This window comes from Lysobacter ciconiae, assembly GCF_015209725.1.
Classification (GTDB): domain Bacteria; phylum Pseudomonadota; class Gammaproteobacteria; order Xanthomonadales; family Xanthomonadaceae; genus Novilysobacter; species Novilysobacter ciconiae.
The window spans coordinates 2549232-2664574 of sequence record NZ_CP063656.1; the positions used below are offsets into that span (position 1 = coordinate 2549232).

The 115343-nt window shown below is 68.4% G+C and carries 96 protein-coding genes and 3 pseudogenes (2 of these 99 cut by a window edge); 40 read left to right on the forward strand and 59 right to left on the reverse strand.

Features of this window, described 5'->3' with window-relative positions; translation table 11 throughout:
• The 6 genes from atpE to INQ41_RS11525 form a co-directional block, all read right to left on the reverse strand.
• On the reverse strand, window positions 1–101 hold the beginning of the coding sequence (gene atpE, locus INQ41_RS11500; RefSeq protein WP_193984612.1) for a F0F1 ATP synthase subunit C. It extends 169 nt beyond the left edge of the window; only the first 101 of its 270 coding nucleotides appear in the window; its start codon is at window positions 99–101; its stop codon lies off the left edge, out of view.
• 82 nt (window positions 102–183) lie between these two features.
• Window positions 184–1014, reverse strand: coding sequence for a F0F1 ATP synthase subunit A (atpB, locus tag INQ41_RS11505; RefSeq protein WP_193984614.1), 831 nt, complete (start codon window positions 1012–1014; stop codon window positions 184–186).
• Window positions 1007–1528: a hypothetical protein gene (locus INQ41_RS11510; RefSeq protein WP_228076599.1), complete on the reverse strand. Its 522-nt coding sequence runs from the start codon at window positions 1526–1528 to the stop codon at window positions 1007–1009. The genes atpB and INQ41_RS11510 overlap by 8 nt, the downstream gene beginning before the upstream one ends.
• A 149-nt stretch (window positions 1529–1677) precedes the next feature.
• Complete coding sequence (lpdA, locus tag INQ41_RS11515; RefSeq protein WP_193984616.1) at window positions 1678–3618, reverse strand: dihydrolipoyl dehydrogenase; 1941 nt, start codon at window positions 3616–3618, stop codon at window positions 1678–1680.
• Window positions 3619–3726: 108 nt separating this feature from the next.
• The gene (locus INQ41_RS11520) at window positions 3727–4368 is read right to left on the reverse strand and encodes a hypothetical protein (protein WP_193984618.1); all 642 of its coding nucleotides are present in this window, start codon (window positions 4366–4368) and stop codon (window positions 3727–3729) included.
• Window positions 4368–5858 carry a dihydrolipoyllysine-residue acetyltransferase gene (locus INQ41_RS11525; RefSeq protein ID WP_193984619.1) on the reverse strand — a complete coding sequence of 497 codons (1491 nt, stop codon included), beginning with the start codon at window positions 5856–5858 and terminating at the stop codon, window positions 4368–4370. Before INQ41_RS11525 ends, INQ41_RS11520 begins: the two co-directional genes overlap by 1 nt.
• A 447-nt stretch (window positions 5859–6305) precedes the next feature.
• Between INQ41_RS11525 and INQ41_RS11530 the strand changes: the two genes are divergently transcribed.
• Entirely contained in the window at window positions 6306–6956 is a 651-nt protein-coding gene (locus tag INQ41_RS11530) for an OmpW/AlkL family protein (RefSeq protein WP_193984621.1), read from the forward strand.
• Between the two features lie 79 nt (window positions 6957–7035).
• On the opposite strand, the gene INQ41_RS11535 is transcribed toward INQ41_RS11530, so the two are convergent.
• The gene (locus tag INQ41_RS11535) at window positions 7036–7959 is read right to left on the reverse strand and encodes a DMT family transporter (protein ID WP_407074235.1); all 924 of its coding nucleotides are present in this window, start codon (window positions 7957–7959) and stop codon (window positions 7036–7038) included.
• A 34-nt stretch (window positions 7960–7993) separates the two neighbouring features.
• Window positions 7994–9046 carry an NAD(P)-dependent alcohol dehydrogenase gene (locus INQ41_RS11540; RefSeq protein ID WP_193984623.1) on the reverse strand — a complete coding sequence of 351 codons (1053 nt, stop codon included), beginning with the start codon at window positions 9044–9046 and terminating at the stop codon, window positions 7994–7996.
• A 181-nt stretch (window positions 9047–9227) separates the two neighbouring features.
• Between INQ41_RS11540 and INQ41_RS11545 the strand changes: the two genes are divergently transcribed.
• A complete protein-coding gene (locus INQ41_RS11545; protein ID WP_193984624.1) occupies window positions 9228–9710 on the forward strand; it encodes a YajQ family cyclic di-GMP-binding protein in 483 nt (160 codons plus the stop codon).
• Between the two features lie 4 nt (window positions 9711–9714).
• Window positions 9715–10254: a DUF1415 domain-containing protein gene (locus tag INQ41_RS11550; protein WP_193984626.1), complete on the forward strand. Its 540-nt coding sequence runs from the start codon at window positions 9715–9717 to the stop codon at window positions 10252–10254.
• A 46-nt stretch (window positions 10255–10300) separates the two neighbouring features.
• Here the strand turns inward: INQ41_RS11550 and INQ41_RS11555 are convergent, their stop codons facing one another.
• The 5 genes and pseudogenes from INQ41_RS11555 to INQ41_RS11575 all read right to left on the reverse strand — a co-directional run bounded on the left by INQ41_RS11555 (window position 10301) and on the right by INQ41_RS11575 (window position 13388).
• A complete protein-coding gene (locus tag INQ41_RS11555; RefSeq protein WP_193984628.1) occupies window positions 10301–10825 on the reverse strand; it encodes a hemerythrin domain-containing protein in 525 nt (174 codons plus the stop codon).
• A 48-nt stretch (window positions 10826–10873) separates the two neighbouring features.
• Window positions 10874–11470: a DUF421 domain-containing protein gene (locus tag INQ41_RS11560; protein ID WP_193984630.1), complete on the reverse strand. Its 597-nt coding sequence runs from the start codon at window positions 11468–11470 to the stop codon at window positions 10874–10876.
• A gap of 49 nt (window positions 11471–11519) precedes the next feature.
• Window positions 11520–11687, reverse strand: a pseudogene (locus tag INQ41_RS11565) (HupB); the annotation flags it as partial.
• A gap of 69 nt (window positions 11688–11756) precedes the next feature.
• Window positions 11757–12539, reverse strand: coding sequence for a hypothetical protein (locus tag INQ41_RS11570; RefSeq protein ID WP_193984634.1), 783 nt, complete (start codon window positions 12537–12539; stop codon window positions 11757–11759).
• A 465-nt stretch (window positions 12540–13004) separates the two neighbouring features.
• A complete protein-coding gene (locus tag INQ41_RS11575; RefSeq protein WP_193984636.1) occupies window positions 13005–13388 on the reverse strand; it encodes a DUF1428 domain-containing protein in 384 nt (127 codons plus the stop codon).
• 196 nt (window positions 13389–13584) lie between these two features.
• On the opposite strand from INQ41_RS11575, the gene INQ41_RS11580 reads away from it, so the two are divergent.
• Entirely contained in the window at window positions 13585–14628 is a 1044-nt protein-coding gene (locus tag INQ41_RS11580) for a TraB/GumN family protein (protein ID WP_193984638.1), read from the forward strand.
• Here INQ41_RS11580 and INQ41_RS11585 read toward each other — a convergent pair.
• Window positions 14515–15843 carry a serine hydrolase domain-containing protein gene (locus INQ41_RS11585; protein ID WP_193984640.1) on the reverse strand — a complete coding sequence of 443 codons (1329 nt, stop codon included), beginning with the start codon at window positions 15841–15843 and terminating at the stop codon, window positions 14515–14517. The two genes, INQ41_RS11580 and INQ41_RS11585, sit on opposite strands and share 114 nt — an antisense overlap.
• A gap of 182 nt (window positions 15844–16025) precedes the next feature.
• On the opposite strand from INQ41_RS11585, the gene INQ41_RS11590 reads away from it, so the two are divergent.
• A complete protein-coding gene (locus tag INQ41_RS11590) occupies window positions 16026–16697 on the forward strand; it encodes a DsbA family oxidoreductase (protein WP_193984642.1) in 672 nt (223 codons plus the stop codon).
• A 119-nt stretch (window positions 16698–16816) separates the two neighbouring features.
• Here the strand turns inward: INQ41_RS11590 and aceE are convergent, their stop codons facing one another.
• The 4 genes from aceE to INQ41_RS11610 all read right to left on the reverse strand — a co-directional run bounded on the left by aceE (window position 16817) and on the right by INQ41_RS11610 (window position 22880).
• Window positions 16817–19522 carry a pyruvate dehydrogenase (acetyl-transferring), homodimeric type gene (gene aceE / locus INQ41_RS11595; protein WP_193984644.1) on the reverse strand — a complete coding sequence of 902 codons (2706 nt, stop codon included), beginning with the start codon at window positions 19520–19522 and terminating at the stop codon, window positions 16817–16819.
• 683 nt (window positions 19523–20205) lie between these two features.
• Window positions 20206–20892, reverse strand: coding sequence for a methyltransferase (locus INQ41_RS11600; RefSeq protein ID WP_193987366.1), 687 nt, complete (start codon window positions 20890–20892; stop codon window positions 20206–20208).
• A 20-nt stretch (window positions 20893–20912) separates the two neighbouring features.
• On the reverse strand, window positions 20913–21602 hold the full coding sequence (locus INQ41_RS11605; protein WP_193984646.1) for an SGNH/GDSL hydrolase family protein: 690 nt from the start codon (window positions 21600–21602) through the stop codon (window positions 20913–20915).
• A complete protein-coding gene (locus tag INQ41_RS11610) occupies window positions 21603–22880 on the reverse strand; it encodes an aminotransferase class I/II-fold pyridoxal phosphate-dependent enzyme (protein WP_193984648.1) in 1278 nt (425 codons plus the stop codon). It abuts the gene before it with no gap.
• A gap of 128 nt (window positions 22881–23008) precedes the next feature.
• On the opposite strand from INQ41_RS11610, the gene rsgA reads away from it, so the two are divergent.
• Together rsgA and INQ41_RS11620 are read left to right on the forward strand one after the other, a co-directional pair.
• Window positions 23009–24208 carry a ribosome small subunit-dependent GTPase A gene (gene rsgA, locus INQ41_RS11615; RefSeq protein ID WP_193984650.1) on the forward strand — a complete coding sequence of 400 codons (1200 nt, stop codon included), beginning with the start codon at window positions 23009–23011 and terminating at the stop codon, window positions 24206–24208.
• The gene (locus tag INQ41_RS11620; RefSeq protein ID WP_193984652.1) at window positions 24189–25454 is read left to right on the forward strand and encodes a flavohemoglobin expression-modulating QEGLA motif protein; all 1266 of its coding nucleotides are present in this window, start codon (window positions 24189–24191) and stop codon (window positions 25452–25454) included. The genes rsgA and INQ41_RS11620 overlap by 20 nt, the downstream gene beginning before the upstream one ends.
• 36 nt (window positions 25455–25490) lie before the next feature.
• Here INQ41_RS11620 and INQ41_RS11625 read toward each other — a convergent pair whose 3' ends face one another.
• The 4 genes from INQ41_RS11625 to INQ41_RS11640 all read right to left on the reverse strand — a co-directional run bounded on the left by INQ41_RS11625 (window position 25491) and on the right by INQ41_RS11640 (window position 32781).
• Window positions 25491–26438 carry a LysR family transcriptional regulator gene (locus tag INQ41_RS11625; protein WP_193984654.1) on the reverse strand — a complete coding sequence of 316 codons (948 nt, stop codon included), beginning with the start codon at window positions 26436–26438 and terminating at the stop codon, window positions 25491–25493.
• A gap of 78 nt (window positions 26439–26516) precedes the next feature.
• Window positions 26517–27770: an FAD-dependent oxidoreductase gene (locus INQ41_RS11630; protein ID WP_193984656.1), complete on the reverse strand. Its 1254-nt coding sequence runs from the start codon at window positions 27768–27770 to the stop codon at window positions 26517–26519.
• Window positions 27770–29527 (reverse strand): gamma-glutamyltransferase family protein, encoded by a 1758-nt coding sequence (locus tag INQ41_RS11635; RefSeq protein ID WP_193984657.1) that lies wholly within the window; start codon window positions 29525–29527, stop codon window positions 27770–27772. The genes INQ41_RS11630 and INQ41_RS11635 overlap by 1 nt, the downstream gene beginning before the upstream one ends.
• A gap of 125 nt (window positions 29528–29652) precedes the next feature.
• A complete protein-coding gene (locus tag INQ41_RS11640; RefSeq protein WP_193984659.1) occupies window positions 29653–32781 on the reverse strand; it encodes a TonB-dependent receptor domain-containing protein in 3129 nt (1042 codons plus the stop codon).
• 230 nt (window positions 32782–33011) lie between these two features.
• On the opposite strand from INQ41_RS11640, the gene ggt reads away from it, so the two are divergent.
• Entirely contained in the window at window positions 33012–34760 is a 1749-nt protein-coding gene (ggt, locus tag INQ41_RS11645) for a gamma-glutamyltransferase (RefSeq protein ID WP_193984661.1), read from the forward strand.
• Between the two features lie 42 nt (window positions 34761–34802).
• Here the strand turns inward: ggt and gltS are convergent, their stop codons facing one another.
• On the reverse strand, window positions 34803–36002 hold the full coding sequence (gene gltS / locus INQ41_RS11650) for a sodium/glutamate symporter (protein ID WP_193984663.1): 1200 nt from the start codon (window positions 36000–36002) through the stop codon (window positions 34803–34805).
• A gap of 48 nt (window positions 36003–36050) precedes the next feature.
• Window positions 36051–37685 carry an N-acyl-D-amino-acid deacylase family protein gene (locus INQ41_RS11655; protein WP_228076600.1) on the reverse strand — a complete coding sequence of 545 codons (1635 nt, stop codon included), beginning with the start codon at window positions 37683–37685 and terminating at the stop codon, window positions 36051–36053.
• Window positions 37686–37860: 175 nt separating this feature from the next.
• On the opposite strand from INQ41_RS11655, the gene INQ41_RS11660 reads away from it, so the two are divergent.
• Entirely contained in the window at window positions 37861–40143 is a 2283-nt protein-coding gene (locus INQ41_RS11660) for an NADP-dependent malic enzyme (RefSeq protein ID WP_193984665.1), read from the forward strand.
• Window positions 40144–40237: 94 nt separating this feature from the next.
• On the opposite strand, the gene ppc is transcribed toward INQ41_RS11660, so the two are convergent.
• From ppc to yihA, 3 genes are all read right to left on the reverse strand, one after another.
• Window positions 40238–43036 (reverse strand): phosphoenolpyruvate carboxylase, encoded by a 2799-nt coding sequence (gene ppc, locus INQ41_RS11665; protein WP_193984673.1) that lies wholly within the window; start codon window positions 43034–43036, stop codon window positions 40238–40240.
• A 67-nt stretch (window positions 43037–43103) separates the two neighbouring features.
• Window positions 43104–44468 (reverse strand): glutamate--cysteine ligase, encoded by a 1365-nt coding sequence (locus INQ41_RS11670; RefSeq protein WP_193984675.1) that lies wholly within the window; start codon window positions 44466–44468, stop codon window positions 43104–43106.
• A gap of 103 nt (window positions 44469–44571) precedes the next feature.
• A complete protein-coding gene (gene yihA / locus INQ41_RS11675; protein WP_193984677.1) occupies window positions 44572–45177 on the reverse strand; it encodes a ribosome biogenesis GTP-binding protein YihA/YsxC in 606 nt (201 codons plus the stop codon).
• Between the two features lie 195 nt (window positions 45178–45372).
• Here yihA and INQ41_RS11680 point away from each other — a divergent pair.
• From INQ41_RS11680 to INQ41_RS11695, 4 genes and pseudogenes are all read left to right on the forward strand, one after another.
• Window positions 45373–46128: pseudogene (locus INQ41_RS11680) on the forward strand (c-type cytochrome); the annotation flags it as partial.
• Between the two features lie 309 nt (window positions 46129–46437).
• Window positions 46438–47133 carry a thiol:disulfide interchange protein DsbA/DsbL gene (locus tag INQ41_RS11685; protein ID WP_193984681.1) on the forward strand — a complete coding sequence of 232 codons (696 nt, stop codon included), beginning with the start codon at window positions 46438–46440 and terminating at the stop codon, window positions 47131–47133.
• Between the two features lie 65 nt (window positions 47134–47198).
• Window positions 47199–48095 carry a thiol:disulfide interchange protein DsbA/DsbL gene (locus INQ41_RS11690; RefSeq protein WP_193984682.1) on the forward strand — a complete coding sequence of 299 codons (897 nt, stop codon included), beginning with the start codon at window positions 47199–47201 and terminating at the stop codon, window positions 48093–48095.
• A gap of 105 nt (window positions 48096–48200) precedes the next feature.
• Entirely contained in the window at window positions 48201–48938 is a 738-nt protein-coding gene (locus INQ41_RS11695) for an endonuclease/exonuclease/phosphatase family protein (protein WP_193987368.1), read from the forward strand.
• An 84-nt stretch (window positions 48939–49022) separates the two neighbouring features.
• Here the strand turns inward: INQ41_RS11695 and INQ41_RS11700 are convergent, their stop codons facing one another.
• Entirely contained in the window at window positions 49023–51947 is a 2925-nt protein-coding gene (locus tag INQ41_RS11700) for a TonB-dependent receptor (protein WP_193984684.1), read from the reverse strand.
• A 141-nt stretch (window positions 51948–52088) separates the two neighbouring features.
• Entirely contained in the window at window positions 52089–52895 is an 807-nt protein-coding gene (locus INQ41_RS11705; RefSeq protein WP_193984686.1) for a sulfite exporter TauE/SafE family protein, read from the reverse strand.
• 136 nt (window positions 52896–53031) lie between these two features.
• On the opposite strand from INQ41_RS11705, the gene INQ41_RS11710 reads away from it, so the two are divergent.
• A complete protein-coding gene (locus INQ41_RS11710) occupies window positions 53032–55068 on the forward strand; it encodes a lytic transglycosylase domain-containing protein (RefSeq protein WP_193984688.1) in 2037 nt (678 codons plus the stop codon).
• 37 nt (window positions 55069–55105) lie between these two features.
• Window positions 55106–56332 (forward strand): multifunctional CCA addition/repair protein, encoded by a 1227-nt coding sequence (locus INQ41_RS11715; RefSeq protein WP_193984690.1) that lies wholly within the window; start codon window positions 55106–55108, stop codon window positions 56330–56332.
• Window positions 56333–56362: 30 nt separating this feature from the next.
• Here INQ41_RS11715 and INQ41_RS11720 read toward each other — a convergent pair whose 3' ends face one another.
• Together INQ41_RS11720 and INQ41_RS11725 are read right to left on the reverse strand one after the other, a co-directional pair.
• On the reverse strand, window positions 56363–56779 hold the full coding sequence (locus tag INQ41_RS11720; RefSeq protein ID WP_193984691.1) for a VanZ family protein: 417 nt from the start codon (window positions 56777–56779) through the stop codon (window positions 56363–56365).
• Window positions 56776–57975 carry a class I SAM-dependent methyltransferase gene (locus tag INQ41_RS11725; protein WP_228076601.1) on the reverse strand — a complete coding sequence of 400 codons (1200 nt, stop codon included), beginning with the start codon at window positions 57973–57975 and terminating at the stop codon, window positions 56776–56778. The genes INQ41_RS11720 and INQ41_RS11725 overlap by 4 nt, the downstream gene beginning before the upstream one ends.
• A gap of 70 nt (window positions 57976–58045) precedes the next feature.
• Here INQ41_RS11725 and INQ41_RS11730 point away from each other — a divergent pair, with 70 nt between their 5' ends.
• Window positions 58046–58825, forward strand: a complete 780-nt coding sequence (locus INQ41_RS11730) for a pteridine reductase (RefSeq protein WP_193984695.1) — start codon at window positions 58046–58048, stop codon at window positions 58823–58825.
• A gap of 7 nt (window positions 58826–58832) precedes the next feature.
• Here the strand turns inward: INQ41_RS11730 and INQ41_RS11735 are convergent, their stop codons facing one another.
• From INQ41_RS11735 to tsaD, 5 genes are all read right to left on the reverse strand, one after another.
• Window positions 58833–59027: a hypothetical protein gene (locus tag INQ41_RS11735; protein ID WP_193984697.1), complete on the reverse strand. Its 195-nt coding sequence runs from the start codon at window positions 59025–59027 to the stop codon at window positions 58833–58835.
• Window positions 59028–59097: 70 nt separating this feature from the next.
• A complete protein-coding gene (gene folK / locus INQ41_RS11740; protein ID WP_193984699.1) occupies window positions 59098–59598 on the reverse strand; it encodes a 2-amino-4-hydroxy-6-hydroxymethyldihydropteridine diphosphokinase in 501 nt (166 codons plus the stop codon).
• Between the two features lie 13 nt (window positions 59599–59611).
• The gene (locus tag INQ41_RS11745) at window positions 59612–61003 is read right to left on the reverse strand and encodes a mechanosensitive ion channel family protein (protein ID WP_228076602.1); all 1392 of its coding nucleotides are present in this window, start codon (window positions 61001–61003) and stop codon (window positions 59612–59614) included.
• Window positions 61000–61365 carry a dihydroneopterin aldolase gene (gene folB / locus INQ41_RS11750; protein ID WP_193984700.1) on the reverse strand — a complete coding sequence of 122 codons (366 nt, stop codon included), beginning with the start codon at window positions 61363–61365 and terminating at the stop codon, window positions 61000–61002. The genes INQ41_RS11745 and folB overlap by 4 nt, the downstream gene beginning before the upstream one ends.
• A 120-nt stretch (window positions 61366–61485) precedes the next feature.
• Window positions 61486–62508 (reverse strand): tRNA (adenosine(37)-N6)-threonylcarbamoyltransferase complex transferase subunit TsaD, encoded by a 1023-nt coding sequence (gene tsaD / locus INQ41_RS11755; RefSeq protein WP_193984702.1) that lies wholly within the window; start codon window positions 62506–62508, stop codon window positions 61486–61488.
• 174 nt (window positions 62509–62682) lie between these two features.
• On the opposite strand from tsaD, the gene rpsU reads away from it, so the two are divergent.
• From rpsU to dnaG, 4 genes are all read left to right on the forward strand, one after another.
• Window positions 62683–62898, forward strand: coding sequence for a 30S ribosomal protein S21 (gene rpsU / locus INQ41_RS11760; protein ID WP_043959185.1), 216 nt, complete (start codon window positions 62683–62685; stop codon window positions 62896–62898).
• Between the two features lie 179 nt (window positions 62899–63077).
• A complete protein-coding gene (locus tag INQ41_RS11765; RefSeq protein ID WP_193984704.1) occupies window positions 63078–63524 on the forward strand; it encodes a GatB/YqeY domain-containing protein in 447 nt (148 codons plus the stop codon).
• Between the two features lie 30 nt (window positions 63525–63554).
• Complete coding sequence (locus INQ41_RS11770; protein ID WP_193984705.1) at window positions 63555–64493, forward strand: YihY/virulence factor BrkB family protein; 939 nt, start codon at window positions 63555–63557, stop codon at window positions 64491–64493.
• A 94-nt stretch (window positions 64494–64587) separates the two neighbouring features.
• Window positions 64588–66309 carry a DNA primase gene (dnaG, locus tag INQ41_RS11775; RefSeq protein ID WP_193984707.1) on the forward strand — a complete coding sequence of 574 codons (1722 nt, stop codon included), beginning with the start codon at window positions 64588–64590 and terminating at the stop codon, window positions 66307–66309.
• 60 nt (window positions 66310–66369) lie between these two features.
• Here dnaG and cyoE read toward each other — a convergent pair whose 3' ends face one another.
• From cyoE to INQ41_RS11795, 4 genes are all read right to left on the reverse strand, one after another.
• Window positions 66370–67302 carry a heme o synthase gene (gene cyoE / locus INQ41_RS11780; protein WP_193984709.1) on the reverse strand — a complete coding sequence of 311 codons (933 nt, stop codon included), beginning with the start codon at window positions 67300–67302 and terminating at the stop codon, window positions 66370–66372.
• Window positions 67302–68435 (reverse strand): COX15/CtaA family protein, encoded by a 1134-nt coding sequence (locus tag INQ41_RS11785; RefSeq protein WP_193987370.1) that lies wholly within the window; start codon window positions 68433–68435, stop codon window positions 67302–67304. Before INQ41_RS11785 ends, cyoE begins: the two co-directional genes overlap by 1 nt.
• A gap of 94 nt (window positions 68436–68529) precedes the next feature.
• On the reverse strand, window positions 68530–69129 hold the full coding sequence (locus INQ41_RS11790) for a hypothetical protein (protein WP_193984711.1): 600 nt from the start codon (window positions 69127–69129) through the stop codon (window positions 68530–68532).
• Complete coding sequence (locus INQ41_RS11795; RefSeq protein WP_193984712.1) at window positions 69122–69871, reverse strand: SURF1 family protein; 750 nt, start codon at window positions 69869–69871, stop codon at window positions 69122–69124. The genes INQ41_RS11790 and INQ41_RS11795 overlap by 8 nt, the downstream gene beginning before the upstream one ends.
• Window positions 69872–69951: 80 nt before the next feature.
• Between INQ41_RS11795 and INQ41_RS11800 the strand changes: the two genes are divergently transcribed.
• Window positions 69952–70158, forward strand: coding sequence for a twin transmembrane helix small protein (locus INQ41_RS11800; protein ID WP_193984715.1), 207 nt, complete (start codon window positions 69952–69954; stop codon window positions 70156–70158).
• A gap of 185 nt (window positions 70159–70343) precedes the next feature.
• Here INQ41_RS11800 and INQ41_RS11805 read toward each other — a convergent pair whose 3' ends face one another.
• From INQ41_RS11805 to coxB, 5 genes and pseudogenes are all read right to left on the reverse strand, one after another.
• Window positions 70344–71228: a cytochrome c oxidase subunit 3 gene (locus INQ41_RS11805; RefSeq protein ID WP_193984717.1), complete on the reverse strand. Its 885-nt coding sequence runs from the start codon at window positions 71226–71228 to the stop codon at window positions 70344–70346.
• Between the two features lie 38 nt (window positions 71229–71266).
• Window positions 71267–71866 (reverse strand): cytochrome c oxidase assembly protein, encoded by a 600-nt coding sequence (locus tag INQ41_RS11810; RefSeq protein ID WP_193984719.1) that lies wholly within the window; start codon window positions 71864–71866, stop codon window positions 71267–71269.
• Complete coding sequence (locus INQ41_RS11815) at window positions 71863–72003, reverse strand: hypothetical protein (RefSeq protein ID WP_193984720.1); 141 nt, start codon at window positions 72001–72003, stop codon at window positions 71863–71865. The genes INQ41_RS11810 and INQ41_RS11815 overlap by 4 nt, the downstream gene beginning before the upstream one ends.
• A 12-nt stretch (window positions 72004–72015) precedes the next feature.
• Window positions 72016–73632 (reverse strand): annotated as a pseudogene (gene ctaD / locus INQ41_RS11820) (cytochrome c oxidase subunit I).
• A gap of 44 nt (window positions 73633–73676) precedes the next feature.
• Complete coding sequence (coxB, locus tag INQ41_RS11825; RefSeq protein WP_193984722.1) at window positions 73677–74555, reverse strand: cytochrome c oxidase subunit II; 879 nt, start codon at window positions 74553–74555, stop codon at window positions 73677–73679.
• Between the two features lie 448 nt (window positions 74556–75003).
• Between coxB and putA the strand changes: the two genes are divergently transcribed.
• Window positions 75004–78231 carry a bifunctional proline dehydrogenase/L-glutamate gamma-semialdehyde dehydrogenase PutA gene (gene putA, locus INQ41_RS11830; protein WP_193984724.1) on the forward strand — a complete coding sequence of 1076 codons (3228 nt, stop codon included), beginning with the start codon at window positions 75004–75006 and terminating at the stop codon, window positions 78229–78231.
• A gap of 156 nt (window positions 78232–78387) precedes the next feature.
• Window positions 78388–79299 carry a formate/nitrite transporter family protein gene (locus INQ41_RS11835; RefSeq protein WP_193984725.1) on the forward strand — a complete coding sequence of 304 codons (912 nt, stop codon included), beginning with the start codon at window positions 78388–78390 and terminating at the stop codon, window positions 79297–79299.
• Window positions 79300–79375: 76 nt separating this feature from the next.
• Here INQ41_RS11835 and arsS read toward each other — a convergent pair whose 3' ends face one another.
• The 5 genes from arsS to INQ41_RS11860 form a co-directional block, all read right to left on the reverse strand.
• The gene (arsS, locus tag INQ41_RS11840; protein WP_193984727.1) at window positions 79376–80350 is read right to left on the reverse strand and encodes an arsenosugar biosynthesis radical SAM (seleno)protein ArsS; all 975 of its coding nucleotides are present in this window, start codon (window positions 80348–80350) and stop codon (window positions 79376–79378) included.
• Window positions 80343–81203: a sterol desaturase family protein gene (locus tag INQ41_RS11845; RefSeq protein ID WP_228076603.1), complete on the reverse strand. Its 861-nt coding sequence runs from the start codon at window positions 81201–81203 to the stop codon at window positions 80343–80345. Before INQ41_RS11845 ends, arsS begins: the two co-directional genes overlap by 8 nt.
• Before the next feature lie 79 nt (window positions 81204–81282).
• On the reverse strand, window positions 81283–82011 hold the full coding sequence (locus INQ41_RS11850) for a TIGR04282 family arsenosugar biosynthesis glycosyltransferase (RefSeq protein WP_193984729.1): 729 nt from the start codon (window positions 82009–82011) through the stop codon (window positions 81283–81285).
• The gene (locus tag INQ41_RS11855; protein ID WP_193984731.1) at window positions 81978–82715 is read right to left on the reverse strand and encodes a glycosyltransferase; all 738 of its coding nucleotides are present in this window, start codon (window positions 82713–82715) and stop codon (window positions 81978–81980) included. The genes INQ41_RS11850 and INQ41_RS11855 overlap by 34 nt, the downstream gene beginning before the upstream one ends.
• A gap of 15 nt (window positions 82716–82730) precedes the next feature.
• Window positions 82731–84968: an FAD-dependent oxidoreductase gene (locus INQ41_RS11860; protein WP_228076815.1), complete on the reverse strand. Its 2238-nt coding sequence runs from the start codon at window positions 84966–84968 to the stop codon at window positions 82731–82733.
• Between INQ41_RS11860 and msrB the strand changes: the two genes are divergently transcribed.
• The 3 genes from msrB (at window position 84969) to INQ41_RS11880 (ending at window position 87121) form a co-directional block, all read left to right on the forward strand.
• Window positions 84969–85553: a peptide-methionine (R)-S-oxide reductase MsrB gene (gene msrB, locus INQ41_RS13390; RefSeq protein ID WP_343224925.1), complete on the forward strand. Its 585-nt coding sequence runs from the start codon at window positions 84969–84971 to the stop codon at window positions 85551–85553.
• Between the two features lie 308 nt (window positions 85554–85861).
• Complete coding sequence (gene msrA, locus INQ41_RS13305) at window positions 85862–86350, forward strand: peptide-methionine (S)-S-oxide reductase MsrA (RefSeq protein WP_248285351.1); 489 nt, start codon at window positions 85862–85864, stop codon at window positions 86348–86350.
• Window positions 86351–86404: 54 nt separating this feature from the next.
• A complete protein-coding gene (locus INQ41_RS11880; protein WP_193984738.1) occupies window positions 86405–87121 on the forward strand; it encodes a DUF1499 domain-containing protein in 717 nt (238 codons plus the stop codon).
• On the opposite strand, the gene INQ41_RS11885 is transcribed toward INQ41_RS11880, so the two are convergent.
• From INQ41_RS11885 to INQ41_RS11900, 4 genes are all read right to left on the reverse strand, one after another.
• Window positions 87091–87624, reverse strand: coding sequence for a hypothetical protein (locus INQ41_RS11885; RefSeq protein WP_193984740.1), 534 nt, complete (start codon window positions 87622–87624; stop codon window positions 87091–87093). The two genes, INQ41_RS11880 and INQ41_RS11885, sit on opposite strands and share 31 nt — an antisense overlap.
• Window positions 87625–87767: 143 nt before the next feature.
• Window positions 87768–88217 carry a hypothetical protein gene (locus INQ41_RS11890; protein WP_193984742.1) on the reverse strand — a complete coding sequence of 150 codons (450 nt, stop codon included), beginning with the start codon at window positions 88215–88217 and terminating at the stop codon, window positions 87768–87770.
• A gap of 83 nt (window positions 88218–88300) precedes the next feature.
• Window positions 88301–88735: a hypothetical protein gene (locus INQ41_RS11895; RefSeq protein WP_193984744.1), complete on the reverse strand. Its 435-nt coding sequence runs from the start codon at window positions 88733–88735 to the stop codon at window positions 88301–88303.
• A 128-nt stretch (window positions 88736–88863) separates the two neighbouring features.
• A complete protein-coding gene (locus INQ41_RS11900; RefSeq protein WP_228076604.1) occupies window positions 88864–89595 on the reverse strand; it encodes an HAD family hydrolase in 732 nt (243 codons plus the stop codon).
• A 99-nt stretch (window positions 89596–89694) separates the two neighbouring features.
• Between INQ41_RS11900 and INQ41_RS11905 the strand changes: the two genes are divergently transcribed.
• Together INQ41_RS11905 and INQ41_RS11910 are read left to right on the forward strand one after the other, a co-directional pair.
• A complete protein-coding gene (locus INQ41_RS11905; protein WP_193984746.1) occupies window positions 89695–90171 on the forward strand; it encodes a hypothetical protein in 477 nt (158 codons plus the stop codon).
• A 61-nt stretch (window positions 90172–90232) separates the two neighbouring features.
• Window positions 90233–91399, forward strand: coding sequence for a PQQ-dependent sugar dehydrogenase (locus tag INQ41_RS11910; RefSeq protein WP_193984748.1), 1167 nt, complete (start codon window positions 90233–90235; stop codon window positions 91397–91399).
• A gap of 131 nt (window positions 91400–91530) precedes the next feature.
• Here INQ41_RS11910 and INQ41_RS11915 read toward each other — a convergent pair whose 3' ends face one another.
• Both INQ41_RS11915 and INQ41_RS11920 read right to left on the reverse strand, forming a co-directional pair.
• Complete coding sequence (locus INQ41_RS11915) at window positions 91531–91944, reverse strand: EF-hand domain-containing protein (protein WP_193984749.1); 414 nt, start codon at window positions 91942–91944, stop codon at window positions 91531–91533.
• Between the two features lie 181 nt (window positions 91945–92125).
• The gene (locus INQ41_RS11920; RefSeq protein ID WP_193984751.1) at window positions 92126–92884 is read right to left on the reverse strand and encodes an N-acetylmuramoyl-L-alanine amidase; all 759 of its coding nucleotides are present in this window, start codon (window positions 92882–92884) and stop codon (window positions 92126–92128) included.
• 124 nt (window positions 92885–93008) lie between these two features.
• On the opposite strand from INQ41_RS11920, the gene INQ41_RS11925 reads away from it, so the two are divergent.
• Window positions 93009–93815, forward strand: a complete 807-nt coding sequence (locus INQ41_RS11925; protein ID WP_193984753.1) for a hypothetical protein — start codon at window positions 93009–93011, stop codon at window positions 93813–93815.
• A 56-nt stretch (window positions 93816–93871) separates the two neighbouring features.
• On the opposite strand, the gene INQ41_RS11930 is transcribed toward INQ41_RS11925, so the two are convergent.
• The 3 genes from INQ41_RS11930 to INQ41_RS11940 form a co-directional block, all read right to left on the reverse strand.
• Entirely contained in the window at window positions 93872–102556 is an 8685-nt protein-coding gene (locus tag INQ41_RS11930) for a glycoside hydrolase family 94 protein (protein ID WP_193984755.1), read from the reverse strand.
• A 125-nt stretch (window positions 102557–102681) separates the two neighbouring features.
• Window positions 102682–103518 (reverse strand): TSCPD domain-containing protein, encoded by an 837-nt coding sequence (locus tag INQ41_RS11935; RefSeq protein WP_193984757.1) that lies wholly within the window; start codon window positions 103516–103518, stop codon window positions 102682–102684.
• Between the two features lie 69 nt (window positions 103519–103587).
• Window positions 103588–105777, reverse strand: a complete 2190-nt coding sequence (locus tag INQ41_RS11940; RefSeq protein WP_193984759.1) for an adenosylcobalamin-dependent ribonucleoside-diphosphate reductase — start codon at window positions 105775–105777, stop codon at window positions 103588–103590.
• Between the two features lie 461 nt (window positions 105778–106238).
• On the opposite strand from INQ41_RS11940, the gene INQ41_RS11945 reads away from it, so the two are divergent.
• From INQ41_RS11945 to INQ41_RS11995, 11 genes are all read left to right on the forward strand, one after another.
• Complete coding sequence (locus INQ41_RS11945) at window positions 106239–107672, forward strand: Do family serine endopeptidase (protein WP_193984761.1); 1434 nt, start codon at window positions 106239–106241, stop codon at window positions 107670–107672.
• Window positions 107673–107802: 130 nt separating this feature from the next.
• On the forward strand, window positions 107803–108138 hold the full coding sequence (locus INQ41_RS11950; RefSeq protein ID WP_193987374.1) for a hypothetical protein: 336 nt from the start codon (window positions 107803–107805) through the stop codon (window positions 108136–108138).
• Between the two features lie 9 nt (window positions 108139–108147).
• Window positions 108148–108702, forward strand: a complete 555-nt coding sequence (locus INQ41_RS11955; protein ID WP_193984763.1) for a phage holin family protein — start codon at window positions 108148–108150, stop codon at window positions 108700–108702.
• Window positions 108703–108802: 100 nt separating this feature from the next.
• A complete protein-coding gene (locus INQ41_RS11960; protein ID WP_193984765.1) occupies window positions 108803–109279 on the forward strand; it encodes a hypothetical protein in 477 nt (158 codons plus the stop codon).
• A gap of 2 nt (window positions 109280–109281) precedes the next feature.
• On the forward strand, window positions 109282–110448 hold the full coding sequence (locus INQ41_RS11965) for an AI-2E family transporter (protein WP_193984766.1): 1167 nt from the start codon (window positions 109282–109284) through the stop codon (window positions 110446–110448).
• A 31-nt stretch (window positions 110449–110479) separates the two neighbouring features.
• Window positions 110480–111211 (forward strand): HAD family hydrolase, encoded by a 732-nt coding sequence (locus INQ41_RS11970; RefSeq protein WP_193984768.1) that lies wholly within the window; start codon window positions 110480–110482, stop codon window positions 111209–111211.
• Window positions 111208–112581, forward strand: coding sequence for a leucyl aminopeptidase family protein (locus tag INQ41_RS11975; protein WP_193984770.1), 1374 nt, complete (start codon window positions 111208–111210; stop codon window positions 112579–112581). Before INQ41_RS11970 ends, INQ41_RS11975 begins: the two co-directional genes overlap by 4 nt.
• Window positions 112582–112714: 133 nt before the next feature.
• Window positions 112715–113815, forward strand: coding sequence for a catalase family peroxidase (locus INQ41_RS11980; protein WP_193984772.1), 1101 nt, complete (start codon window positions 112715–112717; stop codon window positions 113813–113815).
• Complete coding sequence (locus INQ41_RS11985; RefSeq protein ID WP_193984774.1) at window positions 113812–114366, forward strand: cytochrome b; 555 nt, start codon at window positions 113812–113814, stop codon at window positions 114364–114366. Before INQ41_RS11980 ends, INQ41_RS11985 begins: the two co-directional genes overlap by 4 nt.
• 116 nt (window positions 114367–114482) lie before the next feature.
• Entirely contained in the window at window positions 114483–115055 is a 573-nt protein-coding gene (locus INQ41_RS11990) for a hypothetical protein (RefSeq protein WP_193984776.1), read from the forward strand.
• On the forward strand, window positions 115052–115343 hold the 5' portion of the coding sequence (locus INQ41_RS11995) for a winged helix-turn-helix domain-containing protein (protein ID WP_193984778.1). Its footprint extends 8 nt past the window's final position; the window shows 292 of its 300 coding nt (coding positions 1–292); its start codon is at window positions 115052–115054; the stop codon falls past the right edge of the window. Before INQ41_RS11990 ends, INQ41_RS11995 begins: the two co-directional genes overlap by 4 nt.

Below are 115343 nucleotides of genomic sequence, written 5' to 3' on the forward strand. Positions count from 1 at the left end.
CCCATGATGGCGATGCCGAGGCACGCGCCGATCGAGCCCAGACCGACCATCATGCCGATCGCGATCGCGGTCAGGCCCTGCACACTGGCGATAAATTCCATGGTTTTCTCCTACTGAAACGTTGGTTTGATTGGCGGAAGGATGAAGCGGTGAAAAGCGGTGCAACGTGGAGCGATGACGCGATCAATGACTCTCGTAGGCGCCGGCGATGTAGACGACCGAGAGGATCATGAAAATGAACGCCTGCAGCAGCACGATCAGGATGTGGAAGATCGCCCAGGCGAGGTTGAAGATCACGCCGGGAACGAACATCAGCAGCCCGCCACCCAGCAGCCCGGCGATCAGCATGAACACCAGCTCGCCACCGTACATGTTGCCGAACAGTCGCATGGCCAGCGATACCGGCTTGACGCAGTACTCGATGATGTTGAGGCCCAGGTTGGCGGGCATCAGCACCGCGCGGGTCACCGGGTTCTCGGCAGCAAACGGCGAGGTCAGCAATTCCTTGCCGAAGCCGAAGCCGCCCTTGGCCTTGAGCGAGTGGTACAGGATCAGGAAGAACACGACGACGGACATGGCCGCGGTGGTATTCAGATCCGCGGTCGGCACCCAGCGGAAGAACGTATGCGCGGCGACGTCAGCGCCGGCAACGGCCTGGATGGCCACCCCGGGCGTGTCCAGCGGCAGCAGGTCCATGCCGTTCATCAGCACGACCCACATGAAAATCGTGATCGCCAGCGGCGTGATCGAGCTGCGGTCGCCGTGGAAGTTGTCCTTCACCTGGTTGTCGACGAACTCCATCGCCATCTCGACAAAGGCCTGGCCTTTGGAGGGCACGCCGGAGGTCGCCTTGCGGGCGTAAAAGCCGAACCACCCGATAAACACCAGGCCGCAGAACAGTGACACCACCCACGTATCGACGTGGAAGGTGCCGCCACCGAAATCGATGGCGTACTGCTGCAGGTGGTGCTGGATGTATTCGTTCAGGCCGCCAGTGCCGGTCTGTTCACTCACGAAGGACACCTTCTCGATTCAGGATTTGAGCCAGCACGTAGGCCAGCATGGTTGCCACGACCGCTGCCAGCATCGGCAGCGGCGGCAACTGGAACCCCGCCAGACCAACCGCGAGGACGGCAAATACCACCAACCACTTCACCAGCACACCGGCGAGCATCAGGCCAATGACCGAGCCCGCGGGCTTTACACCGCCACCCAGCGATACCAGCGCCGCCAATCCACCGCCGGCCACCAGCGCGAACCCGCCGACCAGTGCCGCCAGTGCGGAATCCGCACCCTGGACAAGGAAGGCCAACGCGGTCAACGCCGTTGCGCCCGCCTGGAAGGCGATCGCGCGAAACGCCAACCGGCGGCCTGCGGACATGGGATCGTGCACGCTCGGCTCGTCGGTTTTGGAGGGCGGGCAGATAAACGCCCAATGAAGCCGCCGAATTATAGGTTGCGCCGGCGCCGGCGGCAACCGTCGCGCGCTGTTCAGGGTCGCCCAGCTGAACCAACCTGAAGTGCGCACCGATTATTTCGATCGGCCGGGAACCTTGCCGCGGCGGACGGGTCAATATTCCTGACCCCCGTCGCCCTCTCTCCTCGTCAAGGCAAACGGCAAGCGGCGGGTCCGGAGCCCCGGCCTGATCCGCCGGGGCTTCCTCTTGTCCGCGGCGCTCAGGCCTTCTTTTTCGGCGCGTAGAGGTCGGTGATGGTGCCGTCGAACATCTCCGCCGCCATGGCGACCGATTCCGACAGGGTCGGGTGCGGATGGATGGTGTGGGCGATGTCGCCGACCTCGCAGCCCATCTCGATCGCCAGCGCGATCTCGGCGATGAGTTCGCCCGCATGCACACCGACAATGCCGCCGCCGATGACCTGGCCGCTGGCCTCGTCGAACAGAAGCTTGGTAAAGCCTTCGGTGCGGCCGATGCCGATCGCCCGGCCCGAAGCCGCCCACGGGAACTTGCCCACGCCGACCTTGAGGCCGCGCGCCTTGGCCTCGTTCTCGGTGACGCCGACCCAGGCGATTTCCGGATCGGTGTAGGCGACCGACGGGATCACCCGCGCGACCCATTCCTTCTTGGCGCCAGAGGCGACTTCGGCGGCCAGCTTGGCCTCGTGGGTGGCCTTGTGGGCGAGCATCGGATTGCCGACCAGATCGCCGATGGCGAAGATGTGCGACGCGGTGGTGCGCATCTGCCGATCGACCGGGATGAAACCACGCTCGGTGACCTTGACGCCGGCTTTCTCCGCGTCCAGCTTGCCGCCGTTGGGCGCGCGGCCTACCGCGACCAGCACGCGATCAAACACTTGCGCGTCCGGTGCCTTGCCGCCGTCCTGGGCCGGCTCGAAGCTGACCTTGAGGCCCTTCTTCTGCGCGTCCACGCCAGCGGCCTTGACCTGCAGGTGGATTTCCACGCCCTGCTTCTTCAGCCGGTCCGCCAGCGGCTTGACCAGATCCTTGTCGGTGCCGGGCATCAGCTGGTCCATGAACTCGACCACGGTGACCGCGCTGCCCAACGCGCTGTAGACGGTCGCCATCTCCAGCCCGATGATGCCGCCGCCCACGACCAGCAGCTGCTTTGGCACATCGGCCAGTTCCAGCGCATCGGTGGAGTCCATCACCCGCGGGTCGTCCCACGGGAAGCCGGGCAGTTTGACGGCCTGGCTGCCGGCGGCGATCACGCACTGGCGGAAGGCCACCAGCTGGGTCTTGCCATCATCGCCGGTGACTTCCAGCTCATTGGCGGAGAGGAAGCGGCCAACGCCGGTGATCACCTTGACCTTGCGCTGGCGGGCCATGCCCCCCAGCCCCTTGGTGAGCTGGCCGACGACCTTGTTCTTGTAGCCGCGCAGCTTGTCGAGCGCGATCTTCGGCTTGCCGAACGCGATGCCCATCTCGTCGGCCTGGCTGGCGCCATCGATCACCGCTGCGGCGTGCAGCAGCGCTTTGGACGGGATGCAACCCACGTTGAGGCAGACGCCGCCCAGTTCCGGGTAGCGCTCGACCAGCACGGTGTCCAACCCCAGATCGGCGGCGCGGAACGCGGCCGTGTAGCCGCCAGGACCGGCGCCCAGCACCAGCATTGCGCACTCGACATCGGCCTTGCGCCCGCTCGCCGCGGCGGGCTGGGGACCCCGGGACGCGTGTTTGCCTGCGGCGTCATCGGTGCTCGCCGGGCCGCGCCCATCCGATGGCGATTCGCCCGGTTTTTCGTCTCCGGCGTCGGCCTTGTCGTCGGCGCTCTTTTTGCTCGCAGCGTTGTCGCTTGTGGTTTTGTCGCTTGTGGCCTTGGCAGCCTGGTCCTGCTTTGCCGGGGCGGCGGCGCCGGCCTCCTCGGCGTTTGCGGCCGGCTTGTCCCCCGTCGCCTCGGCGTCGGCGGTTTCAAGCACCGCGATCACCGCGCCGTCGGCGACCGTGTCGCCCACCTTGACGTGCAACTCGCTGATCACGCCGGCGGCGCTGGAGGGCACCTCCATGGTGGCCTTGTCGGATTCCAGCGTGACCAGGCCCTGGTCGACTTCAACGGTATCGCCCACCGCAACGAGGACCTCGATAACGGGTACGCCGTCGTAGTCGCCGATGTCGGGAACCTTGATCTCGATCTTTGCCATGCCTGTGCCTCCTGGGGTCGCGCACCTGCAGGGGTGCAGCGACGGTAGCGGGACCCGGGCGCCCGGCGGGCGGCCACGGTGTTGGATTTGCCCGGCGCTCGCCTCCGCTTAAGGGGCGGTGGCGAGCTGGGTGTCGAGTTGGTCGAGCAGCTTGCTCAGCGCGCTCCAGCGCTTGGGCAGGTGCTTGTCCTTGGAGTCGGCCGCGTCAATGAGGACCTGCGCCTGACGGGCGAGCAGACGGCTGGGACCGCAGGTCGGCTCGGTGCCGCTGACGCGGCGGTCATTGACGGCGAACACCAGCAGTTCGTTTTCCTGGAAGGCGGCGGCACGGTCTTCGGGAACGACCGCGCTCAGCGCGCGTCCCCACGCGGCGACCACGCGCTCGGCCAGCGCTGCCGGCATGACGGACTCGCGCAGCTTCGCCGGCTTGTCGACCTTGAGCGTGCGCTCGATGCCGCCGGGAATCGTGGTCATCGCGTCCACGCGCTCGGCAGCGACCGCGGAGCGAACCGTCCACGTCCGGCCATCGGCCGAGCGCACCAGCATCACGCCGGTCTCCTTGCCGCGCGGGGGCAGCCGCACCAGGCTCAACACCGGCGAATCGCCGGCGGCAAACAGCGCTTCCACCGCGGTCCCGTGGTTGCGGGTGGCCGGCGGCCAGCCCTGGCCGAGATCGACCTGGCACTCGCTCTTGGCCAACGCCAAGGGCGAGAAGGCCAGCAACGCCACCAGTGCCAGCGCGGCTCGCATCACAGCAGCACCCGCCGCATGTCCGCCAGCAACTGGGCCAGGTAGGTGGTGAATCGCGCGGCCGCGGCGCCGTCGATGACGCGGTGGTCGTAGCTCAGCGACAGCGGCAGCATCAGGCGCGGCTTGAACTTCTCGCCGTTCCAGACCGGCTGCATGGATGCGCGGGACACGCCCAGGATGGCCACTTCCGGCGCATTCACGATCGGGGTGAATTTGGTCCCGCCGATGCCGCCCAGCGAGCTGATGGTGAAGCAGCCACCGCTCATCTGCGCCGGCCCCAGCTTGCCCTCGCGCGCCTTGGCGGCCAGCTCGCCGGTCTCCATGGCGATCTCCATCACGCCCTTGGTGTCGCAATCGCGCACCACCGGCACGACCAGCCCGTTGGGCGTATCGGCCGCGAAGCCGATGTGGAAGTACTGCTTGAGGACAAGGTTCTCGCCGGTCGCGTCCAGCGAGGCGTTGAAATCGGGGAACTGCTTCAAGGCACTGACGCTGGCCTTCATCAGGAACGCCAGCATCGTCAGCTTGGTGGCGTCGCCCTTGGCGATGGCGCGCTCGTTTTCCTTGTTGAGCTCGACACGCAGCTTTTCCAGCTTGGTGATGTCGGCGTCTTCGAACTGGGTGACGTGCGGAATCATCGCCCAGTTGCGCGACAGGTTCGCCCCGGAGATCTTCTCGATCCGGCTCAGTTCGCGCGTCTCGACCGGCCCGAACTTCGCGAAGTCGACCTTCGGCCATGGCAGCAGGCTCAGGCCGGCACCGCCGGCACCGGGGGCCGCCGCGGAGGCGCCACCGGACTGCATCGCCTGCTTGACGAACTTCTGCACGTCGTCCTTGTTGATCCGGCCGCCGCGCTGGCTGCCTTCCACCTTCATCAGGTCCACGCCGAGCTCGCGCGCGAACAGGCGCACGGCGGGGCTGGCGTAGGGCACCTTGCCCGGCAGCAGCTCGTCGGCGTCGAAGCTCACCGGCGGGGAATGCGGGCCGGCGGCGTCATCAGCGGTGGCTGCTTCGCCGGAGGCATCGCCGCCAGCGCGGGCGATTTCACGCTGCGCCAGCTTGTTGGGAGTGCCGACGTGGTCAGGCTCCACGGCCGTGGCGGTTTCCACAGTCCGTGTCTCCTCGGAGGCGGCAGCGGGCTGCGCGCGCGGCGGCTCGGCATCAGCCGTGCCCTTGGCCGCAGACCCCGAAGCGGATTTACCGTCGCCTTTTGCCGCGTCCTTGTCCGGGGCGGCGGACTCGCCTGCGGCTTCCGGCTCGATCATCGCGACCACGCTGCCTTCGGCGATCTCATCGCCCACGGCCACCTTCAGTTCGCGGATCACGCCGGCAAACGGGGAAGGAACCTCCATCGTCGCCTTGTCGGACTCCAGCGTGACCAGGCCCTGGTCCAGCTGCACCGTATCGCCGACCGCGACGAGCACCTCGATCACCGGCACGCCATCGTATCCGCCGATATCCGGGACGCGCGCTTCCTTCAACTCAGCCATGTGCGGCTCCGACTAGCACCAAAACCCTATTGTGGCCGCTGGCGACGGGACGCGCCAATAGCGCTGGCGTGTCGCACACAGCTCTTTTCGGACTTCGGCATCGACGTCGGCACAGGCCAGCGACCGCGCCGCGACTGGCGGCTCGGGATCTGTTCAGCTGCCCGATGGACTTCGGCGCCCGGTCCCTTGCCGGACCGCAAAGACTCCGAACGAGTGTCTCAAGCCACTGATTATCATCACTTTTCGTCGGCAAAATCGGCGTCAACGCGACTTTCACCACCGCTCCGGCACGCGCGCGGCGTCGTTGCGCCGCCGTCATCGCTGAAAGTTCCGCGGAACAGGTCAGCTCGCACAAGCCGCATTCATTTTCCGGTGGCTAGGGTGGCCACGCCTGCCGGGCAACCGGCTGGTTCCCCCACAAGTCAAAAGAAGCTTGGAGAGTTCCCCATGATCCGTTTCCGCCATCTTAGTGTTGCCCTGTTGGGCGCCCTGGCCATTGCCCCGGCCGCCTTCGCCCAGGACAGCAATTTCGATTCGACCAATGACGGCAAGCGCTTCGCCGTGGTTGGCGGCTTTGCCGTCAGCGAGCCGACCAGCGATCCCACCATTGCCGGCGCGAGCACGCAGTTCGACGGCGGAACCGCCGCGACCCTGAGCGCGAGCTGGTACTTCCACGAGAATTTCGCCGTCGAGGCCTGGGGCGCGGCAGACAAGTTCGACCACCGCGTGCGCGACGCCAACAACTACAAGATCGGCAGCGTTGAGTCGCAGCCGTATGCCCTGAGCGCCCAGTACCACTTCGGCAACAGCGAGCAGATCGTGCGTCCGTTCCTGGGCTTGGGTTACTACGAGAGCAACTTCGACAACGAGACGCCCGAGCCGACCGGCCCGCTCGCCGGCCAGCGCATCGGCGTGGAGACCGCGAAGGGCGCCATGGCCACGGCCGGCCTTGACGTCACCCTGAGCCCGAGCTGGTTCGCCCGCGCCGACCTGCGTTACCTGCACGGCGATTCCGACGTGAAGGTCAGCGGCGACAAGGTCGGCAATGCCAAGCTGAACCCGGTCGTGGTCGGCCTGGGCCTGGGCGTGCGCTTCTAAGGCGTTCCCGAAAAAGACCAATCCAGTCGTTATGGGTTGATCGTGCCGCTGCCGTTCCGGACCGTCGGGGTCCCGGGCGTCAGCGCATGATCCGCGGCGGGCCTTCGGGCCCGTCGTTGTGTGTGTCTTCCGCGCGCACGCGCTCGCGCTCGCGGCGCAGCATGTAAAGCCCACTGGCAACGATGATGCCCGCTCCCAGCCAGGTGATCGCGTCCGGCAACACGCCCCAGATGGTGACGTCCAGCAGGACGACCCATACCAGGCCGGTGTACTCCAGCGGTGCCAGCAGGGATGCGGAGCCGGAGCGGAATGCCGCGGTGATCGCGTACTGGCCGATCGCACCTGCGAGTCCGGTTCCCACGATGATCCACGCATGTTCGGCGCGCAGCGGCACCCAGTTGGGCCACGCCAGCGCACCGGCGCCGATGGACAGCATCACCAGCAACCACACGATCATCGAGGCATTCGAGTCCGTGCGTGCCAGCACCCGCACCGTGATCGCGCTGACCGCGTAGCCGGTCGCCGCCAGCAGCACGGCCAGCGCCGCCCAGCTGAACATGCCCTCGCCGCTCGGTCGCAGCAGAACCAGCATCCCGACCATGCCGATGGCGATCGCGGTCCAGCGCCGCGGCCCCACCTTCTCGCCCAGCACCGGCACCGACAACGCCGTGATCAGCAGCGGGGCGACGAAGTAGATCGAGTAGCCCGTCGTCAGCGGCAGTGTGCGCAGCGCAAACGCAAAGGATGCGGTCATGCCAATACCGATCGCGCCGCGCAGCAGGTGCAGGGGCCAGCGCACCCGCAGCAATGGGCGCAGGCCGCTGGTCGCCATCACCCAGACCAGGATGAAGGGCAGCGAAGCGGCACCGCGCAGCGCCGCGACCTGCATCGCCGGATAGGTCCCGGCCAATGCCTTCATGCCGGCGTCCATGAACGCAAACGTCGCCACCGCCAGCAGCATCATCACCGGCGCCGGCACCCGGACCGGGAGCGCCCCCGTCATGGATGCGCCACCGGCGTCGGCGCAGCGGCCGCGGTCATTCTCGCAGGCTGGCGATGTCGATGACGAAGCGGTAGCGCACATCCGCCTTGAGCATCCGCTCGTAGGCGGTCTCGATCTGGTCGATGTTGATCAGCTCGATATCCGCCGCGATCCCGTGCTCGGCGCAGAAGTCGAGCATCTCCTGGGTCTCGCGGATGCCGCCGATCAGCGAGCCCGAGAGCTTGCGCCGCTGCATGATCAGCGCGCCGGCCGCGACCGGGAGCGGCTCGTCGGGGATGCCCAGCAGCACCATCGAGCCGTCGAACTTCAGCAGGCCCAGGTACGCGTTGTAGTCGTGCGGGGCGGAGACCGTATCGATGATCAGGTCGAAACGGCGCGCGAGCTTCTTGAGCGTGCCCGGTTCGCGGGTCGCTTCGAAGTCGTGCGCGCCCAGCTCCAGCGCCGCCTCGCGCTTGGACTCGGAGGTGCTGAGCACCGTCACCCGGGCGCCCATCGCCGCCGCCAGCTTGACCGCCATGTGGCCCAGGCCGCCCAGGCCCACCACCGCCACGTCGTGACCGGCGCGGACGCCGAACTGGCGCAGCGGCGAATACGTCGTGATGCCGGCGCACAGCAGCGGCGCAGCGCGGTCCAGCGGCAGCGCGTCGGGGATGTCCAGCACGAAGTCCTGGCTGACGGTGATGCGGGTCGAATAGCCACCGTAGGTCGGCGCGCCGCCGTCGCGCTCGCGCGAGTTGTAGGTGCCGGTCATGCCCTCGGCGCAGTACTGCTCCTCGCCGGCCTTGCATTGCGCGCAGTGGCGGCAGGAGTCGACGAAACAGCCCACTCCCACCGCATCGCCGACCTTGAACCGCTCCACGCCCAGGCCCACCTGGGCGACGCGGCCGACGATCTCGTGGCCGGGCACCATCGGGAAGATCCCGTTGCTGCCCCACTGCGCGCGCACCTGGTGCAGGTCGGAGTGGCAGACACCGCAATACAGGATGTCGATGAGCACCTCGCCGGCACGCGGCGCGCGGCGCTCGATGGTGAAGGGCGCCAGCGGCGACTGGCCGTCGGGGGCGGCGTAGGCGGGGGTCTTGAGCATGGAATGGCTCGCATCGGCGTGGGTTGGCCAGTGTAGACCCGCCTGTCCCCAGCGACGATCACCAACCCGCGCGGCCGGGCGGCGTGCGCGACGGCGTCTGCGCTACCCTTGATGGGACAAACCTGCCTGCACCCCACATCTGCTTCCACCCCACGCCTGCTTCCACCCACGGAGTACCGCAATGCCTTCCTTCGACGTCATCTCCGAAGTCGACAACCACGAACTCACCAACGCGGTCGACCAGGCCAGCCGCGAGCTGACCACCCGCTTCGACTTCAAGGGCGTGGACGCCAGTTTCAGCCTGGAGGACGAGGTGATCTCGATGTCGGCACCCAGCGACTTCCAGCTGCAGCAGATGACCGACATCCTGCGCGCGCGGCTGATCGCCCGCGGCATCGACGCGCGCTGCCTGGAGTTCGGCGATATCGAGACGAACCTGGCCGGTGCGCGGCAGAAGATCAGCGTCAAGCAGGGCATCGAGCGGGAACTGGCCAAGAAGATCCAGGCCGCGCTGAAGGAATCCAAGATCAAGGTCGACAGCCAGATCAACGGCGACAAGCTGCGTGTCAACGGCAAGAAGCGCGATGACCTGCAGGCCGCGATGGCGCTGCTGAAGGGCGGCGAGTTCGAGCGTCCGCTGCAGTTCGACAATTTCCGCGACTGAGTCCATGCCTGCCGAGGACCCGATGGCCGCGACCCGTCGCTGGCTGCAGCGCGCGGTGATCGGCCTGAACCTGTGCCCGTTCGCCAAGGCGGTGCAGGTGAAGGATCAGATCCGTTACGTGGTCAGCGAGGCGGACACGCCCGATGCGCTGCTGGCCGACTTGGCCGATGAGCTGTTGTGGCTGCACGAGGCGGATCCGGAGGTGGTCGATACCACCCTGCTGATCCATCCGCGCGTGCTCACGGATTTTGAGGATTACAACGATTTCCTCGATCCGGTGGACGCCGCCATCGATGCGCTGGGGCTGGAGGGCGAGATCCAGGTGGCGAGCTTCCACCCGGATTACCGGTTCGCCGGCAGCGGCTTTGACGATGTCGCCAACTGCACCAACCGCTCGCCCTACCCGATGCTTCACCTGCTGCGCGAAGAGAGCATCGACCGCGCCGTGGCGGCTTTCCCGGACCCGGAGGAGATTGTCGAACGCAACATCGCCAGCCTGGAGCGACTCGGGCTGGAGGGCTACCGGCGGCTGCTGGAGCCGTAAACGCTTAAAGAACCGTGCGACCTCGCGGTCGCACGGCATCCCCCAATCACGCCGCAGGCGGTGGATTGGCCTTGTTCGCCTCCGCGCCCTTCAGCAACGCTTTTTCGATCGCCTGCGCAGCCGCCGGCGTGCCTTTCCAGTTCTTGTACTGCTCGTCCAGCTGCGCCCTTTCTTCGGCGCTGAACATGCTGCGGGCCATCTTGAACATCGTGTCTTCTTCTTCAGTCGCGTGGTGCTTCACAAACTCCCCGAGCACCTTGGCACGCCCTGCAAACTCGGTGGTCGTGGGCGAGGCGGCTTCCAGATCCGGCAGCACCCGCAGCTCGACCGCGCGATGCTCGGCCACCGCTTCGGCGTGGGTCTTGCGACCGTCGCGATCGGCGCGCTTCTTGAACTCGGGGTAGAACACCTCTTCCTCCCACACCGCGTGCGGGATCAGGCCCTGCTTGATTTTCTCCAGCAGGTCCATGCGCCCTTTCTCGGCGCGTTCGGTCGTGCCTTCCATCTCCTTGAACAGCTCGCGGAGCTGGTCGTGCTCGTCTTTCAGGGTCTTGAGGATATCGGCTGCCATGGTGGTCTCCGTGGTGGTGATGCGTGGTGGGGAAAGGGCTGTACGTGGTCAGGCTGAAGCAGTGTGTTGCGGGGCGGCGACATCGCCCACCTTGCGCACCTTCAGGTATTCGATCAGGTCGCGTTCAAGCGGTATGGAATCGTTGAGGATGACGCTGACGTCGCCGGTGACTTCCAGTACCGCCAGCTCGACCTGCGACAGCGCCGTTGCGCCGTTCTGGCGCAGGATCGCGTAGAGCTCGCGGCGCGTCGTGCGCTCGCGCTTCAGCACGGCCACGTCGATCTCACCGTCCTGCACCAGTACGCAGGGACGCGATTCCAGGTAGTCGCGGAACCACCGAGCATGGTTGGCGGACTTCTCGATCCCGATCGTCAGCAGGGTGACGCCGACCAGCACCATCGCCGCGTAACCGATGGACAGCTCCGGGTAGAGCATCACGTCGCCTGCCGCCGAGCCCAGCGCCACCAGCAACAGCTGCTGCATCGGGCTCAGGTTCTGCTGGCCACGCTTGCCCAGGATGTGCACCACCAGCAGCAGCAACGCCAGCAGCATCAGGATGCGTACCGCTATCTCCGCGTAGAAAAGCGGTGGATAGGGGCCGAGCAGTACCCGCCCCCACTCCAGGGGGTCGACCTTGTCATCCACTGCAGACCCTCCGTCGAGGTGTTGCCGTCATGACGGCTCAGTCATCGCTCTTTTTCGAGCCGCCCTTCTTGCCGCCGCCGTCCTGCTTGTTGACCGTCGCCCAGGCGATGCGCTCGGCGTCCTTCTCGCTCCGGCCTTCCTTCTTCTCGCTTTCCTCGATGTGCTCGGCCTGGCGTTTCTGCTTGTCCGTGTAGCTGGACTTGTCTCCGCGGGACATTTCGACTTCCTCCTTCTCCGTCAGCGGGAACGCCCCCGCACGAGGCGGGGGCGTGATTACTCGTCTGGATCAGCGACCGTCACGGTCGAAGTCGCCGGGCAGGGCGCGTTCAACGTTGTGCCAGGCGTCGCGGACCGCGTCCTTGGCTTCGCTCCAGCTCATGCGCGAGGTGGCCTTGGCGTTGTCCCAACGGTTGCCCAGATCGGACTCCAGCTCGTCATTCCACTCGCGGCCCGGATGCGCGCTGCGCGCTTGGGTGCCGTAGCGGTACGCCGGTCGGTAGTCGGTGTCGTAGTCGTACTCGGGCTTGTAATAGACCGCGTTCTTGTACTGGTCACGGTAGTAGTTGTCGGTCGCGCTGTAGGTGCGGTAGGTGCGGTCGCTGCGGTCAAACGCGTCGCGTGCGGCGTCCTTGGCTTCCTCCCAGGTCAGGCGGGACTTCGCCTTGGCCTTCTCCCAGCCGCTTCGGATGTCCTGCTCCAGCGAGTCGTCCCACTGACGGTCGGCGTACTGGGCGCGCACGGTGTTGCCGTACTCGTAGGCCGGCGCATAGTCATCGTCGTAGTTGTACTGCGGGTTGGCGTACGGGCGGTTGCTGTATTCGTTGCGCCAGTACTCGTGCTCACCGGTCGGGTCGATGCTCTCGGCAACGCTCTTGCCAGCGCTTGCACCGGCGAGCGTGCCGACCGCGCCGCCGACCAGCATGCCGATCGGGCCAAACAGGGCGCCGATTCCGGCTCCCGCGGCGGCGCCGCCGAGCCCGCCCACGCCCACGCCGACCGGATGGGATCCGGGCGCCTTGGTGATCGGATCGCGGTTCATGTCACGGGATTCGTTGGGGTCCTTCGTCATGGTGTGTCCTCGTTGGGGGTGGCCGCGGCAGCGCCGCTGGTCAGCCGAAATTGACACCGCCCGTGTCGTGACCGCGTGCAAGAAATGTCACGATTATGCGAAGGGTTCAGGCAAGGACCGCCATGGCGACGCGTCCGCTGTGGTCCCTTCAGCCGGCTTCTCAACGACGCGCTAACGGCACATGGGCGACGGTGAGGACCGACGTATCATGGAGACCGCAATGAGCCGCCCACCCATCGAGCCCCCACCGGATCAGGGTCCGCCCAATGAGGACCGACGGGATCCGCCGCTGCCCGGAACCGGGCCCAATGCGCGAGTCACCGAGCCCGGCGACGCACCAGGCCGGCCGGTTCGCGAGCCGGACAGGAAACAGCACGACAGCGACAACCAGGACGAGGCGCTGGAGGAGACCTTTCCCGCCAGCGACCCGGTGTCACCCTTCATCGCCGCCCGCGATGGGACGGCTCACGCCCCGGCCGGCGCAGCCCCGTCCGATCCAAACGAGACGACAGGCTCAAAGCCGCCGTAGATCATCCGCTTGCCGTCGAAGGGCATCGGATTGGCCTGGGGATCCATCCTTTCGTCCTTCATCATTTTCTCCATTGCGGCATCGCGAGTCGCCTTGTCGGGCCATTCGATCCAGGAAAACACGACCTCCTCCTCATCCGTGGCCTGCACCGCACGTTTGAAATCGGTCTGTTTGCCCGGCGGGACATCATCGCCCCAGCATTCCACGCAGCGCAGCGCGCCGTACTCCATGAACAGCGGATCGAACTGCTCGGCGTGCTGGATGAAGGCCTGCTTGTTGCCGGTCGGCACTGCAATGACGAAACCATCGATATAAGCCATTTCCATTCTCCCGACTGGGTCCGGGACCGCCCGCGGACCGAAATTCCACGCCGCGCCGGCGCGGATTAACGCCTCATCAAGAAACCGTAAACAGCACGGCCAACAGAGACGGAGTCCGGCTTACGAAAAGCGAACACAACTCGACAGGAGAGGCCCTAGGATGCGTCTTCTTTCGATGGACCGAGACGGGATAACGATGATCAGGACGCCCATTTTGGCCGGCGTGTTCACCGCGCTTTTCTCCGCTCCCTGCGGCGCCGCGGCGCAGACGGACGCGCAAGCGGTCCGGGTGTCCGACGCGACCGGCCCCGCCCAGCCCGCGGCCGGGATCGTCAATCTGGATCCGCTCACCGTGTCCGGCCCGCAACCCGGACCGGGACTGTGGCGGGTCTCCAGGGGCGAGCACGACCTGTGGATCCTTGGAGCGCTGTCGCCGCTCCCCGAGGGCATCACCTGGAATGCCGATTCGGTGGTCGACCTGGTCGGCCAGTCGCAGGAGGTGTTGTGGGGACCGAGGTTCGTGGTCGACGCCGACGTCGGTTTTTTTCGCAAGCTGTCGCTCGGCTACGGGATGCTGAAGGCCGAGAAGAATCCGGACGGCGCGACGTTGGAGGACGTGCTTTCGCCGGAGCTGTATGCCCGCTGGGCGGCCGCGAAGCAGCGCTACCTGCCGCGCGATCGCGGGATCGAACGCAAGCGTCCGATGGTGGCCGCGCGGGAAGTCTTCCTCGCCGCCATTGGCGAGGCCGACCTCGGTTTTCCCAAAATCATCAGCCCTCCGATCCGCGCGGTGACGCAGGCCGATGGCATCAAGGAGACGACCCCGAAGGTCAGCGTGAAAATCGAGGACCCGGCGGGAGCGATCAAGGACGTCCGCAGGATGTCGCTCAACGACTCGGCGTGCCTGGAAGCGACCCTGGATGCGATCGACCGCTTGCTGCCGCGGATGATCACCAACGCCAATGCGTGGGCCACCGGCGATCTGGCGCAGATCCGCTTCGACCAGTTGGATCGGCGCAACAATACATGCGCTGACGTGTTCTCGAACGCGGAGTTCTCGCGCAAGTGGGGGATCCCCGACATCCGCGCGAGCACCCGCGACGAGTGGTTGCGGGCGGCCGAAGCGTCACTGGCGAAAAACACGACCACGTTTGCCGTGCTGCCGCTGGAAGACCTGGTCGCGCCCGACGGCTACGTCGCCCGCCTGCGGGCGCTGGGTTACGAGATCGACGCGCCCTGATGTTGATGATCGGTCGTCGACCGGTGCCTGTTCCGCGTCGATGGCCTGCTTCACCCGGTTGACCAGGTCGCGCCGCGCGGCGACCAGCTCGTTGGACGTCGCCTTCGGCCACGCCGCCACCTGTGCGATGACCAGTTCGCGCGCCGGATCGATGTACACCATCTGGCCGAAGATGCCGACCGCCGCGTAGCTGCCGTCGGTATCGGTCCACCACAGATAGCCGTAGCCACGCTCGGGCGCGTCGGTGCTGGCCTGCTCGCGGGTTCCCCCGCGCAGCCAGGCCTCGGCGATCACCGGCTCGCCATCGATGCGGCCGCCCTCGAGCATGAACTGGCCCAGCCGCGCGTAGTCGGCGAGCGTTGCCGACAGACCGCTGCCGCCGGTGTTGCTGCCGTCGCACTCGTCGCGGATCCAGAACGCGTCGGCGGCCATGCCGTAGGGCTTCCAGATCGTGTCCGACAGGTAGCTCGCCAGCGAACGCCGCGTCGCGCGCTCGACCACGATCCCCAGCAGGTCGGTCTCGGCGGTGTTGTAGTTCCAGTGGCTGCCGGCCGGCCATTGCCGCGGCAGGCGCGCCAGGTAGGACAGCACGTGGGCCTTCCCGTCGACGCAGGCGCCGCGATACATCTGGGCCACGTCCGACTGGTCATCGGCGTAGTCCTCGTTCCACTTCACCCCGGACGTCATCGTCAACAGCTGCTGCACGGTGACGTCGGCGTAGGCGCTGTCGGCGAGCTCGGGGATGTAGGTGACGAGGGTGTCGTCCAGGCTGGCGATATGGCCCTGCTGCAACGCGATGCCGAGCAGGACCGAGGTCACCGATTTGGCGACCGAGAACGACTCCCAGCGCTGCGCCGGGCCGAAGTCGAGCGCGTACTGCTGCATGCGGACGCGGCCCTTGTGCAGGACCATCACGCCGGCGATGCGGTGCTCCGCCATGTAGGCGTCCAGCCAAGGGGCGCGGCCCGCGTCCGCCAGACTCAGCGCTTCGCCCTCCGGTAACTCGCGCACATGCGGGCCGGCCTGCGCGCGGTCGCTGGGGAAGCGCGCGCCCATGTCGCGGAACTCGGCTTCGCGCTGGGCCTGCGGCCAGAACAGCACCGCTTCGCGTTGCTCGCCGATCGTCGGCGTCGTGGCTTCCCGCGCAACGGCTGGCGAGGCCGCAGCCAGGCAAATCGCGAAAACCAGAGAGCGGGCGGCAAGGTTGAAGGGCATGGCGGCGAGCGTCGCGAGCGGGCGGAACGGCCATTCTACTGATGCCCCACCCCTCCGCCGCCTCTCTTGCCCGAGGCTTTCAACCGCCGGCGTTACGCTTGCCCTCCAGGCCCGGTCGCGCGCGGGTCCCGCTCTCAGCGCTGCGTTCGCACGGCCCGCCCACTCCAACCAAGGGAAACACCATGACCCCCCAACCAAAAAAACTTCAGATCGACATCGTCTCCGACGTGATGTGCCCCTGGTGCGTCATCGGCTACAAGCAGCTGGCAAAGGCGCTGGAAGACATCGGCACGCCGCATGAGATCCGCTGGCACCCGTTTGAACTGAATCCGCAGATGCCCGCCGAGGGCCAGAACATGCGTGAGCATCTGGCCGAGAAATACGGCTCCACCACCGAGCAGTCGAACGCCAACCGCGAGGCCATGACCAAGGCAGGCGCCGAGCTGGGATTCGAGTTCCGCTTCACCGACGACATGCGGATGCACAACACCTTTAACGTGCACCAGCTCATGCACTGGGCCGACCAGCAGGGCCGCAAGCACGATCTGGAGATGGCGTTCTTCACCGCGCACTTCACCGACGGCCGCAACCTTTCCGACAAGGGCGTGCTGGCTGACGTCGCGGCGGAAATCGGACTGGATCGCGACGAAGCGCTGGCCGTGCTCGCCGACCAGCGGTTTGCCGAGGACGTGCGGAAAGCCGAGCAGTATTGGACCGGCCAGGGCATCCGCGGCGTGCCCGCAGTGATCTTCAACCAGCGCCACCTGGTCAGCGGTGCGCAGGGCGTGGAGACCTTCACCGACGTCCTCAATCAGCTGGCGGCGATGCCGGATGAGGGTTCGGCTTCGCTGTGAGCGCAGCAGATGCCTGGCGGCGGACCCGCAACGCCAGCGCTATGCCCTGCCGGCCATACGAGCGACAGGGAACGAAAAAGGCGACCAGCGGCCGCCTTTTCCTTACTGCATGACCCGCCTCAAACCCCCAGCGGGTTCGGCTTCTCCGCATCGATCTTGTAGGTCTTGATCGCCCGAGCCACGTCCTTCGCGGTCATCTTGCCGTCCTCCGCCAGGGCGGCGATGGCGGCGTGGGCGACGTAGTAGCGGTCGACCTCGAAGTGGCGACGCAGGTTGGCGCGGGTGTCACTGCGGCCGTAGCCATCGGTGCCCAGCACGCTGTAGGTCATCGGCACGTAGGCGCGGACCTGCTCGGCGTAGGCGCGGATGTAGTCGGTGGCGACGATCGCCGGGCCGGCCCGTCCCTCCAGCAACGCGGTGATGTGTGCTTTGCGCGGCTTCTTGGCCTCCGGGTGGAAGCGGTTGTAGCGCTCCACGTCGGCGCCGTCGCGGGCCAGCTCATTGAAGCTGGGGCAGGACCAGATATCGGCAGTCACGCCGAAGTCCTTCTCCAGAAGTTCGGCCGCAGCGATGACCTCACGCAGGATCGTGCCGCTGCCCATCAGCTGGACGCGCAGCTCGCCGTTCTTGACCTTGCCCGCGTCCTTGAACAGGTACATGCCCTTGATGATTCCCTCCGCACTGCCCTCGGGCATGTCGGGGTGGGCGTAGTTCTCGTTCATCAGGGTGACGTAGAAGTACTCGTCGTGCTGCTCGGCCAGCATGCGCTGCATGCCGTGCTGGATGATGGTGACCACTTCGTAGCTGAAGGTCGGGTCGTAGCTGCGGCAGTTCGGGATCAGCCCGGCCTGGACCATGCTGTGGCCGTCCTCGTGCTGCAGGCCTTCACCGTTGAGCGTCGTGCGACCCGCGGTGGCGCCCAGCAGGAAGCCGCGCGCGCGCATGTCGCCCGCCTGCCAAGCGGCATCACCGACGCGCTGGAAACCGAACATCGAGTAGTAGATGTAGAACGGCATCAACGCGAAGTCGTTCGTGCTGTAGCTGGTCGCGCACGCCAGCCATGACGCGAACGCGCCGGCCTCGGTGATGCCTTCCTGCAGCACCTGCCCGGCGGTGTCCTCGCGGTAGTACATCAGCTGGTCGCGGTCTACCGGCTTGTACTTCTGCCCGAACGGGGCGTAGATGCCGATCTGGCGAAACAGGCCTTCCATGCCGAAGGTGCGCGCCTCGTCGGCGACGATCGGCACCAGGCGCGGGCCGGTGAGCTTGTCGCGCAGGGCGATGTTGAGCATCTGCACGAAGGCCATGGTGGTGCTGATCTCGCGCTCGCCGGTGGACTTGAGCAGGCGCTCGAAGTTGGCCAGCGGCGGCACTTCCAGCTCCTGGCTGGCCTTGCGCCGGCGCTGCGGCAGGAAGCCGCCGAGGGCCTTGCGGCGCTCCAGCATGTACTCGATTTCCGGCGAGTCCTTGCCCGGGTGGTAGAACGGCACCTTGCCGTCCTTGAGCTGGGCGTCGCTGATGGGGATGTTGAAGCGGTCGCGGAACGCGCGCACGTCGTCATCGTCCATCTTCTTGGTGCCATGCGCCGGGTTCAACGACTCGCCGGCCACGCCCATGCCGTAACCCTTGACCGTCTTGGCCAGGATCACCGTCGGCATGCCCTTGGTGTTCACCGCCTCGTGGTAGCTGGCGTAGACCTTGTGCGGGTCGTGGCCGCCACGGTTCAGCCGCCAGATGTCCTCGTCGCTGAGGTTGGCAACCAGCTGCGCGGTCTCCGGGTACTTGCCGAAGAAGTTCTCGCGCGTGTAGGCGCCGCCGAAGGCCTTGCAGTTCTGGTACTCGCCGTCGACGGTCTCCATCATCAGCTGGCGCAGCTTGCCGGAGGTGTCGCGCGCCAGGAGCGGATCCCAGTAGCTGCCCCAGATGTTCTTGATCACGTTCCAACCGGCGCCGCGGAACTGGCCTTCCAGTTCCTGGATGATCTTGCCGTTGCCGCGCACCGGCCCGTCCAGACGCTGCAGGTTGCAGTTGATGACAAACACCAGGTTGTCCAGGCCCTCGCGGCCGGCGACCGAGATCGCGCCCAAGGATTCGGGCTCGTCGGTCTCGCCGTCGCCGAGGAAGCACCAGACCTTGCGGTCGGTCTTGGGCATCAGCCCGCGGCCTTCCATGTACTTGAAGTTGCGCGCCTGGTAGATCGCGCTGATCGGGCCCAGGCCCATCGAGACGGTCGGGGTCTGCCAGTAGTCCGGCATCAGCCAGGGATGCGGGTAGGAGCTGATGCCGCGGCCGTCGACTTCCATGCGGAAGTTGTCGAGCTGGTCCTCGGTGAAGCGGCCTTCCAGGAACGAGCGCGCGTAGATGCCCGGCGAGCCGTGGCCTTGGATGAACAGCAGGTCGCCCGGGTGGTCCTCCGACGGGGCACGCCAGAAATGGTTGAAGCCGACGTCGTACAGCGTCGCCGACGAACCGAAGGTGGCAATGTGGCCGCCCAGGTCGCCCGGCTTGCGGTTGGCGCGCACCACCATCGCCATCGCGTTCCAGCGGATGATCGAGCGGATCTTCCACTCCAGCGCGTGGTCGCCGGGGCTCTTGGCCTCCAGCTGGGTGGGAATGGTGTTGATGTATTCGGTGGTCGGCTCGAACGGCATGTGCGCGCCAGCGCGCCGCGAGACTTCGACCATGCGCTCAAGCAGCTGGTGCGCGCGCTCGGGACCGTCGCGCTGGATGACTGCCTCGACCGACTCGACCCACTCGCGGGTTTCGGTCGGATCCGGGTCGTTCTGCATCATCTCGTTGAGCGGGCTTTCATAGGTATGGGTCATGCGCCTCGCGGCCCCGTGGCCACGCCTCATCATCAGGTGGGATCTCTGCCGGTGATTCTAACGCGCGAGGGCAAGCCGCGGCTGTTGGAGCCTGGCGGCCTGCGTGACCAGGTGCGCAGGTGTTCATTACCGACCCCGCGATGGTGCTTCTCCTGATCCACGCAGCCCGGTGCGGGCGGCAAGCTGGCTCGCATGGCCACGATTCCTGCTGCTTCGTTCGAAAGCGAGTGCACGCCCGAACGCGGGTCCACGCCGCCCGACCCGGTCGAGCGCGTGGCGCGGCTGCGCCGGATCACGATCCCGACCGCCGGGCACCAGCCGCATTTCGCCCACTGGGCATTTGCGGCCGAAGCGTGCCGCGTCATGACGGCACCGGCGCAGTGGCAACGCTCGCAACTGATCGCCTGGGTGTTGATGCCCGACGGCTGGCAAGGGCTGGTGGCGCTCGGCGGCTTTGACGATCTTTGCGCCTGCGTCGAACGGCTGAAGCGGCGAAGCGAGCGGGTGCTGGCCGCACGCCATCCCGGCCTGGCCGGGTTGTGGGCATGCGACTTTGACGCCGCGCGCGTGGACGACGAACTGGCCGCCGCGCGCCGCCTGGTCATGACCCCGGTGCGCGCCGGTCTCGTGACGCGCGTCGGCGATTACCCGTTCTGGGACGCGCGCTGGCTGAACGACCGCAGCTACGCGGCTTCGTCGCCCGGAGCGGTGGCGACCACCAGCCAGTTGTTGAACGGCGTGTTGCCGTACAGCGGGGTGAAACTGGAGCTCAGCCCCGCGGCGTCGAAGCGCCGGCGCAGCTCGTCTGGGTCCGGATAGGCGCGCGGTCCGGCATTCATCCAGCCAATCGCACGCGAAAACACGTCCACGCCGCGGGTGATGCGGGCGCGCCGGCTGCCGTCATCCAGCCCGGTACGGATCACCAGCCGCGCGCCGGGGACGAGCATGGCGATTGCGGCATCCAGGGTGCGCTGCTGGGCGTCAGGCAGAAGGAACTGCAGGACATCCAGGATCGCCACGCTGCCCTGGTGACGGGGGAGTGCAGCAGCCAGATCTAAACAGTCGAAAGCCACGTCGTCCAGGTTGCGCCGGTCCGCGGCCCGGGTTGCGCCGAGGATCTTGCCGGCGTCGTTATCCACGCCGCGGTACGCCAGCGCGATGCTGTCAGCGCGCAGGGCATGGGCGAGCAGGCCCAGCCCGCACCCCAGGTCCAGCAACGGCTGCGTGCTGCCGCGCAGTGCCGCGCAGACACCCGGATACAACGGGTCGCTGCGCAGCTTGGCGAGGCTGTAGTGGTAGTCCCAGTGCTGGCGGAAGCCGCGTTCCGGGGCGAATGCACCCGCGATCGCGCGCGCCTGGTCAGCCGACAGCGGCGCGCCGGTGACGGCCATCAGCGCGGGGTGGTCCCGCCGGTTCCGGCATCGGGCAGGATTTTCTGGTCTGCATCGGGTCTCGCACCCAGCATTTGCTCGACCACCGGCAAGGCCGCCTCGGCCCACAGCGCGTACATCGCCTGCGACGGATGCAGGCCGTCATCGACCAGCATGGCCACATCGCCGCCGCGCTCGCGGCTAAGCGGCGTGATATCGACAAAGGCGACGCCGTGGCGGGCGCACAAGTCCGCCGCCGCGGCGTTGTACTGGTCGATCTCGGCGGCGATCTGCTCCGCGTCGCGGCCCTGGGCGGTGGCGAAGGCGGTCACGCCCCAATCGGGAATCGACAGCACCAGCACCCGGTCGGGGCGATCTCCGGCCAATGCGATCGCACGTTTGAGTAATGCCTGGAACTCGCCGCGGTAGTCGGCGACGCTGCGTCCGCGGTACTGGTTGTTGACCCCGATCAGCAGCGAGACGAGCTCCCAGCGACCCAGCGGCTCGGCCAGATCCATCGCGGTGGACAGCTCATCGGTGGTCCAGCCGGTGGTGGCGATGACCCGGGACCGGCCGACGGGGAATCCGTCAGCAACGAGACGCTCGACCAGCAACTCGGGCCAGCGCCCGTCCTCCGCCACGCCTTCGCCGATGGTGTAGCTGTCTCCGAGGGCGAGCCAGCTGAGTGCGTCGGACGTGGGCGCCTCCACTCAGGCCACCGCCACCCGTGACGCAGGCTCGGCGTCCGCCTCGGCCTGCACCGCGCGACCGCGCTCGGCTGACCGGTCCAGCACCCGCTCGATGCGCCGGAACACCTCGGCCAACTGCGCCGCTTCCGGCAACAGGGTGATGCGGAAATGGTTCCGGTACGCCACGTTGAAGCTGGAACCCGGCACGACCAGCACGTCTTCGGTTTCCAGCAACTCCAGCGCGAAGGCGTGATCGTCGAAACCCACGGCCGCCGCGCCGACGACCGCCGGGAACGCGAACATCGAACCGCCGGGCGCCACCAGTTGCATGTGCGCGCTGGCGGCGACGCCCTCGATCACCGCCTGGCGCGCGGCATGCAGGCGACCGCCGGGCGCGCACAGCGCGGAGATCGTGTCCGCGCCATGCAGCGCGGCATCGATCGCCAGCTGGCCAGGGACGTTGGAACACAGGCGCAGCGCGCCGAGCAGGTCCATCGCGTGGTGGAAGTCGCCGGTGCGCGCGCGATCACCCGACAGCACCGCCCAGCCGACCCGCCACCCGCAGGCGCGGTGGACCTTGGACAGCCCGCCGAACGACAGGCACGGCACGTCGCCGGCCAGTGGCGCCAGCGGCTGGAAGGTCGCGCCGTCGTACAGGATCGAGTCGTAGATCTCGTCGCACATCAGCAGCAGCCCGTGGCGGGCGGCGGTGTCGACAATCTGCTCCAGCAGTGCGCGTGGGTAGGTCGCGCCGGTCGGGTTGTTGGGGTTGATCAGCACGATCGCGCGGGTGCGCGGGGTGATCAGCGCCTCGATCTCGGCCGGATCGGGCATGAACGCGTTTTCCGGCGTGCAGGTGTAATACACAGGACGGCCGTCGTTGAGGATGGTCGAGGCCGACCACAGCGGGTAGTCCGGCGACGGCAGCAGCACCTCATCCCCGGGATTGAGCAGCGCGCGCAGCGACAGGTCGATCAGCTCGCTGACGCCGTTGCCGATGAACACCTGGTCCGCGGTCACGTCGGTGCCACGGTCGCGATGGAACGCGGCGATCGCCTCGCGCGCGGCGGGCAGGCCTTGCTGGTGGGTGTAGGGATCGGTGCCGGAAATGCCTTCGGTGATCGCGCGCTGCAGGTGCTCGGGCGCACGGAATCCGAACGCCCCGGGGTTGCCGATATTGAGCTTGATCAGCGTCCGGCCCTGGCATTCCAGGTCGCGCGCACGGCGGGCGAGCTCGCCCCGGATCTCGTAGCGCACTTCGGACAGGCGGGCACGGGTCTGCAGGCGGTTTGACGACATTCTGACGGGGAACAGCGACGTAGGGGCCGCCAGCGTAGCCGATTCGCCGCCCACGGACAGCGGCCGGCATGCCGGATTCGCCGCCCCGCTATGTAGAATCGCGGCATGGAACGCCGCCCGCCTCTTGCATGAACGATAACTCCGCCCTGCAGGCGATCGGTTGGCCATTGGACGAGCACGGCCGGCCCGCCGTCGCAGCCTGGCGCGAAATACTGGAGGACTTCCCGACCGCCTACCCCGCCCGGGTCGTGGAGCAGCACCGCACGGGTTACGTGGTTGCGGTTGGGCCCGAAGACGGCGTGGCGGTGGAGTCGCCGCCGCACTGGCAGCGCGCGCCCAGCTACAGGAAGGGTGCGACCCCGACCGAGCAGCGCGCCGGCGTCGGCGACTGGGTGCTGGTCGAGCCCGCGCCCGAGGATGCGATCGTCACCAAGGACCAGATCGTCGCCCTGCTGCCGCGACGCACCGCGATCAAGCGTGGCGCGGCCGGCGAGCACTACAAGCAGCAGTTGATCGCGGCCAACGTGGACACGGTGTTTGTGGTGTGCGGCCTGGATTCGGACTTCAACCCGCGCCGGATCGAGCGCTACCTGCTGCTGATCAGCGGCAGCGGCGCCGTGCCTGTCGTCGTGCTGACCAAGCTCGACCAGGCCGATGACGTGCCCGGCTCGCTGGAGGCGCTGATCGACCTCGCCGCGCAGGACGTGCCCGTGCGCGCGGTCAACGCGCTCGACCCCGACAGCGTCGCCAGCCTCAACCCCTGGCTGCGGCCGGGCACCACGGCCGTGCTGGTGGGCAGCTCCGGCGCGGGCAAGTCGACCCTCACCAACACTCTGGTCGGCAGCGAACGCATGAAGACCGGCGCGGTGCGCGAGAGCGACGAGCGCGGACGGCACACCACCACCCATCGCGCGCTGATCCCGCTGGAAAGTGGCGCCTGCCTGATCGACACCCCCGGCATGCGCGAGCTCAAGCCGACCGGCGAGGAGGATGTGGCGGAGAACTTCAGCGACATCGATGCGTTGGGGGCGAACTGCCGGTTCCGCGATTGCCGCCACGCCAGCGAACCGGGCTGCGCAATCCGCGCTGCGATCGAGGACGGCAAGCTGGATCCGCGCCGTTTCGCCAACTACGTGAAGTTGCAGGAAGAAGTCGCCGGCGCCGCCGACAAGCTGGCCGAGCGGAAGACCCAGCATGCCGCCGCCACACCGAATGCCGCCGCTGCGCCACCCGCGTCCGCCCGCCCGGCGCGCAAGCCTGCGGAGAAAGCACCCGGCAAACCGTCGCGGCAACGACCGCGGATCGACGATGACTACGGCGAGGACTGAGCCCGACATCGTCCATCACGCCGCGCTGGATGCGCGCATGGTGCAGGCCGCACGCGGGATCAAGGTGCTGACGCTGGCCAGTTGGCCGGCCAAGCACGGCGCGAGCTTCCTCGCCGACCATGCCCGCGGGGTGACCCGGCTGCCGCATGTGGACTACGCGCAACACGATTTCCGCGAGGCACGCGCCGAGCTGGCCGCGATTGCGCGCGAAGCGGATGCCAGCCACCCGCTGGGCCAGTACCTGATCGATGCGACCGCCAGCTGGGATACCGCTGCCCGCCTGTGCGAAGCCCTGGGCACGGCCGCGGTCAGTGATCTCTCGCAACAGCTCTACGGCAGCGTGGACGCCCCGCTGCCCGGCAGCGGCCCAAGCGCCCGCGTGGCGGCGCAGCACTTCATCGCGATCGCCGACCAGTTCGACCATGAGCTGGCCTCCCCCGCCGAACAAGTAGAGATATCCGCCACCGCCCTGCAACTGCAACTGCAGCGCGATCTGGACGACTACTTCAACGAGCGCGTGATCGAGGTCGTTCTCGACCCGGACCTGATCGCCAAGGCCGCGGCCGGCGCGACCCGGATCCGCCTGCGCACCAGCGCCGCCTTCACCGACTACGACCGCCAGCAGTTGCTGCAGCACGAAGCCTTCGTCCACTCGCTCAGCGCCCTGAATGGCCGCGAGCAGCCGGTGCTCGGCAGCCTGGCGCTGGCATCACCTCGCGCGACCGCGACCCAGGAAGGCATGGCGACCTTCGCCGAACAGATCACCGGCAACATCGACATCGCCCGCATGAAACGCCTGAGCCTGCGCATCGAGGCCATCGCCTGCGCCCTGGACGGCGCGGATTTCATCGAGGTATTCCGGCTGTTCCTGGACGCCGGCCAGAGTCCACACGAGGGCTTCGCCTCCGCCCAGCGCGTGTTCCGCGGCGTGCCGACCACCGGTGGCCACGCCTTCACCAAGGACACCGTCTACCTGCGCGGCCTGATCGGCGTGCACACCTTCTTCCGCTGGGCCCTGCGCCGGCAGCAACTGCGCCTGTGCCGCTGGCTGTTCGCCGGCAAGATGACCCTGGGCGACGTGCAGCGGCTGGCGCCGATGTTTGAATCCGGCGTGCTGGTGCCCCCGCGCTGGTTGCCCAGTTGGGTGGCGCGGGCGAATGGTCTGGGCGGAATGCTCGCCTTCTCGCTGTTCGCCAACCAGATCCGGCTGGACACGATCGACGATGCGGATTTTGCGGATATTTGATCCTTCCGCGTCGACCCGGAAGCAAGCGGTCAGCCGTTAGATTCCGCCGGCCAACAAAGCCGGAGACTCGTCCGTATTCTCCGGCCCGCCTATCCCCTCCTGGATCTCGCCAATAACCGACTTGAACAGGCTGATGAACTCCTCGGCCGCCTTGGAGGGCCGGCGATCTTCCAGGAATACGCAGTCGACGTTGAACCGGATCGGCGGCGCGAAGGGTCGGAACGCCACGCCGTGGTGGACGGTGGCGCGTGCGGTGAACTCGTCTACCACAGTTATCCCGGCGCCGTGGCTGGTGAGCGCGGCGGCGGTGTAGAAGGTCTGGTTGGAAACCACCTCATGGACCTCGACTTTTCGTCTCGCCATTTCGCGGGCCAATGCGTCGCCCACCGGGCCGCTGGCGGTCATGCCGACCACGTCGCGTCCATCCAGCAGCGACAGCGATACCGAATCGCCCACGTCCGGGATGTCCCCGTGCTGGAACAGCAGCACCATCTGCGCGGTCTTCAGCAGTCGCCGCTTCATTCGCGGGTGCAAGGGTGGCGCGTAGGCGATAGCGATGTCGCAGGTGCGCTCATACAGCGCCTGGAACAGCTCGTCGTGGTGCAGCGTCTGCACATCGAACGTCACTTCCGGATGCAGTCGGCGAAAGCGCGCGATGGCCAGCGGCGCGACGTGCAGGCCCAGCGACGGCACCACGCCGAGGCGGATGTGGCCGCCCCCGATGTTCTTGATGTTGCTGATCGTCTTCTGCAGCGACCCGAGACGTTCGAATATCTCGTTGACTTCGACAAACAGCGCGTGCGCTTCGTCGGTGGCGACCAGCCGTCCGCGCACCAGCGCGAACAGCTTCAGGCCGAGCTTGGACTGGGTGTGGTGGAGCACCTTGCTGACCGAGGGCTGGGAGACGTACAGCGCCCGCGCGGCAGCGCTGATCGAGCCGGTCGTGTAGACGGCGTGGAAGACTTCAATTTGACGAAGGCGCATGCCTTGATCTTAGGGCACTCGTCCGAGAGGCGACAAAGCGTCGACCGCGCATGCGCCGCGGAAGCCGCCGACCCGGCGCTATTCCGCCAGCAACGCATCCAGGGCGCGCTCGCCCGATCCCATTGCCAGCGTCCAGCCCAGCATGCCGTGGCCGACGTTCACCGCCACGTTTGGACGGACACGCCGGATGATCGGGACCGAGCTGGGGGTCATCGGGCGCAGGCCCGCCCAGGTGCTGTCGATCGCGTCGTAGGTGGCCGCGTCAGGAAGGGATTCCCGCGCCATCGCCACCAGCCGCTGCGCCCTTTGCGGATCGACCGCGGCGTTGTGGTTGCCACCCTCGGCCAGTCCCGCGACGCGCAGCTTGTCGCCGAGCCGGCAGAACACCAGCTTGCGGTCGGTGTCGGTGATGCTGACCACCGGCGCCAGCGCTCCCGGCGCGGCGGTGAACGAGTAGCCCTTGACCGGCATCAGCGGCAGCCGCAAACCGTTGCGACGCGAGAGCGCGACGGCGTCGACGCCGGCGCAGGACACCAGTTGCCGCGAGCGCAGCTGCCGCCCGTCGCGCGAGGTCAGCATCAGGCCGTCACTTGCCGGAGTCGCGCTGGCGACCTCGAAATTGAAGCAGGTCGTCACCCCGTAGTCGGCCTTGATGATCTCCAGCAGGCCGATGCAGAAGCGCAACGGGTCGCCGACTTCCTCGGCCGGGGAATGCACCACGCCGGCAATGCCGGTGGCACCGGCAAGCGCCGGCTCCAGCGCGACCGCCTCGCGGGGACTCAGCACACTCTGCTGGACGCCGTATTCGCGCTTGACCGCCACCATGGCCGCCGCATCGTCGAGCGCAACCGGGTCGCGGTACAGGTGCATCTTGCCCGGTGCGGTGTGCTGGAACTCGATGTTGTGCTGCCGCAGCAGGGCGTCCATCGCGCCGCGCGATTCCGTGGCCAGCTCGAGCACCGCAAGCGTGTTTTCGCGGAACCGATCCGGGGTGGCATTGCGCAGGAATGCGATGCCCCAGCGCAGGAAGTCCGGATCCAGCGACCAGCGCATCGACAGCGCGCGGTCCCTGCCCAGGGCGATCGAGGGCAGCTTGCTCCACAGCGAGGGGCTGGCCATGGATTCGGTGTACGCGTAGCTCAGCTGGGCGCCGTTGGCGAAGGACGCACCCATCGCCGGGCCCGCCGCGCGATCAATGATGCGCACCGAAAGTCCGCGCCGCGCCGCCGCATACGCCGTGGCGATACCGACCACGCCTGCACCGATCACGGTCACATCGACGAGGGCATCGTCCACGCCACCGGCCGGATGGGAAGCTTCAACGGTGCTCATCACTGGACGACCTCTTTGCCCACGCCTTCGCGGCGCGGGTCGGCGGCCCATTCCAGCACGCCATCGCGGTAGAAGACACCGTGCAGGCCCGAGTCCTCACCCGAGCCTGCGCGGACCGTCATGCCACGCTGCGACAGCGCGTCCAGCATGTCCGGGGCGAACCGCGACGCCTCGCCGTTGAACCGCTGCCCCCGCGCGACCAGGTTGGGCAGCGCCACGGCGTCCTGCAGCGACAGGTCCCAATAGACCAGACCGACCAGGGTCTTGGCTATATACGCCGGGATCGCCGAACCACCAGGCGAGCCGAGCGCGCCGACGAAGCGCCCGTCGCGGTCGAGGATGATGACCGGGGTCATCGAAGAGCGCGGGCGCTTGCCGCCTTCGATCGCATTGGCGGCGTCCGGATCGCTGCCGCTGGACCAGGAGAAGTCGGTCAGCTGGTTATTGAGGAAGAAGCCGTCCACCATCCGCCCCGAGCCGAAGAAGGACTCGATCGTGGTGGTCACCGACACCGCGTTGCCCCACCGGTCGACGACGACGAAATGGCTGGTGCCGCCGGGTTCCTCGGTCCGGTCCGGACCGTGCGACGCGGCTCCTGCAGGCTGCCCGTGCGCGTGCGAAGGGGCTGCCGTCTTGCCGATCAGTGCGCGGCGCTGGTCGACGTAGGCCGCCGCCAGCAGGCCGTCGACCGGCACCTCGTCAAAACGCGGATCGCCGACGTACTGGTCGCGGTCGGCGTACATGATCCGGCTGGCCTCGGCGAACAGGAACCACGACTGCGGGTCCTCCGGACCGCGCCGGTCGATGTCGGTCGCGTCCAGCATCGCCATCAGCTGCAGCAGGCCGACGCCACTGGTCGGCGGCCGCGGCACGCAGAGGATGTAGGTGCGCAGCAGGCGGCACAGCGGTTCGGACTTCTCGGGCGCGTAGCCGGCCAGGTCACGCGTGCTCAGCCGGCCGGGCCGCGGCGACTCGTGGGTGCGCGCGACGATCGCCTCGGCGAGCTCGCCGCGATAGAACGCCGGCGCGTTGCCTTGCGCCAGCTTGCGCAGGGTCGCGGCGTATTCCGGGTTGCGCAGCAGATCCCCGGTCCGCATCGGGCGCCCGTCGGGGTGGGAGAAAAACCGGCGCACGTCGGGCGCCGAGGCCTGCGGGAAGGTGCCATCGATGTGTTCCTCCAGCCGCGGGGTGACCTGGAAGCCCTGCTCGGCTTTCTCGATGGTCTCTGCAAACAGCTGGTCCCAGGCCAGCTTTCCGTGCTCACGCTGGGCCTGCGAGAACACCGCGACCGCGCCCGGCACGCCGGTTGCGCCGCCCGAAAGCATTGCATCGCCGCGTGACATGGGCTTGCCGTCTTCCCCTTGGAACAGGCTGCCGTCGGCCAGGGCCGGCGCGGCTTCGCGACCGATGTAGCTGGTCACCGCCTGGCTGCGCGCATCGTAGGCCATGATGATCGCGCCGCCACCGATACCGGAACTCTGCGGCTCCACCAGGCCGAGCATCAGCTGCACCGCGACCGCGGCGTCCATCGCGGTGCCGCCGCGGCGCAGGACGGCGGTGCCAGCATCGACGGCCAGCGGGTTGGCCGCGACGACGACGGCGCTGGTCCGGACGTCGTCGGCAACCGGTGCGGGCGTGGTCTGGCAGGCGCCCAGCAGCGCGGTCAGCAACAGCACTCCCAGCGGCAGCCGTCTATCGAAGGAGAGCCGGGCCTTCAGCGGGGCTGGCACGGTGCCCGACCGCAGTATCTTGATCATGGGAAGCACGTTGTTTCCGATGCGTGGTGGAGTCGATCTTTCAATATTCGCGGCCAGGTGCAGCACCGGCCGAACAGCTGACAGACCCCGCGCGGGGCCTGTCAGCTGTTGCGGAGTAATGCTGCCTAGTCGAACGTCTTGGTCACGGTCAGGTAGTAGCCCCGGCCCAGTGCGTTATGCAGGCCCGAGTAGAAGCCCAGGCTCCGCGGCGCCAGGCGCGGATCACGATCGGTGATGTTGCGGACGTTGAAGCGCACGGTCGTGTCTTCGAACACGTTGCCGGTCTTCTTGAAGCGGTGCTCGGCCCACAGGTTGGTCGTGGTCCAGGACGGCACGCGGAACAGCGTGCCGTCAGGCAAGCTGGCACCGGTTGAATCAAACGGGCCGACATAGCGGACAAACGCGCCCAGGCTCCAGTTGCGGTAGCGCCAGCTGCTGCTCAGGGTCGCGCGCCATTCCGGCGTGCCGTTGATGCCCAGCAGGCTGCCGGCGTTGCGGATCGTGAAGCCGTCATTGATCACGCCGTCCTGCTGGGCGTTCATCACCAGATCCTCCAGGTCCGACGGCATCTGCATCTGCTCAAGCAGCCGGCTGCCGTTGAGGTTGGTGGTGAAGGTGCCCCAGTCCGCGGTGCGCAGGCGATGCGAGATGCCGTAATCGATGCCGCGGGTCCGGCGCGGCAGGCGGTTGGTGTACTGGTCGCGCACCTGCAGCACGTTGCCGACCGCCTCCAGGCCGGTGCCGGCGAAGTTGGCGATCTGCTCGTCGCTGGGATCGTCACGCATCACGTTGGGATTGGACGAGCCCTGGATGCGCATCAGGTAGTCCAGGGCCAGGTGGGTCTGCTCGCCAGTGATGGCGATCATCTGCTCCTGGTCGATCTTCCAGTAGTCCGCGGTGAAGGTGAAGTCGCCCATGGCGTCGGGCAGGAAGCGGGGCTGGAACACCAGACCGACCGAGGTCGCCTCGGAGGTTTCCGGCTTGAGGTCGAGGTTGCCCTCGCGTACGGCCTGGGTGCTGAAGGACTTGCCGCACGCGCTGAAGCTGGAGATGCGGCCGGCGCGCAGGTCCGCCTCGCACTGGTAGTAGTCAAGGCGGGTGTTGCTGACCACGGTCCCGTCGGAATGGATCTGCAGGATGTTGGGCGCCAGGAAGCTCTCCGACCAGCTGCCGCGCATCATCAGGCCATCGAGGATGTCCCAGGCAAACGCGACCTTCGGCTTGGCCACGCTGCCGAAGTCGGAATAGCGCTCGTAGCGGCCGGCGATCTGCAGATCGAGCGAGCGAACCAGCGGAATCGCCATCTCGCGCGACACCAGCGGCACCGCTATCTCGGCATAGGCCGAGGCCACCGAGCGCGAGCCGCCGTTGTTGCCCGACGGGCTCGCACCGAGCACGTCGCTGGTCGGGAGATCGGTCAGCGGGTTGGTGTAGCCGATCTGCCCGTTGAGGCGTGGATCGCGCTGGTCGTCGAGCTTTTCGTGACGCCACTCGGCGCCGAACGCCAGCCCGACATCGCCTGCCCACCATTCGAACACGTCGGGACGGGCAAAACGGGTATCGACCTGGAACAGCGATGCGGTACTGCGACGCACCACCGGCACCAGGAAGCCGACGACCGTGTCGGCGTTGGTCATCGCCGGCGGCTGGCTCCAGTCGTCCAGGTTGCCGCCGGTGAAGGGGTTGTAGGCACTCTCGTCAGCGCGGGCGAGGGCCTCGGCGAACAAGGTGTTGCTGATGGTGCCGAACTGGGTATCCACGGTGCGGGCGCGCGAGTAGAGCACCGCACTTTCCCAGTCGAACCCGCCCACGTCGCCGCGGACGCCGCCCAGGACGCGATACGACGTGTCATCGACCTCGTAGGGGCGGGTGGTCTCGGTGGCGCGGTAACTGCTGATGCGCACGTCAAGGCCTTCGTCGGGCGCATCGATGCCCGGCAGGCGGTTGGGGTTGAGGCTGCCGTCGGGCAGGTACTTGGCGCCAAACGGGTTCCAGTAGTTGGATCCCGGCACGATCATCGGCGCAGCGGCGAGCGAGGCAGCCTGCTCCCGCATGCCCTCGTAGGTCGAGGTGTAGTAGCTGACCTCGCCGAACGCGACGAAGTCGTCGTTGAGGTCGTGTTCGATGGTGGTGAACAGGTTGCCGCGGTCGACGCCGCCCATCAGGTAGCGCTGGGAGTTCGCGTTGAAGCGCAGCGGCCGGTCGATGGTGCTGTTCTGCAGTCCGGTCTGGATGCACACGTCCTCGTACAGCGCGGTCACGCAGCCGTTGGCGATGGGCTCGATGTGGAAGCTGCCGGCGGCGGTCGTGATCGCCTTGCCGTCCTGGCGCACGCGCACCCGATCGACCGTCTGGAAGGCGCCCCAGGCGCTGGCGGTCATCCGGTCATCGAACGCGGTCATCCCTTCCCACTGCGTGCCTTCGAAGAACGGCCTGTGGTCCTGGCTGGCGGCGTAGTCGCGCTCGGAGTTCTCGAAGATGCTGCGGTAGGTGTAGCCGCCCAGCAGGGAGACCCGGGTGCGGCCGTCGTTGAACCACCGGCCGGCCTTCACGTTGAAATTGCCCTGGCGGAAATCGGTGCCTTCCGAACCGCCGTACTGGGCCTGGGCGCGCAGGCCCTGGAAGTGCGTATCCATGACCACGTTCATCACGCCGGCCACGGCATCGGAACCGTACAGCGCGGAGGCGCCGCCCAGCAGGGTTTCCATGCGCTGCACGCCGTACAGCGGGATGGCGTTGATGTTGGCGGTCTGGCGCGGCACGTAGGTTTCCGTCTGCGTGCCGGGGTGGTTGACCATGCGGCGACCGTTCACCAGCATCAGCGTGTTGCCGGTGCCCAGGTTGCGCAGGTTGACCGAGCCGACGTCGCCGCGCGCGGCGTTGAGGTTGCCCGCGGTATCGGTGTTGTCGAACATCATGTCGCCGACCTGCGGAAGCGACTGCAGCAGGTCTTCGCCGGAGACGGCGCCGGTGGCAGCCACGTCCTCCTCCGAGACCACGAACACCGGCAGCATGCCGGTGTCGTTGTTGCCGGCAAGGTGGCTTCCGACCACGACGACGCGATCGAGCTCCTTGGCCTTGGCCTCCGCTGGCTGGGCCGCTGCCGGGGACGCGTCCGTTGCAACCGGAGTGGCGGCCGTCTGGGTTGGCTGGACCGGCTGGGTCGTGTCCTGGGCCAGCGCGGTGGCCGGCTCCATGAGCATCGCCGAGGCGAGCATCACACTGAGAATCGTGCGTTTGGGTGCGTAGTTCATTTTGGTGTTTCCCCCGGAGAGCGACTGACTTTGGCAACGCCTGACCCGATGGTAGCCACGGCGGTCAGCGCACAAGGCCACCAATGCTTTGCCAGGGGATAGCCTGGGGCTATGGGATGAGCCAAAGAAACTGCGGGACATCGGTAAGGTGCGGCGGCATGCTCGGGAGCACTCCGCCCTTGCGCACGCTGCCTGCGCGCGGGGCGTTGGCCATAGAAAAGGAACCCGCAATGCCCTTCAAAACGTCTCAGGCGATTTCATCGCGCGCCCTGGTCACCCTTCTCGTCAGTGCCGCGCTCGCGCTCTGCTCCGTGCAGGCCACCGCCCAGACCCGGCAACTGCTGAACTACGCCGCGATCCACAAGCCGGTCCACGGCGAGAAGGGCATGGTCGCCAGCCAGAACGAGGCCGCCAGCGATGTCGGCGCGCAGATCCTGCGCGACGGCGGGAATGCGGTGGACGCGGCGGTCGCGACGGCGTTCGCCATGGCGGTGACCCTGCCGCGCGCGGGCAATATCGGCGGCGACGGCTTCATGCTGGTGCACCTGGCCGGGGACAAGCGGACGGTGGCGATCGACTTCCGCTCCAAGGCGCCGGCGCTGGCCACGCTGGACCGCTTCATCGGCGACGACGGCAGGATCGCTGGCGACAAGCAGGGCTACAGGGCTGCCGGCATCCCGGGCACGGTCTCCGGGCTGGCCACCGCGCACGGCAAGTACGGTCGCCTGCCCTGGGCGCAGCTGCTGCAGCCGGCGATCGCCCTCGCCGAGGACGGCATCGTGCTCAGCCGCGACGAGGCCTTCGCGCTGGACTGGGGACGCAAGCGCCTGGCCCTGAGCCCGGCCGGCGCGAAGGTATTCCTGCATCCCGATGGCAGCGCCCTGCGGGCCGGCGAGAGGCTGGTGCAGACCGATCTGGCCTGGTCACTGAAGCAGATCGCCGAGCACGGTGCAAAAGCCTTCTATGAGGGCGAAATCGCCGAGCGCTTGGTCGCGGGCATGATCGCCAACGACGGCCTGATCCGGAAGGACGACCTGGCCGCTTACCGGGCCGCCGAACGCGAGCCGCTGCGCAGCAGCTACCGCGACCACGAGGTGGTAACCATGTCACCGGCCAGCGGTGGTGGCGCCGGCATCATCGGCATGCTCAACATCCTGGAGAACGTCAACATGGCCGGCTACGGCGCCGGTTCCGCCGACGCCATCCACTACATGAGCGAGGCCATCAAGCTGGCCTGGGCGGACCGCCGGCTGCACCTGGGCGATCCGGACGCCGTCGACCTCCCGCTGCGCGGGCTGGTGTCCAAGGCCTACGCCGCCGAACGGGCCAAGCGCATCTCGCCGCGCCGCGCGAAGCCGGCATCCAAGGTGCCCGGCGGCGATCCATGGGCGCATGAAAGCCCGCAGACGACCCATCTCTCGGTCATCGACTCGGACGGCAACGCGGTCGGCATCACCTACACGCTCGGCTCGGATTTCGGCTCCGGGGTGATGGTCGACGGCACCGGCTTCCTGCTTGGCAACCTGGTCGGCAACTTCTCCATGCGCGCCCAGCTGAAGGCGCGTGAGTCCGGCCAGCCGGAGCCGCCCAACTCACTGCATCCGGGCCGGCGCCCGGTCTCCAGCATGGCGCCCACCTTCCTGTTCAAGAACGACCGGTTGCGCATGGTCACCGGCAGCCCGGGCGGCAACACCATTCCCGGCACGGTGATGCAGAGCATCGTGGACGTCGTCGACTTCGAGCTGAACATCGCCGAGGCCACCAGCCTGCCGCGCATCCATCAGGAGATGGACAGCGACGGCGTGCTGCGGGTGGAGCGCGGCATCAGTCCCGACACCCTGCGGCTGCTGGAGCAGCGTGGTCACCGGATCGAGACCGGCGAGACCATCGGCAGCACCCAGATCCTGTGGGTGGGCGAGCACGGCGTCGAAGGCGCCGCGGATCCGCGCCGTCCGGGCGCCGCCGCCGTCGCCCAGTAGCGAGGAGGCGCGGGCGCCGACGACAGATCCGCACAAAAACCGCTAGCGGGCGAAGTTCATGAACCCGGTGATGATCAGGGCGTTGGTGAAGTCGATGAAGAACGCGCCCACCAGCGGCGCCACCAGGAACGCCCGCGGCGCCATGCCGTAGCGCTGCACCAGCGTGCGCATGACGGCCATCGCGTTGGCCGTGGTGCCGAGCATGAAACCGATGAAGCCGCCACCCATGACTGCCGCGTCGTAGTCCTTGCCCATCGCGCGGAACACCACCACGCAGAACGCCACGACGATGGCGACCTGGACGACCATGTTCACCGCCAGCGGCAGCGCCATGCCGGCCAGCTCCCACAGCTTCAGGTTCATCAGGGCCACCGACAGGAACAGGGCCAGGCAGATGTTGCCGATCAGGTCGATGGTGCGCAGCGGAAGCCCGATCCAGCCCGTCACGTCGTCCACGTTGCGCACCACGGCGCCGATCAGCATCGCGCCGATGTAGGCCGGCAGGGTCAGGCCGAGGGCCTCGAAGCCCTTGCCGATCCAGGCGCCCAGCCACATCGCGACCATGATGAAGATGATGCTCTTGAGCGCGCTGAACTCGCGTTGGCCCTCGGTCTGCGGCGGATCCACCTTGGACTCGGTCACGTCCGGGACCTCGGTGGGATGGCCGCCGGGCGTCTTCAACCGCCAGCGGCGGATGATCACGGTCGCGACCGGGCCGCCCACGATGCCGCCGCAGACGATGCCGGCCATGGCCGAGGTGATGGCAATCGATTCCGCGCCTGCCAGACCGGCCTGTTCAAACAGCGGCGCGAACGCCAGGCCTGTCGCCGGCCCGCCGGCCATGGTCGCCGAGCCCACCAGCAAGCCGAACAGCGGATGCAGTCCGAACATCGAGGCCACGCCGAGACCGACCAGGTTCTGGACCACGACAAAACCGGTTGCCAGCGCGAGGAAGATGCCGACCTGGCGTCCGCTGATGCGCAGCAGGGCCAGGCTCGCGTTGACCCCCAGAGTGGTGAAGAACGCCACCATCAGCGGCGTCTGCAGGGTCGTGTCGAGCTCGAACAGCGTCGTGCCCTGACCGTGCGCGAACAGCACGATCAGCGCAATCACCAGCCCGCCGACCACCGGTTCGGGCAGGTTGTAGCGCCGGAAAATCGGAATGGCGCGGCACAGCGCGTACCCACCAAGAAGAGCCAAGCCGCCCAGGGCGACGGTTTCCACCGCGTCAAGTTGAAGCAATTGGGTTCTTCCCTTGGTTGTGAAAGGTCATCAAACGCGCATCCGCAGTCACGGACAAGTGCCTTCGGTTGGCACATGGTGAAGCATCCGGCCGCCCAGCTCATCCGTCTGCGCGCCGTCGCTGATCGCGACCACGCCATTGACGATCAGGTGATTGACCCCGACCGAGAGCTCGCGCGGCTGGACGTAGGTGGCCCGCGCCGCCAGCGTCGCCGGATCGAACACGACCACGTCGGCGAAGTACCCCGGCCTCAGGTAACCGCGTTCCTGCAGGCCGAGGATATCGGCGCTCAGGCCGGTGGAGCGGTGGATGAAGGTGGCGATATCGAGCAACTTCCTCTCGCGCACGTAGCGGGCGAATTTCTCCGGGAAACTGCCGTACTGCCGGGGATGGCCGTTGGATCCGTCCGAGCTGGTCACCACCCAGGGCTGCTGCATCAGCAGGTCGACATCGTCCTGGCGCATGTTGAAGGAGGCGATCGAGGCGCTGCTGCGCACGCCGGGAGGACGCTCATCCTGGCCGATGATGCGCAGTGCGGCATCGATGGCGGACACGCGCCAGTCGGCAGCGACTTCCGCCAGCGTCCTCCCGGTCCATTCCTCACCGATGGAAGTGAGCAGGATCGCGTCGGCACCGCCACGGCGGCGCAGGTTGTCTTGCATTTCCTGGTGGATGTCGGCCCGCTGCACAGGGTCGGCGAATCGTTCCAGCATCGCCTCGCGCCCACCTTCGCGTGACCACGGCGGCAGCAACGCGGCCGCCAGTCCTGTCCCTGAGGCCAGCCATGGATACTGGTCGGCGGTCACCCGCTGGCCGTCCGCGCGCGCCTGCTCGACCAGCGCGACCAGTTCGGCGGCCTTGCCGTGCACGTCCACCCCCAGCGCCTTGATGTGGGCGATGTGCACCGGCATCCCGGCGCAGCGGCCAATCTCGATCGCCTCGCGGGTCGACTCGACCAGGCCGACCCCGTAGGACGATTCGTCGCGCTGATGGGTGTCGTACAGCCCGCCGCGGCGCGCGGCCTCGCCGGCGACGGCGACCACCTCGTCGGTGCTCGCGTAGCTCTGCGGCACATAAAACAGTCCGCTCGACAGGCCGAACGCGCCCTCGCACATCGCCGATGCGACCAGCCCGCGCATCTGCGCCAGTTCGGCCGCGTCCGGGGCACGCGCGCTCTGCCCGAGCACCCGCGAGCGGACCGCGCCAAATCCCACGTATGGCACCAGGTTGGTGCCGACCCCGTTGACTTCAAACCATGCCCGCTGCCTGGCGATATCCGGGCTGCCGCCACCGTCGACGCCGATCCCGATCGTGGTCACGCCCTGGTACAGCCACGGTGCGTTGCGCCGCTGCGCCGGGTCGTCGGAACGGATGTAGGCGTCGGGATGCGAGTGCGGATCGATGAAACCCGGTGCGACCACCTGGCCGGCGGCATCGATGGTGCGGGCGGCCCGATAACGCTGCGATGCGTCCGGTCCGACCCAGACGATGCGGTCATCGACGATGGCGACGTCAGACTGGCGCATCGCGCCGGTGCCACCGTCATGCAGCGACCCGCCGACGATCAGCAGGTCCGCCTGCGGCAGTTCGGGCGCGGGCCCGTGGGCGCATGCCGCCAGAGCGCCCGCAATGACGGCGACGCGAAGCAAACGGGCGACGGTAAATCCAGCAAAGCGTGGCAAGCGCAAACCCCCTGATGCGATGCAGTGCACTCGACCATAGGTCAGCACCTGTGCTGGCGACACTGATAAAACGCGGCCCGTCCATAACCCCGCGTTATGGGCGGTTTAGCCAGGGCCGGTGGCGCCGCCGGCGCAGAGCGATAGAATCGATGGCTTCTTCCGCCTCGCGTACGCAATGGCCACTCACGACGATTTCAAGCAAGCCGCCCTCGACTACCACAGCCAGAATCCACCGGGAAAGATCAAGGTCGCACCGACCAAGGCGATGGTGACCCAGCGCGATCTGGCCCTCGCGTACTCGCCCGGGGTGGCCTACGCCTGCGAAGCGATCGTCGCCGACCCCAACACGGCCCGTGACTACACCGCGCGCGGCAACCTGGTCGGCGTGATCACCAACGGCACCGCGGTGCTGGGCCTGGGCGACATCGGGCCGCTGGCGGGCAAGCCGGTGATGGAAGGCAAGGGCGTGCTGTTCCAGAAGTTCGCCGGCATCGACGTGTTCGACATCGAACTGGACGAGCGCGATCCCGACAAGCTGGTCGACATGATCGCGGCGATGGAGCCGACCTTCGGCGGCATCAACCTGGAAGACATCAAGGCGCCGGAGTGCTTCATCGTGGAGCGCAAGCTGCGCGAGCGGATGAAGATCCCGGTCTTCCACGACGACCAGCACGGCACCGCGATCATCGTGGGCGCGGCGGTGTTCAACGCGCTGGAAGTGGTTGGCAAGCAGATCCAGGACGTGCGCATCGCCACCACCGGCGTTGGCGCCGCCGGCATCGCCTGCCTGGACATGCTGGTGGCGCTGGGCGCGCGGCCCGAGAACATCCTCGCCTTCGATCGTGATGGCGTGCTCTACACCGGCCGCGGGAACCTCGACCCGGAAAAGGCCCGCTATGCGCGCGACACCAAGCTGCGCGAGCTGGCGGAAATCGTCGACGGCGCGGACGTGTTCCTCGGCCTGTCGGCCGGCGGCATCCTCACCCCGGAAATGGTCGCCACGATGGCCGAGCGCCCGGTGATCATGGCCCTGGCCAACCCCTACCCGGAGATCCTGCCCGACGACGCCAAGGCGGTGCGCCCGGATGCTGTGATCGCCACCGGCCGCTCGGACTACCCCAACCAGGTCAACAACGCGGTCTGCTTCCCCTACATCTTCCGCGGCGCGCTGGACGTCGGCGCGACGGTGATCAACGAGGAGATGAAGCTCGCCTGCGTGCACGCCATCGCCCAGCTGGCGCGGCTGGAAGCGGGCGATCTGGCGTCTGCCTACGGCGGCGAGGTGCCGACCTTCGGCCCCGAGTACCTGATCCCGCGCCCCTTCGACCCGCGCCTGATGGTGATGGTGTCAGCGGCGGTCGCCCGCGCGGCGATGGATTCGGGGGTGGCTTCGCGGCCGATCACCGACATGGCGGCGTATGAGGAGCAGCTGGGCCAGTTCGTCCACCGCACCGGCCTGCTGATGAAGCCGGTCTACGACCGCGCCCGCCGTGACCGCAAGCGGATTGTGTACGCCGAGGCCGAGGAGGAAGTCGTCCTGCGCGCGGTGCAGACGGTGATCGACGAGGGCCTGGCGACGCCGATCCTGGTCGGCCGCCCGGACGTGATCCAGCACCGCATCGAACGCCTCGGCCTGCGCATGCGCCAGGGCGTCGACTTCGAGCTGACCAACATCAACGATGACCCGCGCTTCCACGAGTACTGGCAGCAGTACCACGCGCTGACCGAGCGTCGCGGCGTGACCATCGAGGCGGCCAAGGCGCTGATCCGCTCGCGTCCGACCCTGATCGCGGCGCTGATGGTCGAGCGCGGCGAGGCGGATGCGATGATCTGCGGCATCGTCGGCCGCTTCAACAAGAAGCTGGGCTACCTGCGCAGCGTGTTCGACTTCGACCGCGGCATCACCGGCACCTCGGCGATGACCGGGGTGATCAACGACGCCGGCGCCTGGTTCTTCCTCGACACCCACGTCCAGCTGGACCCCAGCGCGGAGCAGATCGCCGAGGCGACCCTGCAGGCAACCTATCGCCTGAAGCTGTTCGGGGTGGAGCCCAAGGTCGCGCTGCTGTCGCACTCCAACTACGGCAGCCACGACAATCCGTCCGCCAGCAAGATGCGCCGGGTCCGCGAGATCCTCAGCGCGCGCGCGCCCAAGCTGCAAGTCGACGGCGAGATGATGGCCGACACCGCGTGGAACGAGGCGCTGCGCAAGCGCGTCTTCCCGAACACCACCCTGCACGGGCGCGCCAACCTGTTCGTCCTGCCCAACCTGGACGCGGCCAACATCACCTACAACATGTTCCGGGTGGCCACCGACGGCGTCGCCATCGGTCCGATCCTGATGGGCCTGGACCAGCCCGCGCACATCCTCACCAACGACTCCACCTCGCGCCGGGTGGTCAACCTGACCGCGATCGCGGCGGTGGACGCGCAGATCCGGGGGGCGCGCCGGCGCTGACAGGGCGGAACCGGTCGGGGTTTTCGCCCGCCGGTTCCGCGTTTCATCGGTACGGTTTTTCCGCCATGAACCCGGCGCCGCGCTTGCCGCGGGCTCAACCGGTGTTCTGGATCCCGGCGGCGATGCCGTTGACGGTCGCCATCAGCACCTGCAGCAGCTTGCCGTCCTCGCGCCCACTCGCGCGCCAGCGCTTCAGCAGGTCGACCTGCAACAGGCTGATCGGGTCCACGTAGGGGTTGCGCAGCCGGATCGACTGCTGCAGGCGCTGGTCGCCGTTGAGCAGCTCGTCCTCGCCCTTGATCGCCAGCACGGCGTCGCGGGTGCGGCGGAATTCGGCGGCGATGGCCGGGAACATCTGCGCGTGCAGGTCCGGTTTGCCGGTGACCGACGGGGTGTCTCGGGCCAGCTGCGAATAGCACTCGAAAATGCCCAGGTCCGACTTGGCCAGGACCATCTCCACGTCATCGATCAGGGTCGCGAAGAACGGCCAGTCGCGCGCCAGCTCGGCGTATGCGTCGGTGCCGTGGCGTTCCAGGCCGCGCTCCAGAGCGGTGCCCACGCCGTACCAGGTGGTCAGCCCGGAGCGGTTCTGCGACCACGAAAACACCCACGGGATCGCCCGCAGCGATTCCGCCCCTCCGCTGCCGATGCGCTTGGCCGGGCGTGAGCCGATCCGCAGCCGCTCGATCACATCGATCGGGGTGACGGCGCGGAAGTAGGCGGAAAAATCCGGATGCTGGTGGACCAGTGCCCGGTAGTGGGCGCTCGAATCGCGGGCCAGCTCGGCCGCCAGCGCCCGCCAGCGCGGCGCGCGCGCATCCAAAGGCCGCGGTCGCAGGGTGGCCCGCATGACCGCGCCGGCCGCCTGCTCCAGGTTGCGCAGGGCGATCGCACGGGTGCCGTACTTGCGATGGATCACCTCGCCCTGCTCGGTCAAGCGCAACACGCCATCCACCGATCCGCGCGGCGCGGCGATCACGGCGCGCTCGGTCTTGCTGCCGCCCCGGCTGGCCGAACCGCCGCGGCCGTGAAAGAACACGATGCGCACGCCACTCTCGCGGGCCAGCGCAGTCAGCGCCACCTGGCTCTGCTGCAGCGCCCAGCGCGAGGCGATGATGCCGCCGTCCTTGGCACTGTCCGAGTAGCCCAGCATGACCAGCTGGCGGTTGCCGCGCGCCGCCAGGTGGGCGCGGTACACCGGGTCGCCGAACAACGCGCGCATCGTGGCATCGGCCGCCTCCAGGTCGGCCACGGTCTCGAACAGCGGCGCCACGTCCAGCGGCACCACCGGCGCCGCGTCCGCGCCGGCGTCTGCGGGCTCCACGCACCCGGCCACGCGCGCCAGCGCCAACACCGCCAGCGCATCGGCGGCGCTGCGGCTCATGCTGATGATGTAGGGGCCGAACACGCGCTCGCCGTAGCGCGGCCGCAACCGGGCCACGGCGCGGAAGACATCCAGGGTACGCACCGCCTCGCTGGCGTCGGCGTCGGCGTCGGCAGGAACCAGATCGCCCGCCATCATCCGGTGCAGGCGGTCGGCCCGCTCCTGCGCGCTGCGCTCGGGCCATTGCGGATCCTGCAGGAGAGCCGCCAGCGCGGCGTCGTGCACCGACGAGTCCTGGCGCAGGTCGAGGCTGGCGAGGTGGAAGCCGAAGCAGCGCGCGCGCCGCAGCAGCCGTCGCAGCACGAAGTCCCCGGCATGCTCGCCGCGGTTGGCCATCAGGCTGGCGTGGATGCACTCGATGTCGGCGACGAAGCTGGCGGCGTCGGGATAACCGGTGGCCTCGTCGTGGCTGGTCGCGCGCAGCCGGGCCGCCATCAGCATCAACAGGTTGCGGTACGGCATGTCGGCGTGGCGCGGGTGCAGCTCGGCCGACGCCTTCGGCAGCAGTTCGCGGTAGGCGGCCACCTGCCCGATCACCGCATCGCTCACCGACACCCGGCTGAGCGACTGGCTGAGCAGGTCGGCCAGGCGGGCGATGTCACGGCGGTAGGCGGCCAGCACCAGCGCGCGCTGTCCGGCCAGGGTGTCGGCGATGGTGTCCGCGCCCACGTTGGGGTTGCCGTCCATGTCGCCGCCGACCCAGCTGCCGAAACCCAGCACGTCCGGTAATTCGACCGCATCGCCGTAGCGCTCGCGCAACGCGGCCTCGAAGTGCTCGAAGAACACCGGCAGCACCCGGTACAACACCTCGGACAGGTAAAACCCGACGTGCTCGAACTCGTCGGCGACGCTGGGCTTGGCCGAGGGCGCCTCGACGGTCTGCCAGCTGGCGGTCAGGGCCATGCGTATGCGGCCGTGGTCGGCGCGGCGCTCGGCGGGCGTGCGGTTGCGGTCGATGTCGTTGACCAGGCTGCGCACGATCTGGCGCTCCTTGTGCAGCAGCACGCGGCGAACGGCCTCGGTCGGATGGGCGGTGAACACCGGCTCGATGCGCATGCGCGGCAGCAGTTCAGACAACTCGGCCGCTTCCACGCCCTGCTCGGCGAGAGAACCGACCACGTCAAGCAGGCCGCCGGGTTGGGCGCCCTGCTCGGCGCGCTCGTGGTCGCGCCGGCGGCGGATGCGGTGCACGCGCTCGGCCAGGTTCACCGCCTGGAAATAGGTGGAGAAGGCGCGGCCCAGATCGCTGGCCTTCTGCAACTCGTGGCCGGCCAGTGCCTCGGCCAGTTCGGTGACGGGCTGGTCGTTCTCGCGCCGGCTGATCGCGGCCCGGCGCAGCGCTTCCACCTCGGCGAGGAAGTCCGGGCTGCGCTGCTCGGCGAGGATATTGCCGACCATGCCGCCCAGCAGGTTGACGTCCTCGCGCAGGAACGTATCGACCGCCGCGAACGTCACCGTGCGCAGCGAATCGTCGTTGGTAGCGGTAGTGGAATCGTTGTCTATGCTCATCCAGCCACGTTAACGCAGCTGGTGTTGCGGTGCATCATTTGGTGCGCGCCGGGCACGATGCACCGACTCAGTAGGCGAACTCGCGGAATACCGGGTCCACGCTGCCGCCCCAGACGCCGTGATACAGCGCGAGCTTGCGCTCGGCGGGCGTCTCGCCGGCCTCGACCAGCTCCATCAGCGGCGACAGGAAGATCGTCTCGTCGCTGCCCACATCGTTCAGGCGCGCGCGCCGGGCCAGTCCGTGGGCGGAGATCTGCAGCGCCTCGCGGGCCACGTCCAGCACGGTGCCCTTGCGGAACGGCAGCTTGAACGCCTGCCGCGGCACGCCGTTGCGCAGCGCGTGCAGCTCCTCAAGGCTGTAATCCTTGACCAGGTCCCAAGCGGCATCCAGCGCGCTGTCGTCGTACAGCAGGCCGGTCCAGAACGCCGGCAGGGCGCAGATCCGGTTCCACGGCCCGGTGTCGGCGCCGCGCATCTCCAGGTATTTCTTCAGCCGCACCTCGGGGAACGCCGTGGTGGTGTGGTCGGCCCAGTCCTGCAGCGTCGGCAGCTGGCCCGGGTGCGCCGGCAGCTTGCCGGCCATGTAGTCGCGGAACGACTGGCCGGCCGCATCGATGTAGTTGTCGCCGCGCTGGATGAAGTACATCGGCACATCGAGCAGGTAGTCGACGTAGCGCTCGTAACCGAATCCGTCCTCGAAGACGAAATCCAGCATGCCGCTGCGATCGTTGTCGGTGTCGGTCCAGATGTGCGAGCGGTAGGACAGGAAGCCGTTGGGCTTGCCTTCGGTGAACGGCGAGTCGGCGAACAACGCGGTTGCAATCGACTGCAGCGCCAGCGACACGCGGAACTTCTTCACCATGTCGGCCTCGGAGGCGACATCCAGGTTGACCTGCACCGTGCAGGTGCGGGTCATCATGTCCAGGCCGAGGCTGCCGACCTTGGGCATGTACTCGCGCATGATCTTGTAGCGGCCCTTGGGCATCCACGGCATCTCGTCGCGGCGCCACTTGGGCTGGAAGCCCATGCCCAGGAAACCCAGTCCCATCGGCTCGGCGACGGCGCGCACCTCGCGCAGGTGCGAGGACGCCTCGCGGCAGGTCTCGTGCAGGTTCTCCAGCGGCGCTCCGGACAGCTCCAGCTGCCCGGCCGGCTCCAGCGACACCGACGCGGCATCGCGGGTCAGTGCGATCACCCGGCCGTGCTCCTCCACCGGCGCCCAGCCAAACTGGACCAGGCCCTTGAGCAGCGCCTCGATCCCGCGCTCGCCGTCGAAGGTCGGCGGCCGCAGGTCATCGAAATGGAAGCCGAACTTCTCGTGCTCGGTACCGATCCGCCAGTCGTCGCGCTCGCGCGTGCCCGAGCTGAGGTAATCCACCAGCTGGTTGCGGGATTCGATCACGGCTTGTTCTACATGACTGGGACCGGACACTTGCACCTCGTCTTTTCTCTGGGGGATTGCACTGCCGAATGTGCGGGATCAGGCCTGCATTGCAATGACCGCCGCGCGACGGTCCGGGCGCGGAGCGTCCCTGTCACAGCTCCAGCCAGCCCTCGATCACGCGCCGCGCCTCGTCGACACCGAGCTTGGACTCGCCGGAAAACAGCTGCGCGGTGACCGCATCGCCATGCTCGGCCTTGAGCGCCTTGCGCACTTCCAGCAGGGCGGTGCCCTGCGCGCCGCGGCTGAGCTTGTCGGCCTTGGTCAGGATCGCGTGCGCCGGCAGGCCACGGCTGACCGCGTAGCCCAGCATCTGCCTGTCGTACTCCTTCAGCGGATGGCGGATGTCCATCACCACCACCAGGCCCTTGAGCGCCTCGCGGGTACGGAAATAGCGGTCAAGAAAGGCCTGCCAGTGCGCCTGCAGGTCCTTGGGCACCTTGGCGTAGCCGTAGCCGGGCAGATCGACGAGGAAGCGGTCGGTGCTCGGCGGGAGTTCGAAAAACACCAGTTGCTGGGTGCGGCCCGGGGTCTTGGACACCCGCGCCAGCGCGTTCTGCTGGCAGATCGCGTTGAGCGCGCTGGACTTGCCGGCGTTGGAGCGGCCGGCGAACGCGACCTCGTAGCCGCCGTCAGGCGGCAGTTGCGCCGGCGTGTGCGCCGCCAGCAGGTACTGCGCACGGATAAGGGGATTGGCCATGGCGCTAGGATCGCATGGCCGGGGCGACGACGTGCGGGAATCACCGTCCCACGCGTGGGTATCGTGCGGCCATCGGCGGCGAAATGCCGGCGCCACCGGCACTCGCGTTGACCCCATGCGTCGCGCCGATGATAATTCTGCAGTTCGGCGGCCGTTAACAGACCGCCACTTCAGCGTTTTCCGGAGCCCAGCCCCATGAGCCACGCCCGCGTCCTAGGTATCGCAGGTCTTGTCGTCTTTGCGGCGGCGGCCGTTGCCTATGCCCAGACCACCGTGACCCCGGTCCCCGACGCCGCACCGGTGGAGACCTCTCCGCTGGAACCCGCAGCGCCCGAGCACGCGACCTGGGGCGACGCCCAGAACGGCCAGACCCTCGCGGGCACGTGCGCCGCCTGCCACGGGCTGGATGGCAACTCCGAGATTCCGATGTACCCGCGCCTGGCCGGCCAGAGCGAGCGCTACACCGCCCATCAGCTGGCCCTGTTCAAGAGCGGCGAGCGCAACGACGGCATGGCCGCGGTGATGAAGCCCTTCGCCGACATGCTCAGCGCGCAAGACGCGCATGACCTGGGCGCGTACTTTGCGACCCAGAAATCCGGCGCCGGCGTTGCCGACGACACCCTGGTGACCAGCGGTCCCTACGCCGACAAGAAGTTCTACGAGATCGGCGAGAAACTGTTCCGCGGCGGCGATCCCGCCCGCGGCATTCCCGCCTGCATGGCCTGCCACGGCCCGGCCGGCAGCGGCAACCCCGGCCCGGCCTACCCGCACGTCGGTGGCCAGCATGCGGACTACGCCAAGCAGCGGCTGGAGCTCTACCGTGCCGGCACCACCTCGCGCACCGATCCGCGCCTGTTCAACATCATGGCCAGCATCGCCAAGCCGTTGACCGATGAGGAAATCGGCAGCCTGGCCAGCTACATGCAGGGCCTGCATCCGACCGCTGACGACATCGGCGTGGATCCCAAGGCCGTGGCCATGGCGCCGGCGCCCGTCGCCGCGGCCGACAGCGCTGAAGCGCCTGGCGCCGAAGCGAACGCCGACGCCAGTGCTGATGGCAGCGCGCCGGAAACGGCGCCGGAAGCGGCTCCCGAGCCGACGACCGAAGCACCGGCGACCGAGGCTACGCCCGCCACCGACGCCAAGCCGGACGACTCCCAGGACTGAGGCTTGCGAGCCCGACTCCCGAGTTCTGCGCTTGTCGTTCATCGCGCCGGCCGTATCGTTACGGTCGGCGTTCTTGTTTGAGGGAATCTGTCCATGAAGTTCCGCCCCCCCCTGCCCACCTCCGGCCACGCCCGGTTTGCCCGGCTGGCCGCCACCGTCCTGCTTGCCGTCGTCCCCCTGCTGGCCTGCGCGGCGCCGCCCGCGCCGGATGGGCTGGTCGCGGGCACCGATTACGCCGTGATTCCCGATGGCAAGCCGTTCGAGACACGCCCCGGCAGGATCGAAGTGGTCGAGGTCTTCGGCTACACCTGCCCGCACTGCGCGAATTTCGAGCCAGCGCTGCAGGAGTGGAAGCAGCGGCAGAAGCCCGATGTCAACGTGGTGTCGGTCCCGGCACCCTTCGGTGGGTACTGGATTCCTTACGCGCAGGCGTTCTACGCCGCGCAATCGATGAACCTGGTCGAGCGCACCCACCGCGACCTGTTCCGGGCCATCCACCAGGAGCACCGCTTGCCGATCGGCGGCGCCACGCCGCAGGTCATCGCGAAGTTCTACGCCGGCTACGGCGTGGACGCGGACGATTTCGCCGCCGCGATGACCGGCAAGCCGGTCCAGGAAAAACTGGTCGCGGCGCGGGATTTCCTTGCGCGCAGTGAGGTGGAAGGGACGCCAACGCTGATCGTGGCTGGCAAGTACCGCGTGATGGGCAAGAGTTCCGATGACGTCCTGCGCATCACCGACGCGCTGGTCAACCGCGAGCGCGCCGCGCTGGCCCGGCAAAAGAAATAGGCTTTTGACACCGTAACCGGGCGGCCGCGCTCGCGACCGTCACGTTATTTTCTGGAGAATCACCGATGTCCTTGTTGCCCCGCTTCGGCCTGACCCTGGCAGCCCTGCTCGCCCTTTCGGCCTGCTCATCGCAGGCGCCCTCCGGTGCCAACGGCGATGCCGCGCCTGCGTCGAAACCCGCGCAGCCCGCCGCCAACAATGCCTCGCCGTCCACCGCAACCTCTGCGGCCAACGGCGGCGACGCGACGGCCACCCAGACCGCGCCGCGAAACGCCCAGGCCGGCGGCTCGGAGACCCTGGTGCGCACTCCGGGTCCAATCGTCCCTCCCAGGGGTCCGGCGCCGGTTGCGGGAGTGGACTACGTGGAAATCCCCAACGGTCAGCCGTTCCAGCCGGGCACCAACAAGATCGAAGTGGTCGAAGTGTTCGGCTACACCTGCCCGGCCTGTGCCAGCTTTGAGCCGCTGGTGACCGCGTGGGCCGCCAAGCTGCCCGAGGACGTCCAGTTCACGCCGCTGGCGGCGCCGTTCGGCGGCTTCTGGGACCCGTTTGCGAAGGCCTTCTACGCCGCACAGTCCAACGGACTGCTGGCGCAGAGCCATGACGCGATGTTCAATGCCGTCCACCTGGAGCGCAGCCTGGCGCCGGACGCGAAAGAGGACCAGATTGCCCAGTTCTACAGCCGCTTCGGCGCCGACCCCAAGCAGTTCGCCAACACCATGGCCAGCTTCGGCGTGAAGGCGAAGATGAGCCGCGCGCGCAAGTTCATCCAGGGCGCGGGGGTCGATTCCACCCCGAATCTCGTCGTCGACGGCAAGTACCGCATCACCGGCAAGAGCTGGGAGCAGAACCTGGAGATCGCCGAGCACCTGATCGCCGCCGAACGGGCCGCCAGGTCCACCGCCGGTGCGGGCGGTGACACCGCCCCGGTCGATGCGGGCGCCGCGACCGACCAGGACTGATCCGCGCCCGCCTTGCCTGCCATGCCCGCTCCCGACCCCAACCGCCCCACCGATGACGGCGCCCCCGCCGACGCCGGCCCGCCGGCGGGTTCGCGGCGGCTGCGGCTGCTCAGCGCGAACATCCAGGCCGGCTCCAGCACGCGCGGGTATCACGATTACGTGGCACGCAGCTGGTCGCACGTGCTGCCGGCCGGCAACAAGCGCGGCAGTCTGGACCTGATCGCCAAACTGGCCGGCCAGTACGACATCGTGGGTCTCAACGAGGCCGATCCGGGCAGCCTGCGTTCGGGCTTCACCAATCAGACCGAGTACCTGGCGCGGCATGGCGGCTTCGATTACTGGAGCCACCAGCCCAACCGGCGCATGGGCGGCGTCGCGTCCAGCGCCAACGGCCTGCTGAGCAAACTGCAGCCGATCGAGGTCACCGACCACTCGCTGCCCGGACGCATTTCCGGCCGCGGCGTATTGCTGGCGCGTTTCGGCGAAGGCGACGACGGCCTGGTGGTCGCCATCGCCCATCTGTCGCTGGGCGCCAACTCGCGCAGCACCCAGTTGGGCTTCATCGCCGAGCTGCTGCAGGACCACCGCCACGCGGTCCTCATGGGCGACTTCAACTGCGCGGTCGAGCGTCCGGAAATGCAGGCCCTGTTCCGCAACACCCGACTGCAACCGCCCGCCTGCGCGGTGCCCACCTTCCCCAGCTGGCAGCCGCAGCGCGCGATCGACCACATCCTGATCAGCAGCGGCCTGGGCTGCTCGGGCGCACAGGCGATGCCCGCCGCACAGTCCGACCATCTGGCGCTGTCATTGGAGCTCGACGTGCCGGACGCGGCGCTGCGCTGAGCCGCTGTCGCGCTGGCGACCATCAGATCCTTCCGACGAAGCGACAGCGACCGGTTGTCCCGGCCGCGGTCGCATTATGCGCGGTCAGAACCTCAGGTCGGCACGCAGATAGAAATAGCGGCCGCCCGGGATGTCGTAGGTCGACGCGTCATAGCCGTTGAGCGAGCACGACAGGCAGATCGGCGGATCCTTGTCGGCCAGGTTGTTGACGCCTGCGGTCAACTGCAGGCCCTGCTGCCAGTCGAAGCGGTAGCCGACCTGCAGGTCGTTGTAGGTGGTGGCCGGCAGGGTGTTGGTGCCGTCAGCCGGATGGCTGCACACCGCAAAGGCGACCGCATCGCCGCAGTCCTCCTTCAGCTCGCTGATGTGGCGCACGCTCCATGAGGCGTTCCATTGGTCGCGGCGCCAATCCAGCCGCGCCGTCGAGGTCCAGTCAGGGATCGCGCTGTCATTGACCTCGATCCCCACCGCGCGCGGCTGCACCTGCCCGGCGGCACCGACTGCCTCGTAACGCGTGACCAGCGTGTTCTGCCAGGACAGCTTGAACCGTCCGGCCGCGGTCTCCGGCAACGACCAGAAGAGGTTGGCATCCCATCCGTCGGTCTTGATGGATCCCAGGTTGGTGAGCCGGTTGCTGAAACTGTTGATGCCGCCGATCGAGGAGCGGGTGATGCCGTCGCAGTACAGCGGGTCCAGGGTCTGCACGCACAGGTCCAGCTGGGTCTGCGCGTCGATGGCCTGTACCGCCCCCTCCAGGCTGTGGCGATAGTAGGTCAGTTCCAGGTCGAGCCGGTCCGACCATGAAGCGCCGCTGGCGAATCCCGGACTGAACACCAGCCCGGTGGTAAAGCTGCGCACGGTTTCCGGCTCCAGGTCGCGGTTGCCGCCGGTGGTGACCGAGATCTGGCTGTTGGCCTGCACCGCGCCGGTGGGCACGCCCAGCGCGGCGCAGTTGGCAGGATTGCCTTGCGGCGCGCTGCCATCCAGGCCGATCAGGCACGGATCGCTGATCTGCAGGTCGGCGCGGCTGGCCGAGCCGAACAGCTCGCCGATGGATGGCGCCCGGAACCCCTCGGCATAGGTCGCGCGCAACAGCAGCTCGTCGGCGACCTGCCAGCGCAGTCCGTACTTGGGCGTGAACTGGCTGCCAAAGGTCGAGTAGTCCGAGTACCGCCCCGCCAGGCTCAGCTCCAGCCTCTTGCCGAAGGTATCGGGCTTGAGCAGCGGCACGTTGAGTTCAACATACGCCTCGCTGACGTTGTAGTCCCCCGACGTCGGCAGCGATGGCACGCCGTTGTAGAAACCCGCGACCGTCAGCGCGTCGGGCTGGTAGGACCCCTCGTAGCGGCGGTGTTCGGCGCCGGCGGCGAAGGAAAGCGGACCCGCCCACAGCTCCGCCAGATCGCCGGAGATGTTGGCGCTGAACACGTCCAGCGTCTGCTCGCTGCGATCACGCACCACCGGCTGGATCCAGGCCAGCATGTCCGGAGTCAGCGTGCCCGGTCCGCCAAACACGTTCAGCGGCACGCAACCCGGGGTCGCCGCACAGATGGCCGGGTCGCCCAGGGCGATGGCGATGTTGCGGATGTCGTAACTGCCGTAGTTGGTCTGGCGCGCCTCGTTCTTGGCGGTGGAGAAGTTGGCGTCCCAGAACCACGAGCGATCGCCGGCGTCGAACCGACCCTCCAGCCCGGCAGCGAAGTAACGCGTGTCGACGTTCTGCTCGTAGACGCGCGGTCCACCCTCGACCGGGCGCCGGCCGATCATGACCAGGTTGATGTCGTTCTGCGGGGTGTTCGGATCATCCACCGAGACCAGGTCGAAGCCGAACGGGTTGTACGGATTGGCCGCCGAGACGAACATGCCGTCGGCATACGCGTTGCCGGTACCCGCATCCGCGCCCAGGAACAGCGGCTCCGGCGCGGCCTGATTGACCGACTCGCGCCGGTTGGCCAGCACCTTGGCGTAGGCCTGCACCCTGTCGTTGAAGTAGAAGCGGTACTGGCCGAACACGCCGGTGCGCGTGGACGGCGTCAGCAGCATGTTGTATTCGGCGAAGTTGAACCGGTCGGCGGTCGCAAAACAGTGGAACCCGTCGGTGCGATCGCAGCCGGTCTGCGCCGGGTCGTAGAACGGGTCGTTGTCGCCCTGGTTGGGCGTCAGGTCGAGCTCGGCCCCGGTGTTGGGATCGATCAGGATGAATCGCCCGCGCGGCGTGCCCGAGCTGCCGAAGGTCAGCCCGGTGCCCGGGGTGGGAAAGCGCGACTGCTCGCGGGTGCTGGCGTAGATGGGGTCCTGCTCCACGCGGCTGGCGCCGATGAAGAAATTGCTGCGCTCGGTGTTCATGCCCCAGGCCAGGTCCAGCCCCTTCTGGGTGCCGTCGCCCTTGCCGTACTGGCCGTAGTTCAGGGTCACCTGGCCGCCGTCGAAGTCGCGCCGGGTGATGATGTTGACCACGCCGGCGATCGCGTCGGAGCCGTACAGCGAGGACGCGCCGTCCTCGAGCACATCGATGCGCTCCACCAGCGCCAGCGGGATCGTGTTCAGGTCGGTGGTTGCGCCGACCCCCGACGCGGAGGACTCGTTGACCCAGCGCACGCCGTCGACCAGTACCAGCACACGCTTTGCGCCCAGGTTGCGCAGGTCGACCTGGGCCGAGCCGGCACCCACGCCGTCGCCATTGGGCGAGAAACCGAAGTTGCCCGAGGAGTTGAACTTGGTGTTGAGCGCCGAACCCGAGCCGGTCAGCTCCTGCAGGATGTCGCCCACCGAGGTCAGGCCGGTGCGGTCGATGTCCTCTCGGGTAAGCGTCTGCACCGGCGTCTGGCTTTCAATCTCCGCCTTGCGGATACGGGTACCGGTGACCTGGACACTGTCCAGGGTGGTCGCGCTGCGGCCGTCCTGCTGGCCGTCGGCGGTTGGGGGTTGCTGCGCGGCGGCGGGCAGCGATGCGCCCAACAGGCACAGCGCGACAGCGGCCACCAGTGGGTGGCGACAAGGTGCGTTCATCGACTTCTCTCTCCCTAAGAATGTTTCGAAGCGCCACACCCCTGTCTGCGACGAGGCACTGTTGTAAACAATCCCGGGTCCCGCCACAAGCTGCACAGCTTTCCGCCGGAAGCTGCATGAGCGGTCGAGAGGTGTCCCAACTCAAAATGCGCCGGTCACCAGCAGGCTCACCGCCACCACCACCAGGAACACCGCGAATATCCGCTTCAGCGCATCTCCGTGCAGGCGGTGCGCCAGCCGCGTGCCCAGTGGCGCGGCAAAGATCGAGGCGATGGCCACGCCGATCGCCGCCGGCAGGTAGACATAGCCGATGGCATGCGCGGGCAAGGCCCCGGCCGGCGCGTGCATCGCATAACCTACCGCGCTGGCGAATCCGATCGCCACGCCGCACGCCGACGAGGTGCCGACCGCGCGCACCGGCGCAACGCCGCGCCACACCAGCAGCGGCACCGTCATGCTGCCGCCGCCGATCCCGACTACTGCCGACAGCGCGCCGATGCCGCCGCCGGCGGCGAGGATGGGCCAGCCTCGCGGCGCCGCCTGCCCGGTTGCGGATTCGTCTCGCGGTCGGCCGAACTGCAGTTGCGCCGCCGCCAGCAGGCAGTAGCCGGCGACGATCCAGCGCAGCACGTCGTCACCGATCTGGACCGCCGCCCCGCTGCCCAGCCAGCCGCCCGCCAACAGCCCCGGCACCATCCACGCCACCGTCGGCCACAGCACGCTGCCGCGCCGCGCGTGGGCACGGGCGGACGCGGCGGCGGTAAGGATGATGCTGGCCAGCGAACTGGCCAGCGCGGCGTGCATCGCCGCTTCCGGCGGCACCCCCACCAGCGGCAGCAGCCACACCAGCGCCGCCACCAGGACCAGCCCGCCGCCCACGCCCAGCAAGCCGGCAAGCACGCCCGCCACGACGCCCAACAGGGGAAACAACAGCCACCACGCGCTCATCGCAATTCCCGTCATCAAGGCCGGATAGTGGAACACAGCCGCGCAGCGCATCCGGCAGGTTCCGCCTACCGCGTGCGGCCCAACGGGGTCCTGCCGCGGCCCGCGGAGTTCATCGACGCTCGGATATAGTCGCCCGATGCGACCCAAGACCCTGCTCCTGCCCGTGCTTCTCGCCGCGCTCGCGATTCCGTCGGCCGCGTTCACCCAGTCCAGCGCCGCGGGCCGACCCGCGGCCGGGCCCGGCGTGTCCCGACCGTTGGCGACGCCGCCTGCCGCGGTCCAGGTCGACCCGCAACGCGAGCGCATCGGCAGCGCGATTGCCGCCGCCGAGCGTGGCCAGTTCAGTGCGGTCCTATACGCGGATCTTTCCGGCCATCCGCTGTTCCCGTGGGTGGAGTACGCGGCGATCGCGCGCGACATCAACACGCTGCCACGTGCGCGCGCCGAGGCCTTCCTCAAGCAGCACCAGGGCACCGCCGTCGCCGAGGTGTTTCGCCAGGCGTGGCTGGCCGCCAGCGACCGTCGCGACGATCCCTCCGCCGTGCTTTCTGCATGGAGCGGGGACATCAAGAGCACGACCCTGCGCTGCGCGTGGCTGGATGCGCGCCACGCCCTGGGCCGGGTGGACCCCGATTGGACACAGCAGGCGCAGGCAATCTGGACCAGCACCGGCAGGTCCCTGCCCGATGCCTGCGATCCCGTGTTTGCCACCCTGGAGAGCCGCGGCGAGTTGCCGCCGTCGCTGCGCTGGCAACGACTGGAGCTGGCCGCCGACGAATGGGACGGTGAGGTCATGCGCGCGATTGCACGGGGCCTGCCCGCCGCCGAGCGCGGGCTGGCCGAGGACTACGCGGCGTTCATCGACACCCCGCATGCGCGCGCGCTGCAATGGCCCAAGACCGACCGCAGCCGCCGCATCGCGTCGCAGGGGCTGGCCAAGCTGGGCAAGGCCGACCCGAATCGGGCCGAGTCGCTGCTGCCGCAATACGCCCGCGCGCTCAACTTCAGCGAGGCCGATCGCGGCCGCGTGCTGTACCAGATCGCCCTGTGGACGGTGGCATCGTATCTGCCCGATTCGGCGCGCCGCCTGAACGCGGTGCCCGCGGCCAGCTACGACCCGCGTCTGCACGAGTGGCGGGTCCGCGACGCGCTGGCGCGCTCGGACTGGCCGGCGGCATTGGCCGCTATCCGCAAGATGGGCGCCGAGCAGCGCAGCGATTCGCGCTACACGTATTTCGAGGCCCGCCTGGCCGAGCTGGCCGGCGACAAGGCCACCGCGCAGGCGAAGTACCGCGAGGCCGCGCGCTTTCCCGAGTTCCACGGCTTCCTTGCCGCCGACCGCATCGACCAGCCCTATGCGCTGTGTCCGGCGACCGTCCAGGCCGATGCGGCCACCCGCGCCGCGGTGGCAGCCAACCCGGCGCTGCAGCGCGCGATCGGCCTGCACCTGCTCGGCCGCAGCGGCTGGGCGGCGAAGGAATGGGCCGACGCGGTGGCACGTTTCAACGACACCCAGCGCCAGGTCGCGGTGCAGATCGGGCAGGCCAACGGCTGGTTCGACCGCGCCGTGTTCTGGCTGGGCAAGGCGCCCGGGGAACTGCAGCTTTACGACATGCGCTTTCCGCTGCACCACGACACGACGATCCGGCGTGAGGCCGGGCGCAACAACATCGATCCGGCCTGGGTCGCCGCGGAAATCCGCGCCGAGAGCATCTTCAATCCGAAGGCACGTTCCGGCGCCAACGCGATGGGCCTGATGCAGGTCCTGCCGAGCACCGGCGAGGCGGTCGCGCGCCGCATCGGCCGCGGCTGGGGCGGCGCTTCCAGTCTGTATGACCCGGACACCAACATCGTCCTGGGCACGGCCTACCTGCGCCAGATGCTCGACCAGTACGGCGGCAAGCCCTACTTCGCCATCGCCGGCTACAACGCCGGTCCGGCCCCGCTGACGCGCTGGCAGACCCAGCGCCCCGACATGGACGCGGACTTCTGGATCGAGACCATCAGCTACAAGGAAACCCGCGAATACGTTGCCCGCGTGCTCGCCTTCAGCGTCATCTATGACTGGCGCCTGGACGGCGACGCCCTGCGTCTGGAGGACCGCATGCACGGTCGCACCAACGCAGCGCGCAAGCCCTTCGCGTGCCCCACGCCAGTGGCAGGCCGCTCGTGAGCCGGGTGACGGCACGACAGGCGCAACCGGTGAGCCGATGAAGATCTACCTGGTCGGCGGCGCGGTCCGCGACCGCCTGCTCGGCCTGCCCGCGGGCGACCGCGACTGGGTGGTCGTCGGCGAGACCCAGGCGTCGATGGAGGCGGCCGGCTTCAAACCGGTCGGCCGCGACTTCCCGGTGTTCCTGCATCCCGACACCGGCGAGGAGCACGCACTGGCGCGCACCGAGCGCAAGTCGGGCCGTGGCTACCGCGGCTTCGTGGTCGACGCCGATCCATCGGTATCGCTGGAGGAAGATCTGGGCCGGCGCGATTTCACCATCAACGCCATTGCCCAGGATGCCCAGGGCGACCTGGTCGATCCGCACGGCGGCGTCGCCGACATCCGGGCGCGGGTGTTGCGCCACGTCGGCCCGGCCTTCGTGGAGGACCCGCTGCGGGTGTTGCGGGCCGCGCGTTTCATGGCCCGCTTCGCCCCGCTCGGCTTCACCGTCGCGCCGGAGACCATGGCCCTGATGCAGGAGATCACCGCCTCCGGCGAACTGGCGGAACTGGTGCCCGAGCGCGTCTGGCAGGAACTGCGCCGCGCGCTCGCCAGCCAGCGGCCATCCGCGTTCCTGCGCACCCTGCACGAGGCCGGCGCGCTGGCGGTCGTGCTGCCGGAAGTCGACGCGCTGTATGGGGTCCCGCAGCGGGCCGAGTTCCACCCCGAGATCGATACCGGCGTGCACGTCGAACTGGTCTGCGACATGGCCGCCCGGCTGGCGCCCGGCGACGAGCTGATCGGGTTTTCCGCGCTGACCCACGACCTGGGCAAGGCACTGACGCCCGCGCACGTGCTGCCGCGCCACATCGGCCACGAACAAGCCGGCATCGCGCCGCTGCGTGCGCTGTGCGAACGCCTGAAAGTCCCCACCGAGCACCACCAGCTGGCGGCCATCGCCTGCCGCGAGCACCTCAACGTGCACCGTTTCGACGAGCTGCGCGCCAGCACCGTGGTGGCGCTGATCGAGCGCTGCGACGGCTTCCGCAAACCGGGCCGGATCGACCAGCTCGCGACCGTCTGCGAGGCCGACAAGCGTGGTCGCACGGGACATGCCGAAGACCCCTACCCGCAGGGCGAGAGCCTGCGCGCCGCCCATGCCGCGGCACGGGCCGTGCGCACCGACGCCCTGCCCGAAGGCCTCACCGGTCCGGCCATCGGCAAGGCGATGCGTGAGGCGCGGATCGCCGCAGTGGCCGCCGCGACCGGCAAGCGCCCCTAGAAGCCGCCCCCCGGCGCTCGCGATTGCGGCTCAGGGCAGCCGCGCGTCCAGCCGCTGCAGCCACCGGGCAGCCGGCGTCGAGGACAGCAGCAGCCCGCCGAGCACGCCCAACGTATTGGCCAGCGCGTCGGCCACATCGCCCATCCGGTCGGTGGTCAAGCTGGCCTGGGCGAATTCCAGGCCGATGCCGAAGCCGATGATGACCAGTGCGATCAGGGATTGGGTGCGCAGGCGTGCGAACAGCGCGACCGCACCGGCCGAGAGCACCGCATAACCGACGAAGTGCTGCACCTTGTCGAAGCCGGAGATATCCACCGGCGGCAGCTTGTCCGCGGACATCAGCGAGCCTGCCGCCACCAGCACGAACAGCAGCAGCCACAGCGAGAGCCACAGCCACGGCCGCCGGAACGGCCGCATCAACGACAGACGCTGCGGCGCCGTGGTCACAGACGGAAACTCAGGTCGCCAGCGAGAAAGGCGGCGCCGAATTCGACGTCCTTCTGGAAGCCCATGACCTGGAACCGCTCGCCCATCTCGCTGGGCAGGGTCAGCCGCTTGACCTCGTTGATCCGGCGTTGGCGCAGCGCTTCGTCCTTGATCGACTCGATGCGCTCCAGCACGCCCGCCATGCCGTTGCCGAGCAGAAAACTGGCCTGGCTGCAGTACCCGACAAAATCGAAACCGGCCGCATCCCCCGCTTCGGCCAGCGCGGTGAAATCCACCGACGCGGTGATGTCCTGCAGCCCCGGCCACAGCAGCGGATCGGCGTGCATGCGGTGACGGTAGTAGGCGCGCAGGGTGCCGTCGCTGCGTTCCAGCTGGTAGTACTCGCCGCGCGGATAGCCATAGTCGACGAACAGCATCGCCCCGCGGCGCAGGCCTCCGGCGACCGCCTGGATCCAGTACGGCAGCTGCGGCAGGACCTCGGAGCGGTAGCCGTCCGGCAAGGGCTCCTGCAGGCGTACGCCGACATGCTGCACCGCGCTGGCGAGGAAGGCGTCGGCCAGGCGCAGTTCGCGCGCGAACCCCTGCGCGGTCGCCACCACGTGCTCCTCGTGCACCTGGCCGTCCTGCAGCACGAAGCGCGGCGTCGGCAAGGCATCGATCACCTCGTTGGCAAACACCACGCCGTCCCAGTCATCGTCGAAGGGGCCGTCCAGCCAGTCCACCAGGTCGAAGACCGGCCCGATCAGCGACTCGCGAAGCCGCTCGCGCTGGCGTTCGCGCAGCTGCGCGCTGGGCTCCAGGATGGCGTAGCGGTCGGGCAGCGCGTCCAGTTCCAGCAGGCGTTTCAGGGCGACCTCGGCAAACGCGCCGGTGCCGCCGCCCAGCTCGAGGATGCGTGCCTCCGGCCCGCATTGCTGGATGACCGGGGCAATCGACTCGGCCACGCAGGCGGCGAAGATCGGTCCCAGCTCCGGGGCGGTGATGAAGTCGCCCTCGGCGCCGAACTTGCTCGCCCCGGCGCTGTAATAACCCAGCCCGGGGGCGTACAGGGCCAGCTCCATGAAGCGGGAAAACGGGATCGCCCCGCCGTTGTCGGCAATCTGCTGCTCGATGACGGCCTGCAGCTGCGCGCTGTGGGCGAGCGCTTCGGCGGCCGGTGGCGGGAGGTCGAACGGGTTGGAAGAGGCGTGGCTCACGGGATCGCTCGCATTGGCATTGCGGTGGGCAGTCGCGCAGGATAACGGCTCGTGCCTTAAGGAAGCCGCCATGTCCCGCCCCGTCGCCCTGGTCACCGGCAGCGCCAAACGCATTGGCGCGCAGATCGCCCGCACCCTGCACGCCGCCGGCTACGACCTCGCGCTGCACTACCGCCACTCGCGCGCCGAGATGGAGGCACTGGCGGCGGAACTGGAGACGGCGCGTCCCGGCAGCACCCTGATCGTGCAGGCCGATCTGGGCGAGTTCGACCGGCTGCCGGAAATGATCGCCCGCACCGTCGGCCACTTTGGCCGGCTGGACGCGCTGGTCAACAACGCCTCCGGGTTCACCCCAACGCCGATCGGCCAGGCGACGCCGCAGCAGTGGGACACGCTGTTTGCCAGCAACGCACGCGCGCCCTTGTTCCTCGCCCAGGCCGCCGCGCCGCATCTGGCGGTTCATGGCGGCGCGATCGTCAACATGGTCGATATCTACGCCGAGCGCCCGCTGGCCGGCCACACGATGTACTGCATGGCCAAGGCCGCGCTGCTGATGGCGACCCGCTCGCTGGCCCTGGAACTGGGACCGCAGGTGCGGGTCAATGCCGTTGCCCCCGGCGCGATCCTGTGGCCGCACGACGCGACCGCCGAGGACCCCGCGGCTGCCGCGCACGGGTCCCAAACCCCGCCCACCACGGCGGACCAGGCGGAAAAACTGGCGCGCACGCCGCTGCAGCGCACGGGAACCCCGGCCGAGGTGGCCGAGGCGGTGCGCTGGTTGCTGCAGGATGCGGGTTACTGCACCGGCCAGGTCGTGCACGTGGACGGTGGCCGGATGCTCGCCGGCTGACGCCGGGCTACTCGCCCGGGGTCATCCGCGCGCGGCGGCGCAACTCGTAGGCCTTCGCCTCCTCCCCGCCTTCGTCGTTGCGGATCTGCCGGCGCAGGAACAGGTGGATGCCCAGCGGCACCATCACCAGCAAAAAGATGGAGCCGCCCAGGGACAGCCAGCCCACGGGCTTGGTCAACAGTTCAACCAGGATCGGATGCATCGCGCGCCTCCTTGTGGCGGTGTCGATGCATCCATCGTGCCCTAATGCGCCGCCGCGTTCTTGAGCACGATCAAATCGCCGCCGCGGGGGCGAGCGCAACCGTCGCCAGGGTGAAGTCGCGATCGGGGTGGATCTGCCACAGCTGCGCCAGCGTGCGGCCATCGCCGGGCACCACCAACTCCGGGGCAATGTCCGCCAGCGGACGCAGCACAAAGGCGTGCTGCAGGTCCGGGCGCGGGATGCGCAGGTTGCCGGGCGCGGACAGCACGCGGTCATCGAACAGCACGATGTCGACGTCCAGGGTGCGATCGCCGAACCGCGGCCCGCTGCGATCGCGCAGGTGAGCATCCTCAAGCGCGTGCAGCCAGTCGTGCAGGGCCACCGGGTCGAGGTCGGTTTCGATCACCGCCGCGGCGTTGAGGAAGTCATTGCCCTCGAACCCCACCGCGCGGGTGCGGTACACCGGCGAGAGGACCAGGTCGCCGAAGCGATCCCGCAGCTCCTGCACCGCGCGGCGCAGGTGCAGCACCGGTTCCAGGTTGCTGCCCAGGCTGAGGTAGGCGCGGCTCACGCCGGCGCTCCGGTCATGATTCCAGGTCGTCCGACGTATCGGCGGGCGGGCGCAATGCACGCGGCGCGCCGTCGCCCTCGTCCGTGGCCGACTCGTCATCCCCGTCGGACTGGTCCAGCTTGGCGCCGATGCCCGGATCGATCGCATCCGCCATCGGTGACTGCCGACCCGTCACCAGCGCCGACACGTCCGCGCCGCTGGGCGCCTGGTACAGGCGCAGGCCGAACTCGGGCAGCATCGCGATCAGGTGGTCGAAGATGTCCGACTGGGTGTCCTCGTACACCGCCCAGGCCACGCTGTTGGTGAAGCAGTAGAGCTCGATCGGCAACCCGGTCGGACCCGGTTCGAGCTGACGCACCAGCAGGGTCATGTCCTGGTGGATGCCCGAGTGCGCGCGCAGGTAGTGGTTGACGTAGGCGCGGAAGGTGCCGATGTTGGTCACCCGGCGCGTGTTGACCGGGTCCTTGCCCTTGGCCAGCAAATTGGCGTTGTAGGCTTCCAGCTCGTGCCGCTTGTCGTCCAGGTACTTGTCGATCAGCGCGATGCGGCGCAGGCGCGAGCGCTCCTCGGGTTCCAGGAAGCGCACCGAGGACTGGTCGATCAACAGAGAGCGCTTGATCCGCCGCCCGCCGGACTCCTGCATGCCGCGCCAGTTCTTGAAGCTGTCGCTGATCAGGCGGTAGGTCGGAATGGTGGTGACGGTCTTGTCCCAGTTCTGCACCTTGACCGTGTTCAGCGCCATGTCGATCACGTCGCCATCGGCCTGCAGGGCGGGCATCTCGATCCAGTCGCCCACCCGCAGCATGTCGTTGTTGGCCAGCTGGATGCTGGCGACCAGCGACAGGATGGTGTCCTTGAACACCAGCAGCACCACCGCGCTCATCGCGCCGAAGCCCGACAGCAACAGCAGCGGCGAACGGTCGATCAGGGTGGCGATGATGACCACCACCGCAAACACGTAGACCACCAGCTTGACGACCTGCAGGTAGCCCTTGATCGGCCGCTCGTTGGCGCGGCTGCTGCCTCTCACGTACAGCTCGTTGACCGCGTCCAGAACATTGCTGATCGCAAGCGCGATGGTCAGCACCACGAACGCCCAGGCCACATTGCGCACCACCGTCTCCAACCCGGCGGGCAGGTCGGTGATCGCGGCGATGCCGCTGGCGATGATCAGCGCCGGGACGATGTTGGCCAACCGCGCGAGCACCTTGGGCGACATCAGCGCGTCGTCCCAGCGCATCGGAGTCGCCTTCACGACGCGGGTGACGACACGCACCAGGATCACCCGGGTCAACCAGTTGGCCAGCCAGGCGACCAGCGCCAGTCCGGCCAGCTGCAGCACGGTGTATGCGTAGGGGTAGGCCTGGAGCGGCTCCAGGAAGGCCAGGTTTTCGAGCATGGTCATGGCGCCACCATAGCGGCCGAGCGTTCGATCATCACGCCGACCGAGCGTGCACCGCGCACGGCGCCGGGCTTGCCCAGCTTCAGGCGCACATGGGCCACCCCGAACTCCTCCAGGATCAGCGCCGCGACGCGCTCGGCCAGGGTCTCGACCAGGCCGAAGTCGGACTCGCCGACGTAGGCGATGATCCGCTTGCTGACCGCCTTGTAGTTGAGGGTGTCCTCGATGGCATCGCTGGCGGCCGGAATCCGGTTGTCGAAGCCCATCTCGACGTCGAAGACCAGCGGCTGCCGGATCCGGCGTTCCCAGTCATAGATGCCGATCAGCGCCTCCACTTGCAGCCCTTCGATGAATACCTTGTCCATTAACGGTTACCTGTGTGTGTCAACTGCGCGATCGAGCAGTGCATGAAAAAAATAGATTGGGCGTCGTGCGCGTGGAGATGCGCGCGGGCGCGGTCGGTCGATACCCCGTCGTACCGCCGCTCAGAGCGCCGGCAGGGTCGCCATGTCCCAGCGCGGCCAGACCTGAACGGCGGCATCGCCGTGTTGGCCGGCCTGCAGGCGAAGCGCGCCGGCGAAGGCGATCATCGCGCCGTTGTCGGTGCAGAACGCCGGCCGCGGGAAGCTGACCCGGCCGCCGCGCCGGACGGCCATGGCCTGCAGTTTCTCCCGCAGCCGCACATTCGCGCCCACCCCGCCGGCGACCACCAGCGTCTCGCAGTCGGCCGCTTCCAGGGCGCGCTCGCACTTGATCGCCAGCGTGTCCACCACCGCCTCCTCGAACGCGCGCGCGATATCCGCCCGGGCCTGGCCGGACTGGTCGCTGTCGCGCCAGGCCAGCATGACCTGGGTCTTCAGCCCGCTGAAGCTGAAATCCAGCCCCGGGCGATTGGTCATCGGCCGCGGGAAACGGTACGCCCCGGCCGTGCCCTGGCCCGCGAGCGCGGCGAGCTGCGGCCCGCCGGGATACGGCAGGCCCATCAGCTTGGCGGTCTTGTCGAAGGCCTCGCCGGCGGCATCGTCCAGCGTCTCGCCCAGCAGCCGGTAGCTGCCGATCGCATCCACAGCGATCAGCTGGGTGTGCCCGCCCGACACCAGCAGGGCCACGAACGGCGGCTCCGGCCGGCCCAGCGGGTCGTCCTCCAGCAGCGGCGCCAGCAGGTGGCCTTCCATGTGGTGGACGGCGATCGCCGGCTTGTCCAGCGCCCAGGCCAGCGACCGGGCGACACCGGCGCCCACCAGCAGCGCGCCCACCAGACCGGGACCGGCGGTGTAGGCCACCCCGTCGATGTCGGACACGGCCATGCCCGCCTCGTCCAGCGTCTGGCGGATCAGCGGCAGCAGCTTGCGCACGTGGTCGCGGCTGGCCAGCTCGGGCACCACGCCGCCATACTCCGCGTGCAGCGAAATCTGGCTGTACAGCGCATGCGCGAGCAGGCCGTCGCGGGTGTCGTAGACGGCCACGCCGGTTTCATCGCAACTGGTTTCGATGCCCAGGACTTTCATTGGCGGTATGCGGCCTGACCGCAATCGGGGATGCCAGCAGGGTACTCCAGCCACCACAACGGGACGTAGCTACTGCGCGCGTGCGGGCGGCGACTTGCACTGGCGATGCCTGCCTCGCTATCATATGCGGCTCGCCCGGACTTGCCGGGCAGTTCACCCGAACCGAGATCCCGCATGCCCGCCGTTAAAGTCCGCGAAAACGAGCCATTCGAGTTTGCCCTGCGTCGCTTCAAGCGCACCTGCGAAAAGGCCGGCGTCCTCGCCGAGACCCGCAAGCGCGAGTACTACGAAAAGCCGACCCAGGAGCGCAAGCGCAAGGCCGCAGCCGCCGTCAAGCGCCAGTCCCGTCGCGTCGCCCGCGATGTGACCAAGCGTCAGCGCCTGTACTGATCGCCTGGTCGAATGGATCCGATCCGGCGCTGTGAAGGCGCTGTTGATCAGAATCCGTTCGACACAGTTACCCTGACCCCGTCGGCAACGCCGCGGTCCGGGCCTCAAGGAGCAAGCCGGCCGCGCCACGATGCGCCGCCGGCTTTTTGTGTTCGCCGATTTCCCGCCGAGAACCCGCCATGCCCCTGAAACAACAGCTTACCGACGACATGAAGACCGCGATGAAGAGCGGTGCCAAGCACGATCTGGGCGTGATCCGCCTGATGCTGGCGGCGATCAAGCAAAAGGAAGTCGACGAGCGCATCGAACTGGACGACGCCCAGGTGCTGGCGATCCTGGACAAGATGGTCAAGCAGCGCCGCGACTCGGTCAGCCAGTTCGAAGCGGCCGCGCGCGAGGACCTGGCCGTGATCGAGCGCGAGGAGATCCTGGTGATCGAGCGCTACCTGCCGGCCAAGCTGGACGAAGCGGCGATCAGCGCCGCCATCGACGCGGCCGTCAGCGAAACCGGTGCGACCGGGCCGGCCGACATCGGCAAGCTGATGGGCGTGCTAAAGCCCAAACTCGCCGGCCAGGCCGACATGGGCGTGGTGTCGAAGCTGGTGAAGCAGCGCCTGAGCGCTTAAGGGCGCCTTGCGGCAACCGACCACCAAGTCATGACGGACCGTCATATGCGCATCCGCGAGCTCACCGAGCGACTCCAGCAAAGCTGGCCGGCGAAGTTTGTCCAGCGGTTCATCGCCTACGACATCCTCGCCCTCGCCGCGGCGCTGTCGTTCTACACGCTGCTCTCGCTGGCGCCGCTGGTGGTGATGCTGCTGTGGCTGACAACCTCGCTGTACCCCGCCGCGCAGGGCGAGTTCTTCCATCAGATCGGCCTGCTGGTCGGCCCGCAGGTCGAGCAGACTGCGCGCCTGATCGTCGCCAACGCGGAGGAGCGGCCCGGCACCGGCTCGCTGGCGGCGAGCCTGGGCGCGATCGCGCTGCTGGTGGGTGCATCGATGGTGTTCGGCCAGCTGCAGGTGGCGCTGAACCGGGTCTTCCGCAGCGATGCGGCGCGACTGGGCGGCATGCTGGCCTGGCTGCGCAAGCGCCTGCTGTCCTTCGGCATGGCGCTGGGCGTGGGCTTCCTGCTGGTGGTCTCGATGGCCGCGCAGGCGGCGCTGGCGATCATGCTGCGCTGGTTGCCCGACCTGATGCCGGTGCTGGCGGAACTGGTGTCGTTCCTGCTCTACACGGTCGTGTTCTCGCTGATCTACCGTCTACTGCCGGACCGCCCGGTCAGCCGGCGACGGGCGCTGCTCGGCGGGGCAATGACCTCGGCGCTGTTCATGGTCGGGCGCTGGGCGATCGGCCTGTACCTGGGCCAGTCGACACTCGGCAACGCCTACGGCCCGGCCGGCGGCCTGGTGGTGATGCTGGTCTGGCTGTACTACTGCGCGGTGGTGTTCCTGGTCGGCGCGCTGATCACCGCTATGCTGGATGAACACGCGCGGGTAAAGCGCCGACTGGCCGACGAGTACGCGGCCGGCGACGCCCCCGAGCCGGCGGCGCCCGCGGATCCGGCGGCGACCTCCCACGCCCCCACTGCCTGAGCCCAGCCGGCGCGCAACGGCACGGCGTCGGTGGCATCCTAACGTCCCCTTCCTGACGAGACGGATGTCCGACGGACACGCCGGACACCCCTGTATGGCCCGTATTCCCGGCGCGTTCATTGACGACCTGCTCGCCCGCTCCGACCTGGTCGAGGTGATTGGCGCGCGGGTGCCGTTGAAGCGCCAGGGCAAGGAATACTCCGCCTGTTGCCCGTTCCACGACGAGCGCACGCCCAGTTTCACCGTGTCCCCGGCCAAGCAGTTCTATTACTGCTTCGGCTGCCAGGCCAGCGGCACCGCGATCAGCTTCCTGATGAATTACGACCGGCTCGAGTTCCTCGACGCGGTCGACGAGCTGGCCCGCCACGCCGGCATGGAAGTCCCGCGCGACACCCTGCAGCGCAACGCCAACCCCGACGGGCAGGCCCTGTTCGACGCCATGGGCGCTGCGGCGACTTTCTTCCAGCGCCAGCTGGTCCACAGCACTCGGGCGCAGGCCTACCTGGACGGACGCGGTGTCGATCCCGGCATCCGCGAGCGCTTCGGGATCGGCTACGCGCCCGACAGTTTCACCGCGCTGCGCGACGCGCTGGGCACTGATCCGCGCCGGCTCGCGCTGCTGGAACGCGGCGGACTGTTCTCCAGCAACGACAGCGGACGCAGCTACGACAAGTTCCGCGACCGGGTGATCTTCCCGATCCACGACCGCCGCGGCCGCGCGATCGCCTTCGGCGGCCGGGTGCTGGATGCCCAGGACAACCCGAAGTACCTCAATTCCCCGGAAACCGAGCTGTTCCACAAGGGCCGCGAGCTGTACGGCCTGTGGCAAGTGCGCCAGGCGCACAACAGGATCCCGCGGCTGATCGTGGTCGAGGGCTACATGGATGTCGTTGCGCTGTTCCAGCACGGCGTGGACACGGCAGTGGCGACCCTGGGCACCGCGACCACGCCCGATCACGCCGAACTGCTGTTCCGCAACGCACCGGACGTCTACTTCTGTTTCGACGGCGACCGCGCCGGCCGCGCCGCGGCGTGGAAAGCGGTCGAATCGATCCTGCCGCGGATGAAGGACGGCCGCCAGGCGTTCTTCCTGTTCCTGCCCGATGGCGAGGACCCCGACAGCATCGTGCGCGCCGAAGGCGCCGCCGGCTTCGACAAGCGCCTGGCCGGGGCCACGCCGCTGTCGCAGTTCCTGTTTGATTCGCTGTCGGTCGACGCCAACCTGAACACCCTGGAGGGCAAGGGTCGTCTGGCCGAGCGCGCCAAACCGCTGCTGGCGCAGATCCCCGACGGCGCCTTCGCCGACCTGATGCAGCAGCGCCTGACCGCGTTGACCGGGGTAGGCGCACGCGAGCCGGCATCTGCGCCGCGACCGGCCGCGCTGCGCAGCCGCAACAGCCATGGCGTGGCGGCACCGCGCCGCAGCCTGGTGCGCACGGCGATCATGCTGTTGCTGCACCAGCCAGCGCTGGCGATGGAGCTCGAGCCGCCCTTTGCGTTTGCCAGCCTGCAGCAGCCCGGCGTGGACCTGTTGCTGGACGTGCTGGGGGTGATTTTCGAACGGCCCGACATCACCACCGGCGCTCTGGTCGCCCACTTCGAAGGCCGCGAGGAGCACGCGGCGCTGCAGAAGCTGGCGGCAACCACGGTGCCCGGCGACGACACCGCGCCGCGAACGATCCTGCTTGACACCATCGCCCAGCTCGACCGGCAGAGCCGGCACCAGCGCCTGACCGAACTGCAGGGCCGGCTGGCAACCCTCAGTGATGAGGACAAGGCCGAGCTGCGCGCGCTGCTGAGCACCCGTTTCGACTAGCGTCGGCAGCTCCGCGGCCACGAAACCCGGCCGCACCCTGCCCACCGGCCCACGTCGCCCTCAGCCAACCGGGACGAACTCCAGCGGCGAGCCGGGCTGCAGGAACGGCAGCAGCCAGTGGTCCAGCAGCAGGAAGGCGAACAGCGCCATCAGGTAGACGATGGAGAACCCGAACACCTTCATCGCGTACAGCTCGTCGGGCGGGTCCATCAGGCGCCAGGCGTAATACAGGAACGCCGCGCCCAGCACCGCCGCGCCGCCCAGGTACAGATCGCCGCTCATGCCGATGATCCGCGGCAGCATCGTCACCAGCACCAGAAGCACGGTGTAGAACAGGATCTGCCAGCGCGTGTATTCCACCCCGTGGGTGACCGGCAGCATCGGCACCAGCGCCTTGGCGTAATCGGCGCGACGGAAGATCGCCAGCGCCCAGAAATGCGGCGGCGTCCACACGAAGATGATCAGCACCAGCAGCAGTGCATGCGCCCAGTCCCACGGGTTCTGCATGCCGGTCACGGCCGACCAGCCCAGCAGCGGCGGCGCCGCGCCGGCAAGCCCGCCGATGACGATATTCTGCGGCGTGGCGTGCTTGAGGTAGACGGTGTAGATCACCGCGTAGCCGATCATCGAGGCAAAGGTCAGCACCGCGGTGAGGACGTTCACCCACACCAGCAGGATCAGCATCGACAGCCCGGCCAGCGCCAGCGCGAACAACAGCGCCTGCCGCGGGGTGACCTGGCCGACCACGATCGGCCGCCACGAGGTGCGCGCCATCTCCGCATCGATGCGCGCATCCAGCAACTGGTTGATGGTGGCCGCCGAGGCCGCCGCCAGCCAGATGCCGAGAAAGCCCAGCACCGATTCCTTCAGCGGCGGCAACCCGGGCACGGCCAGGAACATGCCGATCGCGGCGGTGAAGATGATCAGCGCGACCACCCGCGGCTTGGTCAGCGACCAGTACTCCCGGCACAGCGTGGCGAACGTACGCTCCATCACGCGTCCGGAGCGCGAATCCGCGCCAGCAGGGAGACGAGGACAAACAGCAGCAGCACCGCGCCGGCGTTGTGCAACACCGCGGTCCACAGCGGCAGCGCCAGCTTCACGTTGGCGATGCCGAGGCTGGCCTGCGCGATGATCGCCAGCCCCAGCAGGCTGGCCCATCCGCGCATGCCCGGCCGCCGTGCGAGGCGCCACGCCAGCCACAGCAGGTAGGCGGCCAGCACCACGGCCATCAGGCGGTGGGCCATCTGGATCGCGATGCGGCTGGCGCCATCCAGCACCCCGCCCTCGTAGTCCACGCCGATGCCGCGCCAGAGCACGAAGCCTTCGCGGAAATCGGTCGGCGGCCACCAGCGGCCCACGCAGGTCGGGAAGTCGACGCCGCACGCGAGCGCGGCATAGTTCGCGCTCGTCCAGCCCCCCAGAGCGATCTGCACGGTGAGCAGCGCCAGCCCGGCCATCAGCCAGCGGCGCAGCTTCAGCGCATCGGCCAACTGGATCGGCAGGTCGGTGGCGCGCCACGCCATCCACAACAGCAGCGAGAACGTCAGCAGTCCGCCCAGCAGATGGCCCATCACCACCAGCGGCTTCAACAGCCAGGTCACCGTCCACATGCCCAGCAACGCCTGGAACACGATCACCGCGAGGGTGAATACCGCGACCCGCGCCAGGTCGAGATTGCTCCAGCGCAGCGCGGCAAACAGCAGCACCGCCTCGCCGGCCACGGCAAGCGCAGCGGCGAGCGCGTGCAGACCGCGCATGTACAGCGGGATCGCGATGGCCACCAGCAGCGAGGCGGCGATGATCTGCGCCATCCCGTATTGGCGTCGGCGGGCGGCCAGCAACGCCAGGGCCAGGGTCAGCACACCGAGCGCGCCGGCGATCATGCGGTGGAATTGCTCGCGCCAGGCCTTGTGCACCTCGACCGGGCGGATCGCAAGCGCCGCGTGGCCGTCGCCCTGGTCCACCGTGGTGGGCCACGCCGCGCGTCCGTAGCAGGTGGGCCAGTCCGGGCAGCTCAGGCCGGCGTCGGACAGGCGCACGAACGCACCGAACACGATCACCCCAATCGCCAGCAGCACCGCCATCCACGCAAGGCGGTGGAAGTTGCGGGCGGGGCGGACCATGGCGGCGCGGGCGGAGGGAACTTCTGGGATGGCGGCGGTCATGCGGGTCTCATGCGGTGGCGCGGGCTGGAAGGTGTCGCGGACAGTATCTCGGTCACATCAACTTCAACAGTTTGGCCAGATCGGCGCGCAGTCCGCCGGGGTCGAATCCGGGCGCGTAGCGCAGCACCACGAACCCGTTGGGATCGATCACGTAGACGGGGACGCCGGCCGGATCGTCCAGGCCGGGGATGCGCTCGCGCCATTGGCCGGCACCGCGGACCACCTGCAGCGTCCGCGGCACCTGCGCATCCCCGGGCGGCAGGCAGGCGGCGCCGTCGCAGACCCACAGGATGTGGACCCGGTCGGCGTCCTTGCCGAACAGGCGCCAGACCGTATCCAGATCGTGCGCGAGCGGCTCGCATTCGCTGCCACAGTCGTCGGGCGGGGCGAGCATGATCCGCCAGGTGCGCTCGCCGGGATTCCACGGATACGCGCCGCCTGTGGCCGTCTGCGGCACCAGCTCGCGCAGGTCGGTCGGCGGCTGCAACAACTCGCCGTGGTTCTTGCGGCCTTCGGGCTGCCAGCCGGAAAACCGCAGGGCGCCGGCAATCAGCATGCTGCCGAAGAACAGCACGCCGATCGCGACCAGCATCGCGCGGTTGCGGTTGCGTGCGCGCACATCCACCGGCGGTGGGGGCTCAGGATTACTCATCAGTGGTGTCCATGTTCGGCAGGCGCCTGCGGCGCCGCGGGGTGCGGAAAGTGAGGATCAACGCGGTGGCCAGCACCGCCAGCGCGAGGCCGAACCATTGCAGCGCATAGCCGCGGTGCTTAGCCGGTGGCAGGGTGTTGGGCAGCAGGGCGAGGTCGCGTTCGTATCCCAGCGGCGAGGCCGGGTCCAGCCGCAGCACCCGAGGCGCCAGCGGCGTTCCGGCGGCGTCGCTGATCGCCGCGAGGTCCACGCGCAGCATCAGCCAGCCCTCGGCCTGCTCGGCCATGCCGGCGCCCAGCGCTATGCCGCCCGACGGCGGCGGCGAGAGCAGCCCTTCGATGGTGAGGTGGCCCGCCGGGAGCTCCACCGAGGGCATGGTCCGGTCGCCCGGCAGGGGCAGCCAGCCCAGGTCGACCAGCAGTGGCATTCCGTGGTCGGGCCGGAAGATGCGGTAGGCCTGGACCCCGACGCGCCCCTCGCGCTGCTGGTTGTCGAGCAGCCATTGCGGGCCCACAGCGAACTCGCCGCTGCCACGTGCCCACTGGTAGCCGTCCCGCGAGTGCGAATCGGCGGCAGCATCCAGTCCCAGCGGCTGGCGCGACGCCAGCACCCGCGCGGCCTGGTCGAGCATCGCCTGCTTTTCCACCGCCCGCTGCAGCTGCCACACCCCCAGCCGCGCGAAGCCGGCGATGACCGCCAGGGCGAGCAACCAGCCCACGATAAGCTGCGACCTGCGACTCATGTCATGTCCACGCCACGCTGCGATAATGTCGACCCGCAGGCCGAAGGCCGGACTGGGCGCATCGGCGCTGGAGCATATTGATGAAGACCCTGGTGATCGTCGGCTTCCTGATCCTGATTCTCTGGAACCTGGGCGCCGGCCTGTATTACATGCTGGTCGACAAGGGCGAGAGCAAGCGCACCGTCAACGCCCTGACCCGCCGCGTCGCCCTGTCGATCGCGATGATCCTGGTGGTGGTCATCGCCGCCAAGATGGGCTGGATCCAGTTTCACGGCGTCAACGGCTGAGCGTCCGGCTCGGGAGAGACCGCGCGCCGGGACGGTAGCAACGATCGCTGCGGGCGACAGCCGCGTTTCCAACCGTTGGCTTGACGGGCGCGCCAAGTAATGACGACGGGTGACGGCAGCGCCTGCAGCGCTGCCGTCGGCGCGGCAGCGGCGCGTCGTTCCGATGCGTGTCGAGAACGCCTCGCCTACAGCACGTAGACGAAGATGAAGAGCATCAGCCACACCACGTCCACGAAGTGCCAGTACCAGGCGACGGCCTCGAAGCCGAAGTGGTCGTCCTTGCTGAAATGGCCCTTCAGGCAACGGAACCAGATCACCGCCAGCATGATCGTGCCCAGGGTCACGTGGGCGCCGTGGAAGCCGGTCAGCAGGTAGAAGGTCGAGCCGTAGATGCCCGAGCCCATGGTCAGGTTGAGCTCGGAGTAGGCGTGGATGTACTCCTCGGCCTGGAAGAACAGGAAGGTGCAACCCAGCAGCACGGTCAGCCCGAGGCCGACCAGCAGCGCGGTGCGGCGGCCGGCCTTCAGCGCGTGGTGGGCGGCGGTGATGGTCACCCCCGAGGTCAGCAGGATCAGCGTGTTGACCAGCGGCAGTCCCCACGCCGGCACGGTCTGGTAGGTACCGCCGATGGCGGCCGGCCCGTTGCTCGGCCACGCCGCGCTGAACCCGTCCCACAGCAGCGCGTTGGTCATCATCCCATCGCCCGCGCCGCCCAGCCACTGCAGCGACAACTGCCGGGCGTAGAACAACGCGCCAAAAAAAGCGCCGAAGAACATCACCTCCGAAAAAATGAACCAGATCATCCCCATCCGGAACGACACATCCACCTGACGGTTGTACTTGCCGCTGACGGACTCGCGGATCACATCGCCGAACCAGCCAAAGAACACCGCGATCATCAGCACCACGCCGACGATGAACGTCCAGCGGCCCCAGCTGGTCTGGTTCAACCAGGCGCCAGCGCCGGTCATCATCACGAACAGGGCGATGGACCCCAGGATCGGCCAGCGGCTGTGGTGCGGGACGAAATAGGCTTCTGGTGCTTGGACTTGGGCTTGGGCTTGGGCCATGGCGGCGGTTCCGTTATGCAATGGGTGCGATGGTGCAATCAGGGCGCGGACACCGGCACGGGTGCCGGGTGGTCCGCAGACGCCTGCTGGGCGGTGAGCGAGTCGTTCTTGAAGAAGGTGTAGGACAAGGTAAGCGTCTTGATGTCCTTGGGCAGGCCGGGGTCAACGATGAAGCGCACCGGCATGTCGCGCGACTCGCCGGCCGCCATGGTCTGGGCGGTGAAGCAGAAACACTCGGTCTTGCTGAAGTAGCCCGACGCCCGCGCCGGCGCCACCGAGGGCACCGCGCTGCCGACGATCGTGCGGTCGCTCTTGTTGTGGGCGAAGTAGGTCGTCTCGTACTGCTGGCCCGGACGCACCTGCATGCTCGCCTCGCCGGGCTTGAACGCCCACGGCAGCTTGGAGTTCACGCCGCCGTCGAACTGCACGGTGATCATCCGGTCCTCGTCCACCACACCCGGCCGGCGCGCGTCGCTGGCGGTGTTGTCGATGCGGATGCCGAAGACCTTCTGGCAGGCGATGCGGTACAGCGGCACCAGACTGAAGCTGAAGGCGAAGGCGATCGCAGCGGCCACCAGCATCTTGGCCAGCCCGGTCGTGGCCCGGCGCGGGGCCGGGCTTGGATCCTGGCCGCTCATCGGCCGATCACTCCGCTGAGGATGAAACCGACGTAGATCACGACCGCCACCAACCCGATCCACAATGCCGTGCGCACGGCCGCCTTGCGGCGGCTCGCCAGCAGGTCATCGGGCAATTGGGGACGTTGGTCGGTCATTTTCCGGGCGAATCAGTGGGTGACATCGCCGTGGGCGAGGTCGCCGTCGCGGATCACCGGCGGCAGCGTGAAGGTGTGGTGCGGCGCCGGGCTGGGCACCGTCCACTCCAGGCCACGCGCGCCTTCCCAGGAACGCATGGCCGCCTTGGCACCGTACTTCTTGGAATGCAGCAGGATGGCGAACATCAGGAACGGCGTGACGAACATGCCGAACGCGCCGATCGAGCTGACCAGGTTCCAGTCCGCGAACACGACGTTGTAGTCGGGGATGCGGCGCGGCATGCCGGCCAGGCCGAGGAAGTGCTGCGGGAAGAACAGCAGGTTGACGAACACCATCGTCCACCAGAAATGGATCTTGCCCCAGGTCTCGTTGTACATGCGGCCGGTCCACTTGGGCCACCAGTAGTACACCGCCGCGATCAGCGCCAGCACCGAGCCGGTCACCAGCACGTAGTGGAAGTGGGCGACCACGAAATAGGTGTCGTGGTACTGGAAGTCCGCGGGCACGATCGCCAGCATCAGGCCGGAGAAACCGCCGATGGTGAACAGGATCACGAACGCGACGGCGAACAGCATCGGCGTCTCGAAGGTGATCGAGCCGCGCCACATGGTGGTGACCCAGTTGAAGATCTTCACCCCGGTGGGGATGGAGATCAGCATCGTGGCGTACATGAAGAACAGCTCGCCGCCCAGCGGCATGCCGGCGGTGAACATGTGGTGCGCCCAGACGATGAACGACAGGAACGCGATCGCCGCGGTCGCGTAGACCATGGCCTGGTAGCCGAACAGCGGCTTGCGGCTGAAGGTCGGAATGATCTCGGAGACAATGCCGAACGCCGGCAGGATCATGATGTAGACCTCCGGGTGCCCGAAGAACCAGAAGATGTGCTGGTACATCACGGGATCACCGCCGCCGGCGGCGTTGAAGAAGGAGGTCGCGAAGAACTTGTCGGTCAGCAGCATCGTGACCGCGCCGGCCAGCACCGGCATCACCGCGATCAGCAGGAACGCGGTGATCAGCCAGGTCTAGGTGAAGATCGGCATCTTCAGCAGGTCCATGCCCGGCGCGCGCATGTTGAGCACGGTGGCGATGACATTGATCGCGCCCATGATCGAGCTGACGCCCATCATGTGGATGGCGAAGATCTGGAAGGCCACGTTGGAGCCGCCCTGCAGCGACAGCGGCGGGTACATGGTCCAGCCACCGCCCATCGCGCCGCCCGGCAGGAACAGGGTCATCAGCAGCATCGCGAACGCGAACGGCAGGATCCAGAACGACCAGTTGTTCATGCGAGGCAGGGCCATGTCCGGCGCGCCGATCTGCAGCGGGATCATCCAGTTGGCCAGGCCGACGAAGGCCGGCATCACGCCGCCGAAGATCATCACCAGCGCGTGCAGCGACGTCATCTGGTTGAAGAATTCCGGGTCGACGAACTGCAGGCCCGGCTGCGCCAGTTCGCTGCGGATGACCACAGAGAAAGCGCCGCCGATGATGAACATCACGAAGCTGAAAAGCAGGTACAGCGTGCCGATGTCCTTGTGGTTGGTGGACAGCAGCCAGCGTTCGACGAAACCCTGCTTGTGGGCGTGGTCGTCATGCGTATCGGTGACGGGGTGCGTGGCAGCCATGGCCTACCTCTGGGATTCGTTGGGTGCAAACGCCGGCATGGCGATCAGCGGGCGACCGCGACTGCAGCCGCGGGGTCGGTTTGGGTGGGGGATTCAGTGCTGGGCCGGGCGCTCTGCGGGACCGCGGTCGCGACATCCGCGCCGGCCTTCCTGGCGGCCAGCCACTGCTGGAACTCTTCCTTGGGCACCGCGCGCACCACGATCGGCATGAAGCCGTGGTCCTTGCCGCACAGCTCCGCGCACTGGCCGCGGTAGATGCCCGGGGTGTCGATGTCGGCCCAGGCCTCGTTGATGATTCCCGGTACGGCGTCCTGCTTCCAGCCCAGCGCCGGCACCCACCAGGAGTGGATCACGTCGTCGGCGGTGATCACGAAGCGGACCTTGGTGTCGACCGGCAGCACCAGCTCGTTGTCGACTTCCAGCAGGTAGGTCGGATGCTCGTCATGGCCGGGCACGATGCCGCTCTGGCGGATGCGGTCGTGCTCGCGGTCCAGCCGGCTGACGAAGCTGACGTCCTCGCCCAGGTACTCGTATTCCCACATCCACTGGTAACCGGTCACCTTGACCGTCATCTCCGAATCGCGGTGGTCGTACATCTTCACCAGCTTGGTGGTCGCCGGCGCGGCCATCGCCACCAGCAGGATCACCGGAATCAGGGTCCAGACGATCTCCAGGCGGGTGTTGTGGACGAACTTGGTGTCGGCGACCGCCCCGCGCGACTTGCGGAAGCGGAACATCGCGATGCCCATGGCGATGAACACCGCCACGCCGATGCCCAGGCAGATCCACAGGGCCAGCATGTGCGCGTCATAGGCGTTGTTGGACAGCGGCGTGACGCCGCGGCCCATGTTGAGCTGCCAGCGCACGGGGTCCGCGCTCTGGGCGAACGCCAACATCGGAGTCGCCATTGCGGCGAGCGCCATGGCGGTTTGCGTGAAACGACCGGCTTTCATCAATTCGAGCCCCAAGATCCGCTTGTTAGTCAGGTGGTGATGCTGTTCCGCTCCGCGGGTAGCCACTGCGAGGTCCGCGCCGGAGTGCCGCGGGTGGTCGAAGGGTGCCGGCGAGCCCGCCCGGGGCCCGTCACGTCGATGCAGACGCTACGGATAGTCCGCAGAAGGGTATCCCCGCGGATGGATCGCGGCAAGCGATCCCCTGCCAGAGTCACGCCGCAGTGTCCTTGATCCGGATCATCGCCGGCGAGCCGTCTGCCCGCTGAACGCGCGTCGACGCCCAGCTGAACCGCCCGTGGCCGGTGCCGCCCGGACGGCCTGAAAGCCCCACTGTGCAAGGCATCGGGCAGGGTTTGCCCCTAGACTATGCGCCTGCCATTTCCTGGCGGCTTTCCGTCGCCCTGCCTGAGCGGTATCGATGACCATCCCATCCCCTTTCCCCGGCCTGTCGACGCCGCCTGCGCCGTTGATCAGTCCCGAGTTGCCCCCCGCCGGTTCTGGTTCCCGCGCCGCGCTGGCCGCGGCGTGGTCGCGCGACGAGGCCAGCCACGTGCGCCAGTTGGCCGAGCAGGCCACCCTGCCGCCGGCCGAACAGGCCGCGGTGCAGGCGATGGCCGCCGACCTGGTCCGTCGCGTGCGCGCGCGCGCATCCGAACAGGGCGCCATCGAGGCCTTCATGCGCCAGTACGACCTGGGCAGCGAGGAAGGCGTGCTGCTGATGTGCGTGGCCGAGGCCCTGCTGCGCATTCCCGATCCGATCACCACGGACAAGCTGATCCGCGACAAGCTCGGCGATGCCGACTGGAAGCGCCACGTCGGCCAGTCCGATTCGGTGCTGGTCAACGCATCGACCTGGGGACTGATGCTGACCGGGCGGCTGGTCGACCTCGCCGATGGCACCAAGCGCGACGTGCACGGCGCGTTCTCGCGGCTGGTGGGCCGGCTCGGCGAGCCGGTGATCCGCCTGGCCGTGCGCCAGGCGATGCGGATCATGGGCCACCAGTTCGTCATGGGCCGCACCATCGGCGAGGCCCTGGCGCGGGCAAGGAAGGGCGACAACGCCCACTACCGCTACTCCTACGACATGCTCGGCGAAGCCGCGCTGACCGCCGCCGACGCGGCGCGCTACCTGCAGTCCTACCGTGACGCGATCACGGCCATCGGCAGCAGCGCCAGCTACGTCGGCAGCGACGTGTTCGCCACGCCGAGCATCTCGGTCAAGTTGTCGGCGCTGCACCCGCGCTACCAGCACGCCCAGCGCAGGCGCGTGCTCGCCGAGCTGACCCCGCGCGTGCTCGAGCTGGCCCAGCTGGCGCGGCGCCATGGCATCGGCTTCACCGTCGACGCCGAGGAAGCCGACCGCCTGGAGCTGTCGCTGGACGTGTTTGCCGCGGCCTATACCGACGCTTCCCTGGAGGGCTGGAACGGTTGCGGGCTGGCGATCCAGGCGTACCAGAAGCGCGCGCCGGAAGTGATCGACTTCATCGCCGACCTGGCCCGCCGCACCGGCCGCCGGATCCCGGTCCGGCTGGTCAAGGGCGCCTACTGGGACAGCGAGATCAAGCGTGCCCAGGTCGACGGCTACCCCGGCTATCCGGTGTTCACCCGCAAGCCCAACACCGACGTGTCCTATCTGGCCAACGCACGGCGCATGCTGGCGGCGGCCGATGCGATCTACCCGATGTTCGCCACCCACAACGCGCAGACCATCGCCGCCGTGCACGCGATGGCCAACCGCGACGGCCAGCGCGTCGAGTTCGAGTTCCAGAAGCTGCACGGCATGGGCGATGACCTGTATGCCGAGGTGATCCCCGCCGACCGCCTGGACGTGCCGTGCCGGGTCTACGCGCCGGTCGGCAGCCACGAGGATCTGCTGCCCTACCTGGTCCGCCGGCTGCTGGAGAACGGCGCCAACTCCAGCTTCGTCAACAGCATCACCGACGAGAGCGTGCCCGTTGCCGACCTGGTGCGCGATCCGCTGCAGGCGGTGGCCGCGTTCGACAGCATCCCCCACCCGCGCATCCCGCTGCCGGTGGATGTCTTCCGTAGTTACGCCGATTCACTGAAGTATTGCGACAGGAGCAATTCGATGGGCGTCAATCTTGCCGACGATGACCGGCTGCGCGAGCTGGCCGAGCAGGTCAACCACGCCGCGGCCCAGGAATGGCGCGCCGCGCCGCTGGTGCCGGGCGCCACCCCGTTGGGCGACGCCCGCGCGGTGACCAATCCGGCCGATCGACGGCAGGTGGTCGGCCACTGGCTGCCGGCGAGCACCGAGGTGGTCGAGAAAGCGCTCAGCAACGCGGTGGCCGCGTTCCCCAGGTGGAACCTGACCCCGGCGGCGGACCGCGCGGCGATCCTGGAGCGCGCCGCCGACATGCTGGAGTCGCGCATGGGCGAGTTCATCGCGATGTGCACACGCGAGGCGGGCAAGTCGATTGCCGACGGCGTCGGTGAGGTCCGCGAGGCGGTCGACTTCCTGCGCTATTACGCCAGCCAGGCGCGGATCATGTTCGAGCCCGAACCGCTGCCCGGCCCGACCGGCGAGTCCAACACGCTGGAACACGGCGGCCGCGGCGTGTTCGTGTGCATCAGCCCGTGGAACTTCCCGCTGGCGATCTACCTGGGCCAGGCGGCCGCTGCACTCGCCTCGGGCAATACCGTGATCGCCAAGCCGGCCGAGCAGACCAACCTGATCGGCTATGCCGCCACGCGCCTGATGCACGAGGCCGGCATTCCGGAGGACGTGCTGCAGTTCGTGCCCGGCGAGGGCGCCACCGTGGGCGCGGCATTGACCGGCGACCGCCGCATCGCCGGCGTCGCCTTCACCGGATCCAACGAGACCGCCAACGCGATCAACCGCGCGCTGGCCGCACGCGACGGCGCGATCGGCACCCTGATCGCCGAGACCGGAGGCCAGAACGCGCTGATCGCCGACTCCTCCGCGTTGCCCGAGCAGCTGGTGCAGGACGCGATGAACTCGGCCTTCACCTCGGCGGGCCAGCGCTGCTCGGCGGCGCGGGTGTTGTTCGTGCAGGAGGACATCGCCGACAAGGTGGTGACGATGCTCGCCGGCGCGATGGCCGAGCTGAAAGTCGGGGACCCCGGCCTGCTGTCCACCGACGTGGGCCCGGTGATCGACAACGACGCGCTGGAGATGCTGCAGAAACACGCCGACCGCATGGACCGCGAAGCCACCCCGATCGCGGTCGTGCAGCTGGACGAGGACACTGCGCACGGCACCTTCTTCGCGCCGCGCGCCTACGAGCTGCGCTCGCTCGACCAGTTGAAGAAGGAAGTGTTCGGGCCGGTGCTGCACGTGCTGCGCTGGAAGGCCGACGACCTGGACGGGGTGATCGACGCGATCAACTCCACCGGCTACGGCCTGACCTTGGGCGTGCACTCGCGCATCGATGCCACGGTGGAGCGGATCGCGGCGCGCGCGCGCGTTGGCAACTGCTACGTCAATCGCAACCAGATCGGTGCGGTGGTCGGCGTGCAGCCCTTCGGCGGGCAGGGACTGTCGGGCACCGGCCCCAAGGCCGGCGGACCGCAGTACATGACCCGCTTCACCACCGAGAAGACCGTCACCATCAACACCACGGCGTCGGGTGGCAACGCCTCGCTGCTGACGCTGGGCGACTGATCCTGAGCGGGTGATCCTGCATAGATGATCCGAGCCCGCCTGCCCTTGTCGTATTGCATCCGTGCATGCGACGGGGGCGCCAGGGGATGCATCGGCGTCACAGCCACCTGTGCGATAAACGTCCGGCGCAGCCACTGCGCCAGCACCAGGTGACCCATGCCCGACGAGATCGACAAGGACGCGCGCAAGCGCGACGACGAGGCGGCCGAGGCGCGTGACGAAGCCGAGGTCGAGGAAACCCTGAAGGAGGAGTCCGACAGCGGCTTCTCGCTCTCGGACGAGGAACGGCGCGACGTCGAGGAGCGCGGTGCGCCGCGCGCGGCGCTGCTGCACGAGATCATCCGCCGCGCCGGCCAGGAGGAGCTCAAGCGCAACATCGCCACGCTGGCCTGGTCGGCGTTTGCCGCCGGGCTGACGATGGGGTTCTCCTTCCTCGCCCGCGGCGTGCTGCACCGGCACATGGAGGGGCTGCCAGGGGCGTTCCTGATCGACTCGATGGGCTACACGTTCGGCTTCCTCGCGGTGATCGTGGCCCGCCAGCAGCTGTTCACCGAGAACGTGCTCACCGCCGTGCTGCCGCTGATGACCAAGCCCAGCGCACACAATTTCGGTCGCCTGCTGCGACTGTGGTCGGTGGTGCTGGCGGGCAACCTGGTCGGGGCGACCGTGTTTGCCTTCGGCCTGCTGCACATGCAGCAGTTCGATGCCACCGGGCAGGCCGCCTTCGTCGCGATCGGGCACGAGCTGATGGAGAACAGTGCGCTGGAGATGTTCACCAAGGGCATCCTGGCCGGATGGATCATCGCGATGATGGTCTGGATGATGGCGGCCACCGAGCGCGCACGCGTCGCGATCATCCTGATCTGCACCTACCTGATCGCGATCGGCGGATTCACCCATATCGTGGTCGGTTCGGCGGAGGCGATGTACATGGTGTTCGCCGGCGAGTCCTCGTTTGCGGACGCCGCGCTGCGCTTCGCCCTGCCCACCTTGGCCGGCAACGTGGTCGGCGGCAGCCTGATCTTCGCCCTGCTCAGCCACGCCCAGGTGCGCAGCGGCGGCGACTGAGCGGGTGCGAGCGGGCGACATGCGCCGGCGGGCCGCTGACCGGACGCCGGGTTGATCGCCCTGCCCGGCCGGACGCCTACACCAGTGCGCCGCCGCAGCTGGAGCCCTGCCCCGCCGTGCAGCCGTAGCAGTGTTGCGCTGTGGCGATCGCGCGGGTCACCGGACCGCCGAGCAGGTCGCGCAGGTGCGGCCGGGGTGCATCGCTGGCGGAGGGTTCGCGCGCGCCCAGCGGCAGGTCCAGCATCTGGTTGAAATCGCAGTCGTAGACATGGCCCAGGTAGTCGACGCTGATCAGCGAGCGGCACATCACCCCGGCCAGGTTTTCCGTGCGGTGCGCCTGCTTCAGGGTCGCCATGTAGGGGGCGAACTCGCCCTTGGACACCAGCCACGAGCCGTAGCGCTGGATCGGCATGTTTGCCATCGTGTAGAGCCGGTTGAACACGATGCCGAAGTCGTCCTGCATCAGGCGCCGGTAGTCGGCCTGCAGCTGCGCCTGCGGGGGCGGCAGGAACGCACCGTTGGGGTTGTAGACGAGGTTCAGGACCAGCCCACTGCCGGGCTGCCCGTAGCCCAGCGTGTTGAGGGTCCGCAGCGCGCGGATGGAGGCCTCGAACACGCCTTTGCCGCGCTGCTCGGTGACATTCTGCTCGCTGTGACAGGGCAGCGAGGCGATCGCCTCCACGCTGTGGCGGGCCAGGAATTCGCCCACCCAGTCGTAGCCAGGCTCTTCCATGATGGTCGGGTTGAGCCGGTCCATGACATGCAGGCCGGCATCGCGGGCCTGCTCGACCAGCCAGCGGAAGTGCGGATTCATCTCCGGCGAGCCGCCGGTCACGTCAAGCGTGCCCACACCGTGGCGGGCGGCCACCTGCAGCGCGAGCTCCATCGTCGGCCGGTCCATCAGCTCGGTCCGGCGCGGGCCGGCGGCGACGTGGCAATGGATGCAGCTGAGGTTGCACAGATAGCCCAGGTTGAGCTGCAGGGTCTGCAGCCGGCCACGCGTGATGCGCGGGAAATCGCTGTCGCGCAGCAGCGGCCAGGTGTCATGCATCGGGGGTTTCCTTGTCGGCGAAGCGAGCCGGCGCTGGTCCGGCCACCGGCGCGGCGCGGAACGGCTGCAGCAGCAGCGCGGGCAGCCCAAGCTCGTCAGGCGTACGCCATTGCCTCAGGCCGATCGGCATCTCACGCTCCGGACGCAGCGGGCGTGGCGTGTAGCTGCCAAAGAGTCGATCCCAGGCCGACAGCAGGAAGCCGTAGTTGCTGTCGGTCTCGTGGCGCAGCACCGAGTGATGGGTGCGGTGCATCGAGGGGGTGACCACGGCCGCGCGCAGCCACGGCTCGATGCGCGGCGGGAACGCGAAGTCGGCGTGGGTGAACAGGCTGGCAGCCGCCAGCAGTATCTCGAACGCGACCACGCCCAGCGCCGGCGCGCCCAGCAGATAGACCAGGGTCAGCTTGATCCCCATTGAGAAGGCCATCTCCAGCGGGTGGAAGCGCACCCCCAGGGTGACGTCGAAGCCCAGGTCGGTGTGGTGCACGCGGTGCATCCGCCACAGCAGCGGGACGGTATGCAGCAATCGGTGCTGGGCGTAGATCGCGGCGTCCATCACCAGCACCGTCAGCCCGATCTCGAGCCACGCCGGCAACCCCATCAGGCCGAACAAGCCGCCGCCGCGTGAGTGCACCGACATCGCCACCGCGACCGCGAGCACGGGGAAGACCAGCCGCAGCAGCCCAGTGTTGATGAGCATCAGTCCGAGGTTCGCCAGCTGACGACGCGCCGGGCGGGCGTCGCCGCGCGCGGGCCAGATGCGCTCGGCGATGGCCAGCGCGCCGAGCACTGCGACGAAGCTGCCCAGACGCAGGGCGGCTTCGTGCTGCATCACCCAATCGCTCGGATTCATTGCGGCGCAGCCGGCACGGTGGAACGCAAGCTCCGGCGGCGCACGCGTGGGCGGCGGCGAATCGGCGCGTGCGCGGGCGTCATTGGCTCGCGTCCCTGTCCCGCATCGCAGGGGTGTCGTGCATCCATTGCGCCAGTGTGCGCTGCTCGCGGGTGGGCGAGACCAGCGCGGCCAGCGCGCGTTGCACAGGCTTCAGGTCCCCGGCGCGATCGACGTCGGTGAGCGTTGCCAGCGTTTGCCAGGATCCGTATGGCCGCAAGGATTCGTGGAACCGGTTCGCGGTATCGGCCTGACTGTAGCCGATCCGGGTCCAGGCCTGCAGCGGGACCGCCTTGTTGCTGCCGAACAGCCAGAAGCCGCCATCGCTGGCCGGACCCAACGACAGACGCGGCTCGGTCGCGCCCGCGACAGCCAACCAGCGCGTCGCCTCACCGAGCAACGACGCCGTCAGTTGCGGCGCGTCCGCGCCGATCAGGAGCGCAAAACCGTGCCGCTCGACCAGCGCCGAATGCACGCGCGCCATGCGCGTTCCCAGATCGCCATCGCCCTGGGCCAGGGTCGGCAGGCCGGTCCACGCACTTTCTGCGCCGGCTTCGGCCACCGCCCAGTACACGGTCAGTCCAAATTGTTCGCGCGCCTGGGCGGCCACCGAGGCGACCGCCTCGGCTGCAAGCTCATACCACCGCTGCGCGTAGGCCGTTCCGGTGCCGGCGGCCAAGCGTGTCTTCAGCGCCGATCGTCCCGGCGTCTTGACGAAGATCGCCAGTGCACCGCTCACCGCGGCTGCTCCGTGCGCGAGAAGCGCCACGCCTGGCGTAGGGTCTCGGCGACGTGCCGCATAGTGGTTGCGGCCCAGCCACGCGCGGCATAGCGACGGGCGCTAGTGTGGAGCGGCGCGCCGACGGCGACAACCGGCGCGCCGGCGCGACGCACGCGCCAGACCAGTTGATGGTCCTCGCCACGGTTGGTCGCCGGATCGAACCCGCCCGCCGCAGTGAACAGGCTTCGCGGCAGCACGAATCCCTGGTCGCCGAATGGCAGGCGCAGCACCCGGCTGCGCAGCCAGACGCCGGCGCTGTTGAGGCGCATCAGCGCGGGACCGTCGCCGAGAAAGCGCAGATCGAAGTAGCCCAGCGCCGATCGACCTTCTGCGACAAAGCGCGCCAGCGCCGGCAGGGTTTCCGGCGCGAGCGCGGCATCGGCATGCAGGAACCACAGCCACTGCCGGTCTCCCGCCGCGGCGCCGGCGTTTTGTTGCAGCGATCGGCCCACCGGTGAGTGCAAGACCTGCCACTGCGGGCCGGTCGGCGCATCCACGGGTGGCATGCCGCGAACGTCCGCAGACTGTCGCTCGTAAAAGGGCCCCGCTTCGCATTCCACCACAACCACCTGCGCACCGGTCGGGAGCCGGCTGAGCTGCTCGCGCAGCCGCGGCGATAGGCGGTCCCCGGGACCCACCGGGACCACGACGGTCAGCCGGGCCAGCGGCGCGAGCGCGCTGTCTGGCTCCATAACCGCAACCACCGCTCAGCCCCGCCGCCAGGCGAAGTAGCGCTTTGCCCAGCGCAGCACACCGGCCGGTGCGTTGGCGCGCTTCCAGTTGCCGGCGACGTGTTTGTTGGCTTCGGCAAAAGTCGGATAGACGTGGATCGTCCCCAGCAGCTTGTTCAGGCCGATGCCGTGTTTCATGGCGAGCACGAATTCGGCCAGCATCTCGGAGGCATGCGCGCCCACGATCGTGGCACCCAGGATGCGGTCCTTGCCCGGCGCGGTGAGCACCTTGACGAAGCCGGCATCGGCGCCGTCGGCGATCGCCCGGTCCAGGCCGTCCAGTGCGTAGCGGGTGACTTCGACCGCGATCTCCTGCTCGCGGGCCTCATCCTCGGACAGGCCCACGCGCGCCACTTCCGGATCGGTAAATGTGGCCCAGGGAATGACCCGGTAGTCGACCTTGAACGACCACCACGGGGCCAGCAGCGCGTTCACCGTCGCGTACCAGGCCTGATGCGAGGCGACGTGGGTGAACTGGTAGGGACCGGTAACATCGCCGCAGACCAGGATGTTGGGGAAATTGGTGCGCAGCATCGGGTCGGCATCGATGGTCTTGCGCTCGTTGATGCGCACGCCCAGCTCCTCCAGTCCGAAGCCTTCCACGTTGGCGCTGCGGCCCAGCGCCACCAGCAGGGCGTCGTATTCGAAGACCACCTCGGCGCCGTCGTGGTCACACACCAGCCGTCCGCCCGCGCCGCTGCCCTGGACCCGCGACGCCTTGTGGCCGGTGGCCAGATGCACGCCGTCCCGCTGCAGTTGCCGCGCGACCGCCTCGGCGGCGTCGGCATCCTCGCGTCCCAGCAGGCGCTGCGCCATCTCCACCACGGTCACCTCGCTGCCGAAGCGCGCGAAGGCCTGCGCCAGCTCGCAACCGATCGGCCCGCCGCCGAGCACGAGCAGCCGTTTCGGCAGTTCGCGCAGGCCCCACAGCTTGTCACTGGTCAGGTAGTGCGCGCCGTCCAGCCCGGGAATCGGCGGCACCAGGGGACGTGCACCGGTGGCGATGATCAGGCTGCGCGCACTCAGGCGCTGCCCGTCGACCTCGACCTCCCACGGGCTCAGCACCCTCGCCGCGCCGGTGATGACCTCCACGCCGAGACCGGTGTATCGCTCGACCGAATCGTGCGGTGCGATCCGTGCGATCACCTGCTGCACCCGCTCCATCGCGTCGGCGAAATCGAACTCCGCGGACATCGCGCGCACGCCATAGCGCTGGCTGTCACCTGCCTCTGCCAGCAGGCGCGCGGTGCGCAGCAGGGCCTTGGACGGTACGCAGCCGGTGTTCAGGCAGTCGCCGCCCATGGCGTCTTTTTCCACCAGCCCGACCCGCGCCTTCACCGTGGCGGCGATGTAGGCCGAGACCAGACCCGCCGACCCCGCCCCGATCACCAGCACGTTGTAGTCGAACCGCCGCGGCTTCCGGTGGCCGCGGTAGACCCGGCGCGCCGCCAGCCACGCGGTGAATCCCTTGGCCAGCAGCGGCAGTGCGCCCAGCAACAACAGCGCGAGCAGCAGGCCAGGCGAAAGTACACCGGCCAGCGAATCAATCCGCGCGAGTTGGGTGCCGGCGTACACGTACACCACGGTCGCCGGCAGCATGCCCAGCTGACTGACCCAGTAGAACGTGCGCAGCGGCAGCGCGGTCAGGCCGGCCAGCAGGTTGACCAGGAAGAACGGGAACACCGGTACCAGGCGCAGGGTCAGGAGGTAGCGCCAGCCGTCAACCGCGATGCCGGCGTCGATCTTCTTCAGCCGCTCGCCGTAGCGCGCCCGCAGGCGCTCGCGCAGGGCAAACCGGGCCACCAGAAACGCCAGGCTGGCGCCGATACTGCTGGCAAAGGAGACCAGCACCGTGCCTTCCAGCAGCCCGAACAGCGCGCCGGCGGCAATGGTCAGCACGGCCGCGCCAGGCACGGATGTGGCGGCGACCGCGACATAAACCAGGAAGAACGTGCCCGCCGCCAGCCAGCGGTTCTGCCCGACCCATTCGCCCAGGCCGGCTTGCCGGGCCTTGAGCTGCTCCAGGGTCAGCAGGTCGGCCAGCCCCGCTTGCCAGGCCCACAGCAGCGCCGAGATGGCGAGCAGCAAAACGAGCCAGCCCCACCGTCGCTGGAACGCGCGGTCGTCCATCCTGCCTCCGGAGTTGTGATGATCGGGCTTGCCGGACGCGTTCACCCGCCGGCCATCCCACGACGCCCAGTATGAAGCGTCCACGTGCGACTCGATAAAGCGGATGCTCGAGTCCGTCAGGTCGGCAACGCAACCGGAGACCTCCATGAATCGACGCACCGTATTGCAGGGCCTCGCTGCTTTTGCCGCATTGCCGTTGCTTCCAGCCTGTTCCCGCGCGGCCGCGCCGGCAGCCCGGCCGGCACCGCGGCGGTCACCTCGTTGGCGCACGCGCCGGCGTTCTGGCGCGACATGGTCAGCCCCGCGGCGTTCAGGGTACTTTTTGAAAGCGAAACGGAGCGCGCCGGAAGCAGCCCGCTGAATGAGGAAAAGCGCGACGGCACGTTCGTGTGCGCCGCCTGCTACCTGCCGCTGTTCGAAAGCGCGCACAAGTACGAGAGCGGCACCGGCTGGCCCAGCTTCACCCAGCCGATCGCCGGCAGCATGCAGACCAAGCGCGACTTCGTGATGCTGATTCCTCGCACCGAATACCACTGCGCCCGTTGCGGCGGCCATCAGGGCCACGTGTTCAACGACGGCCCGCCTCCGCTGGGCAAGCGCTGGTGCAACAACGGCCTGGCGCTGCGCTTCGTGCCCGGCTCCGAACCACTTCCGGCCTTGAGGGGCTGAACATGACTGCGTCCCCGTTTTTTTCCGCCGCCTCGCGACGCCGCCTCGCGTGGCCCGGGTGTCTGGCCGCCTTGTTGCTGCTGGCCGCGTGCGCCCAGCCCGCCACCGACGCGCGCGCGAGTGCCGGCGCGAACGCCGGCCCAGGCGTTGCGACCGCGTCCGCCCGGTCGGCCGTCGCAGGCGCTGACGCGTCGCGCGCGAGCCCGCCAACCTCCGCGCAGGCCACCACCACGAACATACCCGCGCCGCCAGCCGCAGCCCCACCGGCGACCGAGACCGCAATCTTCGCCGGCGGCTGCTTCTGGTGCATGGAGCCGCCCTATGACGCGCTGCCCGGCGTGGTGTCCACCCAATCGGGCTACATCGGCGGGAGCGTGGCCAACCCGACCTACGAGCAGGTGTCCGCCGGGCGTACCGGCCACGCCGAGGCGGTGAAGATCACCTACGACCCGAGCCGGGTCGATTACCCCAAGTTGCTCCAGGTCTTCTGGCGCAACATCGATCCGGTCGCCGTGGATCGGCAGTTCTGCGACGTCGGCGCCCAGTACCGCAGCGCGATCTTCCCGGTCAACGATGAGCAGCGCCGCCTGGCCGAGGCCAGCAGGAAGGCATTGCAGGCAGACCCGCGCTTCGGCCAGCAGACCATCGCGACGCGGATCGAACCGGCGGCGAGGTTCTATCCGGCCGAGGACACCCATCAGGACTACTACCGGAAGAATCCGGTGCGCTACAAGTACTACCGCTACAGCTGTGGCCGCGATCGGCGGCTGGAGGAAATCTGGGGCAAGGCAGGCTAAGGTCGGAGTCCGAGAGGCGACTCCACCGCGTCGTCCATCCGAATGGAGTCCTGCATGCGCCTTCCCCACCTGGTCCTCGTCGTCGCGCTGCTGGCCGCGCTCGTGCTGCTGATCGCCGGGCCGGGCACCAGGATGGGCCTGTGGGACTTCCGCACCGGTTTCGGTTTGATGCGCTGGGCGGCCTACATCGGCCTCGGGGCGGCGGCTGCGGCAGTGCTGCTGTTGCTGGCGCCCTCGGTCCGCCGTGCGGGAGGAATGGCGCTGGCGGCAGCGCTGCTCATCGGCCTTGGCGTTGCGTTCGTGCCCTGGAACGCGATGCGCGCTGCCAGGCAGGTGCCGCCGATCCACGACATCAGCACCGATACAGCGCGACCGCCGCAGTTCGTGGACATCCTTCCCCTGCGCGCCGATGCAGCCAATCCGGCTGAATACGGCGGCGCGGAAATCGCCCAGCAGCAGCGGGCCGCCTACCCGGAACTGCGGCCGTACACGAGCGCGCTACCGCCAGCGCAGGCGTTCGAACAAGCGCTGGAGGCGGCAAGGAAAATGGGCTGGGACATCGTCGCCAGCGATCCGGCAAGCGGGCGCATTGAGGCCAGCGACACGACCCTGTGGTTCGGCTTCACCGACGATGTCGTGATCCGGGTGAAGGCCGAAGGCGGCGGCAGCCGGATCGATGTGCGCTCGGTTTCCCGCGTCGGCAAGAGCGACGCCGGCACCAACGCCAAGCGGATCCGGGCCTACCTGGCGGCGCTGGCCCGCTTGGGGTAGTGACGCGTGAGGTCCTCGTCGATCTGGATGGGGCGCCCCCAGCGATCGTAGGTCGGCACGAAACCGCGCTTGATGCGGTCGAACCGGGCCGAACCGGGCGTAATTCCGAGTTGTTCGGCGACCGCGCTCCAGCCCTGTTCGTGGTCGCGCTGCCACAGCTCCACCACATGGCGGCACGGGCGGCCGAGCACGTCCGCGGCCGCACAGGCGTAGTAGATGTCCCCCGGCGCCCAGCGCTCGTCTTCCAGCAGGGTCTCGACCAGGTTCCGGGGCGCGCCGTAGTAGCGCACCATCTCGTCGATGAAGGACTGGCGGTAGCGCGCGCCGTAGCGGTTGACGTCCTCCAGCTGGCTGTCCACCCACGGATCGCCGCTGCGCGGATTCCAGTCGAAGCGGAAATCCTGGGCGTTGGCCGCGCCAGCACCCGCCAGCGTGGCAACCGCGGCCGCGAGCGCGAACACGCGTGTGCGCAACTTGCCGGCGATGGGGATCTGGACAGACATGGGCTACCTCGATGGCGACGCCGCGGATGATCAGCGGCCGATGACCATGTTCGGATTCCGGGGGTGAACCCCTGCCGAACTCCGCCTGGCCTCGGCCGGAGCCGTTCAGGCAGGGCGGTCGTGCGTCGTGCAAACGGACCTGATCAGCGCGAAATCACGAACTTGCCAAAGGCCACGCCCAGGTCCCAACCCTCGCCCTTGCCGGCCAGTGCCAGGGACACATCGCCCTTGGTCATGACCTGCGCCTTGGCGGATTTACCGGCACCGGCGTGGGCCTCGGCCGTCACGTAGGTGCCGAGCACGTCATTGATGTTGCTGATGCCGGAAAATTCGCCGCGCCCATCGGTAATGCGCGTCTTGCCAAAGGTGATGCCGCCGCCCTTGGTGCGGATCTTCACCGCCATCGACGCACCGCTGTCGCAGGTCACCGTGCCGGTGCCCGAGCCGGTCTTGTAGAACGCCGACCAGCCGGACAGGTTGAAGCGCAGCTCGCAATCGGCGTTGTCCGCGGCGGCGACAGGGAACGTTGCAGCGGCCAGCAGGGTGGCGAAAAGCAGCGGAGCCAGACGGGTGTGACGTTGTGGACTGGGCATGACCGATCTCCTGAAGGGGGATGCCGCCAGACTAATGGATGCACGCATTGCCGGGAGGTGAGGCCCGGCGGCCCCTGGCAGGCTCAGTCGTCCCAGCGGTGGTGGCGCTTGCCGCGACGGTCGCGGTCGTAGCGCGGATCGTAGTACGTGGTCTGGGTCTTGACCTTGCACTTGCCGTGCTTGTTGCACTTCACTTCGCGGTCGCCGTGGCCGCGGTAGCGCGACGAGCTGCCATAGTTCGAACGACCGTAATTGTTGACGTAGGCGCGGCGTGGAACGTTGCGGTAGTAGCGCCGGTTGCCGCGATCATCGCGGACCAGGATCAGGCGGTCGTTGTAACCGTAATTGCCATTGCGGTAGTACGGCTGGTCGCCGCGCAGCACCACATCGGCCACGTCGACCAGCACGCGTACCAGGTCATCGCCACTGTCCGCGCGCGCGGCGGTCGGCGCCAGCGCGATGGTGCCGAAACCGGCTGCGAGAACAAGCGGGGCGAGCCAGCGGGAAAGATGCGACATGTGGACTACTCCTTGGTTACGCCGGCGTTCCGGCCCTAGTCCGACCATGCCGGCCCGTTACTGAACGGATTTCCAACATCCCTCACGCCGCGAAATCGGCGTTCAGAACTGTCCGCATGAAGGACGCGCTAATCCGCCTGCCGCGCGGCCGCGACTACCTCGGCGACGGCCGACGGCAGCTCGGCGGCGTCGTTGACCTGACGAAAACGCCGCTCGCCCTCTGCCACCGGCGCGGCGCGCTCATGCACCCAGGTCGAGTGGTAGGGCACATGGATGCCCCAGCCGCCCAGCTCGAGCACCGGAAGCACGTCGGAGCGCAGCGAGTTGCCGATCATCAGGAAGCGGGACGCGGGCAGCCCGAACTCGTCGAGCAGCCGGCGGTAGGTTGCCGGGTCCTTCTCGCTGACGATCTCGATGCGGCCGAACAGGTCGGCCATGCCGCAGTCACGGACCTTGGCCTCCTGGTGGAACAGGTCGCCCTTGGTGATCATCACCACCGGGTGCTCGCGGGCGATCGCCTCGACCGCCTCGGCGATCCCGGGCAGCAGCTCGACCGGGTGGCGCAGCAGCTCCTTGCCCAGGCCGAGGATGCGCTCCAGGTCGGCCGCACTGATGCGCGCCTCGGAAAGCTCGATGGCGGCCTCCAGCATCGACAGCACCATGCCTTTGACGCCGTAGCCGAACACGCCGATGTTGCCGCTCTCGACCTGGTACAGGCGGTCGCGTGCGCCGCTGCGCTCCAGGTCCGTCCAGGCTCCCAGGATGCGCTCGAATTCCTCCTGGGCCGCGTCAAAGTAGTCCTGACTGCGCCACAGAGTGTCATCGGCATCGAAGCCGACCATGCCGATCGTTTTGGCCATGGCGCGATTATGCCCGCCTCGCGCGCCCGCCTGACCCGTCACGCACGCCTAACCGCGTCGGTTCCACGCTCGGATCTCCGCCGACGACCGGGAGCCGCCATGACCGCACGCTACGTGTTCAGCACGCCCGACATCAGCGCCGCCGCCGAGGCGATGGCTGCGGCACGCGCCGCCGGGGTCGAGGACGACAGGATTCTGCTCGTCGCCCGGTCGGACATCGAGCTGGGCCAGATCCCCGACCAGCGCAAGGAAGCCGAGACCGACATGCTGCCCGCCGCGGCCCGCGGGGTCGGCCTGGGCGCGGGCGCCGGGTTGTTGGCGGGGCTGGCGGCGGTCGCCATCCCGCCGCTGGGGATCACCCTGGCCGGAGCCGCCGCAGCCACGCTCGTCGGTGCCGCAGCCGGGGGCTGGGCGGCGGCGCTGTTCGGTTCGGCCATGCCCGACCCGGTGCGGCAGAAGTTCGAGGATCGCATCGAGGCCGGCGAGATCCTGGTTGTCATCGACGGCGATCCGGAAACGCTGGAGGCGGCGACGCGCGGCATTGTCAATGCGGGCGGCGAGCGGCTACCGTTCTAGGTCACCGCCTCTTGATCATCGCCTCTTGATCACCGCCGCGTCGCCCCAGCCGAGGTCCACCATGCATCACTCCCTCCCCACCCTGCTTGCGCTGGCGCTGCTCGTCGCCTGCAGCCCGGGCAATGGCACCCCTTCGGCGCCGCCCGCCGCCGACAGCGCGCCGCAGCACCCCGCCGACCAGCGGCCGTTTGTGGTCAATGAGATCACCCGCTTCGACGAGCCCTGGGCGATGAGTTTCCTGCCCGACGGCCGGCACCTGCTGGTCACCCAGAAGCGCGGGGAGCTGAAGCTGATCGGCCTGGACGGCACCTCCGCCGACATCACCGGCCTGCCGGAGGTCGCCTACGGCGGCCAGGGCGGACTCGGCGACGTGGTCCTGCATCCGGACTTCAGCCGCAACCAGCTGGTTTACCTGAGCTACGCGGAAGCAGGCGAGCGCGATACCCGCGGCGCCGCGGTGGCGCGCGCGCGCCTGACCGTCGACGGCAAGGGCGGCGGCAAGCTGACCGGTCTGGAGGTGATCTGGCGCCAGGTTCCCAAGGTCCAGGGCGACGGGCACTATGGCCACCGCATCGCCTTCGGACCGGACGGCTATCTGTGGATCAGCTCCGGCGAACGCCAGAAGTTCGACCCCGCGCAGGACATGGCGTCCAACCTGGGCAAGATCCTGCGCCTCAACGAAGACGGCACCGTGCCGGCCGACAACCCCTTCGTCGATGAAGGCCCCGTGGCCGCACAGGTGTGGTCGCTTGGCCATCGCAACCCGCTCGGGCTGGCGTTCAATGCCCAGGGCGAGCTGTGGGAAATCGAGATGGGACCCAAGGGCGGCGATGAGCTCAACCGGATCGAGCGCGGGGCCAACTACGGCTACCCGATCGTTTCCAATGGCGACCACTACGACGGTCGACCGATTCCCGACCACGACACCCAGCCGCAGTTCCGGGCGCCCGCCATCAGCTGGACCCCGGTGATCTCGCCCAGCAGCCTGATCTTCTACAACGGTGAGCGCTTCCCCGCGTGGGCCGGAAGTGCATTCGCCTCCGGCTTGTCGTCGCAGTCGCTGGTGCGCATCGCGTTTGACGGCGACAACGCGCGCGAGGCGGAACGCTTCGACATGGGCGAGCGCATCCGGGCGGTGGCCCAGGGGCCCGACGGCGACCTCTATGTGCTTGAGGACCGGCGGCGCGGACGCCTGCTGCGCCTGTCACCGCCGCCGGCGGCCGAGTGACCGCAGGACGGTTGCCTGGAACCCACGCGCACAACACCGCCGTAACGTCCCGCGCCGGATCAACCGGCGCGGGGGGGGGCGCTCAAACACCACCGGCGACCGCGACCTGCACGGCCACCGGTGGTTGTCGCTCAGTCCTGATCGTCCATCTCTTCCGGCTCGACGGCGTGGCTCCGGTCATGGGCCTCACGCTCGGCCTGGGTGATGTAACCATCGCCGTTGGTGTCGGTCATCTCGAAGTTGCTGTGGACATCGGCATTGACGCTGCCTTCGCTGCGGCTGATCCGGCCGTCGCCGTCGGTGTCCAGCTCATTCCATTGGAAGTCGTCGCGCACCTCGGACGGTGGCGATTGCAGGATCTTGTCGCTGTCGCTGATCACCGGCGGCGGCGCTATCTCCTGCTCCACCTTGTCCAGCGCGGTGGAGCTCTGGTCCTGGGCGAAGGCCGGCACGGCAATGGCGATGCCGGCGGCGAACAGGCCCAGGCACGCCAGACCGGCGGCGCGCGCGGGCAGGACGGATCGATCAACTCGGGACGTTTTCATCGGCGGATCTCCTGTGGTGTGTGGGTCGAGGGTTCGCCGGTTTTGCTGTACCGCCCATGAGCCACGCCGGCCTTGACGTGACCCTCACCGGCTCGCGACGCGCGCTTCACGAATCCGCCTGTTCAGGGCGCCCTGCAGTGCGCCGGTTGTTGCGTCGCGACATATAGCCGCGCAGGTGGAGCTACTCCGCCGTCGCCTGCGGCAGCTCCATCAACTGGAGCTGCAGGTCATGGAGGATCGCGGCATCCCCCTCGAGCCACTCGCGGTCCTGGCGGCCACGGAAGTGGCGATGGAACGCCGCCAGCGCCGCTTGCGGGTCGCGCAGGTCGTAGCCCACCAGGCGCAACGCCGCCCACGCATCGAAGCCCGCCGGCGCGGGGCCGACTGCCTCACGCGGCCACAAGCCATAGCCGGCCTGGGCCAGGCGCTGCCAGGGAAAGTGCACGCTGGGATCGTCCTTCTTGGTCGGTGCGACATCACCATGGCCCACGACCAGGTGCGGCTGGATGCCCAGGCGGTCGGTCAGGTCGGCCAGCAACTCCAGCAGCGACCCGATCTGCGCATCGCTGAAGGGCTCGCTGCCATCGTTGTCGAGCTCGATGCCGATGGAGATCGAGTTGATGTCGTCCATGCCGGCCCAGCGGCTGGACCCGGCGTGCCAGGCGCGCTCCTGTTCGGCGACCAGTTGGTAGCGGCGGCCGTCCTCACCGATCAGGTAGTGCGAGCTGACACGGCCACCGGAGTTGCGCGTCTGCAGCACCAGCAGGGCGCCCTCGGCGCTGCGCATCGCGGTGTGGTGGATCACGACCATGCGCGCACGCCGCGGCTCGTGATTGGGCGAGGGCCGCCAGTCGGCCAGCGGGTTGCGTGGCGGCGCGGTGGCACAGGCGCTGATCACCAGCAGGCCAAGCAGAACGGCAAGAAGTCGCACGGATTTCATCGGTATCGGAAACAGACGCGGCGGAACGCACTACGGTAAGCCAAGTGCGGGCACCGCGGCTTATTCACGTCCGCGCGACCAGGGTTCGGTTCTCATGACGGCCCCCTCCCCACGGACCAGCACCATGTCAAAGAGTTTCCCGCTGCAACTGCTGCTGCTCGCCTCTGGCGTCGCCCTCGCCCTGCCCGCCCACGCGATCGATGACGACCGTTTCACCTTGCGTATTGGCGCTATGAACGCCGATGCCCAGAGCACGTTGCGCGGCCGTACCGGTTTTGCCGGCGATTCGATCGGCTTCAGCGAGGACTTCGATTTTGGCGGCAAGGAAACCGTGCCCCGCCTGGAAGGCCAGTTTCGGTTCAGCGAGCGCAACCGCCTGCTGTTCAACTACTTCAATTACGAGAAGGATCGCCGGATCACGCTCGACGAGGACGTGGTCTACGACGGCAGCCTCATTCCCGCCGGCAGCTTCGCCAAGGGCGAGGTGGATTTTGAAGTCGCAAGCGTTGTCTACGACTTCGCGGTGGCCGAGACCGAGACTTTCAGCTGGGGACTCCAATTGGGTGCGGAGTACGCCAAGCTCGAAGCCAAGGTGTACGCCGAGGCGGGTGACGAAAGCTACCGCGAGCGCGAGAGCTCAGACGGCTTCGCGCCGGTCATCGGTACGCGCTTTACCTGGGCGCCTGCCGATGCATGGCGAGTGGTCGCCCAGGGCCAGTATCTGAACGCGTCCTGGGGCAGCTTCGGTGACTACCGCGGCGACCTGAGCCGGGCCAATGCGCTGGTCGAATACCGCTTCACCCCGCGCTTTGGCATCCACGCCGGCTATGACTGGTTCAAGCTGGACGTCGACAAGCGTGGCAGCGACGGCATGCTCGGCCTGGAGCAGGAGTTCAAGGGACCGATCGCGGGTATCACCTTGGCGTTCTGAACCACTGCCAACCCCGGCCCAATGGAACGCCCGCATTGCTGCGGGCGTTCTTCTGTCTACGGGGCAACACCAGGGCCATCCGCCAGCACTATGCGGACCTCTCGCGGGATCTGGTCATCCAGCAGCGGAATGGACATCTCCGGCTGTTCCACGCCCTCCAGTAGCAGCCGCGTGGCGCCGCCTTCGTCGGCGCGCGCCACCTCGATGCGGTATTCGGCGTCGCCGTAGCGGTAGCGCATCCGGAAGCCCGGCCAATCGGCCGGCAGGGTCGGGGCCAGGTGCAGGCGGCCGCCTTCGCGGTGGATCCCCAGCAGCGACTCGACCATCAGCCGGTACATCCAGCCCGACGAGCCGGTGTACCAGGTCCAGCCGCCGCGACCGACATGCGGGGCGACGGCGTAGACGTCGGCGGCCATCACGTAGGGCTCGACCTTGTAGGTCTGCAGTGACTGCGCGGCGCCGTGGTTGACCGGGTTGATCATGCGCATCAGTTCCCACGCGCGCTCGGTGTGGCCGCTGCGGGCGAAGGCCATCGTCGCCCAGACGGCCGAATGGGTGTACTGGCCACCGTTCTCGCGGACGCCGGGCACGTAGCCGCGGATATACCCCGGGTCCTGCGCCGTCTTGTCGAAGGGCGGGTCCAGCAGCTGGATCAGGCCGGCCTCCTCGCGCACCAGGTGCCTGTCCAGCGAGGCCATCGCCTGGGTGGTGCGCTCCGGCGCCCCCGCCCCCGACAGCACCGCCCAGCTCTGCGAGATGGAGTCGATCCGGCATTCGTCGCTGACTTTAGAACCCACCGGCGCGCCGTTGTCGAACCAGGCACGCCGGTACCACTCGCCATCCCAGGCGTGCTTCTCCAGGTTCTGCTGCAGCGTATCGGCGGCCTGCAGGCAATGCGTGGCAAAGCGGTGGTCGTGGTGAGCCTCGGCCAGCGGGGCGAAGCGCTGGAGGACGTCGTAGAGGAAAAACCCGAGCCAGACGCTCTCGCCGCGGCCCTGCTCGCCGACCCGGTTCATGCCGTCGTTCCAGTCGCCGGTGGCGATCAGTGGCAGGCCGCGCTCGCCGGTCAGCTCCAGGCCCCGGCGGATGGACCGCACGCAATGCTGGTACAGGCTCTGGCGCAGGGTCGAGCGCAGCGGCAGGTCGAAGTAGGACTCCTCGTCTGGACCCACCGGCCGGCCTTCGATGTAGTTCACCGGCTCGTCCAGCACGTCGCGGTCGCCGGTGGCCTCCACGTAGCGGCAGACCGCCAGCGGCAGCCACAGGTAGTCGTCCGAGCAGCGCGTGCGCACCCCGCGGTCCTGCGGCGGATGCCACCAGTGCAGAACGTCGCCCTCGGGAAACTGGTGCGCGGCGCTGCGCAGCAGGTGGCCGCGCACCAGTGCCGGCTCGGCATGCACCATCGCCATGGAATCCTGCAGCTGGTCGCGGAATCCGTAGGCGCCGCCGGACTGGTAGTAGCCACTGCGCGCCAGGAAGCGGCAGGCGATGGTCTGGTACATCAACCAGCCGTTGGCGAGCACGTTGAAGGCCGGCTCGGGGGTGTCGACCTGGATCGCGCCCAGGGTCTGCAGCCAGTACATGCGGACCCGGTCGAGCGCGTCGTGGGCCGCCTCGCTGCCGCGATGGCGGCGGGCGACGGCCACGCACTCGCCCCAGTCCTTGCCCATGCCGAGCCGGAACACGGTTTCCCTGCGCTCGCCCGGCTCCAATGTGATGGGCACCTGGATGGCGGCCACCGGATCCAGCCCCGCGCCGATCTGGCCGGAGAGGTGCTCGCGGGTGAGCCCGGCCGGCGCCTGCAACGTGCCGTTGCGGCCGATGAACTCCAGGCGGTCGCCGGTGATGCTGCGCTCGTCGCCGCCGGCGTCGGTGTCGAAGAACGCGACGCGACCCTCGAACTCGGTGTTGTAGGCGTTGCGCGCGGTAAGCACGCCGCTGTCGCCGTCGATCTCGGTGATCACATGCATGCCGGTCTTGCCGTGCAGGTCGCCCAGGATCCACTCCACGTAGCCGGTGGCGCTCAGGCGACGCGGGCGGCCGGAGCGGTTGACCAGCTTCAGTACGCTGAATTTCACCGCGTCGTGCAGGTCCACGTACACCCACAACTCGCTGATGATCCCGTTTTCCTCGTGCTCGTAGACGCTGTAACCGAAGCCGTGGCGGGTGCGGTACGGCCCGGTGCCGCGGCAGGGCAGCGGCGTGGGCGACCAGACGTGGCCGGTGTTCTCGTCGCGCAGGTAGAACGCCTCGCCGGCCGGGTCGCGGACCGGATCGTTGTGCCAGGGCGTCAGCCGGTACTCGTGCGCGTTCTCGGCCCAGGTGTAGCCCGGCGAGCTTTCGCTGACCACGCAGCCGAACAGCGCGTTGGCCATCACGTTGGACCACGGCGCCGGAGTGGTTTGGCCATCGGCCAGGTCGATGACGTACTCGCGCCCGTCCGGGGAGAATCCGCCCAGCCCGTTGTCGAGGATCAGCTCGCGCGGGCCGGGATCAAACGGCCAGGCATCGAAGCCCGCCCGGATGGCCGGACCGTCGGTGACCTGACGCGGCATCAGCTCGTACTGCTCCGGTGCGGGGCCCAGCAGCGGCGCGAGCGGAGGCGCCGGCGGGATTACCTGCAGCTGCTCGGCCAGGGTGCCGCGCTGGTCGCTGAGCACCACACGCGCCACGGCCTGCATGAGGATGCGGTCCTCCTGCGACATCTGCTGGGTGGGGCGCACGAAAATGCCGCCGGGACGGTCGATCAGGTGCGCGCCGGCGCCGGCGGCGATCAGGCCCAGCACCTGGTCCTGCAGCTGCTGGCGGTAGCCGGCCTGGTCCTCGTTCCAGATCACCAGGTCGACCACCAGCCCTTTCAGGCGCCAGTAGGCGTGGGCCTGGGCCAGCTGGCGGACCAGCTCGATGTTGGCGACGTCGGCGATCTTCACCAGCACGATCGGCAGGTCGCCGGAGATCGACTGCCCCCACAGGCCCGACTGGCCACGCCGGTTCTGCCGCAGCACGGCCGGGTCGGCGCGCAGCGCGGGGCTGGTGTAGAGCACCAGGCCGGCCAGGCGCTCGTAGAGCTGGGCGTGGACCTGGGTGGCGTTGATCTGGTTGCGCACCACCTGGCTGTGCGTCCAGGCCATGTCGAACACCCGGTCGGCCAGGCCTCGGTCGCGGTACTTGTCGATCATGGCGCTGGCGTCCGCGCGGGTGGCACTGACGCCGGAAACCATGTCGATGCTGGCCACCTGTCCCGGCTCCAGGGTGATCCGGCAGCGGATCGCGACGATCGGATCGAGCACCGAGCCCTCGCTGCCCGACAGGTCGCCGGGGGTGGTCAGCGCGGCCGGATTCTGCAGCGTGTTGCCGCGGCCGATGAAGCGCGAGCGGTCGGTCTCGTAGGAGATCGCGTCCACCGACGCGTCGTGCACCGCGACCAGGTGGAACATCCACGGCGGCGTCTCGTCCAGCTCGCGCCGGCGGCGGGTGCACAGGATCGCCTGGCGGCTGCGCTCCAGTTCGGTCTGCACGAACAGGTTGCTGAAGGCCGGATGCAGCTCGTCGGCCATGGCGGGCGCGAGCACCACTTCGGCGTAGGTGGTGATCTCGACCGTGCGCGTGGTGCTGGCGCGGTTGGCGATACGCAGGCGTCGCAGTTCGATGTCGTCCTCGGGCGAGACCGCGATCGCGGTGTGCATCTCGAAGTCGCGCCTACGGCCGCGGAACTCGGCCTTGGCGTCGGAGAAGATCGCCTCGTAGGCATCCACCGCCACCAGGCTGGGCTGGTAGGAGGTCGACCAGAAATCGCCGTCCTCCACATCGCGCACGTAACAGAAGCTGCCCCAGTGGTCGCGCACCGCGTCCTCGCGCCAGCGGGTCACGGCGATGTCGTCGGTGCGGCTGTAGCCACCGCCCGCGCAGCCCACCATGACGTGGTAGCCGCCGTTGGACAGCATCTGGATCGCCGGCAGCTCCATGTTGGGGGTGCGGAAGATCCGCAGCCGGGTCTCGCCCTGTTCGGAGCGCTTGCCGGCGCTGGCCGCCTCGGCCGAATGCAGGTGCAGCATGCCGGTGCGCGGGATGCGTTCCTGCAACAGCAGCAAGGTCGCCTGCAGCTCGGGGTCGGCCATGAAACGGCGCTGCATCGGCTGGTCGCGCAGCAGGTAGTCCAGCGCCAGCAGGCCCATGCCCTGGTGGTGGACCATGAACGACTGCACGACCGCGTGGTCCTGGCCGGGCGGCAGCCGCGCCGGGGTGTAGTCGATCGCCTCGTACAGGCCGAAGCGGCCGGTAAAGCCCTGGCGGGTAAGCAGGCGCAGGTTCTCGCACGCGGCCTGAGGCGCCACCATCAGCGCCATCATGCTGGCGTAGGGGGCGATGACCAGGTCATGGCCGAGGCCGCGCTTGAGCCCCAGCCCAGGCACGCCGAACGCCCGGTACTGGTAGTTCATGCGCGCATCGAACAACTGGTAGCCCGACTCCGACACGCCCCAAGGCACGCCGCGCTGGCGCCCGTATTCGATCTGCCGCTCCACGCTGTTGCGTGCGGTCTGGTCCAGCAGGGTGCCGCGGTAGCTGGGCATGACCAGTTGCGGCATGAGGTACTCGAACATCGAGCCGCTCCACGACAGCAGGGTCGGATCCCCGTCGACCTCGGTCAGCAGCCGGCCCAGTGCGAACCAGGTCTCCTGAGGCAACTGCCCCTGGGCGATGGCGACGAAGCTGGCCAGCCGCGCCTCGGAGGCGAGCAGGTCGTAGTAGCCGTTGTCGGCACGCTGCTCGTCGACGTTGTAGCCGATCACCAACAGGCGCCGCGCCGGGTCGTAGAGGAAGCCGAACTCGGCCTGCGCGCACTGGCCGGCGATATGGGCCAGGCGCTCCAGTTCGCTGATGCGGTCGCTGGCCTGATCGGCGACCGCCGGCTGCGCGCTGCTCGCCAGTTCGCGCAGGCTGGGGATGGGAGCGGCGACGTGGATCGCCGACGGCTGCGCCGCGCCGGGCGCAGCGTGGAAGGGCGCAGCACCTGCCATCCACGCCAGTTCGGAGGCAAGCGCCGTGCACTGCGTCTCCAGCGCCGCCGCCCAGTAGGCCGATGCCTCGCTGCCGGCAGTATGCTGGCGCACCTGGGCGGCGTGGGCCTGCAGGCGATCGGCGAGACCGGCAGCCGCGGCCAGTTCTTCCGGTGGTTCCAGCAGGACTCTGTCCAGTTCGTCGGCCATGGCGCTGATCGCGGTCACGGCCGGAACGTCGCCCAGCGATTCGCGCAGCACGTCCAAGGTGTCGGCCACGCCCTGCCACGACTGCGCGGTGTGGACCGGCGCATCGACCATCGCCAGCAAACCCTGGCGCAGCGTCAACAGGTGGCCGGACAGGTTGCCGCTGTCGACCGCGGACACGTAGCGTGGCGGCAGCGGCTGCAGGGTCTGGGTGTCGTACCAGTTGAAGAAGTGGCCGCGATAGCGCGGCAGGGCCTGCATCGTCGCCAGCGTGGCGCCCACGCGCTGCATCAGGGTGGCCGTGGTCGCGTAGCCGAAATCCCAGGCCGCCAGGTCGGCCAGCAGGGACAGGCCGATGTTGGTCGGCGAAGTGCGCCGGGCGACCACATGGCTCGGGTATTCCTGCACGTTGTCGGGCGGCAGCCAGTGGTCCTGCGCGGTGACGTGGCTCTCGAAGAACGCCCACGTGCGCCGGGCCAGGCGCCGCAGGAACCGCCACTGGTCCAGCGTCAACGCGGCCGCGGGCTCGGCGCGCGGCGAACCCAGCCACCACATCAGCCACGGCGAGACGAACCACGCCGCCAGCACGGGCGTGGCCGCCACGAGCGCGCCGGGGCGCACCAGCACCAGCGCCACGCCGGCGACCAGCGCCGCGGCCGGCGAAGTCCACATCGAGCGCACGGTCGCCCACGCGCCCACCGGCAGGCTGCGCGCCACTTCGCTGGACGGATTCCATTGCAGCAGGTGGCGACGCGACACCAGCACGCGCCACAGGGTGGTCGCGATGGCCGCCAGGCTGAACGCCGCCTCGTACGCCACGCAGGCCACCGCCAAGGGCACCTGCACGAAACTGCGCAGGCTGGACGCCGCCGCCTGGCGCAGGTGCGCACGCACCGACAGGTCGGGCGGGCGGCGGGCGAAGTCGACGATGGCGCCCAGCAGCGGCGGGATCAGGTAGATCGACAGCACCCACAGCGACCACGCCAGCGGCAGCCGGGCCTGGAACCAGCCGATCAGCAACAGGGTCACGATTGCCGACGGAACCAGACTGCGGCGCAGGTTGTCCACCAGCTTGCCGCGCGACAGCATCGACAGCGGGTTGCGCTCCCATTGCCGGCCGGCGCGCTGCACCCACGGCAACAGCCATGGCAGCAGCTGCCAGTCGCCGCGGATCCAGCGTTGCCGCCGTTTGACGTCCACCGCGTAGCGCGACGGGTACTGCTCGTAGAGCTGGACGTCGCTGACCACGCCGGCGCGGGCGTAACAGCCTTCCAGCAGGTCGTGGCTGAGCACGCGGTTGGGCAGGATCCGCCCGTCCAGGGCGCGCTCGAACGCATCCACGTCGTAGATGCCCTTGCCGACGTAGGACCCTTCCTTGAACAGGTCCTGGTAGACGTCCGACACGGCGCGCGTATACGGATCGATGCCCGGCTCGCTGCCAAACAGGCGGGCATACCAGGAACTGACCTCCCCGCTCATGTTGATGCCCACGCGCGGCTGCAGGATGCCGTAGCCGCGCACCACCACGCCGCGCGCCAGGTCGAACACCGGGTGGTTCAAGGGGTGGGCCAGCGTGCCCACCAGCTTGCGGGCCGCATCGCGCGGCAGGTCGGTGTCGCTGTCCAGGGTGATCACATAGCGCACGCCTTCCAGCGCGGCGAGGTCACCGGTGATCTCCATGAAGGCGGCGCGGGTGCCGCCGCGCAGGACACGGTTCAGCGCCGACAGCTTGCCGCGCTTGCGCTCGTGGCCCATCCACACGCCTTCGCGCGGGTTCCACACGCGCGGCCGGTGGAACAGGAAGAACAGGTCGTGGCCGTTGGCGTAGCGCTCGTTGAGCGCGGCGATCTGCGTGCGCGCCGCGTCCAGCAGGGCCTGGTCGCCGGGCATCACCTGCTCGGGCGCGTCGAGGAAATCCGTCAGCAGGACAAAGCGAAGTTGCGCATCGCGGTTGGCCAGGAAGCGCACTTCCAGCGCCTCCACCAGCTCGGACACCGCGGCCAGGCTCGAGAGCATGGTCGGCACCGTCACCACGGTGCGCGCTTCGGCCGGTATCCCGTCGGAGTAGTCCATGCGCGGCAGGGTGCGCGGGGTGGCCAGCAGGGTGGCGCCCCAGTTCACGCAGGCCACGCCCAGCTCGCTGAAGGCGATCATGCCCAGCAGCCCGACCAGCAGCACCATGCCGTCGCTGGCGGTAAAGCGCGCCGCTTCCACCACCAGTCCCTGGGTGAAGAACACCACGATCAGGATGATCGGCAGCAGGTACGCCAGCAGCGGCACGCGGCGTGCGGTCTTGCGCACCGATGCCTCCAGGGTGGGTCGCGCGCCCAGCGCGTGCTCGAGCGTTGCCCGGCCGTCATCGGCGAGGTAGAAACCCACGTGGCGGCGGATGCCGCCGGCCTCCGTTCCGCCTTGGCGGGCGAGCTCGAGCGCCTTTTCCGCGACCGCGATCTCCTCCAGCCGGTTGCGCCGCGCGATCTCCTCGGTGAGGTGGCGGTAGCGATCGCGGGTGGCGAAATCCATGCGCGAATAGGTCGCCGTCGGGTCCTGCCGCAGCACCGCATCGACCAGGCTGGAGGATTCGACGAACTCTTTCCAGTCCACCAGGGTCAGGAAGCGCAGGCTGCTGATGCTGTTGCCGACCGACATCTGGTCGATCGACTGGGTCTGCCCGTCGGCATGCACCACCTGCTCCACGTCGGTGCCGCCGTCGGCCAGCCATTGCTCCACCCAGGTCAGCGCCAGCGCCAGCACCGTGCCCTGCCCCTGCATCTGGCGCACCAGCTCGGCCACGAAGGCCGGGGTCATCGGCGGCTGGCTGCGCGCCATGTCGGCGATCACCAGCACCAGGTCCTTGGGCCGCTCCTCGGCGGCCGTGATCAGGCGGTCGGCCCAGATGTCGGCCAGGTCCATGTGCACGCGGTCGGCGGCGATGCGCAGGCCGACCCGGCGCAGGTTCTCGATCAGCGCCAGGCGCAGCATGATCGGAATCGCCCACAGCTCGCCCAGCTTCAGCGGCGCGACTTCCTGGTAGGCGGCCACGAAGCGGCCCAGGCTTTCGATTTCCAGGCGGCCGTCACCGTGCGAGATCGCGTTCAGGGCGATGTCGTAGACGCGGGGCAATCCGGCCGAGGGTCCGTTGGCCAGGCGCGGCAGTTCGCGGCTGTAGCCGCGCGGCAGATGCCGGCGCGCAATCGCGACCTGCTCCTGGACCAGGTAGATGTTGTCCAGCAGCCAGTCGCTGGCCGGGGTGATGCGCCGGTTGGCCTGCGCCGATGCGGTCAGCATGGTGCAGGTGTGGTCCAGCACGCGCTGGTTCTCGCTCAGCCGCTCCAGCAGTGACTCGGTATGGGGCTCCAGCGCCGACTGCAACTGGTGCATGCCGGCCAGTTGGCGACCGTGCTCTTCCATGCGCTGGGCACTGAACAGCGAATCGCGCAGCGGCAGTTCCTCGGCGATCGGCGCCAGGGAGGGCCGGCGCGCGAGTCTGCGCAGCAGGCCCGACTTCCGGCCGGACGGCAACGTGGATTGCGGCATGCGAGCGGGCTTCCCGTTAACGCGCGTGGATTACGCGTCGGGGGATGCTCGCAGAGACGTCCCAAAAATTCCGTGAAACGCGCGCGAATCGGCGCGGTGCCGCTGCGCGCGGGAGGGCCCTGGACTCAGCCGCACTTGGAATAACCGCAATTGAGGCAGGTCGCGCAGCCGTCCATGATCACGATCGCCTTGGTGCTGCACTTGTGGCACATCGCGGCGGAGGGCGGAAAGGCCACCCCGCCGTCGCCGGTGACCTCGACATCCTCGCTGCGCGGGGTGTCGCTGACCCGCGGCTCGGGAAACAGGTGGCCGCTGAGTTCGTCCCGCGGCGGCAGCTCGGCGGTGGCGACCTTCTGCGCGAGCGGGGTTACCTCAGTTTTTTTTTTGGCCTCCATGGCCGCGTACGCCGCGCGCTTCTCGGCGATCAGCTCACGCTGGGAAGCACTCATCTCCGGGTCCTGGATCATCCCGATCGATTTGAGGTGCTCCTCCACGATGCTGCCCAGCTCGGCGACCAGCGATGGCATGTAGACGCCACCGGCCTTGAAGTAACCGCCGCGCGGATCGAACACCGCCTTCATCTCCTCCACCAGGAAGGTCACGTCGCCGCCCTTGCGGAACACCGCCGACATGATCCGGGTCAGCGCCACGATCCACTGGAAGTGGTCCATGTTCTTGGAGTTGATGAAGATCTCGAACGGCCGGCGGTGCTCGTGCTCGCTGCCGGCATTGAGGATGATGTCGTTGATGGTCACGTACAGCGCGTGCTCGAACAACGGCGTCTTCAGCTTGTAGGTCGTTCCAATCAGGGTCTCCGGACGCTCGATCTTCTCGTGCATCTGGACCACGTTGCTGTCCCTGTCGGCGGCCTGGGCGGCATCCTGCGCCGCGGTTTCGCGGACGCGGTCCTCGGCGCTGACGACGCTGTAACCCTTGATTTTCTGGTCGATCTTGATGGCCATGGGCCAGACTCCTGGTGCATTGGTGGACGACGCGACGGCCCGGGTGGGCCGCGCGCGGGGATGCGTGGCTCAGAACCTGCCGTAATACCCTTCCTTGAGGGCATCAAACAGGTTGGCGGCGGAGTGCATCTCCCCGTCGTACTCGATTTCCTGGTTGCCCTTGGCCTCCACCACGCTGCCGTCTTCCAGCTCGAAGCGGTAGGTGGTGTTCTCCAGGTCGGCTTCCTTGACCAGCACGCCCTGGAAGGCGGCCGGGTTGAAGCGGAACGTGGTGCAGCCCTTCAGGCCCTGCGCGTGGGCGTAGGTGTAGATGTCTTTGAAATCCTCGTAGGGATAGTCGGTGGGCACGTTGGCGGTCTTGGAGATTGAGCTGTCGACCCATTTCTGCGCCGCGGCCTGCACGTCCACGTGCTGCTTGGGCGTGACGTCGTCGGCGGCGATGAAGTACTCGGGCAGGCGCGTGGCCGGCTCATCGGAGAACGGCATCGCGCCGGGATTGACCAGGCTGCGGTAGGCCAGCAGCTCGAAGGAGAACACGTCCACCTTCTCCTTGGACTTCTTGCCCTCGCGGATCACGTTGCGGCTGTAATGGTGGGCGAAGCTCGGCTCGATGCCGTTGGAGGCATTGTTGGCCAGCGACAGCGAGATGGTGCCGGTCGGCGCGATCGAACTGTGGTGGGTGAAGCGGGCTCCGACCTCGGCCAGCTCGGCAACCAGTTCGGGGGCGACTTCGGCCACGCGCTGCATGTAGCGCGAGTACCTGGCATGCAGCACCTTGCCCGCTACTTCCTGGCCGATCTTCCAGCCATCGGCGACCATTTCCGGGCGTTTGCGCAGCATCTCGGCATCGACCGTGAACTGCTCGTCCATGATCGGCGCCGGGCCCTTCTCCTTCGCCAGCGCCAAGCCGGTTTCCCAGCCGGCAACGGCCATCTCGCGGGCGACCTGCTCGGTGAACTCGCAGGACTCGGGCGAGCCGTACTTCATCTGCAGCATGGTCACCGTCGAGCCCAGGCCGAGGAAGCCCATCCCGTGACGGCGCTTGCGCATGATCTCGTCGCGCTGCTGCTGCAAGGGCAGGCCGTTGATCTCGACCACGTTGTCGAGCATGCGGGTGAACACGCGAACCACTTCGCGGTACTCGTCCCAGTCGAAGGTGGCCTGTTCGGTGAAGGCGTTGCGCACGAACTTCGTCAGGTTGATCGAGCCCAGCAGGCAGGCGCCGTAGGCCGGCAGCGGCTGCTCGCCGCAGGGGTTGGTCGCGCGGATGTCCTCGCACCACCAGTTGTTGTTCATCTCGTTGACGCGGTCGATCAGGATGAAGCCCGGCTCGGCGTAGTCATAGGTGGACACCATGATCATGTCCCACAGGTGCCGGGCCTTGATGTGGCCGTAGACCTTGCAGGCGACCAGGCCATCATCGCGGACGATGTAGTTGCGGTGGGTCGGCCAGTCGCGCCAGACCACCTGGGCGGGATCGTCGAGATCGACGTCGCCCTTCTCCTTCAGGTTGACCGGGAACACCAGCGGCCAGTCGCCATCGTCAGCCACCGCCTGCATGAAGCCGTCGGTGATCAGGAGCGACAGGTTGAACTGGCGCAGGCGGCCGTCCTCGCGCTTGGCCCGGATGAAATCCTTCACGTCCGGATGCGAGACATCGAAGGTGCCCATCTGCGCGCCGCGGCGGCCACCGGCCGAGGACACGGTGAAGCACATCTTGTCGTAGATATCCATGAAGGACATCGGCCCGGAAGTGTAGGCACCGGCGCCGGCAACAAACGCACCGCGCGGGCGCAGGGTGCTGAATTCATAGCCGATGCCGCAGCCGGCCTTCAGGGTCAGGCCGGCCTCGTGGACCTTCTCCAGAATGCCGTCCATCGAATCCTCGATGGTGCCCGAGACGGTGCAGTTGATCGTGCTGGTCGCCGGCTTATGCTCCAGCGCGCCGGCGTTGGAGGTGATGCGGCCGGCGGGAATGGCACCGTGGCGCAGCGCCCAGGTGAAGCGCTCGTGCCAGTAGGCGCGCAGCTCGTCGGTGGACTCCGAATCGGCCAGCGCGCGCGCAACGCGGCGGTAGGTCGCGTCGATGTCGGCGTCCACCGGCGTGCCGTCCTTGGTCACCAGCCGGTACTTCTTGTCCCAGATGTCCAGCGACGCGGGCTGCATGGCGATCTTCATCACCGCCGGGGTGTCGACGCCGGGTGTCTGGGAATTGCCGGAAGTTTCCATGCTTGCTGCCTCGAGGCGCACCGTGCTCATGCCTGAACTTTCTCCTGGGTGGCCGCTGCTGGGCGCGGCCGGAATGCGGGTGCGGAACCGGTGGACCGGCGCCGCGTTGATGGGTGTCGACGATGTCCTGGAACCCGGCAGCGCCGCACTCGCGTCAGCTTCGCAGGGGTCCTCCGGCACCGCTTGACACGGATCCGAACGCCTTGGCGACATAAGCCGATGAACCCAAGTGCTGGGCGTATCCGTCCGGCCTGACCACAACATGTTGTGGCTGCCAAGGAGGTCAACGCTACCGACACCCCCCGGCCAAGTCAACGCTGGCGGAGCGCGCGATTTGCCGCTATGGACGGCAGGGCCTGGAGCGCCACGCGGACGGGCAAAGCCCGGCTTCATCGACGATTTACCGCGCTTGAACCACACTTGGTGTTTGCCTTTTTCAGCCTTGCCGGGGACCGCCCATGAGCACCGATCGGAATCCGCCACGACCTTCCATGCGCAAGCTGGCCATGCTCGCATTCGCCGCCTGTTTCGGCGGCGTGGTGGCCGCCGCCGTCCTGCATGGATTGCAGGCGCCGGCCGTGGCCGCGCCGACCACGCAGTCCGGCGCACCGGCGATCACGCCGATGGCCGCATCGCTGCCCTCCGCGGTGGCCGGCCAGCCGCTGCCATCGTTGGCGCCGATGCTCGCGCAGGTGACGCCCGCGGTGGTCAGCGTGCAGGCCAAGCAGCGCGTCCGGCTGAACAACCCGTTTGCCAACGATCCGATGTTCCGGCGCATGTTTCCCCACATTCCGCAGGAACGCATCGAGCAATCGCTGGGCTCGGGCGTCATTGTGGATGCGACGCGCGGCTATGTGCTGACCAACCACCACGTCATCGAGGGCGCCGAGGAGGTCACCGTCACCCTCGCGGACGGGCGCACGCTGGCCGCGGAATTCGTCGGCTCCGACCCGGACACCGACGTGGCGGTGATGCGCATCCCCGCCGAGGGGCTGCAGCAGATACCGCTGGCCGACTCCGGCGACCTGCGCGTGGGCGACTTCGTGGTGGCCGTCGGCAACCCGTTCGGCATCGGCCAGACCGTCACCTCCGGCATCGTGTCCGCCGTCGGCCGCACCGGACTGCGCGGGCTGGGATACCAGAGCTTCATCCAGACCGATGCGTCGATCAACCCGGGCAACTCCGGCGGCGCGCTGGTCAACCTCAACGGTCAGCTGGTCGGCATCAATACGGCCAGCTTCAATCCGCGCGGCAGCATGGCCGGCAACATCGGTCTGGGCTTTGCCATCCCGGTCAACCTAGCGCGCAACGTGATGGACCAGCTGGTGACCAGCGGCGAGGTGCGTCGGGGCACCTTCGGCCTGGACGCGCAGGACGTGGATGCCCGGCTGGCCAGGGCGCTGGGACTGGATCACCCGCGTGGCGCGCTGGTCACACGCGTGCACGCCGATTCGGCCGCCGCCGCTGCGGGCCTCAAATCCGGCGATGTGATTATTGCCGCCGACGGCGAGCGCATCGACAACCGCGACGGGCTGCGCAACTTCGAAGGCCTGCACGCCATCGGCAGCCAGGTGCAACTCGACATCCGCCGCGACGGCAAGCCGCTGCGGCTGTCGGCCAAACTCAGGGAGCAGCCGCGGGCGCTGGCCGGGGCGAGCCTGGATCCACGGCTGGCCGGCGCCGGCTTCAGCGAATTGCCCGAGCGCCTGCGCCAGGCCGGCATCTCGGGCGTACTGGTCGAGTCGGTGGCCCAGGGCAGCCGCGCTGCGGCGAGCGGCATGCGCGAGGGCGACGTGGTGATGGGGTCCAGTGCGGGTGCGTTCGAGGATCTGGCCGGCTTCCGCACGGGCTTCACACGGCCTCCGGCACAGTTGGTCTTGCAGATCGTTCGCGGCAATCAACGCGGTGTGCTGCAGATGCAATAAACCCCACGATCCCCCATCAGGAGCGACATCCATGAATTCCAACCAGACCTCCGGCACCACTGGCAGCAGCGGCAGCACCACCGGCACTACCGGCACGTCCGGCACCACTGCCACCAAGCCCACCGAGTCCATGAAGTCGAATCTCGGCGAAGCCGGCACCCACCTCAAGCAGGCGGCCCAGCACACCGGCCAGACGCTCAAGGGCGCAGCATCGGCCGCCGGTGAAGAGTTGCGCACCGGTCAGGCCGGCATCAAGTCCGAGCTGTCCGAGAGCGCATCGGCGACGAGGGCCGCAGCCAGCGAAGTGGCCGGCGCCGCCCGCGAGCAGGCCGACGAGCTGATGGAGAAGGGGCGCGACCTGATCGACAGCGCGTCGGAGCTGATCCGCGAGCGTCCGATGGCCGCCTTCGGTGCCGCGCTTGCTGCGGGCTGGGTGCTGGCCAAGCTCACCCGCAACAACGACTAAGCCGCCGCAATGCACAGCCACGGCGAAGACGACCGACCCTACGAGGACGATCCCCCCGTGGCCGACGAGCTGCGGGAGGCCCTGCGCCAGATCGGCTTGACCGGTCGGGCCAGTCTCTCCGCCGCAGGCGACACGGCCAAGGCGTTGCGGGCACTGGTGGCAGCGGATGTCTCGCTCGCCCGCAGCGCCCTGGGCCGTACCCTGGCCATGAGCGGGGTGGCGATCATCTGCGGCGCCACCGCATGGCTGTTCCTGATGGGCGCGCTGGTGGTGTTCCTCAACGGAGCGACCGTGCTCACCTGGACCGCAGCGCTGTTGATCCCGGCGGGCATCAGCCTGCTGGCGGCGGCGATCGCCACATGGGCGGCGGTGCATTACTTCGGCCATACCCGGCTGGACGCGACTCGGCGCCAATTGGCCCGGCTGGGCATCGGCGAGCTGTCGGAGCTGATGCCTTCACCGGACTCGGCCGAGACCGCCCGCGATGCGGAGCAGGGCAAGCCGCCGCGTGAGCCGGCTGCCGCGCAGACCCGCCGCCCTCCCACCGAGCAGGCGGGCACGTGAGGGTGGCAGGTATCCGGTCTCCCGGTAACAGCCCGCCAATGAAATCCGATAAATGCAATCGACGCGCGGCGCGTGCCGCCGTCGGCCCAAGGCGGAACTCATGAATTTTGAAAAGCTGAAGAACAAGGTCGACCAGGCCGAAAACACCTTGGAGGCGAACGAGCGCCGGGTGGGCGCTGACCTGCGCCAGCTGAAGGACTCGTGGCTGACCATGTGGTCCCCGGGCCGGATCATCGTGGTCGGACTGGCCAGCGGATTCCTGATCGGGCGTGCCGAGCCGCTGCAGACCGTGGCCCGTGGCGGCGGCTTGCTGCGCATGAGCAGCACCCTGATGACCCTGTTCTCCGGCATGACCGCGGCCTCGGCGGCCAGCGATGCCGAAGCCGCCGAAGAATCCGCGGAGGAAACGCACGCCGCAGCTGCCTCGGTCGCGGCGGAGTCTGCGGGCGTAGCGGCGAGCGCCGACTCGGCGCGCCGGCAGCGGCGCCGCTTGCCCGCCGGAACGAGCGACAACGCCGCCCAGGACTATCTGGAGCGGCTGGCCTCGGCCGCGCGCCAGGCCGGAGGCAACGGCTGAGCATGGCCGCGGGACCCGCGCAGCCCGGGTCCCCTGCCGCCCCGGAAGACCAGGACCTGACGTTGCCCGGCGCGAGCGCTTCCGGGACGGATGAATTTGCGCCTGACCCGGATCCCCCGCTCTCGGCGGTGCGTCCACGCGCGTCGCATGCGCTCAACCTGCTCGCCACCCTGGCCGTGGGCTACACACTGTGGCTGGCCCAGGGCGTGGTGCTGCCCATTCTGCTGGGGATGTTTTTCGCCCTGATCGGCAACCCGATCATCCGTGGACTGCGGCGCCTGCGCCTGCCGCGGGTCCTGTGCGCGACCATCGTGCTGCTGGGGGGCTTGGCGGCGGCGCTTGCGCTGGGCTACCAGCTGGCCCAACCGGCTGCCGAATGGGCCCGCCAGGTACCCAAGGAACTCAGCCGGCTGGCACCCAAACTCCGCCAGATGAGCAAGCCGGTCCACGCCGCCAGCGAGGCGGCGCAAAGCATCGCGCGCGCCACCGAGGCCGGCGACGGCAAGAAGGTCGACGTGGTGCGCACCGAGGTGAACGACCCCTACAAGTCGCTCACCGCCACGCCGATGATGCTGACCTCGCTGCTGGCGGTGGTGCTGCTGACGTTCTTCTTCATGGTCTACGGGGAAAACCTGCAGCGCAATGCCATCTCGCTGCTGCCCAGCCGCCAGCAAAAGCGCGTCACCGTGGAGATCATGCAGTCGATCGAGCGCGAGATATCACGCTACGTGCTCACCATCAGTGCGATCAACCTGATGCTCGGCCTGGCGCTGGCCGGGTCCTTCTACCTGCTCGGCGTGCCCCTGGCCGAAGCGCTGCTGTGGGGAACCATGGCGGCGGTGCTCAACTTTGCCCCCTACGTCGGGCCCCTGATCGGCATCATCATCATGCTGCTGATGGGGTTCGTGGCCTTCGACGAGGCCTGGATGTCGCTGGTGCCCGCCGGCATCTATCTGGGCCTGCATACGCTGGAGGGTCAGATCCTGACCCCGGTGATCCTCGGCCGGCAGATGCGGTTGTCGCCGCTGGTGCTGATCATGGCGCTGATGGCGTTCGGTTCGCTGTGGGGCATCATCGGCCTGCTGCTGGCGGTGCCTTTGCTGGTCTGCGTGAAAATCACCCTGTCGCGCATCGAGGGCCTGGAAGGCTGGGCGCGCCTGCTGGAATGATCGGCATTTTTCGACGGGCTAGAATGACCGCGTGAGCTTTCCCGTCCACGCCATCACCCTCGACCTCGACGACACGATCTGGCCCATCGCGCCGGCCATCGTGGGCGCAGAGGCGGCGCTGGAAGCATGGATGGCGGAAAACGCGCCCCGCGCGGCACGGATGTGGCCGGCCAGCGAGCGCCAGCGCCTGCGTGAACTGGCCAACCGCGAGCGTCCGCGGCTTGCCCACGACATGACCGCGCAGCGCCGGTGGATGATCGAACGCATGCTGGTGCTCGCCGACGAGGACGTCGCCCTGGCCGAGGCGGCCTACGACGCGTACTTCGCCGCCCGCTGCGATGTGACGCACTACCCCGACAGCGTCGACGCGCTGGAGCGCCTGGCGGCGCGGGTACCGCTGGCCGCCGTCAGCAACGGCAACGCCTGCCTGGACACGATCGGCCTGATGCACCTGTTCCAGTTCCAGCTCGGCGCGCGCGAGCACGGCGCCGCCAAGCCGGACACGAGCATTTTCCATGCCGCCTGCGAGCGTCTCGGCCTGCCCCGCGAGCAGGTCCTGCACGTCGGCGATGATCCCTACATGGACGTGATCGGCGCGCGCCAGGCCGGACTGCGCGCCTGCTGGATCAACCGCGCCGACGAGCACGACCGGTTCCCGCCGTGGCCCGATGCCCGGCCCCGTCCCGACCTTGAATTTCCCACACTTGCCGCGTTGGCCGACTGGCTCGACGCGACGCACTCCGAGGAGTCGATCCGCCCATGAGCCTGCCGCCTGGCTTTACCGATGCCACCACCGATGCCCTGCCCCTTCACATCGTCAGCCCCGAGGGGCTGGCGCAGTGGCGCGCGGCCCAATCACCGGCGCATGGCCAATGGCTGGACGCGCAGGCATTCGATGCCAGCGCCGGTTCGGTGGCGTTGCTGTCGGCGGACGATGGCAGCATCGCGGGTGCCGTGATCGGCGTGGCTGACCGCGCCGACGCCTATTGCTACGCGCACGCCCCTTTCGCGCTGCCCGCCGGCACGGTGTGGAAGCCCGCCGAAGAACTCAACGCCGAGGACGCCAGCAACCTGCAGCTGGGCTGGGGCCTGGGCAGCTACCGCTTCGCCCGCTACCGCAAGCCCAGGCGCGCGCCGGCCGAGCTGGCGGCGGCTGCGTCGCAGGAAGTGCGTGACGTCATCACCGCGTGCCTGCGGGTGCGCGACTGGGTCACCACGCCCACCGAGGACATGGGTCCGCAGCAACTGGAAGATGCCGCGCGCGAGCTCGCCGACAGCCACGGCGCGACGTTGGAAGTGATCGCCGGCGACGCCCTGCTGGAGCAGAACTTTCCGACCATCCACGCGGTCGGTCGGGCTTCGCATCGCGCGCCGCGCCTGATCGCCCTGCGCTGGGGCAAGCCCGGGCATCCCCATCTGGCCCTGGTCGGCAAGGGCGTGTGCTTCGATACCGGTGGGCTGGACATGAAGGCCGCCGACGGCATGCGCAACATGAAGAAGGACATGGGCGGCGCCGCGCACGCGCTCGCCTTGGCCGGGCTGGTCATGGCGCAGACCTTGCCGGTGCGCCTCACCCTGCTGGTGGCGGCAGTGGAGAACGCGGTCGGCCCCGATTCCTTCCGCCCCGGCGACGTCATCACCACGCGCAAGGGCATCACGGTGGAGGTCGACAACACCGACGCCGAAGGCCGGCTGGTGCTCTGCGACGCGCTGGCCTACGCCTGCGAGCAGAACCCCGACACGATCATCGATTTCGCCACCCTCACCGGCGCCGCCCGCGTGGCGCTCGGCCCGGACCTGCCGGCGCTGTTCGCCAACGACGACGCGCTGGCCCGGCAGTGGCTGGAGGCCGGCGAGGCGACCCGTGACCCGGTCTGGCGCATGCCGCTGTGGCGACCGTACCTGCGCTACCTGGACAGCAGCATCGCCGACATCGCCAACGCGGGTTCGCGCATGGCCGGCGCGGTCACGGCGGCGCTGTACCTGGAGCGTTTCATCAGCGAGGGCCAGAAGTGGGCCCACCTTGATGTCTATGCGTGGAACGACAAGGACCGCCCGGGACGTCCGGCCGGCGGTGAGGCGCTGGCGCTGCGTTCGGCGTGGACGATGCTCAAGCAACGCTACGAGCGCTGAGCCGTTCAGGCGCGCTGCGCGCCGACGACCGGTCCGCGCGCACAACCTGGTGTAGTTGGGCCGGACGAACCTCCTCGTCACGGCGTTCCCGGCTGTCCGGGTGTATTACGGGTGGCATCCACCGGACCTTGCGATGACCTCACAGATCCCCACTCCCGACCGGCGCCCGCCGCGACGTTCCTTGCTCCCGCTTGCCGCGATCGGGCTGATCGCCCTGGGTGGGGCCGCGGCGTTCGCCTGGGCCGCGGGCTGGATGGGCAGCAGCGGGCGCCTGACCTCGCAGGGGTTCGTCGACACCATCGAAGCCACCGGCGCTGACCACCCCGGATTCCGGCGCGCGCACAGCAAGGGGGTCTGCGTCAGTGGCAACTTCCAGGGCACCGCGGACGGCCGCGCCCTGTCGAGTGCGCGCGCGTTCTCGCAGCCCGCCGTGCCGGTGCTCGGACGGATGTCGATCGGTGGCGGCGATCCTCACGGCGCCGATGCTGCAGCGCGCGTGCGCAGCATGGCGCTGCTGATCCGCACCGACGACGGCCAGCAATGGCGCATGGCGATGAACAGTTTTCCGTTCTTCGGCGCGCCCACGCTGGAGGCCTTCCTGGAGCAGACCCGCGCCGGGATCCCGGATCCGGCGACCGGCAAGCCCGACCCGGCGAAAATGGCCGCGTTCCTGGCCAGGTACCCGCAGGCACGTCGCTTCCAGGCCTGGGCCAAATCGGCGCCCTTGTCGGACAGCTGGGCCAACACCGCCTACAACGGCGTCCACACCTTTTATTTCATCAACGCTGCCGGCGAGCGCCAGCCGGTGCGCTGGTCGATGCGGCCACAGGCGCCCTTCGTCGAGATGGACAAGGCGCAGCGCGAGCAGGCCTCCGCCGACTACCTCGCCGAGGAGCTCGACCGCCGACTGGCGACGGGCCCCCTGCGCTGGGACATGGTGGTGACATTGCCCGATGCCGGCGATGCGCTGGACGACCCGTCGCAACCGTGGCCCGAAGCGCGCCGCCAGGTCACCGTCGGCACGCTCAGTCTTGAGCAGGCACAGCCGCAGGCCACGGGCCCGTGCCGGGATGTGAACTTCGATCCGCTGATCCTGCCGACCGGCGTGGCGGCGTCGGATGACCCGATTCTGGCCGCGCGCTCGGGCGTGTACGCGCAATCCTTCTTCCGCCGTGAGCGCGAGATCGCCAGCGGCAAGGCCGCCGGTGCCACCAGCGATGAGGTGTCGCCATGAACCCGCGTCCGCGTGAGCATTTCAACCTGTTGGCGCGTGTGCTGCACTGGAGCATGGCGGTGCTGATCCTGACCATGCTGTTTGTCGGCGTCACCATGGTCGCCTCCCTGACCCTGCGCCCGATGCTGATCGAGCTGCACCGGCCGATCGGCATCGCCATCCTGCTGCTGGCACTGCTGCGGCTGGGCAACCGCCTGACCCACCGTCCGCCGCCGCTGCCCGCCGACCTGCCCGCCATCCAGAAGACCGCCGCCCGCGCCTCGCACTGGGTGCTGTACGCGCTGATGCTGTCGATGCCGCTGATCGGCTGGGGAATGCTCTCGGCGAGCGGCTATCCCATCGTGATGTTCGGCGGCGTCCACCTTCCGGACATCCTGCCGCATTCCCCGACGCTGTTCGCCCTGCTCCGCGGCGCCCACGGGCTGCTGGCCTACCTTCTGTTTGCCACCGTGTTGCTGCACCTGTCGGCGGCGCTGTACCACGCATGGGTGCGGCGCGACGGCGTGTTCGCCAGCATGGCGCGCGGTCCGGTGCACGACGAGAGCCGATAAAGCCGCGGTCTCCAGCGACGCGACGGCGCGCTTGATGGGTGGGGCGGAACTTCCTGCCACTTGACAACTCTGCAAAGCAGAGTACTTTGTCATCCATCAACCGGAGGAGCAGGACCATGCAACAGGCTGAGCAGCTCAAACAGGATCTGGATTACGTGGTCGGCGCGGTACGCCGTCATGACCGCAGCGCAGGCGTGCCGTCGATCTACTTCATGTGGGCCGCGATCATTGCGGTCGGCTGGGCCTTGCCCGACTTCGCCCCGCAACTGGCGGCGCCATTCTGGGTCCTGTTCGGGATCGGCGGTGGCCTGGTCAGCATCTGGCTGGCGGCGCGGGACACGAAACACAGCGGCTCGGTGGATCAGGCGCACGGGCGTCGCCACGGCCTGCACTGGCTGGTGACGGGCGCCGCCTTCCTGGTCTGCTGGTTGCCGGTGATGCGCGGCGCGCCGATCGAGACGGCGGTCGGCAACTTCATGCTGGTGGCCGCGATTTCCTATGCACTGGCCGGCGTGCATCTGGAGCGACCGCTGTTGTGGACCGGCTTGCTGATGCTCGCCGCCTATGTCGTGTTGACGATGTTTGCATGGCCCTACACCTGGACCGCCACCGGTCTGCTGGTCGCGATCGCCCTGGCCTGGGCCGGTTTCAGCAGCCAGCGCTCGCGGTCGCCGGTCCATCCGGAATGAAAGCGCTGGACGGCCTCGACAGCGCGTTTGAGCACCGCGCGCGGCTGGCGATCGGCGTCCTGCTGGCACGTCATGACGAGATCAGCTTCGCGCGTTTCAAGCAGAGCCTGTCACTCACCGACGGCAACCTGGGAGCGCAGCTGCGCAAGCTTGAAGACGCCGGCTACCTGGCGCTGCGGCGCGACTTCGTCGAACGCAAGCCGGTCACCTGGTACCGCCTCACCGAGGCCGGACGCGACGCCCTCGACAGCCATCTGGCCGCGCTGCAGGCGATGATCGCGACCGCGA

Excerpts from the sequence above, each read along its gene's own strand:
- INQ41_RS11580 (WP_193984638.1), top strand. The coding sequence starts at position 13,585 with ATGATCAGGACGCCCATTTTGGCCGGCGTGTTCACCGCGCTTTTCTCC.
- cyoE (WP_193984709.1), bottom strand. The coding sequence starts at position 67,302 with ATGGAGCGTACGTTCGCCACGCTGTGCCGGGAGTACTGGTCGCTGACC.
- INQ41_RS11710 (WP_193984688.1), top strand. The coding sequence starts at position 53,032 with ATGCGACCCAAGACCCTGCTCCTGCCCGTGCTTCTCGCCGCGCTCGCG.
- INQ41_RS11765 (WP_193984704.1), top strand. The coding sequence starts at position 63,078 with ATGCCCCTGAAACAACAGCTTACCGACGACATGAAGACCGCGATGAAG.
- arsS (WP_193984727.1), bottom strand. The coding sequence starts at position 80,350 with ATGCATGACACCTGGCCGCTGCTGCGCGACAGCGATTTCCCGCGCATC.
- ppc (WP_193984673.1), bottom strand. The coding sequence starts at position 43,036 with ATGAGCATAGACAACGATTCCACTACCGCTACCAACGACGATTCGCTG.
- ggt (WP_193984661.1), top strand. The coding sequence starts at position 33,012 with ATGCCCTTCAAAACGTCTCAGGCGATTTCATCGCGCGCCCTGGTCACC.
- INQ41_RS11660 (WP_193984665.1), top strand. The coding sequence starts at position 37,861 with ATGGCCACTCACGACGATTTCAAGCAAGCCGCCCTCGACTACCACAGC.
- INQ41_RS11880 (WP_193984738.1), top strand. The coding sequence starts at position 86,405 with ATGCGCCTTCCCCACCTGGTCCTCGTCGTCGCGCTGCTGGCCGCGCTC.
- INQ41_RS11895 (WP_193984744.1), bottom strand. The coding sequence starts at position 88,735 with ATGTCGCATCTTTCCCGCTGGCTCGCCCCGCTTGTTCTCGCAGCCGGT.
- INQ41_RS11785 (WP_193987370.1), bottom strand. The coding sequence starts at position 68,435 with ATGGTCCGCCCCGCCCGCAACTTCCACCGCCTTGCGTGGATGGCGGTG.
- INQ41_RS11730 (WP_193984695.1), top strand. The coding sequence starts at position 58,046 with ATGTCCCGCCCCGTCGCCCTGGTCACCGGCAGCGCCAAACGCATTGGC.
- INQ41_RS11835 (WP_193984725.1), top strand. The coding sequence starts at position 78,388 with ATGCCCGACGAGATCGACAAGGACGCGCGCAAGCGCGACGACGAGGCG.
- folB (WP_193984700.1), bottom strand. The coding sequence starts at position 61,365 with ATGGACAAGGTATTCATCGAAGGGCTGCAAGTGGAGGCGCTGATCGGC.
- aceE (WP_193984644.1), bottom strand. The coding sequence starts at position 19,522 with ATGACCCATACCTATGAAAGCCCGCTCAACGAGATGATGCAGAACGAC.
- yihA (WP_193984677.1), bottom strand. The coding sequence starts at position 45,177 with ATGGCCAATCCCCTTATCCGTGCGCAGTACCTGCTGGCGGCGCACACG.
- INQ41_RS11925 (WP_193984753.1), top strand. The coding sequence starts at position 93,009 with ATGTCAAAGAGTTTCCCGCTGCAACTGCTGCTGCTCGCCTCTGGCGTC.
- INQ41_RS11525 (WP_193984619.1), bottom strand. The coding sequence starts at position 5,858 with ATGGCTGAGTTGAAGGAAGCGCGCGTCCCGGATATCGGCGGATACGAT.
- INQ41_RS11975 (WP_193984770.1), top strand. The coding sequence starts at position 111,208 with ATGAGCCTGCCGCCTGGCTTTACCGATGCCACCACCGATGCCCTGCCC.
- INQ41_RS11735 (WP_193984697.1), bottom strand. The coding sequence starts at position 59,027 with ATGCATCCGATCCTGGTTGAACTGTTGACCAAGCCCGTGGGCTGGCTG.
- INQ41_RS11855 (WP_193984731.1), bottom strand. The coding sequence starts at position 82,715 with ATGGAGCCAGACAGCGCGCTCGCGCCGCTGGCCCGGCTGACCGTCGTG.
- INQ41_RS11910 (WP_193984748.1), top strand. The coding sequence starts at position 90,233 with ATGCATCACTCCCTCCCCACCCTGCTTGCGCTGGCGCTGCTCGTCGCC.
- INQ41_RS11555 (WP_193984628.1), bottom strand. The coding sequence starts at position 10,825 with ATGGCAGCCGATATCCTCAAGACCCTGAAAGACGAGCACGACCAGCTC.
- INQ41_RS11550 (WP_193984626.1), top strand. The coding sequence starts at position 9,715 with ATGCCTGCCGAGGACCCGATGGCCGCGACCCGTCGCTGGCTGCAGCGC.
- INQ41_RS11770 (WP_193984705.1), top strand. The coding sequence starts at position 63,555 with ATGACGGACCGTCATATGCGCATCCGCGAGCTCACCGAGCGACTCCAG.
- INQ41_RS11530 (WP_193984621.1), top strand. The coding sequence starts at position 6,306 with ATGATCCGTTTCCGCCATCTTAGTGTTGCCCTGTTGGGCGCCCTGGCC.
- INQ41_RS11685 (WP_193984681.1), top strand. The coding sequence starts at position 46,438 with ATGAAGTTCCGCCCCCCCCTGCCCACCTCCGGCCACGCCCGGTTTGCC.
- lpdA (WP_193984616.1), bottom strand. The coding sequence starts at position 3,618 with ATGGCAAAGATCGAGATCAAGGTTCCCGACATCGGCGACTACGACGGC.
- INQ41_RS11690 (WP_193984682.1), top strand. The coding sequence starts at position 47,199 with ATGTCCTTGTTGCCCCGCTTCGGCCTGACCCTGGCAGCCCTGCTCGCC.
- INQ41_RS11585 (WP_193984640.1), bottom strand. The coding sequence starts at position 15,843 with ATGCCCTTCAACCTTGCCGCCCGCTCTCTGGTTTTCGCGATTTGCCTG.
- INQ41_RS11535 (WP_407074235.1), bottom strand. The coding sequence starts at position 7,959 with ATGACGGGGGCGCTCCCGGTCCGGGTGCCGGCGCCGGTGATGATGCTG.
- INQ41_RS11545 (WP_193984624.1), top strand. The coding sequence starts at position 9,228 with ATGCCTTCCTTCGACGTCATCTCCGAAGTCGACAACCACGAACTCACC.
- INQ41_RS11985 (WP_193984774.1), top strand. The coding sequence starts at position 113,812 with ATGAACCCGCGTCCGCGTGAGCATTTCAACCTGTTGGCGCGTGTGCTG.
- INQ41_RS11905 (WP_193984746.1), top strand. The coding sequence starts at position 89,695 with ATGACCGCACGCTACGTGTTCAGCACGCCCGACATCAGCGCCGCCGCC.
- INQ41_RS11640 (WP_193984659.1), bottom strand. The coding sequence starts at position 32,781 with ATGAACTACGCACCCAAACGCACGATTCTCAGTGTGATGCTCGCCTCG.
- INQ41_RS11790 (WP_193984711.1), bottom strand. The coding sequence starts at position 69,129 with ATGAGTAATCCTGAGCCCCCACCGCCGGTGGATGTGCGCGCACGCAAC.
- INQ41_RS11940 (WP_193984759.1), bottom strand. The coding sequence starts at position 105,777 with ATGAGCACGGTGCGCCTCGAGGCAGCAAGCATGGAAACTTCCGGCAAT.
- INQ41_RS11540 (WP_193984623.1), bottom strand. The coding sequence starts at position 9,046 with ATGCTCAAGACCCCCGCCTACGCCGCCCCCGACGGCCAGTCGCCGCTG.
- INQ41_RS11945 (WP_193984761.1), top strand. The coding sequence starts at position 106,239 with ATGCGCAAGCTGGCCATGCTCGCATTCGCCGCCTGTTTCGGCGGCGTG.
- INQ41_RS11520 (WP_193984618.1), bottom strand. The coding sequence starts at position 4,368 with ATGCGAGCCGCGCTGGCACTGGTGGCGTTGCTGGCCTTCTCGCCCTTG.
- INQ41_RS11745 (WP_228076602.1), bottom strand. The coding sequence starts at position 61,003 with ATGACCATGCTCGAAAACCTGGCCTTCCTGGAGCCGCTCCAGGCCTAC.
- INQ41_RS11805 (WP_193984717.1), bottom strand. The coding sequence starts at position 71,228 with ATGGCCCAAGCCCAAGCCCAAGTCCAAGCACCAGAAGCCTATTTCGTC.
- putA (WP_193984724.1), top strand. The coding sequence starts at position 75,004 with ATGACCATCCCATCCCCTTTCCCCGGCCTGTCGACGCCGCCTGCGCCG.
- INQ41_RS11930 (WP_193984755.1), bottom strand. The coding sequence starts at position 102,556 with ATGCCGCAATCCACGTTGCCGTCCGGCCGGAAGTCGGGCCTGCTGCGC.
- INQ41_RS11845 (WP_228076603.1), bottom strand. The coding sequence starts at position 81,203 with ATGAATCCGAGCGATTGGGTGATGCAGCACGAAGCCGCCCTGCGTCTG.
- coxB (WP_193984722.1), bottom strand. The coding sequence starts at position 74,555 with ATGGCGCTCGCCGCAATGGCGACTCCGATGTTGGCGTTCGCCCAGAGC.
- INQ41_RS11885 (WP_193984740.1), bottom strand. The coding sequence starts at position 87,624 with ATGTCTGTCCAGATCCCCATCGCCGGCAAGTTGCGCACACGCGTGTTC.
- INQ41_RS11705 (WP_193984686.1), bottom strand. The coding sequence starts at position 52,895 with ATGAGCGCGTGGTGGCTGTTGTTTCCCCTGTTGGGCGTCGTGGCGGGC.
- INQ41_RS11990 (WP_193984776.1), top strand. The coding sequence starts at position 114,483 with ATGCAACAGGCTGAGCAGCTCAAACAGGATCTGGATTACGTGGTCGGC.
- INQ41_RS11625 (WP_193984654.1), bottom strand. The coding sequence starts at position 26,438 with ATGCGCCTTCGTCAAATTGAAGTCTTCCACGCCGTCTACACGACCGGC.
- INQ41_RS11635 (WP_193984657.1), bottom strand. The coding sequence starts at position 29,527 with ATGATCAAGATACTGCGGTCGGGCACCGTGCCAGCCCCGCTGAAGGCC.
- INQ41_RS11890 (WP_193984742.1), bottom strand. The coding sequence starts at position 88,217 with ATGCCCAGTCCACAACGTCACACCCGTCTGGCTCCGCTGCTTTTCGCC.
- INQ41_RS11980 (WP_193984772.1), top strand. The coding sequence starts at position 112,715 with ATGACCTCACAGATCCCCACTCCCGACCGGCGCCCGCCGCGACGTTCC.
- INQ41_RS11620 (WP_193984652.1), top strand. The coding sequence starts at position 24,189 with ATGACTACGGCGAGGACTGAGCCCGACATCGTCCATCACGCCGCGCTG.
- INQ41_RS11965 (WP_193984766.1), top strand. The coding sequence starts at position 109,282 with ATGGCCGCGGGACCCGCGCAGCCCGGGTCCCCTGCCGCCCCGGAAGAC.
- INQ41_RS11935 (WP_193984757.1), bottom strand. The coding sequence starts at position 103,518 with ATGGCCATCAAGATCGACCAGAAAATCAAGGGTTACAGCGTCGTCAGC.
- INQ41_RS11610 (WP_193984648.1), bottom strand. The coding sequence starts at position 22,880 with ATGTCGTCAAACCGCCTGCAGACCCGTGCCCGCCTGTCCGAAGTGCGC.
- INQ41_RS11715 (WP_193984690.1), top strand. The coding sequence starts at position 55,106 with ATGAAGATCTACCTGGTCGGCGGCGCGGTCCGCGACCGCCTGCTCGGC.
- msrA (WP_248285351.1), top strand. The coding sequence starts at position 85,862 with ATGGAGCCGCCCTATGACGCGCTGCCCGGCGTGGTGTCCACCCAATCG.
- INQ41_RS11590 (WP_193984642.1), top strand. The coding sequence starts at position 16,026 with ATGACCCCCCAACCAAAAAAACTTCAGATCGACATCGTCTCCGACGTG.
- INQ41_RS11810 (WP_193984719.1), bottom strand. The coding sequence starts at position 71,866 with ATGAGCGGCCAGGATCCAAGCCCGGCCCCGCGCCGGGCCACGACCGGG.
- tsaD (WP_193984702.1), bottom strand. The coding sequence starts at position 62,508 with ATGAAAGTCCTGGGCATCGAAACCAGTTGCGATGAAACCGGCGTGGCC.
- dnaG (WP_193984707.1), top strand. The coding sequence starts at position 64,588 with ATGGCCCGTATTCCCGGCGCGTTCATTGACGACCTGCTCGCCCGCTCC.
- INQ41_RS11815 (WP_193984720.1), bottom strand. The coding sequence starts at position 72,003 with ATGACCGACCAACGTCCCCAATTGCCCGATGACCTGCTGGCGAGCCGC.
- INQ41_RS11700 (WP_193984684.1), bottom strand. The coding sequence starts at position 51,947 with ATGAACGCACCTTGTCGCCACCCACTGGTGGCCGCTGTCGCGCTGTGC.
- INQ41_RS11570 (WP_193984634.1), bottom strand. The coding sequence starts at position 12,539 with ATGACGAAGGACCCCAACGAATCCCGTGACATGAACCGCGATCCGATC.
- INQ41_RS11795 (WP_193984712.1), bottom strand. The coding sequence starts at position 69,871 with ATGAGTCGCAGGTCGCAGCTTATCGTGGGCTGGTTGCTCGCCCTGGCG.
- INQ41_RS11960 (WP_193984765.1), top strand. The coding sequence starts at position 108,803 with ATGAATTTTGAAAAGCTGAAGAACAAGGTCGACCAGGCCGAAAACACC.
- INQ41_RS11575 (WP_193984636.1), bottom strand. The coding sequence starts at position 13,388 with ATGGCTTATATCGATGGTTTCGTCATTGCAGTGCCGACCGGCAACAAG.
- INQ41_RS11955 (WP_193984763.1), top strand. The coding sequence starts at position 108,148 with ATGCACAGCCACGGCGAAGACGACCGACCCTACGAGGACGATCCCCCC.
- INQ41_RS11900 (WP_228076604.1), bottom strand. The coding sequence starts at position 89,595 with ATGGCCAAAACGATCGGCATGGTCGGCTTCGATGCCGATGACACTCTG.
- INQ41_RS11915 (WP_193984749.1), bottom strand. The coding sequence starts at position 91,944 with ATGAAAACGTCCCGAGTTGATCGATCCGTCCTGCCCGCGCGCGCCGCC.
- rpsU (WP_043959185.1), top strand. The coding sequence starts at position 62,683 with ATGCCCGCCGTTAAAGTCCGCGAAAACGAGCCATTCGAGTTTGCCCTG.
- INQ41_RS11920 (WP_193984751.1), bottom strand. The coding sequence starts at position 92,884 with ATGAAATCCGTGCGACTTCTTGCCGTTCTGCTTGGCCTGCTGGTGATC.
- INQ41_RS11630 (WP_193984656.1), bottom strand. The coding sequence starts at position 27,770 with ATGAGCACCGTTGAAGCTTCCCATCCGGCCGGTGGCGTGGACGATGCC.
- INQ41_RS11950 (WP_193987374.1), top strand. The coding sequence starts at position 107,803 with ATGAAGTCGAATCTCGGCGAAGCCGGCACCCACCTCAAGCAGGCGGCC.
- rsgA (WP_193984650.1), top strand. The coding sequence starts at position 23,009 with ATGAACGATAACTCCGCCCTGCAGGCGATCGGTTGGCCATTGGACGAG.
- INQ41_RS11800 (WP_193984715.1), top strand. The coding sequence starts at position 69,952 with ATGAAGACCCTGGTGATCGTCGGCTTCCTGATCCTGATTCTCTGGAAC.